Source organism: Stenotrophomonas pictorum JCM 9942 (assembly GCF_001431585.1).
In the GTDB taxonomy this organism is placed as follows: Bacteria; Pseudomonadota; Gammaproteobacteria; order Xanthomonadales; family Xanthomonadaceae; genus Stenotrophomonas; species Stenotrophomonas pictorum.
Genome location: NZ_LLXS01000004.1, coordinates 1 through 115343, shown reverse-complemented (window position 1 = coordinate 115343; position 115343 = coordinate 1). Strand labels below are relative to the sequence as shown.

Below are 115343 nucleotides of genomic sequence, written 5' to 3'. Positions count from 1 at the left end.
GCGTTGCAGCTGCTGGAGGCCGGAGCCGATCCGCATGCACCGCCGCCGACGGCGGCGCGTGACCAGCGCAGCCTGGCGGTACTGGCCGCGGTGTTGCCGGATCTGCGTGTACTGCGGGCGCTGATCAGTCGTGGCGTCAATCTGAACCAGTCCCATCGCGGCATGACGCCGTTGCTGGCGGCCACCCGCGACAGCTGGCACGGCCGGCCTGAGGCGGTGATGACGTTGCTGGCCAACGGCGCCGACCCGCGCGCGACCGATGCCGACGGCAACACGCCCTTGCATCATGCCGCGCGCAGTTCCGATCCGGGCGTGGCCGCGCTGCTGCGCGACGCCGCCGCCGAGATCGATGCGCTCAACAACGACGGTCACAGTCCACTGGCACTGGCCTGCCAGGCCGGCAACTGGCGGCTGGCCAGGTTCCTGCTGGAACGTGGCGCCCGACCCGAGCCGGAGGACGGCATTCCGGTGCTGATCGCGGCCGCGGCGACCGACGAGGATGACCCGGCCGGTGTGCAGCTGCTGCTCAAGCACAAGGCGCGGCTGGACGCGCGCGACCGGCAGCGGCGCAGCGCACTGCATGAGGCCGCGGCGGCCGGCCACGTGGATATTGTTGAAACCCTGCTCAGTGCCGGGGCCAACGTCGAGCCACGCGATGCACTGGGGCGCACGCCCTGGCTGGATGCGGCCGCGCACGGCCATGCCGGTGTGCTGGAGCGCCTGCTCGCATACAAGCCGGATGTGATCGCGGTCGATGGCGAGGGCAGCAATGCCGTGCTGCTGGCCAGCCGTGCCGAACATGTCTCGGTGGCGTTGATCCAGCGCCTGCTGGAGCTGGGGATTCCGGCCGACAGCGTCGGCGCCGATGGCCGCCGCGCCGTCGACCACGCCGCCGCCGCCGGTCGCTGGTCGATCGTCTCGCTGCTGGATCCGGCCTATCCGCTGCCGGCGGCTGTCAGCGATGCCGGCACGGGTGAGGCCGCTGGCGACAGCCAGACGCTGGCGGCACTGCCCGATCGCGCGCCGCTGGTGCTGTTGCGCGAAGCGCTGGTGTTCGCCAATTTCGATGGCATGCCGGCGCTGGCCCGGCTGTGTTCGGCCGAGGAGCTGGGCGGCCTGCTGCATGATCCGCAGCTGGCCTTGCAGCCGCGCGTGGTCGACTGGCTGCTGGGCCAGGGCGCGGCGCCGGAGGTGCTCGATGCCTGTGGCGACACCCCGATGTTCGCCTTGCTGGCGCGTGGTGCCGATGCGCTGCCGACCTTGCAGGTGCTGCTGCAGCACGGCGTCTCGCCGGCCGGACGTGGCGGTCTGGCACGGCTGCTCGCGGCCTGCGTGCAGCACGATCATGCCGCGCGCGGTATCGAACAGTTCGCGCTGGAGCTGCTGGAACGCGGTGCCGATCCGTTCGGCGCGGCCCCGGCCGGGGATCCGGCGCTGTCACTGGCGGTGCGTCTGGGCTGGCTGAAACTGCAGCAGAGCCTGCTGGCCATGGGCGTGGATCGCGAGGCGCGTGACAGCCACGGCATGACCGCGCTGCATCTGGCCACCGCACTGGGCCGCGAGTCCTCGCTGAAACTGCTGGTGCTGCAGGGCGCTTCGCCCGAGGCACGCGCCGCCGACGGGCAGACGCCGCTGGGTGTGGCGCTGTCGAGCGGGCGCCGCGATCTGGCCGACTGGCTGGACTGGCGTGGCTGGTCGCTGCCGTTGCGCCCGCTGCGCGAGGCCGATGTGCCGGCCGCGGCGATGGCCGGTGACGCCGATGCGGTGCGTCGCCTGATCGATCTGGGTTTTGCGGTGGATGCGGTCGATGCGCAGGGCTGCACCGGCCTGCTGCGGGCGGCGGGCGGCGGCCATGCGGTGGTGGTGGATCTGCTGCTCGCACGCGGTGCCGATCCGCAACACGCCGCGGCCAGCGGTGCCACGCCGTTGTCGGCGGCCGTCAGCATGCGGCAGACGGCAATCGTCACCGCGCTGCTCGATGCCGGTGCCCAGCTCGAACACCGCCTGCCGGGCGGCGTCACCGTGCTGATGCTGGCCGCCGCGCTGGGCCTGCCGGATATCGTCGCGCGCCTGCTCACTGCCGGGGCCGACGTGCATGCCGGCGACGACCAGCAGCTGGCGCCGCTGCACTGCGCCACGCTGTACGGCTTCACCGCACGCGACCGCACCCGCCTGCTGACCCTGCTCGATACGCTGCTGCTGGCCGGTGCCGAACCGGACCAGGCCTCGGCCGGGACGGTGACGCCGTTGCTGCTGCTGCTGGGGGCGCGTGCCGAACCGGGTACCGTCTGTGACGAACAGGTGATATTGGCCGCGGTCGAGCGCCTGCTCGACGAGGACGTGTCGCTGGAAGTGCGCGATCCGCGTGGCTTCGGCCCGCTGCATCTGGCCGCGCTGCACGGCTTGCCGCTGCTGGTGCAGCGCCTGCTGCGGGCCGGCGCCGATCCGGACCTGCGCGACGCGTTGAACCGGACTCCGCGCGACATTGCCATCATGCGCGGCTTCATCGACGTGGCCGGCGAATTCGAACCGGCGGTGCCGGGCGTATCATCGATGGCCCGGTTCCTGCGCGACCACCGCTGACCGGTCACCCGCCGGCGTCGTGGGCTAGGGGCGGGTATCGGGCGGCGCGGCCGCCGCGGCGTCGCCGGCATCGGCTTCAAACAGCTGCATCAGGTCCGCGCGCGCGTCGCGCGAGGTCTGCATCACCGCCGCCTCGTCGTCATAGACCAGGTGCTGGGCCCGGAGCAGCTGCGCATCGTGCTCGCGGAAACGCTGCACATGGTCCTGCGCCACCGCCGTGGCGATGCCCAGCGCGGTCAGCACCCGCTCGCTGGCTTCCAGGCTGGAGCCGAGCACTTCGCGGAACGGTTCGGCCGACATGTCCAGCAGCTTCCATGCGTGCTGGCGGTTGCGCGCGCGTGCCAGCACGGTGGCGTGTGGATACAGGCGCCGTACCAGCCGTACCGCGCGCAGATTGGTTTCCGGGTTGTCCATGGCCATCACGAACACGCGGATGTGCTCGGCACCGGCCGCCCGCAGCAGATCCGGGCGGGTCGGGTCGCCGTAATAGAGCTTGTTGCCGAAGCGGCGCAGGTCCTCGACCGTTTCCGGGTCCGATTCCAGCGCGACGAACGGAATGCGCTGGGCGGTCAGCACGCGGCCGACGATCTGGCCGAACCGGCCCATGCCGGCGATCAGCACCTGCGGCCGCTGCGCGCCGGCATCCTTGAGCGTCTCGTCCGGCGCATGCTCCGGCGCGCGGGTCGGCGGCTTGAGCTGCAGCAGCCGCTGCAGCGCCAGCAACAGCAGCGGGGTGATCGCCATTGATACGCTGACGATGGCCACCAGCCGGTCATGGTTGATGCGGCCGAGCAGGTGCGCGCGCTCGGCCTCGTTGAACACCACAAAGGCGAATTCGCCGCCCAGCCACAGCACGCTGCCCAGCATCAACGCGCTGCGCAGCGACATGCCCGTGGCCAGGCCGAGCCCGAGCAGGATCGAGAACTTCACCAGCAGCAGGATCGCCACGCCGATGCCGATCACTTCCGGTTCGGCGGCGACCCGCTCCAGGTCGATGCCCATGCCCACGGCGATGAAGAACAGGCCCAGCAACAGGCCCTTGAACGGCTCGATCTGCGATTCGATCTCGTGCCGGAATTCGGAGTCGGCCAGCAGCACCCCGGCCACGAACGCGCCCAGCCCGGCACTGAGCCCGGCCCCGGCCATGAGCCAGGCGGTGCCCAGCACCACCAGCAGCGCGGTGGCGGTGAACACCTCGGGCATGCGGGTGCGTGCCACGATCAGGAAGATCCGCCGCAGCAGCGGCCGCCCCAGCACGATGACCAGCCCCAGCGCGCCCAGGGCGATGGCCGCATCCTGCCAGGTCAGGGTTTCGTTCTTGACCCCGCCCAGCAGCGGAATGGCTGCCAGCAACGGAATGGCGACCAGGTCCTGGAACAGCAGGATGGCGAAACCGAAACGGCCATAGTCGCTGTTCAGCGCCTTGTGTTCGGACAGCAGCTGCAGGCCCACCGCGGTGGAGGACAACGCCAGCGCGGTGCCGATGACCAGCGCGGTTTTCCAGTGGAAGTGGTACATCAGCAGCAGCCCGCCGAGCACCGCGGCACTGAGCAGCACCTGCACCGTGCCGCCGCCGAATACCGGCCGCCGCATCACCATCAGCCGTGCCGGCGAGAGCTCCAGCCCGATCACGAACAGCAGCATCACCACACCGGTCTCGGCGGCATTGAGGACGCGGTCGGCATCCTGCACGAAGCCCAGCACATGCGGGCCCAGCACCACGCCCGCAGCCAGGTAGCCCAGCACGGCACCCAGGCCGAAGCGCTTGAACACCGGCACGGCGATCACCGCGGCCAGCAGCAGCACCAGAGCCAGTTCGAAACCGCCGCCATGCATGTAACGCGTGCTCCTCTGGGTAGAACCGCCAGACCGCACTGGCATCGCCCGGCCGGCCGCCATTATGCGGGTTGCACCGTCAACGCAGGTGCAGCGTGCAGGCCGATCCGCCCTTCACCTCACCGCGCGCGGTTGACCCCGCCGGCTGCGGTGGCCAGACTCGTCGCGTTGCCGGCCAGCCCGCGCAGCATCTTCCCGGAGTCCCTCCCATGTCCAGCGACAGTAGAAGTCGACCTTGTTCGACGCCAGTGACGGTGGCCGCCTGACAGGGGCGGGTTCGCCGGTACTGGCGTTGCGGTCGCAACGTAGACAGGCGAATCAACATGAACCAGAAGCAGCTCCTGCGCGGGGCGGCGGACACCGTCGCCGCCAACGTCCCGCTTGCCGATTTCAACACCGCCGACGCGGTCGAGTTCCTCAACACGCTGCCGTTGCCGCGGGCCGCCGATACGCTGGCCGCGGTGCCGCTGCCGCGTGCGGTCAAACTGCTCGAGGCGCCGGAGCTGCAGCGCGCCGGGCAGCTGGTCGCCGCGCTGCCGCCCCCGCGCGCGGCGGCGCTGCTGGGGCTGATGGCCGACGACCGTGCCACCGATATCGTCCATGAGCTCGATGACAGCCACCGCGCGCGGCTGATCCCGTTGCTGGCGCCGGAAGCGCGCCACTCCATCCAGCTGCTGCTGGGCTACCCGCCCGACACCGCCGGCGCCCTGATGACCACCGAATTTGTCGGCGTGCCGGCCGACTGGAGCGTGGCCCAGACCCTGCAACACATCCGCGAGGTGGAGCGCTCGCGCGAGACCGTCTATGCGATCTATGTGCTGGATCCGTCCAGCGGCCAGCTGCAGCAGGTGGTGACCCTGCGCCGGCTGATCACCGGCGCGCCGGACGCTTCGATTCTCAGTGTGGCCCAGCTCAATCCGCCGGTCACCGTCGATCCGCTGCTGGACCAGGAGGAAGTGGCGCGTCTGATCCGCCGCCATGACCTGCTGGCGATTCCGGTGGTGGATGCGCAGCGGCGGATGCTGGGCATCGTCACCGTCGATGACATCCTCGATGCGCTGATCGATGAATCCACCGAGGACGTACACAAGTTCGGCGGCGTCGAGGCGCTGGACAGGCCGTACATGCAGATCGGTTTTTTCGAGATGCTGCGCAAGCGCGCCGGCTGGCTGAGCGTGCTGTTCCTGGGCGAGATGCTCACCGCCAGCGCGATGCAGCACTACGAGCAGGAGTTGGCGCGCGCGGTAGTGCTTACCTTGTTCATCCCGCTGATCATGAGCTCCGGCGGCAACTCCGGCTCGCAGGCGACCTCGCTGCTGATCCGTTCGCTGGCACTGCGCGAGCTGCGTCTGCGCGACTGGTGGAAGGTGGCGCTGCGCGAGTTGCCCACCGGCATCGTGCTGGGCGGCATCCTGGGCGTGCTGGCGATCATCCGCATCAGCGTGTGGCAGCTCGGCGGGCTGCACGACTACGGCGAGCACTGGGGATTGCTGGCACTGACCATCGGCGCGGCGCTGGTGGGCATCGTCACCTTCGGCTCGCTGTCGGGCTCGATGCTGCCCTTCGCGCTCAAGCGGCTGGGCTTCGATCCGGCCAGTGCCTCGGCGCCGTTCGTGGCCACGCTGGTGGATGTGACCGGGCTGGTCATCTACTTCAGCATCGCGGCGCTGATCCTGCGCGGCACCCTGCTGTAACCGGGAAGATGCCGGCGGATGCGTGCGGATTTGATCGCACGCATGCCACTTGCACGCGTGGGCGTGTACCTTGGGGCCGGTTTCCGTTGTTGGCGCTGCGATGAGTACCTACCACCTGCAGACCGTGTTCCGTCCCCGTTCGGTGGCTGTTGTGGGGGGCAGCCCGCGCGAGCGCTCGGCCGGGCGCGCGGTGATCCGCAACCTGCGCGCCGGCGGCTTCGCCGGGCAGATCGGCTGGGTCAGTCCGCGCTATGCCGAGATCGATGGCATGCGCACGGTCAAACGGCTCAAGGATCTGCCGTGGATCCCGGACCTGGTGGTGCTCACGGTGCCGGCCGCGATCCTGCCGCAGGTGGTCAGCCAGGCCGCCGAGCTGGGCGTGGCCGCCGCGATCATCCTCACCTCCGGGCTGGGCAACGGCCCCGGCTCGCTGGCCGCGCAGGTCGAGGCCGCCGCGCGGCCGCGTGGCATGCGTGTGCTGGGGCCGCATTGCCTGGGCGTGATCGCACCGCATGCGCGGCTCAACGCCTCCATCGCCGCGCACACGCCGCAGGCCGGCGATCTGGCACTGATTTCCGAATCCAGCGCGATTGCCGCCGCGCTGGTGGAGTGGGGCGTGGCGCGATCGGTGGGGTTCTCGGCGGTGGTCTCGCTGGGCGATGCGCTGGATGTGGATTTCGGCGACCTGCTCGACTACTTCGCCGCCGACTACCGCACCCGCGCCATCCTGCTGTACGTCGACCAGATCAGCGATGCGCGCAAGTTCATGTCGGCCGCGCGTGCCGCCGCGCGCGCCAAGCCGGTAGTGGTGGTCAAGTCCGGTCGCCAGTCGCGGCCCAATGGACAGACGGTCAGCACCCATTCGCAGGCGCTGGCCGCCTCCGATGCGGTGTACGGCGCCGCCTTCAACCGTGCCGGGCTGCTGCGGGTCAACGCGCTGGACGAGCTGTTCACCGCGGCCGAGACGCTGGGCCGGCTGGGCACCTTCCCCGGGCGCCGGCTGGCAATCCTCAGCAACGGCGGTGGCGTGGGCCGGCTGGCGGTGGACCAGCTGCAGGCGCTGGGCGGATCGCTGGCCGAGCTGTCAGCAGCCACCATCGCGCAGCTGGACAAGGCGCTGCCGCAGGGCTGGTCACGCGACAACCCGGTCGACATCGTGGTCGATGCCGATGGCGGGCGTTATGCCGCGGCGATCGAGGCGCTGCTGTCCGATGAGGCCAATGATGCGGTGCTGGTGATCAACGTCCCCACCGCGTTCACCTCCTCGGCCGATGCCGCGCAGGCGCTGACCAGCACCCTGGGCCTGCGCTCGCGGCAATTGCGCGACAAGCCGGTATTCGCGGTATGGCTGGGCAATGACGACCGCGCCACTGCCACCCTCAACACCGCACGCGTGCCGACCTATCCGACCGAGGCCGAAGCGGTGCGCGGCTTCCAGCATCTGGTGCGTTACCGCGAGGCGCAGGCGGCGTTGATGGAAACCCCGCCCAGCCTGCCGGCCGATTTCGTGGTCGATGTTGCGGCGGCCCGCACGCTGGTGGAGGCGGCCCTGGCCAACGGCCAGCAATGGCTGGATCCGGTGGCCACGCATGCGCTGCTGCAGGCCTATGGCATCCCGTCGCTGGAAGTGATGGTCGCGCGCGATCCGCACGAGGCGATGGAGGTGGCGCAGCCGCTGCTGGAGCAGGGCCAGACCGTGGCGGTGAAGATCCTCTCGCCCGACATCCCGCACAAATCCCAGGTCGACGGGGTGCGCCTGAACCTGGGCACGCTGCAGGCGGTGCAGACGGCGGCGACCTCGATCCTGCAACGCGCGCGTGAACAGCGCCCGCAGGCGCGCATCGAAGGGGTGCTGGTGCAACCCTGCCTGCTGCGGCCCAAGGCACGCGAGCTGATCGCCGGCATCGCCGATGACCCGGTGTTCGGCCCGGTGCTGGTGTTTGGTCGCGGCGGCACCGCGGTGGAAGTGATCGACGACAAGACCCTGGCGCTGCCGCCGCTGGATCTGCGCCTGGCCCACGAAGTGATCGGACGCACCCGGGTATCGCGCATCCTCAAGGCCTATGGCGATGTGCCGGCTGCCGACGAGCGGGCGGTGGCGCTGGTGCTGGTCAAGCTGGCGCAGCTGGCGGCCGACATCCCCGAGATCCGCACGCTGGATCTGAATCCGTTGCTGGCCGATCGCACCGGCGTGATCGCCGTGGATGCACGCATCGCCATCGCCCCGGTCAAACGTCTGCACAAGGGCCGCGGCCATCCACGGTTTGCGATCTTCCCGTATCCCACCGAGTGGGAGCGCAGCATCGAGCTGTCCGATGGCGGCAAGGCGTTCGTGCGGCCGGTGCGCCCGGAAGATGACGCGTTGTTCCGCGCGTTCTTCGCGCGTGTCACCGATGATGATCTGCGGCTGCGCTTTTTCCAGTCGGTCAAACACTTCAGCCATGAATTCATCGCACGCCTCACCCAGCTCGATTACGCACGCTCCATCGCGCTGGTGGCGATCGACCCGAAGAATGGCGAGATGCTCGGCGCGGTGCGCCTGCATGCCGATGCCGATTACAACCGCGGCGAGTACGGCATCCTGATCCGCTCGGACCTGAAGGGCCATGGCATCGGCTGGAAGCTGATGCAGATCATGATCGAGTACGCCCGGTGGCAGGGCCTGAACATCGTCGAAGGCCAGGTGCTGCGCGAGAACACCACCATGCTGGCGATGTGCCAGAGCCTGGGTTTCAAGGTGAAAGCCGATCCCGATGACGCGACCATCATGACTGTCACCTTGCCGGTCCATCCTGCCGGCGCCTAGGCAGGGTCGGGTTCATTGGCGGTGCGTGGCGAGTTTCTTCGACAGCCGCCGCGGTTTTGCGCCTGTGTTCCAGCCAGCAGGATGTCTGCAACCCGGCGCCGGGTCACAATACCCGGATGCAAACTGCTGTCGCGGCGGCCGATACCGCCAGGATTCCCCTGTTGCTGCTGCCGGGCCTGTTGAACGACGCCACTCTCTGGCGTGCGCAGCTTGCGGCGTTGGCCGATATCGCCGATTGCCAGGTGGGTGATCTCACCCGGCATGACACTCTGCAGGCCACCACCGAGGCGGTGCTGGCTCACGCGCCGCCGCGGTTCGCCCTGGCCGGATTCTCGCTTGGTGGCTACATCGCCCAGCACATCCTGCGTATCGCGCCGGAGCGCGTGTTGCGGCTGGCACTGCTGGATACTTCCTGCCGACCCGATTCGCCCGAACGCGCCGCGCAACGGCTGGCGCAGCAGCACAGCGCGCGCCTGCCCGGCATATTCCACGGGTTTGGCGACAAGCTCATGCGCAGCTATATCGACGCCTCGCGACTGCAGGATCACGCCCTGGTCGACAGCGTGCGGGCGATGACCACGCGCCTGGGCGCGGAGGTGTTCGTGCGGCAGAGCCGGATCGAACGGGTGGACGGCAGCCAGGTGCTGCGGCAGTGGCGCGGGCCGGCGCTGGTGCTGTGTGGCCAGAACGATGCGATCACACCGCTGCCGGTCAGTCGCCAGATTGCCGCGTTGATGCCGCAGGCCACTCTGGTGGTCATCGCCCACTGTGGCCATCTGGCCCCTCTGGAGAAACCGCAGCAGGTGACGGCAGCGATGCGGGAATGGCTGAGCGCGCCGGGCTGAACCCGGCCGGTCGGGCAGGCATCTGCGTCCGGCCCGCCGGTTGCGCGTTTGCCGCTCTCAGCCGCCGCTGGGGAATTCGGCGCTGGCCGCATCCAGCTGTGTGATCTGCGCTGCGGTCAGTGCCAGCTTCGCGGCGGCCAGCACCTCATGCAGCTGCGCCACGCCGGTGGCACTGACAATCGGTGCGCTGATGCCCGGACGCGCGATCAACCACGCCAGCGCCACCTGCGCCGGGGTCGCCTTGTGGCTCGCGGCCACGTCATCCAGTGCGGCCAAGATGCGCAGGCCACGCGGGTTGAGATAACGCTCCACCACTTTGGCCCCACGCGCGCTGCTCTGGCTCGCGTCGCCGGCGGTGCGGTACTTGCCACTGAGAAAGCCGCTGGCCAGTGCGTAGTAGCTGATCACGCCCAGCCCGTGCTCGCGGACCAGCGGTTCCAGCGCGGTCTCATACCCGCTGCGGTCGTAGAGGTTGTATTCCGGCTGCAGGGTCTCGTAGCGCGGCAGGTGGTAGTCGGCGGAGACCTGCAGGGCCTCGCGCAGGCGCGCGGCGCTGTAGTTGGACGCACCGATCGCGCGTACTTTGCCCTGCTCGATCAGGCGGGCGAACGCCCCGAGGGTTTCCTCCAGCGGCACCGATTCATCATCCTCATGGGCCTGGTACAGGTCGATGGTGTCGATCTGCAGGCGGCGCAAGGAATCCTCGACGGCCTGATTGATGTTGTCCGCCGACAGGCCCGGCCGTTCGGCCCATTTGGCGACCTTGGTGGCGATCAGCACGTTCTGGCGCTTGCCGCTGCGCTTGAGCCAGCGGCCGATGATCGTCTCCGATTCGCCCCCCCGGTTGCCGGGTACCCACGCCGGGTACACATCGGCGGTGTCGACCAGGTTGAAGCCGGCCTCGACAAAGGCATCGAGCAGGGCGAAGGATGTTTTCTCATCGGCACTCCAGCCGAAGACATTGCCGCCGAAGGCGATCGGGGCGACGTGCAGGCCGGAGCGACCAAGTTCGCGTAACTGGGGCATGCGTACCTCCTTGGGTCCAGTGCCGCAGCATAGACGCACGGCGTTCACGTTCCGTTGGAACGCCTTGGAGGGGCCTTCCGGCAGGCACGCGCACACGACGTGCATGCGGGATATCCAACGTCCTCATCACCGCTGTGACGCGTGCTAGGCTCGCGGCCATCCATCCACATGAACAATCGGAGTCCGCGATGAGCAAGTCCGTACCGCTGCTGAGTGCCTGTCTGTTGGGAATGAGTGTGTTGCTCGCGGGCGCACCGGCTGTTGCCACGCAGGCCGCGGCCAGCACTGCCGACCTCCAGGTTGCACCGCAGTTGCAGGCGGCGGTGGCCGGCAGCTGGCGCACCCCGGCCAATGTCGTTCGCGATGCGCATCGCCACCCGGCGCAGACGCTGTCGTTCTTCGGCCTGCAGCCGACACAGACGGTGGTGGAGATCACGCCCGGCGGCGGCTGGTATGCGGAGATCCTGGCGCCCTATCTGCGTGAGAATGGCCAGTACGTGGCGGCGGTGGTGGATCCACAGGCGTTGCCGGCCGGTGGCGGGCGTGACTACCAGCAGCGTTCGCGCGATGGCCTGACGAAGAAGTTCGCCGGGTCGCCGGCGCAGTTCGACCGCGCCGCGGTAATCGCCTTCGATCCGGCCGCGCCGGTGCTGGGCAAGCCCGCGTCGGCCGATGTGGTGTTGACCTTCCGCAACGTCCACAACTGGCGCTCCAACGATCAGGCCGATGGCATGTTCCGCGCGTTTTTCCAGGTGCTCAAGCCCGGTGGCACGCTGGGCGTGGTGGAGCACCGCGCCAAGAGCGATGTGCCGGCCGATGACAAATCCGGCTATGTCGGCCAGGCGCAGGTGATCGCGATGGCCGAGGCGGCCGGCTTCAAGCTCGATGGCAGCAGCGAGATCAACACCAATCCGCGTGACACGAAGGATTATCCCAAGGGCGTGTGGACGCTGCCGCCCTCCAACAGCCACGATGCCGCCGATGCGGCCAGGTACAAGGCCATCGGCGAGAGCGACCGGATGACGCTGCGTTTCGTCAAGCCCGCGCACTGATCGCACGTCTGCGTTGCGGGGATGGGAAAATGATCCCTGTCGTTTTCCCGTCCCTGCCACTTCCATGCTGATCGCGTTCAACAAGCCCTTCAATGTCCTGTGCCAGTTCACCGATCGCAGCCAGCCGCCGCGGGCGACGCTGGCCGGTTTCGGCTTGCCGCCGCAGGTGTATGCCGCCGGGCGGCTGGACTACGACAGTGAAGGACTGCTGCTGCTGACCGACAACGGCACGCTCGCGCACCGGCTGACCGACCCGCGCCATAAACAACCCAAGACCTATTGGGTGCAGGTGGAAGGTGTGCCCACCGAAGAGAAACTGCAGGCACTGCGCAGCGGTGTGCAGCTCAACGATGGCCCGACACTGCCGGCGGTGGTTCAGCTTCTGCCAACGCCGCCGGTGCTGTGGCCCCGCGATCCGCCGGTACGTTTCCGCAAGACCGTTCCCGATGCGTGGCTGGCAATCACTCTCCGCGAAGGGCGCAACCGTCAGGTGCGGCGCATGACCGCGGCGGTGAACCTGCCGACACTGCGGCTGGTACGTGCGTCGATGGGGCCGTATGCGCTGGAAGATCTGCAACCGGGCCAGTGGCGCCGGCTGGATTGAGGCCGCGCAACCCGGATGCCGTGAGCGGGTCAGGTGTGCTGCGATTACCGGGGATGTCGCGGATGTGACGGTGCAGAACGGGGGTGGGCCGCTGCGGTTGTGCGGCTACCTCCGGCGCTGCGGGGCAATGCCGGAGGTGCAAGGCCGGTATCAGGCGTCGCTGCCGATATCGCTGGTTTCCTCCACCACGCTGGCCGCATGGCGCCGGCGCTGGGCGATCTCGCGGGACCTGGCATCGATGGCGGCGTTGTCGCGCTTGTTCTTTCGGTACAGCGCGTAGCCGAGCAGGCCCAGTCCCACGGCGGCCACGGCAATGGTGGCGGTCGGGTTGCGCTTTGCGACCTTGGTCACCGCGCGGCCGCCGGTCTTCATCGCACCGATGGCGGCACCGGCCTTGAGCCATTCGGCGGCATTGGAACCGCCGCTCTTGAGGTTGTCGCCGGCATGGCCGACAAGCTCCATGGCGCGCTCCAGGGCCGGTCCGGTGATATCGCTGAACTTGCTCATGTGGGGTGTCCTTTGAGTCACGGGGCAGACGCCGAGTGTCGACGTCCGGGCGTGTAGAGAATGTTAGCCGCAATGAATGCAGCGTGGTTGCAGGTGCGATCCATGCGCCGCACACCCAGGATGGTGTTGCGTGCAGCGGCCGTTTTCAGGCGATCCCCGTACGCGGTGAGGCATCCGCGGAGCGTTGGGTCATGCCGCACCGGGCTCCGGATCGTGAGTTGACCGGTGTCGCGGCCGCGCGCCGCATCACGCATGGTTTGGCACTGCGGCCTTGCCTGACCGCCGCTACCGGACCTGTCACGTCCCGCGGGGCTTTGCGCGATGCGTGGCCGAGGCGGTCCACGGATCATCGGGCCACGGATGCCGTGGATAGCGTCCTTTCATTTCCTTTTTCACTTCGGCATAGGTGTTCTGCCAGAAATTCCTCAGGTCGCCGGTCACCTGCAGCGGCTTGCCCCCGGGCGAGAGCAGGTGCAGCAGCAACGGCACCCGGCCATCGGCGATGCGCGGGGTGTCGGCCAGGCCGAACAGTTCCTGCAGTTTCACCGCCAACACCGGCGGTCGTGGGGTAAGGCCGTCATCGTCCATCGCGTAGTCGATGCGCCGTTCCATGCCCGACGGCACGCTGATCCGCACCGGTGCATACCGGTCCAGCAGTTGCCGTTGCGACCACGGCAGCGGTGACTTCAGCGCTTCGCCCAGTTCTTCCTCGCCCAGCGCGTCGAGCCGGCTCTTGCCGGCGAAGGCCGGTTTGAGCCAGTCATCGAGCGTGGCCAGCAGGGCCGTGTCGGACAGATCGGGCAGCGCCAGCTCGGGCATCCAGTGGCGCAACGCCAGCATGCGCCAGCGCCATTGCCGCAGGCCCTCGGTCCACGGCAGCGCCTCCAGTCCCAGTTCGCGCACCGCATCGGTCAGCGCCTGCGCGGCGTGGGCCGGATCGACACGGCCGGCCGCGCGGCTGTCGAGCACGATCCGGTCAAAGCGCGATTCGCGGCGCGCGCTCAGGGCGCGTTTGTCGGCGTCCCAGCGCACCACCTCCTGCTGTACGAAGCGGTCGGGGAAATCGGCGCGCAGGCGCGCCTCATCCACCGGCGCGGCGCGCAGCAGCAAGGCATCCTTGGCTTCATGGCGCAGCTCGCTGGCGACCAGCCACGGCTCGCCGCGCAGGTCGCTGGTATCGAACAGGCGCGCGCTGCGGCCGTTGGCCAACAGGTAGCGCTGCGGATCATTCGGGTGCTGGACGGCGATGCGATCGGGAAAGGCGTGGGCGAGCAGATCACCCAGTTCATGGGCCTCGACGCTGGCAGGCGGGGCGGCGTCGCAGCGCAGGCGGCGGCGCCACTGCCTGGCGGCGGCGTCGATTGCGGTCAGCGCGCCACGGTTGGCATCGGCCGGCATCCGTCCGCCGCGCAGCGCGGCCAGGGCGCGCCAGCGTGCGGCCAGCGCATCGCCGCCCTGGCGCAGCGGGTCACGCGCTTCGATCAGCGCAGCCAGGTCTGCGGCCAGCGCCTGTTCGCGGTCGCCCTGGGCGGCCAGCAACATCGCCGCCAGCCGCGGGTGGGTACCCAGCGCCAGCATGCGGCGGCCGCTGACGGTGATCGAGCCGCTGTCGCCGAGTGCGCCCAGCCGTTGCAGCAACTCGCGCGCGGCCGCCATTGCGCCGGCCGGCGGGGTGTCGACGAAGCGCAGCGCGTCGCTGCCCCAGGCCGCCAGTTCCAGCGCCAGCGCGGCCAGTTCCACCTGCGCGATTTCCGGCCGGCGTTGCGCCTCCAGCCGTTGCGATTGCGGCCACAGCCGGTAGGCCCAGCCCTCGGCCACGCGCCCGGCACGTCCGGCGCGCTGGTCGGCCGAGGCCTGCGAGATGGCCACGATATCCAGCCGCGAGAAACCGCTGTTGGGATCGTAGCGTGGCTCACGGGCCAGTCCGGCATCGATCACCACCCGCACGCCGGGCAGGGTGACCGAGGATTCGGCGACATTGGTGGCCAGCACCACCCGCCGCTGGCCGTCCGGGTCCGGTTGCAGCACGCGCGTCTGCTGCTCCACCGGCAGCTCGCCATGCAGCGGTAGCACGGCAGCCGTGGCATCCAGCGTGCCAGCCAGGGCGGCCTGCACCTTGCCGATCTCGCGCTGGCCGGGCAGGAACACCAGCACGTCGCCGGGGTGCTGCCTCAGCGCCTGTTCCACCGCGCGGCGGGTCTGCGCTTCCAGCGCCTCGTCGCGGCGGGCCGGAAAATGGCTCACCACCACCGGGAAACTGCGGCCCTCGCTGGACAGGCGTGGCGCCTCCAGAAAACCGGCCAGCCGTTCACCGTCGAGCGTGGCCGACATCAGCACGATGCGCAGGTCCTCGCGCAGCTGCGATTGCACGTCCAGCGCCAGCGCCAGGCCCAGATCGGCCGCCAGGTGGCGCTCGTGGAATTCATCGAACAGCAGGGCGCCGACGCCTTCCAGCAGCGGGTCGTCCTGCAGCATCCGGGTCAGGATGCCTTCGGTGACAACCTCGATCCGCGTGCGCGCGGAAATCTTGTTCTCGAAGCGGATGCGATAGCCGACGGTGTCGCCGACCGGCTCACCGAGCTGGCGGGCCATGAAGGTGGCGGCGCTGCGGGCGGCCACGCGGCGCGGTTCGAGCATGATGATCCTGCGCCCTTCCAGCCACGGCGCATCCCTTAGTGCCAGTGGCACCTGGGTGGTCTTGCCGGCGCCGGGCGGGGCTTCAAGCACCAGTCGCGCATGCGCGGTGAGCTGCGCGCGGATCTGCGGCAGCAGCGGAGAAATCGGGAAATCTGTGGTGCTCATAGGCGCGCAAGAATACGCGCTGGTGCGCCGCGTTGCCGCTGCTCAGCTGGTCGGGGTGGGGCTTGCCGGTGGGCAGGTGGTGAATACCTTGTCCGGATCGAGCAGGGCCGCGGCCTCGCTTTCCGGTACCAGTGTGCCCTGCTCGGCATCGCCCAGGATGGCAAACACCTGCGCGTGGAGGGTGGGATCGAGAATGCGGAACGCGCCGTCCTGTTCCAGCTGGCGGACCAGGCGGTTGTTGGCGTCGAAGGCCAGCGCCCCGACCAGCGGCACCCCCCGGTTCGGCGTGAGCAGGCGGCCCCCGCCGAACCGGCGGTGGATGAAGCGCTGCATCTGCACGCCGCTGATCAACGCATTGGCGGAAAAGCGTGCGACGCCTGGCAGGTCGTACTCCGGGGTGGCGTAGGGCAGGCAGGCCAGGGAGCGCCGCAGCGCAGCCTCGGCGCGCTGCTGGGTGGCTTCGTCCGGCTCCCAGTCCGCGCGGTGCGCGGTCAGATAGTCCTTCAGTGCCGGTGCCACCGTCAGCTCGAACAACCGGTCGACCGCCGGCGTGTCGCCGGCAAGCTGCGAGCGCAGGATCGGCGTTTCACCGCGGTAGGCGACCACCTCGTCGGCGGAGGCCACGGGTGCAGCAAGCAACAATGCCAACAACACGAGGGCAGCGCTTCGCATCGACGATCTCCTGGGAACGTGCGGGCGAATCTAGCATGGCCCGGTGGCCCGCCCCGGCGGGGGGCGGCCGGGGCGGTAGAATGGCCGCCCCCTGGATGTTCAACGCACCATGCAACTGATCGATATCGGCGCCAATCTCACCCACGACTCCTTCGATCGCGACCGCGATGCGGTGCTGGCGCGGGCGCGCGAGGCCGGGGTGGTGCAGATGGTAATCACCGGCGCCAGCCGCGAGCATTCGCCGATGGCGCTGGAACTGGCGCAGCAGCATCCCGGGATCCTGTTCGCCACCGCCGGTGTGCATCCGCACCACGCGCTGGAATACACCGACGAATGCGATGCCGAGATGCGCGCGCTGCATGCCCATCCGGAAGTGGTGGCGGTGGGCGAGTGTGGACTGGATTACAACCGCGATTTCTCGCCGCGTCCGGCGCAGCGCAACGCCTTCGAACGACAGCTGCAGCTGGCCAGCGAGAATCACAAACCGCTGTTCCTGCACCAGCGCGATGCGCATGCCGATTTCATGGCGATGATGAAGAACTTCGACGGCCGGCTTGGCCCGGCCGTGGTGCATTGCTTTACCGGCGAGCGCCAGGAACTGTTCGACTATCTGGACCAGGACTGGTACATCGGCATCACCGGCTGGCTGTGCGACGAACGCCGTGGCGCGCATCTGCGCGAGCTGGTCAAACATATTCCGGCGCAGCGGTTGATGATCGAAACCGATGCGCCGTACCTGCTGCCACGCACCCTCAAGCCGATGCCCAAGGACCGGCGCAACGAGCCGATGTTCCTGTCGCATATCGTGGAGGAGCTGGCGCTTGATCGCGGCGAGGACGTCGCGCTGACCGCCGCCAACGCTACCGCGGCCACCCGCGCGTTTTTCGGCCTGCCGGACGCCGGCTAGGGCGCCTCACCGGCCGGACCGCTGCGGCCATCGCCCGCTTCCCAGGCGTCCCTCAAGCCTTCACGGTAGCTGCGGAAGCGCGGCTGCCACTGCAGCGCCCGGCGCGTACCGCGGCTGTCGATGCGTTTGTTGCTGGCATGGAAGCGGCGCAGCATCGGCTCGAGCGCGGCATCGTCCCAGGCCAGCGCCGGCGGCATCGCGAAGCCGCCGAGCTGCGCGGCATACGCCAGCACGTCCTGCGGTGGTGCCGGTTCGTCGTCGGCCGGCAGGTACAGCGCGTCGCGGACCGGCCGGCACATCGCCGCGGCTACGGCCTCGGCCAGGTCCTCGACGTGCAGCCGGTTGAACACCAGCCCGGGCCGCACGATGTGGCGCGCGCGGCCCTGCGCCAGCCGTACCAGCGCGTTGCGGCCGCGGCCGTACAGGCCCGGCAGGCGGAACGCGGCCGAGGCGATGCCGCGTTCGGCGGCCAGCGTGCGCCACTGCGCTTCGGCCAGAAGCCGGCGCAGTGCGACGGCATCACCGGCATCGGCCTCGGCGTGTTCGTCGACCCAGCCGCTGCCGCGATCGCCATATACGCCGGTCGAGGACAGGTAGCCGATCCAGCGCAGCGCCGGGCTGGCCTGCAGGGCGGGAGCGAGCAGGCGCAGCGCGGGGTCGCCGTCGGCATCGGGCGGCACGCTGCACAGCACCGCGTCGGCTTGGGCGATGGCGTCCAGCAGCGCCATGTCGGGGGCGTGGTCCGGATGCAGGCGATGGCGCACGAGGCCGTCGCCGGGCGCGGCTGCCGGATCGCGCACGCTGCCCGCCACTGCCACGCCCAGCGAGCGCAGATGCAGCGCCACTGCGCGGCCGGCGAAGCCCAGTCCCAGGATCAGCACCCGCCGTGGCAGCATTCCGGCGGCGGTCATGCGCCGCGGTGTGCTTCGTAGGCCTGCAGGTGGCAGTAGGCGGCCTGCAGCAGGGGCGCCGACTGTTCCTGCGCAAGCGCGCGGCCCAGCATGTCGCCGACGATATGCGCCGCTTCCACGCGTTGCCCGGCTTCCAGATCACGCAGCATCGAGGCTTTGATCGGCGAACCTGCCCTGGTCAGCGCGGACAGGGCGATGTCCTGCGCTTTCTGCGGGATCGCCTGGCCGGTGGCGGCGGCCACTGCCAGGCATTCGCCATACAGCGCCTGCATGAACGCGGTGCCATGGTCACTGGCGACGATGCTGCCGACATCGGCACGCATCAGGCAGGTACCGGCGGCCAGCGCGGTCAGGAAGGTGTACTTGATCCACTGCTCCCGGGCGATATCGGCCGAGGCGACATGGTCGATACCGGCCTCCTCGCAGGCCGTGACCAGGGCGGCCACGCGCGTGCTGTCAGCCCCGCCATCGCGCTCGCCGAAGGTCAGCTTGGCCGGCGTGTCCAGATGCAGCACCGCGCCGTCGGCGGCCTTGGTCGCGCTGATGAAGCACAGTCCGCCCAGCACCCGCTCGCGTCCGAAACGTGCATCCAGCGCGGCGTAGTGGTGCAGGCCGTTGAGGATCGGCAGCACGCTGGTGTGTGCGCCGACCGCCGGCGCGATCGCCTCAATCGCGCTGTCCAGGTCGTAGGCCTTGCAGCTGAGGATCACCAGATCGAACGGACGCTCCTGCACGCCGTGCGGTAGCGCATCGGCGGTGACGTGGGCGACCGGGAAAGTGGCATCGCCCAGCGGGCTGCGGATCACCAGGCCATCGCGCTCCAGCTGCGCGGCGCGGCCCGCCCGTACCAGGAAGGTGACATCAAGACCGGCCTGGGCCAGACGTCCGCCAAAGTAGCCGCCGGTACCACCGGCGCCGAGAATCAGGATGCGCATCAGATCGTAAGTCCATCAGCAAGGGGAGGCGGCCATCATAGGAGTGTGCGCGGCGGTCTCAGGTAAAAAGAAGGCGCCTTGCGGCGCCCCCGGGTTCAGCTGCGCAGGCCGACGCCGCGCTTGAGCAGCCACAGTGCCAGCGCGCCGAGCGCGGCGACGAAGCCAAGCATCAGCGCATACGACACCCACAGCGGTACGTCGCTGCTGCCGAGCAGGCCGTAGCGGAAGGCGTTGACCATGTAGAAGATCGGGTTGGCATGGGTCAGCGTCTGCGCCCAGCCCGGCAGCAGGGTGATCGAATAGAACACGCCGCCCAGGTAGGTCAGCGGGGTCAGGATGAAGGTCGGCACGATCGCCACGTCGTCGAACTTCTTGGCATAGACCGCGTTGATGAAGCCGGCCAGCGAGAAGATCGTCGCGCCCAGCAGCACCGTGCTAAGCGTCACCAGCGGATGCGGGATGCGCACCGGGGTGAAGAACATCGCGATCAGCAGCACGATCACGCCCACGGCCATGCCGCGCGCCACTGCACCGGCCACATAGCCGCCGAGGATCACCCAGTTCGGCATCGGGCTGACCAGCAGCTCCTCGATATGGCGGCCGAACTTGGCGCCGAAGAACGAGGAGGAGATGTTGCCGTAGCTGTTCTGGATCACGCTCATCATCACCAGACCCGGCACGATGAACTGCATGTAGCTGTAGCCGCCCATGTCGCCGATTTTCGAGCCGATCAGGCCACCGAAGATCAGGAAGTACAGGGTCATGGTGATCGCCGGCGGCACCAGGGTCTGGCCCCAGATGCGCAGGATGCGGTTGATCTCGCGGCGCACGATGGTGCCCAGTGCCACGCAGTTGCGCGCGCCGGTGGTGGCGGTTTCGGTGTTGGCGGCGGGGGTCATGCGGGGGTCTCCAGGTTGCCGGTCATGCGCACGAACAGCTCTTCCAGGCGGTTGCTCTTGGTGCGCATCGAGCGCACGCGGATGCCGGCGCTGTTGAGCGCGGCGAACACGCGGTTGAGGTCCATCGCGCGCGGCATGTCCATGTCCAGGGTGTGTGCATCGGTGGCGACCAGCGTGGCGCCTTCGATCTGCGGCAGCTGCGCGGGCAGCTCACCGTCGATGTCGAAGATGAAACCTTCCACGTCGAGTTTGGCCAGCAGGTCGCGCATCGGCCCCTGCTCGACGATCCGGCCGTGGTTGATGATGGCCAGGTTGCGGCACAGCTGCTCGGCTTCTTCCAGGTAATGGGTGGTCAGGATGATGGTGGTGCCGGCGGCATTGATCTCCTGCAGCGTCTTCCACATGTCCCGGCGGATCTCGATATCCACCCCGGCGGTGGGTTCGTCCAGGATCAGCAGGCGCGGGCGGGTCATCATCGCGCGGGCGATCATCAGCCGCCGTTTCATGCCGCCGGACAGCGTGCGGCTCATCATCTGCGCCTTGTTCCACAGGTGGGCGCGCCTGAGCTCCTCTTCGGCGCGCACCTCCGCCTCGGCACGTGGAATGCCGTAGAAGCCGGCGTAGTTGACCAGGATGTCGAAGGGCTTCTCGAACAGGTTGAAGTTGATTTCCTGCGGCACCAGCCCGAGCAGGCGCATCGTCGCGCTGCGATTGCTGACCAGATCGGTGCCGAACACCTCCACCTGGCCTTCGCTGAGGTTCACCAGCGAGGAGACGATGCCGATCAAGGTCGACTTGCCGGCGCCGTTGGGGCCGAGCAGGGCGAAGAAATCACCGGGCGCCACTTCCAGCGACACGCCCTTGAGCGCGTGCACGCCGTTGTCGTAGGTCTTGCGGAGGTCGGTCACGCGCAACGCGGGCGCGACGGGGGAGGTTCGGGGGTCCAAGCTTCGGCCTTTGCGCCCGGGTAAAGGCGCCGGATAAGAGCAAGCCGGTATTATAGAAGCCCCTGCGGCGTCAGCCCGGCTACACACTGTTCCCTCCCCGTGCCTGTCCAATTCCCCCTCAAGCTGGTCGGCCGGCGCATGCTCGCGCCGACGGTCGGTCATTACCAGTTCGTCCGCGATGACGGTCAGCCGCTGGATTTCTCGCCCGGCCAGTTCATCCAGATCCATTTCGCCTATGCCGACGGCACCGCCACCAAGCGCAGCTATTCGCTGGCGACCATCCATGACCATGCGATGGGCCCGGGCGAGGCGGTGGAGATCGCAGTCAGCTTCGTGCCCGGCGGCGCGGCCACCGCGCTGTTCGAAGGGCTGGAGATCGGCGGGCATCTCAGTGCCAGCGGTCCGTTCGGGCGCTTCTGCCTGCAGCCGGGCGACCACAATGCCCGCTATGTGCTGATTGCCACCGGCACCGGCGTCACGCCCTACCGCTCGATGCTGCCGCAGCTGCGCCAGGCCATCGTCGAACGCGGCGTGGAAGTGGTGCTGCTGCAAGGCGCCCGCACCCCGGCCGAGCTGCTGTACAGCGAGGATTTCAGCGCCTTCGCCGAGGCCACGCCGGGCTTCCGCTATATGCCGTGCCTGTCGCGCGAGCTGCCGGTCGAGCCGCACCCGGACGTGCGTCGCGGCTATGTGCAGCAGCAACTGGCGGAAGTCGCGCCGGATCCGGCGCGTGATATCGCCTACCTGTGCGGCAACCCGGACATGGTCGATGCCTGCGCCGAGGCGTTGAAGGCCGCCGGTCTGGGCAATCCGCAGATCCGCCGCGAGAAGTACGTCAGCAGCAAGTAAGCCGGCCCGGCTGCGGGCAGCGGCGCCACGCGGAATCGCGCCGGCACGGTTCCACCTGTAAAGACTCCTTGACAGCGGGGCGGTGCCGCCCCTATCGTCTGTCAAGCGTCCTTTACAGGGTGGTTGATATGCAGTCCCGTAGGCATTCCCGCACCGCTGTTGTGAACACCGCCCGCGCCTTGGCCGCGCGCCTCCCCTTGCCGGGGCTTGGCGGGGGGGCGCCCGCTGTTGCGATTTTCCGCCTGCGCTGCCGGACGCTGCGCTGATGGCCCTGACCGCCACGCGCTGGCTGCTGCTTGCCGCGGTCATGGCCGCGCTCGCCAGTGGCGCGCTCCTCAAAGGCATGCCGCACGCTCCCGGTCCGATGCTCGCCGGCATTTTCGCCGGCCTGGCCATCGGCCTGCTGTTTGCCGTAGTGCTGCGCCGGCTGCTTCCCGATGCCTGCGACACCGCACCGCCGGTGCTGCGCAAGCGCTATACCCGCGAAATGATGGTCGCCCTGGGCGGCTACGTGGTGCTGCTGTTCAGCTCGATCGGGCTGCTCAAACACGTGGACAGCATTGGCCTGCGGGCGCTGGTCGCGCTGTTGCCGGTGCCGCCGATCGCGCTGATGCTGCGTGCGATGATCCGCTACATCCGCGATGCCGACGAGCTGCAGCAGCGTATCGAACTGCAGGCGGTCAGTTTCGCCACCGCGCTGGTCTCGCTGCTGTATCTGGGCGGCGGCCTGCTGCAGGTGGCGCGGGTGGTGGATGTGCCGGCCGGTGCGGCGATGATCTGGGTGTTCCCGCTGCTGTGCCTGGGCTATGGCCTGGTCAAGGCCGTGGTCGCCCGACGCTACCGCTGAAGCACCGGTATGGACAACCGCCTGCGCGAACTGCGTGATGCCTGCGGCTGGTCGCAAGGCGAGCTGGCCGAACGGCTGGCCGTTTCCCGGCAGACGGTCAATGCGCTGGAGACCGGCAAGTACGATCCCAGCCTGCCGCTGGCCTTCCGCATCGCACGACTGTTCGATCGCCGGATCGAGGAAATCTTCTTTCCCGACGTCACATAGCTGCCGCGACCGCGTCTGGATGCAGGCAGATCCGTTTGTTTCCTTCAACCGTGAGGGGCTGTTCCGATGATGTCCCGCAAGACCCAAACCATCCTCGCCCTGGCCGTCGTCGCCGGCCTTGTCGGTTACCGCATCACGCGGCCGGCGGCGGAGTCGCAAGCGCCGGCCACCGGCGAGCCGGCCGTGGCAACGGCAGCCACGCCGGCCAAGCCGCTGACCCTGGGCAGCCTGGAATTCACTCCCTGCAGCTTGAGCTCGCCGCTCAGCCGCAACAGCCTGGAAGCGCATTGCACCACCTTCCAGGTCCCCGAGGACCGGGCCAATCCGCAGGGGCGCAAGATCGCCCTGAACATCGCCTGGCTGGCACCGGAGAAGCAGACCGACCTGCAGCCGGATCCGGTGTTCTTCCTGGCCGGCGGTCCGGGCCAGGCGGCGGTGGCCACCTACCCGCAGGTGGATACGGCGTTTGCCGAGGTGCGCAAGCACCGCAACGTGATTCTGGTGGACCAGCGCGGCACCGGAAAATCCAATCTGCTGGCCTGTGATACGCCCGAAAGCGAGGACATCTCGCCTGCGGCGATGCAGGCCGAGGCGGGGAAATGTGCGGCCAAACTGGCGGGGAAAGCCGATCTGCGCTTCTACACCACCACCGATGCGGTGGCCGATCTGGACGCGGTGCGCGCGGCCATCGGCGCGGAGAAGATCAACCTGGTCGGCGTCAGCTATGGCACCCGCGTGGCCCAGCAGTACGCCATGCGCCATCCGCAGGCCACCCGCAGCATCGTGCTCGATTCGGTGGTACCCAATACCCAGCAGCTGGGCAACATCTTCGCGCGCAACCTGGATGATGCGCTGGCGCTGCAGTTCGCCCAGTGCACGCAGACACCCTCGTGCAAAGACAAGCTCGGTGACCCGCGTGCGGAACTGGATGCGCTGCTGGCCAGGCTGCGTGCGCAGCCGGTGACGGTGCGCTACCGCGACGCGAGCAGTGGCGAGGAGCGCGAGGACGTGCTGCGCGCCGAGACCGTGGCCGGTCTGGTGCGCATGTATGCCTACATGCCGGCGGCCGCGGCGCTGCTGCCCAAGCTGATCCATGAAGCCGGCGCCGGCCGCTATGAAAACCTGATGGCGCTGGCGCAGATGATGCAGGGCGACATGAAGGACAGCATGGCCATGGGCATGCAGCTGTCGGTGGTGTGCAGCGAGGACGGCGAGAGCATGGTCGCCAACCAGGCCGATGAAGGCACCGTGCTGGGCAACCAGATGCCGCAGGCCATGGCGGCGATGTGCGCGGCCTGGCCCAAGGGCGCCGCGCCGACGGACTTCCACCAGCCTCTGGCCGGCAACGTGCCGGCGCTGGTGCTGGAAGGCGAGTTCGATCCGGTCACGCCGCCGCGCTATGGCGAGGAGGTGGTCAAGACCCTGCCCAACGGCCGTCTCTTCGTGCTGCGCGGGCAAGGCCACAACGTCATCGGTGCCGGCTGCATGCCCAAGCTGTTCGCCCAGTTTGTTGAAAAGGCCGATGCCAAGGCGCTCGATGGCGCCTGCCTGGAGAAACTCGACTACGTGCCGCCGTTCACCAGCTTCAATGGCTGGGAACCGTGACCTCACCGCATTCCTGAGGAATCTGCTTCCATGATCGTTGCAGAACGACTTCGCAAGACCTTTCCCGGCAAGGGCAAGGACAAAGCCCCGGTGATCGCCGTGGACGAAGTGGGCTTCACCGCCCATGACGGCCAGATCACCGGCCTGCTCGGCCCCAATGGCGCCGGCAAGACCACCACGCTGCGCATGCTCTACACGCTGATGACGCCGGAGACCGGCCGCGTGCTGGTCGATGGCATCGATGCCGCTGTCGAGCCCAACGCGGTACGCCGCAGCCTGGGCGTGTTGCCCGATGCGCGCGGCGTCTACAAGCGGCTGACCGCGCGCGAGAACATCGACTACTTCGGTCAGCTGCACGGCATGAGCCCGGCGGCCATCGCCGCACGCACCGAGCGCCTGGCCCAGGCGCTGCAGATGGAGGATTTCCTGGATCGCGCCACCGAAGGCTTCAGCCAGGGCCAGCGCACCAAGACCGCGATCGCCCGCGCGCTGATCCATGATCCGCGCAACGTCATCCTCGACGAGCCGACCAACGGCCTGGACGTGATGACCACGCGCGGCCTGCGCGGCTTCCTCAAGGAGCTGCGCGCCGAAGGCCGCTGCGTGATCTTTTCCAGCCACATCATGCAGGAGGTGGCCGCGTTGTGTGACCGCATCGTGATCGTGGCGCAGGGCCGGGTGGTGGCGCAGGGCACGCCGGAGGAACTGCGCGCGCAGGCCGGCGAGGCCAATCTGGAAGATGCGTTCGTCAAACTGATCGGCAGCGAGGAGGGTCTGCACGCATGAACCGGACTGGATATTTCCGCAGCATGTTCGCGGTGATGCGCAAGGAGCTGCGCGACTTCGCCCGCGACCGCCGCACCTTCCTGCTGACCCTGCTGACCGCCCCGCTGCTCTATCCGCTGCTGTTCCTGGGCATGGGCAAACTGGCCAGCCTGCGTGCCGAGACGCAGCTGGAGAAAGACATGACCGTGCCGGTGGTGGGCATCGCGCGGGCACCGAACCTGGTGGCGTTCCTGGCCAGCCGTGGCATCACTGCCACCGAGGCACCGGCGGACATCGAGCAGCGCATCCGCTCCCAGCGTGAGGATCTGGCGCTGGTGATCGATCCGGACTTCGCCGCCGACTGGCAGGCCGGCAAACCGGCCAAGGTCGAGATCGTGGCCGATACCACCCGCCGCACCAGCGAGGTGCAGGTGGCACGGGTGCGCGCCACGCTGGGCGAATACGGCCAATCGGTGGCCTCGCTGCGGCTGCTGGCGCGCGGGATCAGCCCGATGGTGGCCGCGCCGGTGAATATCGGCACCCGCGACCTGGCCACGGCCGAAGCCAAGCGCGGCATCTTCCTGTCCTTCATCCTGCCGCTGATGCTGATGCTGACCGCCTTCGTCGGTGGCTCGCATCTGGCGATGGACACCACCGCCGGTGAACGCGAGCGGCAGTCGCTGGAGCCGTTGCTGGCCACGCCGGTCGCGCGCGGAGCACTGGTCAGCGGCAAGATGCTGGCCGCGGTGGTGATCGGGCTGGCCTCGATGCTGCTGATCCTGCTGTCCTTCAAGCTCAGTGCGAGCCTTGGCACCGGGATCGCGCGCTCGCTGGACGTGAGCTTCGCGGCGATGGGCAAGCTGCTGGTGATCCTGCTGCCGCTGGTGCTGATCGGCACGGCGCTGCTGACCTGCCTGGCCGCCAGCGCCAAGAGCATGAAGGAGGCACAGAGCCACATGGTGTGGCTGATGCTGCTGCCGATGCTGCCCGGTTACGCGCTGATGGCCTATCCGCTCAAGGACACCCAGCTGTGGCAGTACGCGGTGCCATTCCTGTCGCAGAACCAGATGCTGGTGAAGGTGACGCGTGGCGAGATGCCGACCGCAGCGCAGTGGGGCGTGTATCTGGCGGCCTCGGTGCTGCTGGCGGTGCTGCTGTGGGCGGTGGCGGTATGGCGCTACCGGCAGGAGCGGCTGGCGATTTCCGGCTGAGCCGGGAGCACGGCAAACAAAAAGGCCCGGAGCGATCCGGGCCTTTTTGTTGCCATGACGGCGGACTTACTGGTTCGGCGTGAAGGCCAGCGTGCGGCGGGTGGTGGTCGGGCTGGCGATCGGCTCGAACTTCCAGCGGCGCACCGCGTTGAGGGCTTCGCGGTCGAACACGCGTGGCGGGTTGGAACGCAGCACGCGGGCGTCGGTGACCGAGCCGTCGGTGCCGACGGAGATTTCCACCAGCACTTCGCCAGAGGTACCCGAGCGTAGCGCGTCGGCCGGATAGCGGGGTGCCGGCGTGCTGACCGCGCGCAATGCCGCCGCAGCGGGTTTGGGCGCCGTCGGAGCGGGCGTGGCGGTGCGCTGTTCGGCCTCACGGCGGGCGGCCGCCTGGCGCTCGGCTTCCTGGCGCGCACTTTCGGCACGCGCCGCTTCCTGCCGCGCGGCCTCCTGTCTGGCCGCCAGCTGCTGGGCCGCGCTGGCCTCGGCGGCCTGCTGCTGGGCCAGGCGCTGCTGTTCGACCAGCTGCTTGGCGCGGGTTTCGGCTTCACGCTTGACCTTGTCGGTCTCCTCCTGGGTGCGTTTGACCGCCACCTGCATGCCGGAGGTGATGCCCTGCTTCAGGCGCGGCAGCGCCGGGGCGCCGGCGTCGACCTTCTCGATCAGGGCCACCAGCCGCTGCGCTTCGGCGAAGTCCTCGCGGGCCAGACTCTGCTCGGCGGCGATCAGGGTGTAGGGCTGCAGATCGGTCAACGCGCTCTTGACCGCGGCATCGTCGGGCAGCTTGTCGCGCAGGGCCAGGTAGTACTCCATCGCGTTGTCGCCGGCCGGGGCGTACATGCGGTTCTCGCGCAACGCGGCACTGGCCGAATCGCGCAGCTGCTCGGTATCCATTGATTGCACCTTGGCCGAGACGGCCGGTGCCGGTGCAGCGGCGGGCGCGGCTGCCGGTGTGACCGGTGCAGGCGTGGTTTCTTCCTTGCCCGAGCAGGCCACCAGAGCGGCCACCAGCAAACTGGGCGCGAGCAGGCGCGCTTTGCCATGGATCGTGACGTACGACATCAGACTTCCCCTTGAATCGACGAACGCGAAAGTGATTGCCCGGACCGGGTGACTGCACGGCGTTTCCCGACGCCGGCGATCTGGAGCAAAGGGCGAATCTAGCATTGCCACCCCTGCCTGCACGAGGCGGGGATGCTGATGGTGTGAAAGAGAGACGCCCGTCACAATGTGGCGGGCGTCGGGAGTGTAGTTCAGTGGCTGGCGCTTTTCGACGAGCCGTTGTGCATCAGCTTGTCGGTCCAGGCGATGCCGATGGCCGAGAGGATGAACACGCAGTGGATGATGGTCTGCCACAGCACCCCGGCTTCGGTGTACTTGCTGCCTTCGGCGCCCAGGTTGCCGATCTCGATGAAGGTCTTGAGCAGGTGGATCGAGGAGATGCCGATGATCGACAGCGCCAGTTTGACCTTCAGCACCGAGGCGTTGACGTGGCTCAGCCACTCGGGCTGGTCCGGATGGCCCTGCAGGCGCAGGCGCGAGACGAAGGTCTCGTAGCCGCCGACGATCACCATCACCAGCAGGTTGGAGATCATCACCACATCGATCAGGCCCAGCACCGCCAGCATGATCAGCTGCTCGCTCATTTCCGTGGCCGAGTGGATCAGGTGCCACAGCTCCTTGCCGAACAGGAACACGTAGACGCCCTGGGCCAGGATCAGCCCCAGGTACAGCGGCAGCTGCAGCCAGCGCGAGGCGAAGATCAGGGAGGGAAGCGGGCTCAGCGGCTTGAATTCGGACATCGGTCAGGGAATGCTGCGTTGCGGAAAGCAGGCAGATTAACGGCACGGCCGTAACGCTGCCAAGCACGCCGTTGCCTACACTGGGGGCTGCCTTTCCTGGAGCCGTACGCATGATCGACCTCTATTACTGGCCCACCCCCAATGGCCACAAGATCACCCTGCTGCTGGAGGAGGCCGGGCTGGAGTACCGCATCGTCCCGGTCAATATCGGCAAGGGCGACCAGTTTTTGCCGGAATTCCTCGCCATTTCGCCGAACAACAAGATGCCGGCCATCGTCGACCACGCCCCGGCCGATGGCGGCGCGCCGGTGAGCGTGTTCGAATCCGGCGCGATCCTGCTGTACCTGGCCGAGAAGACCGGCCGTTTCCTGCCGACCGACCTGCGCGGGCGCGCCGCCACCCTGGAGTGGCTGTTCTGGCAGATGGGCGGGCTGGGGCCGATGAGCGGGCAGATGGGCCATTTCAACGTGTATGCCGCCGAGCGCATTCCCTATGCGATCGAGCGCTACGACAGCGAGGTGCGGCGCCTGCACCGGGTGATGGACAGGCGCCTGGCACAGTCGGCCTACCTGGCCGGTGAGGAGTACGGCATCGCCGACATGGCCTGCTACCCGTGGATCGGCGCCTACGACAAGCTGCCGGTGGATTTTGACGCCTTTCCCTATCTGCAGCGCTGGCACCAGGCCATTGCCGCCCGGCCGGCCACGCAGCGGGCGTATGCGCTGGGGCCGACGGTCAACCCGCAGGCCGGGCAGCCGCTGAGCGAGGAAGAACGCCAGCAGCTGTTCGGCCGGCGCGACTGACTCACGGCAGGGGCAAGGACGCAGGGGCTCGGCTAGGATGGCCCGATCCGTGCTGTCGCCGACAGGAATTCCATGCGTCCCTTGTTTCTTGCCCTTGCCATGATTTTCGCCACTCCCGCCGTCCACGCCGAAAAGCTGACCCTCGAAGCCATCACCGGCAACGCGCCGCTGTCCGGTCCGACGCTGATGAAGCCCAAGGTGGCGCCGGATGGCTCGCGGGTGACCTTCCTGCGCGGCAAGGACAGCGACCGCAACCAGCTGGACCTGTGGGAATACGACATCGCCAGCGGCCAGACCCGGCTGCTGGTGGACTCCAAGATCGTGCTGCCCGGCACCGAGACCCTGAGCGACGCGGAGAAGGCGCGCCGCGAGCGCCAGCGCATCGCCGCGCTGAGCGGCATCGTCGATTACCAGTGGTCGCCCGATGCCCGGACGTTGCTGTTCCCGCTCGGCGGCGAGCTCTACCTGTACGACCTGGGCAAGCAGGGCCGCGAGGCGGTGCGCCAGCTCACCCACGGCGAAGGCTTCAGCACCGACGCCAAGCTCTCGCCCAAGGGCGGATTCGTCAGCTTCGTGCGCGAGCGCAATCTGTGGGTGATCGATCTGGCCAGCGGCAAGCAGCTGCAGCTGACCCGCGACGGCAGCGCCACTATCGGCAACGGCGTGGCCGAGTTCGTCGCCGACGAGGAAATGGACCGCCATACCGGTTACTGGTGGGCGCCGGATGACTCGGCCATCGCCTTCGCCCGCATCGACGAATCACCGGTGCCGGTGCAGAAGCGCTATGAGATGTATGCCGACCGCGTGGAGATGATCGAGCAGCGCTACCCGGCCGCCGGCGATGCCAACGTGCGGGTCACCCTGGGCGTGATCGCGCCGCGCGCCGATGCGGCGGTGAACTGGGTGGACCTGGGCAAGCAGACCGATATGTACCTGACCCGCGTGAACTGGCGCGATCCGCAGCACCTCACCTTCCAGCGCCAGAGCCGTGACCAGAAGACGCTGGAGTTGATCGAGGCCAATCTGGCCGATGGCCGGCAGCGCACGCTGGCCACCGAGACCGGCACCACCTGGGTGCCACTGCACAACAGCCTGCGCTTCCTCAAGGACGGCCGCTTTGTGTGGTCCTCCGAGCGCAGCGGCTTCCAGCACCTGTACCTGGCCAGCGCCGATGGCAAGCAGATGACCGCGCTGACCTCGGGCAACTGGCCGGTGGACGAGCTGCTGGCCGTGGACGAGGACGCCGGCACCGTGTATTTCCGCGCCGGTGTGGAATCGCCGCTGCGCAGCGAGATCTACGCCGTGCCGCTGGCCGGCGGCAGCCCGAAGAAGCTCTCGCGCAGCCCCGGCATGCACAGCGCCGCGTTCGCCCACAACGCCAGCGTCTATGTGGACAGCTGGTCCAACCACACCACGCCGCCGCAGATCGAGCTGTTCCGCGCGAGCGGCGAGAAGATCGCCACGCTGCTGGACAACAACCTGGCGGACCCGAAGCACCCGTACGCGAAGTACCGTGACGCGCAGCGCCCGGTCGAGTACGGCACGCTGACGGCCGCCGACGGCAAGACCGTGCTGCATTACAGCCTGATCAAGCCCGAGGGCTTCGACCCGGCGAAGAAATACCCGGTGGCCGTGTACGTCTACGGCGGCCCGGCCTCGCAGACGGTGACCGACAGCTGGCCGGGCCGTGGCGACCACCTGTTCAACCAGTACCTGGCCCAGCGCGGCTATGTGGTGTTCTCGCTGGACAACCGCGGCACGCCGCGCCGCGGCCGTGACTTCGGCGGCGCGCTGTACGGCGTGCAGGGCACGGTGGAAGTGGCCGACCAGCTCAAGGGCGTGCAGTGGCTGAAGGCGCAGCCATGGGTGGACGGTGCGCGCATCGGCGTGCAGGGCTGGTCCAACGGCGGCTACATGACCTTGATGCTGCTGGCCAAGGCCTCGGACCAGTACGCCTGCGGCGTGGCCGGTGCACCGGTCACCGACTGGGGCCTGTACGACACCCATTACACCGAGCGCTACATGAACCTGCCGGCGGCCAATGTCGAGGGTTACCGCGAGGCGCGCGTGCTCACCCATATCGACGGGCTGACCTCGCCGCTGCTGCTGATCCACGGCATGGCCGATGACAACGTGCTGTTCTCCAACTCGACCAGCCTGATGAGCGCATTGCAGAAACGTGGCCAGCCGTTCGAGCTGATGACCTATCCGGGTGCCAAGCACGGCCTGTCGGGCATGGATGCACTGCACCGCTACCGCGTCGCCGAGAACTTCCTTGGGCGCTGCCTGAAGCCCTGAGCGGCGTTGCTGGGGTGGTTTGTGGGGAAGGGCTGCAAGCCAACGCCAAATGCACCCTTCCCGCCCCTTCCCTTGTCCCCGGCAAAGGGAGGGAGCTGTTCGCGGCGGTGTGTCAGGCCGCCGCCCAGCCGCGGGTCTCGCCCGTTGGCCGCAGGCCAGGGGGAGGTCCGGTAAGGGATGAGCGTTGCCCCCGTTGCTGCCACTCCCGCGAACAGCCCCCACTTCCTACCCTTGCCGCCCCGGTAGCGACTGCGTACGGTCAGCCAATTCCTTACGGAGCTGTCCATGAAGCCTCTCGTCCTCGCCGTCGCGCTCGCCCTTGCCGCCCCGCTGCCGCTCACCGCAAGCGCCGCCGCACCCGTAACGACCACGACCACGCCCGCCGCCCCGGCCTGGGTTGCGCGCAGCAACGAGCTGGCGCAGATCCTGCTTGCCGCGCAGGCGCCGTTCCAGCCGGAGATGACCAGCTTCTTCGGCGTGCCCGGTTATGACGACAAGGTGGTCGATCTGGGGCCGGACAACGCCGCGCGCTACCGCGCCGCCATGAACCAGGCGCGCGACCAGCTGCGCGAGAAGCTGCAGGTCGAGCGCGATCCCAATCTGCGCCAGGACCTGCAGATCATGATCGACGCGGCCGGACGCAACATCGAAGGCAGCGCGCTCGACGAGCAGCATCTGATGCCGTGGGTGGATGTGCCGCAGACCGTGTTCGGCGGCCTCAACAACCTGCTCTCCGACCAGGTGCCCGAAGCGCGCCGGGCCAAGGCACTGGACCGGCTCAACGCCTACCTCGGCAGGACCCCGGGCACGCAGCCGCTGGCCACCCTGGCGCGCCAGCGCTACGCCGAAAAGAGCGGCACGCCCAATCTGCTGCAGCCGACCCGGATCGAAGTCGAGCAGGCGCTGGCCAATGTCGACACCTACATCGCCGGCATCGGCCAGCTGTTCGCCAAGTACCAGATCGACGGCGCCGATGCCGCGCTGGCCGAGCTGGCCACGCAGATGAAGGACTACATCGCCTGGACGCAGCAGGACGTGCTGCCCCGGGCCCGCACCGATACCCGTCTGCCGGCCGAGCTGTACGCGTTCCAGCTCAAGCGGGTGGGGGTGGATATCGCCCCGGCGCTGCTGATGCAGCGTGCCCAGCTCGAGTACATGGAAACCCGCGCGATGATGCGCCAGCTGGCACCGCTGGTGGTGCAGGCCAAGGGTTTGAAGCTTGCCGACAACACCGACTACGTGGCGGCGATCCGCGCGCTGAAGCAGGACACCATCGGCAACGACCAGCTCGAGTCGCACTACCGCGGCGTGATCGATGCGATCGATCCGGTCATCCGCGCGCAGGGCATTGTCGAGGTGCCGCAGCGGCCATTGCAGATGCGGCTGGGCAGCGCCGCCGAAAGCGCCGCCTCGCCGGCCCCGCACTACCTGCCGCCGCCGCTGGTGGGCAACACCGGCCAGCAGGGCACGTTCGTGCTGCCGCTGGGCAACCCCGCCTCGGGGGACAAGGCCCGGTACGATGACTTCAACTTTGGCGCGGCGGCATGGACGCTGAGCGCGCACGAAGGCCGCCCCGGCCACGACCTGCAGTTCGCGGCCATGGTCGAGCGCGGTATCTCGCTGGCGCGCACGATGTTCGCCTTCAATTCGGTCAACGTCGAGGGCTGGGCGCTGTATGCCGAGGCGGAGATGGTGCCGTTCGAGCCGCTGGAAGGGCAGATGATCGCGTTGCAGTTCCGCCTACTGCGTGCGGCCCGGGCGATGCTCGATCCCGCACTCAATCTGGGCCAGACCGACCGCGAGCGGGCGCGCAAGCTGCTGGTGGAAGGCGTTGGGCTGTCCGAGGCGATGGCCACCCAGGAGCTGGACCGCTACACCGTGCGTGCGCCGGGCCAGGCCTGCAGCTATTTCTATGGCTACACCCGGATCATGGAACTGCGCATGCAGACCGAGCTGGCCCTGGGCGACAGGTTCGACCGTCTGGCATTCAACAATTTCCTGCTCGACCAGGGCCTGTTGCCGCCGGACCAGCTGGCCGCGGCGGTCAACGAGGTGTTCATTCCGGCGCAGCGCAAGCGGTAAAAAAGCAGGGCGCCGCATGGCGCCCTTCGCTGTCCTGCCGCAGCCGTTACTTGCCGGCGCCCGGGGGTACCCAGATCGCCACCCCGGCCGCGCGTTTCTGCTCGGTCGGAATACCCACGCTCAGGCCCCCGCCGCTGTGCCGGCCAAAGCTGCCGGCCCCGACCGACATGCCGACCGGCGAACGTCCGCCGCCCACGCCCATCAGGATCACCCCGTTGGCGCCGAGCGCGGCCGCTTCGCGCTTGAGTCGGGCGACGGCGGCATCGGTCTGGCCCTGGGTGCCGAAGCCGACCGCGCTGGAGGCTTCCAGCTGGGCGATTTCCACCGAGCCCGGCGGCGGCGTGGAATAGATCTGCACGCTGGCCGGGTCCACCGGGGCGCGGGCCTGGCCGAGCATGACCTTGGAGGTGCTGGCGCAACCGCCGGTGGCCAAGACCACGCCCAAAGCGATGACAAGCGGGAATTTCATGGTTTCACTCCCCGATGATCGTTGTTTGCGGATGATCCCCGGCAGTTGCTGAATCAGCCGCGAATTCCACAGGACCCGCGACTTTCCGCACAGGGGCGTTTTCGAGCCGGTTTACCGGCTATGGTGCAGGCTGCAACAAGCGGAGGAAACAACATGGGGCTGATCAGCCTGGTCTGGGGCATCGTGGCGTTGCTGTGGATGGTACTGGCGTTCATCCCGCTGCTGGGGTGGGGCAACTGGTTTCTGATTCCGTTCGCTGCGGTGGGCGCGGTCATCGCCGCGATCGGGCTGCTGTTCACCCATGCCAGCAAGCGGGGCCGGGCCAAAACCGGCCTGCTGCTCAATGGCATCGTGATCGTGGTCGGGGTGATCCGCCTGAGCATCGGGGGTGGGTTCATCTGAACCGGGAAGAGGGTGGCCCGGCCGGGGGCGGGCAGCGGGCGTAAAATGCCCGCGTTGACCGGGCCTTTGCCCGGCGTGATTGCTTCCCGATGATCATCCGCCCCCGTCCCACTGGCTGGCAGCTGCTGTACATCCTGCGCGGTTCCATCGTGCCGGCCATCGCGCCCAAGGTGCTGGCGATCGGTGTGCTGGCGGTGGCCGTGGCGGCGTTCGAACGCTACTGGCACCCGTTTGGTCGCGACGGGGTGACGGTGGTGCCCTTCACCCTGCTGGGTCTGGTGCTGTCGATCTTCCTGAGCTTTCGCAACAGCGCCTGCCATGACCGATGGTGGGAAGGGCGCAAGCTGTGGGGCCAGCTGCTGATCGAGGCACGCAGTGTTGCCCGCGCGGCTGCGGCGCTGCTGCCCGGTGAGCCGGCGCTGCGCACGCGTGCCTCCCATCTGCTGATCGCCTTCGCCCACGCACTGGCCGCGCGCCTGCGCGCTGCCGATCAGGCGGCCGCGGCGGCGCCGTGGCTGGCCGACGATCAGAGGGCGGTGTTGCAGCGACGCAACATTCCCGACGCGGTGCTCGCCCAGTTGGCCGGCGAGCTGGCGGTACCGCTGCACGCAGGCCGGCTCGACCCTTACCTTTACGGCCAGTTCGAAGCGCGTCTGCAGGCCATGTCCTCGGTACAGGCCGGATGCGAGCGCATCGCCGGCACGCCCTTGCCGTTTGCCTACACCTTGCTGCTGCACCGCTGCGCGTGGCTGTTCTGCGTGCTGCTGCCGTTCGGCCTGGCCGGCGCGCTGGGCTGGGCCACGCCGCTGGTGTCGATGCTGCTGGCCTATGCCTTCTTCGGCCTGGACCAGCTCGGCGAGGAGCTGGAGGAGCCGTTCGGGCTGGAGCCCAATGACCTGCCGCTCGATGCGATGGTGCGTACCATCGAGATCGATGTGCTGGACGCGCTGGGCCGGCGGCCATTGCCTGAACCATTGCAGCCGCAGGGCCATGTCCTGCGCTGATCACCGTTTTTGAATCAAGGAGTAGTTCCATGGGCCATCCCCATTACCGCCCGCGCCGCATGCGCCATGACGAGTTCTCGCGCCGGCTGATGCGCGAGCACACGCTGACCACCGACGACCTGATCTGGCCGGTGTTCGTGCATGAGCTGGACGGCCGCGCGCCGGTCGGCTCGATGCCGGGCGTGGACCGCATGTCCATCGACGAGCTGCTGCGCGAGGCCGAGCAGGCGCTGGAACTGGGCGTACCGGTGATCGACCTGTTCCCGGTGATCGACGCCTCGCGCAAGACGCTGGACGCGGCCGAAGCCTGGCATCCGGAGGGTCTGGCACAGCGCGCGGTGCGTGCACTGAAGTCGCGTTTCCCCGAGCTGGGGGTGATGACCGACGTGGCGCTGGACCCGTACACCACGCACGGCCAGGACGGCATCATCGACGAGCGCGGCTACGTGCTCAACGACATCACCGTCCAGGCGCTGGTCAAGCAGTCGCTGTCGCACGCTGAAGCCGGTGTGGACATCATCTCGCCCTCGGACATGATGGACGGCCGCATCGGTGCGATCCGTACCGCGCTGGACGCCGCCGGTCATATCAACGCGCGCATCATGGCCTATTCGGCCAAGTACGCCTCGGCCTTCTACGGTCCGTTCCGCGATGCGGTGGGCAGCTCCGGCAACCTCGGCAAGGCCGACAAGAAGACCTACCAGATGGACCCGGCCAACAGCGACGAGGCCATGCGCGAGATCGCGCTGGACCTGGAGGAAGGCGCGGACATGGTGATGGTCAAGCCGGGCATGCCGTACCTGGACATCGTGCGCCGGGTGAAGACCGAATTCGGCGTGCCGACCTTCGCCTACCACGTCAGTGGCGAGTACGCGATGCTCAAGGCGGCCGCGGCCAATGGCTGGCTGGACGAGCGCAAGTGCGTGCTGGAGACGATGATCGGCTTCAAACGCGCCGGCGCCGACGGCGTGCTGACCTACTACGCGCCGCAGATCGCGCGCTGGCTGAAGGAGGCTTGAGATGGATGCTCCGGCGGTACAGGCCTACCAGTGGGTGGTATGGATGATCGGCGTGTCGGTATTCGCGGCGGTGATCGGGCTGGTGATCGCGGCGATCGTGCGTGCGCGCCGGCGTCCGGCCGAACTGCATTCGGCGGCCGAACGGCTGCAGCGCGAAGCCCCGCCGCCGCCGGAGGTGGATGCCGGGCTGCGCGCGTTGAGCCTGCAGAAGCAGAAGGGCCAGATCAGCGAGGAAGAGTACGAGAAGCGTCGCGCCGAGATCCTCGCCGGCCGTTGAGCCGCCGCCGGCATGGGCTCAGTGGCAGTCGTCGCTGCCGTCCACCGCCGGGGCCTTCATCCGGTATAGGTCCAGACCGCCGGCCCGCGGCGCCCGCGCGCTGCCGCTGAGCACCAGCTCGGCCGGTTTGCTGGCATCGGCCAGCGCGCCGCGGGTGGTGCCCTCGGGGATGTTGAACGACAGCGCCAGCGCCGCCGGTGGCGCCCAGCGGCCCTGTCGGCATTGCGCCAGCCAGACCCGGGTGCCGCCTTCGGCCGCGGTGCGGGCGAACAGCACCGCGCGGCCGCCACTGAGCCAGCTGCCATCGATTTCATCGGCCGCACTGTTGATGCCGGCCAGGGGCGTCGGCGCGCTGAAATCCGCGCCCGCGCTGTCCGCCTGCCACAGGTCCCAGCCGCCGGCTGCGCCGGGGCGGTTGCTGGTGAACAGCAGGCGGCCATCGTCGGCCAGCGCCGGCGAGCGCTCGTCGTGGCGGCTGTTCAGTGTTTTGCCCAGCGCCTGCGGGGCACCGAAGCTGCCGTCAGGCCGGACCGCGGCCCGGTACAGGTCGAATCCGCCGCGGCCGCCGGTGCGGTTGGAGGCGAAGTACAGCCAGCGGCCGTCGGCGCTCAGGAACGGATCGACCTCGTCGGCCCCGCTGTTGAGCGGCAGCGGCTGCGGGTCCATCCAGCGCGTGCCCTGCAGGCTTGCCTGCCACAGATCCCAGCCGCCGGCACCGCCGTCGCGGTTGCTGGCCCAGACGATGCGCTGGCCGTCGGCCGACAGGCTGGCACGCAGCTCATCGGCGCGGGTGGAGACCACGCCCATGCCTTCGATGCCGAACTCGGAAAGCGCCGAGGCCACCGGGGTACAGAGTAGACTCGCAGTCAGCGCGAGCAGCAGTGGTCGGGTCCGCATGAAGGTTCCGCAGGCGAGAATCGCGTCCAGTCTAGGTCATGCAGAGGATCACCATGAGCGCACCCCGCTACGCCGTATTTGGCCAGCCCATCGCACACTCGCAGTCGCCCTTCATCCAGTCGGCTTTCGGCAAGGCGCACGGTATCGCCGTGGACTACCGTGCGATCGAGGCTTCGCCCGACGCCTTCGCCGCCGCACTGGAAGCCTTTGCCGCCGAGGGCGGCGTCGGGGCCAATGTGACCCTGCCGCTCAAGGAAGCGGCGTTCGCGCTGTGCACCACCACCACCTCGCGTGCGCAGCGTGCCGGCGCGGTCAACACGCTGCTGCGCAAGGGTGACCGCTGGCACGGGGACAACACCGACGGCATCGGTCTGGTGCGCGACCTGACCGGGCGGCATGGGCTGGACCTGCGCGGCCGCCGCGTGCTGCTGCTCGGCGCCGGCGGCGCCGCACGCGGCGTGGCACCGGCGCTGCTGGATGCCGGCATCCTCGAACTGATCGTGGTCAACCGCTCGGCCGAGCGCGCCGATGCGCTGGTCGATGCGATGAGCGAGCCGGGCCGCGCGATTTCCGCCTATTGGGAAGCGCTGCGCGAACAGGGCGATTTCGAACTGATCATCAACGCCACCTCGGCCGCGCGCGGTGGCGGTGAGGGCTTCAACCTGCCGCTGTCGCTGGTCAACAGCATGACCACGGCGGTGGATCTGAACTACGGCGAGGCGGCCATTCCGTTCCTGGCCTGGGCCCGCGCCTCGGGCTGCCGCAACAGTTTTGACGGGCTGGGCATGCTGGTCGAACAGGCCGCCGAGAGCTTCCAGCAATGGCATGGCATGCGTCCGGAAACCGATGCGGTGTATGCGCAGCTGCGCAGCCGCGATGCGTTCCTGGTCACCGCCGACTGAGCGCGCCATGGAAAGCACGCAGCTGTTGACCACCCTGCTGGTCTCCATCGGCTACCGCCTGCCGGTCCTGATCGCGCTGGGGGTGGCCCTGGTGATGCTGCTGGATACCCCGCGCGGGCGGGTGCGCACGGTGGCGCTGTCGGCACTGGTGCTGCTGCTGGCGGCGACCCTTGTCGGCGGCGTGTTGAGCGTGCTGCCGCTGCTGCTGATCGCCGGTGGCAACTTCGCCGGGCTCAGTGGCCTGAACACGGTGCTGGGCGCGGCCCATTTCGCGCTGTCGCTGCTGGAGGCCACCGGTTTCATCCTGCTGGCGTGGGCGCTGGTACAGGCGCTGCGCCGACAAGCGGCGCGCGGCACGGTGTGATCTGCACGGGCATTCGGTGAATGCGGGCCGGTGTGGGAAAATGCCGGCCTTGATCGCAGCAGGCAGCACAGTGGCGTGACCGAAAAAGTGGAAGCTCCGCGGACCTTGACCGAGGAATTGAAGGCCGGCATCCGCGACGCCTACGCCAAGCTGCAGGCCAACACGCCCGGGTTCAGCACGCGCCGTTCGCAGAGCCAGATGATCGGCGTGGTGTCGCGTGCGCTGGGCACCGGCGGCGTGGGTGTGGTGGAAGCGCCGACCGGCGTGGGCAAGAGTCTGGGCTATCTGACCGCCGGCGTGCCGATCGCGCTGGCCAGCAAGAAGAAGCTGGTGATCAGCACCGGCACCGTGGCGCTGCAGTCGCAGCTGGTCGAGCGCGACATCCCCAATTTCCTGAAGAACACCGGGCTGCAGGCCACCGTGGCGCTGGCCAAGGGGCGCACCCGTTATCTGTGCACGCGCAATGCCGCCGAAGCACAGGGCGAGGGCAGCCAGGAAGGCATGTTCGGCGACGAGGCCCCGCTCTACGACCGGCCGCTGGCGCCGATCGAAATGGATGTGGCCGAGAAGCTGACCAAGGCCTTCATCGAGGGCAAGTGGAATGGCGATCTGGACAACGCACCGGAGCCGGTCACCCCCACCTTGCGCATGCGCATCACCACGCCGGCCTCGGCCTGTGCCGGGCGCCGTTGCGCGTATTCGGCGCAATGCCCGGTGCTGCGCGCGCGTACTGAAGTACGTGATGCGCAGATCATCGTCACCAACCATGCGCTGCTGCTGTCGGCGCTGTCACTGGGCGACAGCGACAGCGGCCAGCCGCTGATCGCCCCGCCCGCCGAGATGCTGCTGGTGCTGGACGAAGGCCACCACATCGGCAACGTCGCCATCGACCAGGGCGCGGCCACCCTGCCGCTGGATGACATGGCCAAGCGCACCGGCCGCCTGCAGATCCTGATCGCCGGCGCCTACCGCGCGGTGGACAAGGACAAGCTCGGCAACCTGCTGCCGAACGAGGCCATCGAGGTGGCGGCGCGGGTGAGCAAGCTGCTCAAGGCCTTCCGCGACGAGATCGCCCAGGTATGGATTCCGCAGCCCGACGAGCGCGAACCAATGTGGCGCGCCGCCAATGGCCGCCTGCCTGAATCCTGGCGCCAGCCGATCGAAGTGCTGGCCGATGAAACCCGCACCCTGCTCAACTGGGCCACGGCGGCGGCTTCGGCGGTGGCCAAGGGCAAGCAGGATGATCCGGCGGTCGAGCGCCTGCAGCGCAATCTGGGCATGGCCCAGGAAATGGTCGAGCAGCAGTACAACCTGTGGGCCGGCTGGCGCCGCGAGGACAAGGAGGGCCAGCCGCCGATCGCGCGCTGGATCACCCTGTCGCGCGATGGCGACACCATCCTGCACTGCTCGCCGGTATCGGCGGCGATGGTGCTGCGCAAGCTGCTGTGGGATGAGGTCGACTCGGTGGTGATGACCTCGGCCACGCTGACCGGCGGCGGCGATTTCCAGTCGCTGGCCATCGACAACGGCATTCCCGCAGACGCGGAGATGGTCTCGCTGGCCTCACCGTTCGACCTTCCCCACCAGGCCGAGCTGATCGTGCCGCCGTTCCCGGTGACGCCGGACGACCGCGAGCGCCATCCGAAGGAAGTGGCCAAGTACCTGGCCAGCGAACTGGACTGGGACAAGGGCAGCATGGTGCTGTTCACCTCGCGCTGGAAGATGGAAAAAGTGGCCGAGCTGATGCCGGCGACGCTGCGCAAGAAGGTGCTGGTGCAGGGCGACGGCGCCAAGCAGAAGATGATCGACGAGCACCTCAGGCGCACCGCGGCGGGCGAGGGCTCGGTGCTGTTCGGCCTGAACTCGTTTGGTGAGGGCCTGGACCTGCCGGGCGAGGCCTGCACCACGGTGGTGATCACCCAGGTGCCGTTCGCGGTGCCGACCGATCCGCAGACCTCGACCCTGAGCGAGTGGTTCGAAAGCCGCGGCTTGAACTCGTTCAACCTGATCGCGATCCCGCATGCGCTGCGCACGCTGACCCAGTTCGCCGGGCGCCTGATCCGCACCTCCACCGACACGGGCCGGGTGATCATCCTCGATTCGCGGCTGCTGACCCGTCGCTACGGCAAACGCATCATCGATGCGCTGCCGCCATTCAAGCGCGTGATCGGCTGAGCGTGCGGCCGGTGTGACTGGTGCCGGCCGGCGCCAGTCCGTACAGTGCCTCGCCCTTCCTTGCCTGTCGCCCGCATGTCCGATTTCATCGCCACCTTTCCCTGGACCCTGCCGCTGCAGCGTCTGCAGCAGCGCGATCCGGTGCTGGCGCCGCTGGCGCTGTTCGATGCGGACGGTGCCTTGAACGCGCACGGGCAGGCGCTGGAGCAGCTGCTGCTGGCCGGGCAGGCGCTGGCGCAGCGCGAGGCCGATGTCGCCTTGGTCGCCGATGAGCTGCGCCGCTACCAGAAGTTCGCCCCGCCGGGCCGGCCGTCGCTGCAGATCGTGCAGCTGCGCCGGCAGCAGTCGGCCGTGCAGCAGGCGCAGCGGGTGGCCCGACAGGCCTTCATTCGACAGGCGGATGCCTTTGCGCGGGCGATGTCGCTGGCGGTTCCGGCCAAGCTGGGAACGCTTGTCATCGTCGAGCGCTGGTTGCAGGCCCACCTGCGCTGATCCCGCATCCGCGGTGATGGAGCCTGGCCGCCGCTCCCGCGGTTCCAGCGCGGCCGGACAGGACCGGCCGATGTCCCCGCCCGCCGGGCCGAAAGCGCGGCATCGCCGTCCGCTTCACGGCACAGATGTTCATGCCGATCTTCCCGGCAATGCGCGCTGCCGCCGCCTGGCCCTGCCGTGGGGGCTTGCGGCAGGGGCAAACAAACAGGCCGGCGGATTGCCCCGCCGGCCTGCCGCCCCTCAACACGGTGTGCCTGCGCGGCTCAGGCGTCCAGCGCCGCGGCCGGGCCGAAGAACTCGTAGTGGCTCTGGGCTTCGGGCACGCCGGCAGCGCGCAGCAGTTGCTTGACCTGCGCCATGAACGGCTTGGGGCCGAGGAAGTAGGCATCCAGGTCGCGTTCGGCCGGCAGCCACTGCTCCAGCAGTTCGCGCGAGAGGAAACCTTCAGCGTCGGCCTGGTCGCCCGGCAGCGCTTCGCTGTAGCAGGTGTAGCTGCGCAGCTGCGGATGCTGCTGCTGCTTTTCGGCGATCAGCTCGCGGAACGCATGCACCTGGCCGTTGCGCGCGCAATGGATGAAATGCACCTCGCGGCCGCTGGCCAGCGCCTGTTCCAGCATCGGCAGGGTCGGGGTGATGCCGACGCCGGCGCTGATCAGTGCCAGCGGCTTGTCGCTGACCTGCAGGGTGAAATCGCCGGCCGGGGCGAACAGCTCCAGGGTGTCGCCGACGTGCACATGGTTGTGCAGGTGGTTGGAGACCAGCCCCTGGTGCTGCTGCTTGACGCTGATGCGGTAGCCCACGCCATCGGCCGCGCGCGAGAGCGAATAGTTGCGGCGCACCTCCTTGCCGTCCAGCACCAGCGTCATGCCGATGTACTGGCCCGGCTGGAAGTCCACCACCGCGCCGCCGTCGGCTGGCACCAGATGGAAGGAGACGATTTCCGCGCTCTCGCGCACCTTGTCGGCGACGCGGAAGGTGCGGGCGCCACGCCAGCCGCCGGGCGCGCTTTCATTGGCCGCGTACACCGATTCCTCGGCACCGATCAGGATGTCGGCCAGCATCTGGTAGGCCGCGCCCCAGGCTTCGAGGATCTCGTCGGTGGCCACCTCCGCCCCCAGCACCTCGCGGATCGCGCGCAGCAAATAATGGCCGACGATCGGGTAGTGCTCGGGCAGCACCTGCAGGGCGACGTGCTTGTGCACGATCTGGCCGACCAGCGGGCCCAGCGCCTCGAGCCGGTCGATGTGCTTGGCGTACATCAGCACCGCGTTGGCCAGGGCCCGGGCCTGGTTGCCGCTGGCCTGGTGGGCCTGGTTGAACAACGGCTGCACCTGCTCGTTCTCGGTCAGCATCAGCCCGTAGAAATGGGTGGTGAGAGCTTCACCACCGGTTTCCAGCAGCGGGATGGTGGCTTTGATCAGGTCGCGTTGGGTGGGGCTCAGCATTGCGTGTTTCTCGGGTTGCTTCAGGAGTACCCTGTGTATTCCACGTTCCGTGCCAGCTTTTGAATCCATGAAAATCAACGGGTTGCGATTTCGGCGGGTTGAAATGACCCGCAGTTCTCCGAGTCAATCGGACTCGCAGGTGTCGAAATGACCCGCAGTCCGTTCATGGCCGCGATCATCCCGCTGGTCGATGACCTGTCGCGCGACCTGCCCGAGGCCGAGCGCTACCGGCGCCTGCTGCAGGTGCTGCGGCAACTGCTGCCGGCCGACGCGGTGGCGCTGCTGCGGCTGGACGGCGAGCAGCTGGTGCCGCTGGCGGTGGAAGGCCTGAGCGCGGACACGCTGGGGCGGCGCTTCCGGCTGGACCAGCACCCGCGGCTGGCGGCGATCCTGCAGGGCGCCGGCACGGTGCGCTTTGCCGCCGACTGCGGCCTGCCCGATCCCTACGACGGGCTGGTGGATTCGGTCCATGGCCACCTCGAGGTGCACGACTGCATGGGCTGCACGCTGTACATCGACGACCGGCCGTGGGGCGTGCTGACGATGGATGCGCTGCGCCCCGGGCAGTTCGGGCCGACCGAATGCGGCCGGCTGGAGGCGTTCGTCAGCCTGGCCGCGGCCACGGTCAAGGCGGTGGAGCGGATCGGCGCGCTGTCGGCGCAGCTGGGCGAGGAGCAGCGGTTGGCCGAGACCTGGCGGCAGGCCGCCGGCCAGCGTCCGCCGCCGGAGGTGGTGGGGCAGAGCAGCGCCTACAAGGCCTTGCGCAAGGAGATGGAGCTGGTCGCGCCGACCGACCTGGGCGTGCTGATCAGCGGCGAGACCGGGGTCGGCAAGGAGCTGGTCGCGCGCGGCATCCACCGCCGCTCGACGCGCGCGGACAAGCCGATGGTGGTGATCAACTGCGCCGCGCTGCCCGATGCGCTGGTGGAAAGCGAGCTGTTCGGGCATGTGCGCGGCGCCTTCACCGGCGCCGTCGGCGAGCGCCGCGGCAAATTCGAACTGGCCGATGGCGGCACCCTGTTCCTGGACGAGGTCGGCGAACTGCCGCTGGCCAGTCAGGCCAAACTGCTGCGCGTGCTGCAGAGCGGGCAGCTGCAGCGGGTGGGCTCGGACCGCGAACACCAGGTGGATGTGCGGGTGATCGCCGCGACCAATCTGGATCTGGCTGCTGCGGTGCGCGAAGGGCGTTTCCGCGCCGATCTGTACCACCGGCTCGGCGCCTACCCGCTTCGGGTGCCGCCGCTGCGCGAGCGCGAGCGCGACGTGCTGCTGCTGGCCGGCTATTTCCTGGAGGAGGCGCGCACGCGCATGGGCCTGCGCAGCCTGCGGCTGTCGGCCGAGGCACAGGCGGCGCTGCTGGGCTACGACTGGCCGGGCAATGTACGCGAACTGGAACACCTGATCGGCCGTGCGGTGCTGCGCGCACTGGCCGCCAGTGGCGAGGCCCGGCCGCGCATCCTCACCGTGGGCGCGCCGGCGCTGGAGCTGCCGCTGGCGGCGAATCCGGACGCCCCTTCCGCGCCGGAGACGATCCGCACACCGGTGGCCGATGATCTGCGCAAGGCGGTGGAGGATTTCCAGCGGCGGCAGATCGCCGCCAGTCTGGAGCGGCACGCCGGCAGCTGGACCGAGGCCGCCCGCGCGCTGGGGCTGGACCGCGCCAACCTCAACCGGCTGGCCAAACGGCTGGGGCTGAAGTGAGCCGCGAGGCGCGGCTTACTGCTCCGGACGGTTGAGCGCGGCGGTCATCGCCGCAGCGTCCTCGCGGTTGAGGAACAGGTATTCCAGCTCGGCCGCGCCGAACTTGTCTTCCAGCTCGTGCAGACGCACCGGGTGGTTGCCGAAGCGGTAATGGGTGCTGCCGTCCTCGTCGTTCGTGATGGCATACACGCCGAAGGAGGGCGGATTGGTCAGGGTGCCTTCCAGCTTCACGGCGGAAGGGTCGATGGCGCGCTCGATAAGGTCGTCTAGGTCGATCATGGCGTTGCGATAAGGCTGCAGGGGAGGGGTAAAGGGACGGTGCGGAGCGGGGAAGTCAGGTCAATGCGGCCCGCCCGGCGAAGGCCAGGGCGATGCGTTGCGGGCCGGTGCGGTCACGTCGGGCCCAACCTGTGCATTGCGATACCCGCGTTGATAGCCCGGATCGGGTGCATCGGAGGTGATTTTTGCCGCGCCCGGACGCCAGCCAGCCGCCGGCCGACTTCCCGCACAACGGCTGCGCGAAGGTGGCGTTGGGGGCGATGTGGGGGTCGACGCTTGGGTCTTCAATCGGCATGGCTGGCCTCGGATGGGCGCAGCCTGCCGTTAGTTTCGCGTTAAAACAAGCCCGCTCTCGCGGCGGGCCGGTGAACAGCCCGATCCGGCATGTTCAGCCGCCGCGGGCGCGCCGCGCCAGCGCGCTGCACAGGGCGATGAAGGCGGTCAGCGCGGCCATCGACAGGAACTGCATGCGGGTCTGCGGCGAGACCATCAGCAGGGCGAAGATCAGCGTCAGGATCGCCAGCGCCAGCACCGTCAGATACGGGAAACCGGCCATCCGGAACGGCAGCGGCGTGCCCCGCCGCTCGGCGCGGCGGCGCAGGATCAGCTGCGAGACCAGGGTGATGGTCCATACCAGCAGGCAGGTGGAACCGACCACGTTGAGCAGCACCGGCAGCACCTGGTCGGGGAACAGCAGTTCCAGCACGGTGGCGGCGAAGCCGAACAGCACACTGGCCAGCACCGCGATCACCGGCACCTGGCGGGCGTTGGTGCGCGCCAGCCAGCGCGGGGCTTCGCCGCGCTCGGCCAGCGAGTAGATCATCCGCGAAGCGCCGTAGAGGTTGGCGTTGAGTGCCGACAGCAGGGCGATCACCGCGATCAGGGTGATGGCGGTAGCGGCGCCGGGAATATTGGCCACCTGCAGCACGGCGGCGAACGGTGACTTCAGCGAGGCGCTGTTCCACGGGACCACGGCGATGATCACGCCGATCGAACCGATGTAGAACACCAGGATGCGCCAGGCCACGGTGCGGATGGCGCGCGCCAGGCTGCGCTCGGGGTCCTGGGTTTCGGCCGCGGCCACGGCCACGATCTCGGTGCCGCCGAAGGCGAAGATCACCACCAGCAGCGCCGCACCGATACCGGCCAGGCCCTTGGGCATGAACCCCTCATGGGCGGTGAAGTTGGCCAGCCCCGGCGAGGTCACGCCCGGCAGCAGACCCAGCAGCAGCGCGATGCCGACCAGGATGAAGGCGATGATCGCGCCGACCTTGAGGATCGCGAACCAGAACTCGAACTCGCCGTAGTTCCGCACTCCCAGCAGGTTGATCGCGGTGAACACCAGCATGAACGCCAGCGAGGTCAGTGGCACCGACAGCTGTGGCCAGACCGTGGCCAGCAGGCCGGCCGCGCCCACCGATTCGGCCGCGATCACCACCACCAGCTGCGCCCACCACAGCCAGCCCACGGTGGCCCCGGCGGTGGCGCCCAGTGCATCGGCGGCATAGACCGAGAACGCACCGCTGGTCGGGCGCGCGGCGGCCATCTCGCCCATGGCGTGCATCATGATGATGACCAGCGTGCCGGCCACCAGATAGGAGATCAGCACCGCCGGACCGGCGGCCTGGATGCCGACGCCCGAGCCGAGGAACAGGCCGGCGCCGATCGCGCTGCCCAGCCCCATCATGATCAGCTGGCGCGGCTTGAGCGCGCGTTCCAGGGACTGCGACGGCGCGGTGGCCGGGGCCGGAGGAGTGGCGGGCATCGGTGCGGTTCACGGCTGAGGAGGGCGACACCATACCGCGTCCACCCGTTGCCGTGTCTGTCCCGAAGGTTGGGGGGCGGGCCGGCGGCAACCGCCCCGCGTGGCGGCGGCGGACGTGCGGGCGCAGCAATTCTTTCGGCCGGTTTGCACTACCTTATGCCCTACCTTCCCGGGCGCCGAGGCGCCTTCCCAGAGACAGTAATGAGCCTGAAGACACTGAACCCCTACGACCTGTTCGATGTGCGTTCGCTGCTGAGCGAGGAAGAGCGCGCGGTGCAGGATTCCGTTGCCCGTTTCACCGACGAGCGGGTCATTCCGATCATCGGCGACTGTTTCGACCAGGGCCGCTTCCCGAGCGAGCTGATCGGCGAGATCGCCGACATGGGCCTGCTCGGCAGTTCGCTGCCGGAACAGTACGGGGGCGGTGGGCTCAACGGTGTCAGCTATGGCCTGATCTGCCAGGAACTGGAGCGCGGCGATTCGGGCATCCGCAGTTTCGTCTCGGTGCAGAGCTCGCTGTGCATGTACCCGATCTACGCCTACGGCTCGGAAGAACAGCGCCTGCGCTGGCTGCCGGACATGGCGCGCGGCAAGGTGATCGGCTGCTTCGGCCTGACCGAGGCGCATGGCGGTTCGGACCCGGCCAGCATGAAGACCCGCGCGGTCAAAGACGGCGGCGACTGGGTGATCAACGGCTCCAAGATGTGGATCACCAACGGCCCGGTGGCCGATATCGCCATCCTCTGGGCCAACACCGACGAGGGCGTGCAGGGCTTCGTCATCGAGAAGGGCACCCCGGGTTTCACCGCCCAGGAGATCAAGCACAAGATGAGCCTGCGCGCCTCGGTGACCGGCGCGCTGTTCTTCGACAACGTGCGCGTGCCCGATGCCAACCGCCTGCCCAACGTGAAGGGCCTGAAGGGCCCGCTGGGCTGCCTGACCCAGGCCCGCTACGGCATCACCTGGGGCCCGATCGGTGCGGCCATCGCCTGTCTGGACGAAGCGCTGGCCTACACCAAGGAGCGCATCCTGTTCGGCCGCCCGGTCGCCGCCACCCAGAGCGCGCAGATCAAGATGGCCGACATGGCCCGTCGCATCACCGCCGGCCAGTTGCTGGTGCTGCAGCTGGGCCGCCTGAAGGACGCCGGGCAGATGCAGCCGCAGCAGGTGAGCCTGGCCAAGTGGAACAACTGCCGCCTGGCCATCGACATCGCCCGCGAATGCCGTGACCTGCTCGGCGGCGCCGGCATCACCACCGAGCACGGTGCGATCCGCCATGCGCTGAACCTGGAGTCGGTGATCACCTATGAAGGCACCGAGACCGTGCACCAGCTGGTGATCGGCCGCGAGCTGACCGGCATCAACGCGTTCTGATCGCGGGCGAAGGGCCGCGCGGACGCGGCTGGCAACCGCGTTGCCGCCGGCGCAGGTTCCGGCGGCAACGTGAACGCCGCCCCACCCCGGCAGATGCCGCCGGCCTGTTGCCGGTGGGCGCCATCGGCAACAATATGCCCCCTTGATCCCGTCCTATCGGGCCACGTTCGACGCCGTTCGATCCGCCGCCCGGCCGTGCCGCCCTGTCGGCCAGTACCTACCGAGAGACCGTGAAGACACCCCAACAATTGCAGGCACTGATCGACGACGGTGTCATCGAAGAAGTGCTGCGCCCGCTCAAGAGCGGCAAGGAAGCGGCCGTTTACGTGGTCCGCAGCGGCGGTGAAGTACGCTGCGCCAAGGTCTACAAGGACATGGCCCAGCGCAGCTTCCAGCAGCGCGTGCAGTACCAGGAGGGCCGCAAGGTCCGCGGTTCGCGTGAGGCCCGGGCCATCGGCAAGGCCAGCAAGTACGGCCGCAAGCAGCAGGAAACGGCGTGGAAGAACACCGAGGTCGACGCGCTCTACCAGCTGCGCGAAGCCGGGGTGCGGGTGCCCGAGCCGTTCGGCTATTTCCACGGCGTGCTGGTGATGGAGCTGGTCACCGATGCCGAAGGCTTCAGCGCCGCGCGCCTGGGCGAGGTGGAGCTGGAGGCCGAGGAGGCGCGCCAGTTCCACGCGGTGCTGGTGCATCAGGTCAAGCTGATGCTGTGCTGCGGGCTGATCCACGGCGACCTGTCGCCGTACAACGTGCTGGTCGGCCCGGACGGCCCGATCGTCATCGATTTCCCGCAGGTGGTCAGCGCCGCCGGCAACAACGCCGCGCGCACCATGTTGCTGCGCGACGTCAACAACCTCACCGCCTTCCTCGGGCGCAGCGCGCCGGAACTGCTGGACACCTGGTACGGCGAGGAGATGTGGGAGCTGTTCCAGGCTGGCGAGCTGCAGCCGGACACCGTGCTGACCGGGCAGTACACCCCGGACATGAGCAGCATCGATCTGGACAGCGTGCGCCACGCCATCAACGACGCCCGCGAGGAGGCGCTGATCCGCCAGCAGGGCCGTGAAGCGGCCGAGCAGGACGACGACTGAGCCGCTGGCCGGCCGTCAAAACCGCGACGCGTAACTGCTGCAAATGCCGTCGGCCGGGTTGCGAAACCCGGCCGATCGTGTGTGCGGCGGTGCCGCGTTGGCCGGTGGGCGGCGTGCCGTGGCACCCTGCGCGTTCCGCTATCCGGGGTTGGGGGCTGCAGTGAACTTGCTTGAGGGTGTGCGCGTGCTGGACCTGTCCCGCATCCTGGCCGGGCCGTGGGCCACGCAGGTGCTGGCCGATTTCGGTGCCGATGTGATCAAGGTCGAGCGTCCCGGGGGGGGCGATGACACCCGCAGCTGGGGGCCGCCGTACCTGAAAGATGCCGCCGGCCACGACACCGGCGAATCGGCGTACTACCTGTGCGCCAACCGCGGCAAGCGCTCGGTGGCGATCGACTTCACCACGCCCGACGGGCAGGCGCTGATCCGCGAACTGGTTACCCGCTGCGATGTGCTGGTGGAGAACTACAAGGTCGGCGGGCTGGCCCGGTACGGGCTGGATTTCCCCCGCCTGCAGGCGCTGAACCCGAAGCTGGTGTACTGCTCGATCACCGGTTACGGCCAGGATGGACCGTACGCGCAGCGCGCCGGCTATGACGCGGCGATCCAGGCCATCGGCGGGTTGATGAGCGTGACCGGTGAGCCCGACGGCGCGCCCGGCGCCGGTCCGCAGAAGGTGGGGGTGGCCGCGACCGACCTGATGACCGGCCTGTATGCGGCCACCGCGATCTTGGCGGCGCTGCGCCATGCCGAACGCACCGGCATCGGCCAGCAGATCGATCTGGCGCTGCTCGATACCCAGGTGGCCTGGCTGGCCAACCAGGCCTCCAACTACCTGGTCGGCGGGGTGGTGCCGGAGCGGCAGGGCAGCGCGCATCCGAATATCGTGCCCTACCAGGTGATGCCGGCGGCCGATGGCTACTTCATGCTGGCCGTCGGCAACGATGGCCAGTTCGCGCGCTTGTGCGAGGTGCTCGGTGCGCCGCAGCTGGCGGCCGATCCGCGCTATGCGACCAATGCCGCCCGCGTCGCCCATCGCGATGCACTGGTACCACAGCTGCAGCAGTATCTGCGCGCGCGTCCGGCCGCGCAGTGGCTGGCGCTGCTGGAAAAAGCGGGGGTGCCGGCCAATCCGGTCAACCGCATCGACCAGGTGTTCGATGATCCGCAGGTGCAGGCGCGGGGGCTGAAGATCGAGCTGCCGCATGCCGGTGGTGGCCGCGTGGCGATGGTGCGCAATCCGCTGAAGTTCTCCGCCACCCCGCTCCAGTACACGCAGGCCGCGCCACTGCTGGGCCAGCACACCGCACAGGTGCTGGAGGAAATCCTCTCACTCGATGCCGGGCGCCTGCGGCAGTTGCAGGCGCTCGGGGTGCTCGGCGGCGGGGAGTGAACCGCGCACTCCGGACGCCAAGGGCCCGCGCCCGCCGGATTGTCCGCGCGCGTTACTGGCCGCCGGGAAAACCGTGCTGGCGCCAGGCCTCGAACACCACCACCGCCACCGAGTTGGACAGGTTCAGGCTGCGGTTGTTGGGCTGCATCGGCAGCCGCAGGCGGCGGCCGTCGGGCAGTGAATCCAGCAGGTCCTGCGGCAGACCACGCGTTTCCGGGCCGAACAGGAACGCATCGCCATCGGCGAAGGCCACGCTGTCATAGCGCACGCTGCCACGGGTGCTCATCGCGAACAGGCGCGTGGGCGCGATGCGCGCCAGCGCGGTGTCCAGGTCCGGGTGGACCTGCAGCTGGGCGTATTCGTGATAATCCAGGCCGGCGCGCTTGAGCTGCTTGTCAATGAGGTCGAAGCCCAGCGGTTCGATCAGGTGCAGGCGCGCGCCGGTATTGGCGCAAAGCCGGATCACGTTGCCGGTGTTCGGCGGGATCTCGGGCTGGTAGAGCAGAACATCGAAAACGGGTGCGGAAGTCATCGGCGCAGTTTACGCCGCCGCTGGCCCGGCCAGCGGTGTGGCCGGCTCAGCGGCCGAGCAGGTCGGCGGCGACGTCGATGGCCAGGGTCTGCAGATTCAGCGCACCCGGACGGAGCTGCAGGGCCGGCACCGCGACCACCCAGTGGCCCAGCGCGGTGGCCATCGCCAGGGTGATGGCGTGGCCGCGGTTGTGGTGCGTGGTTTCGGCGGCCAGCGCCTGGCGCTGCTCGCGGGTGGGGCGCACCTGGATGGCGGCCAGCGTCACCACCGGCCGGGCGGCGGCCAGTTCGGCATTGCGTTCGACGATCTGCCCGGCGGTCGGGCGGACCTGCACCGCGCTCAGGGTGGGAATGGCGCTGGTGCGCTCGTGTTCGGCCTGGGCCAGCTGGTCGGCGCTGGGACGCACCTGCACGGTTTCCAGGGTGGGGATGTCGGAAGCCTGGACCGAAGCGGCAAACGCGGTGCCGGCGGCAAGGGCGATGGCAATGGCGATGGACTTGGTGTTCATGGCAGGACCTGTTTGGTGTGTGTGAGCAGTGGTGTGGTAGTAATGTAGTACACCACTCCTCGTGCTGCAAGAAATTTCTTGCTTTCCGATGTCTGGTTCAGCGTTTGCTCAGGTTTGCTTCGGGGCTGGCTGCGCTGCAGTGAGAACAGAGCAGGCTGCATGCCAACTGCATCTCATTGATATGGCTTGGTTTCTTGTGGGTGCACGGTGTCCGTTGTCCGGACACTGGCCGTGCCGGGGTGTCCACCGCGGACGCGGTAGCCGGGAAACGCCGCTATGACGGATGGGCGGTGTGGCGACGGCGGGGCCCGGTTAGCATCAGCACTCACATTCATGCCCAAGGAAAGAGGAATGAACGCAGCTGTTCCCCGCACCGCCCTGCTCACCCTGGCGTTGAGCGCCGCCCTCGGAGGATTCGTCGGCGCGCCTCTGGTCGCCGAAGCCAAGCCCGCGCCGGTCGCGGCCCCGGCGGTGGATATCCCGTACGAACAGTTCACCCTGCCCAACGGCCTGCGCGTGGTGGTGCACACCGATCGCAAAGCGCCGATCGTGGCGGTGAACATCTGGTACCACGTCGGTGCCAAGGACGAGCCGTCCGGCCGCACCGGTTTTGCGCACCTGTTCGAGCACCTGATGTTCCAGGGCAGCGAGAACCACAGCGGCGAGTTTTTCGAACCGTTCAAGCAGGTCGGCGCCACCGACCAGAACGGCACCACCAATACCGACCGCACCAACTATTTCCAGAACGTGCCGACCACCGCGCTGGACATGGCGCTGTGGATGGAGTCCGACCGCATGGGCCATCTGCTCGGTGCGATCGACCAGGCCGCACTCGATGAACAGCGCGGCGTGGTGCAGAACGAGAAGCGCCAGGGCGAAAACCAGCCCTATGGCCAGGTGTGGGACAAGCTGACCCGCGCGCTGTATCCGGCCGGGCATCCGTACCACCACGGCGTGATCGGTTCGATGAACGATCTCAATGCCGCCTCGCTCGATGACGTGAAGACCTGGTTCCGCACCTGGTACGGCCCGAACAACGCGGTGCTGGTGCTGGCCGGCGATATCGATGTGGCCACCGCCAAAGAGAAAGTCGCCCGGTACTTCGGCGATATCCCGGCCGGTCCGAGCATGGCCCAGCCGAAGGTGGATGTGGCGCAGCGTCCGGCCAGCACCCGCGAGGTGATGACCGACAAGGTGCCGCAGGCACGCATCTACCGCGCCTGGAATGTGGCGCAGCTGGGCACGGCCGATATCGACCAGCTCGGGCTGCTGGCCTATGTGCTGGGCGGGGCCAAGTCCTCGCGGCTGGACCAGCGCCTGCTGCACAACGACAAGCTGGTGGACAACATCACCGCGATGGCCGACGCCTCGCAGCTGGGGTCCAACTTCCTGATCATGGCCACCGTCAAGCAGGGCGTGGACCCGGCCAGGGTGGAGGCGGCCATCGATGAGGAACTCAAGCGCCTGATCGCCGAAGGCCCGAGCGCCGATGAACTGGAGCGCGCCAAGGTGCAGTCGCGTTCGGGTTTCGTGCGCGGGATCGAGCGGATCGGCGGCTTCGGCGGCAAGGCCGACGCGCTGGCCGAATGCACCGTGTACGAAGGCGATCCGGGCTGCTTCCGCACCTCGCTGGCCAACATCGACAAGGCCACCGCCGGAGACCTGAAGGCGGTTGGCGCGAAGTGGCTGGGCGTGGGCGACCACACCCTGGTGGTCACGCCGGGCGCGCGGGTGGCGCTGGAGGAACTGCCCTCGGGCAAGCCGGCGCCGTTCAACGTGCCGGCGGTGGACCCGAAGTACACGGCACTGCCCAGCCAGGTCGACCGCAGCGCCGGCGTGCCGCAGACCACGAGCTTCCCCGAGCTGAAGTTCCCGCAGTTGCAGCGCGCCACGCTGAAGAACGGCACCCGGGTGGTGCTGGCCGAGCGCCATGACATCCCGGTGGTGCAGTTCAGCTATGAGTTCCCGGGGGGCTTCACCGCCGATCAGGGACGCAAGCCGGGCACCGCCAACTTCACCATGGGCATGCTCGATGAGGGCGCCGGTTCGCGCGGCGCGCTGGCATTCGCCGACGCCGCCGAGGCGCTGGGCGCGCGCATCGGCGCCGGCGCATCGTTGGACGGCGCCAGCGTGTTCCTGTCGGCGCTGAAGGAGAACCTGGCTCCGTCGCTGGCGCTGTATGCCGACGCGCTGCGCGCGCCGCGCTTCGACCAGAACGAGATCGACCGCATCAAGGCGACCTGGATCGCCGGCATCCAGCAGGAGAAGGCGCAACCCAACGCGGTGGCCATGCGCGTGCTGCCGCCGTTGCTTTACGGCGCCGGTCACCCGTATGCGATTCCGTTCACCGGCAGTGGCGATGAGGCGGCGATCGCCGCGCTCGGCCGCGAGGATCTGGTCGGTTTCCACAAGGCCTGGGTGCGTCCGGAAGCGGCCACGCTGATCGTGGTCGGCGACACCACGCTGCAGGAGATCGTGCCGCTGCTGGAGCGCCAGTTCGGTGACTGGAAGGGCGAAGGCGCCGCGGCCAGCGTGGCGGCACCGGCCCCGGTGGCCCGTCCGCAGGGCGCGCGCGTGTACCTGATCGACCAGCCCGGCGCGGTGCAGGCCAACCTGTTCGCCGGCCAGGTCGTGCCTTCCACCATGGATACGGGAGCCACCCGCTTCGATATGGCCAATGGCGTGCTCGGTGGTGATTTCACCTCGCGTCTGAACATGAATCTGCGCGAGGACAAGCACTGGTCCTACGGTGCGCGCAGCATGGCCAGCCCCGCCCTGGGCCAGCGGCCGTGGATGGCGGTGGCGCCGGTGCAGATCGACAAGACCGCCGAGGCGATGAAGGAGATGCACGCCGAGATCGCGCAGTTCGCCGGCGGCCAGCGCCCGCCCACGGCCGGGGAGGTCACCCGCATCCGCAACATCCAGACGCTGAGCCTGCCCGGCGCCTATGAGACCGGCGCGGCGGTGATGAGCACCATCGGTGGCATCGTCCGTTACCAGCGCCCGGATGATTACGTGTTCAAGCGCAAGGCCGAGATCGAGGCGATGACCCCGGCGCAGGTGGCGCAGGCCGCCGGCACGCTGGATCCGGCCGCGCTGACCTGGGTGGTGGTGGGGGATCTGAAGCAGACCGAAGCCCCGGTGCGTGCCCTGAACCTGGGTGAAGTCACCGTGATCGATACCGAAGGCAAGCCGGTGGCCGCCACGGCCAGGTAAGTTCCACGCAGCCCACGCCATGGCCCGCTCCGCAGTGGAGCGGGCCATGGATCATGACGGGTTCATTCATTCACGGCACAATCCGTTCCGTTATCTACAAGGAACTGTCCATGCGTATCGTGTTTCTGTCTGTCCTGATCGCCAGCACCGCTGCCTGCACCTGGGTGCCGATTGAATCTTCAGGCAAGGCGGTGCGCGTGCTGCCGGCCGGTCCGGTCGCGCCGGGGTGCGTGACCAAGGGCGAGATCGTGGTGTCGGTGAAGAACAAGGTCGGTTTCTACAACCGCAACCCGCTGCGTGTGCAGGAAGAGCTGGAAACCCTGGCCCGCAACGAAGCGCCCAGTGCCGGTGCCAATGCGGTGCAGGCGACAGGGCTGCCGGCCGATGGCAGCCAGCGCTTTGCCGCCTACCAGTGCCCGCCGCGCTGAGTGCGGCAACTGTCCGTGAGCCGGTGATTTTCCGGCTCCGCGGCGCGCAGGCACGTGGTCCCGGTGCCTGCCAGCGCGCCGGAGGGCTCCATACGGCGGGCCGTTTATTTGTAAAGATGCGGTAAAAAGGCGCAGAGGCTAGAATAGCGCCCCCTTCGCCTGAGTCTTGGCGCTTTCCGATGCCTTTCCAGAATGTCTCGATCGCGGGACTGGCGCATATTGATGCGCCGCATACGCTGACCTCCAAGGAAATCAACGAGCGGCTCCAGCCCACGCTGGAACGCCTGGGGATCCGTGCCGATGTGCTGGGCGATATCGCCGGCATCCACGCGCGCCGGCTTTGGGACCAGGGTACGCAAGCCTCTGATGTGGCCACCCTCGCCGGTCAGAAGGCGCTGGATGATGCCGGCATCACCGCCGACAAGATCGGCCTGCTGCTCAACACCTCCGTCAGCCGTGACTACCTGGAGCCGTCGACCGCGTCGATCGTGTCCGGCAACCTGGGCATCGGCGAAGACTGTGTCACCTTCGACATCGCCAACGCCTGCCTGGCCTTCATCAACGGCATGGACGTGGCCGCGCGCATGCTCGAGCGCGGTGATATCGATTACGCGCTGATCGTCGACGGCGAAACCTCGAACCTGGTCTATGAGAAGACCCTGGAGCGCATGATGTCCCCGGACATCACCGCCCAGCAGCTGCGCGACGAAGTCGCCGCGCTGACCACCGGTTCCGGTGCCGCGGCCATGGTGCTGGCACGCTCGGAGCTGGTGCCCGATGCGCCGCGCTACAAGGGCGGCGTGACCCGTGCGGCCAACGAGTGGAACAAGCTGTGCGTGGGCAACCTGGACCGCATGGTCACCGACACCCGCCTGCTGCTGATCGAAGGCATCAAGCTGGCCACCAAGACCTTCGAGGCCACGCGCGAGGCGCTGGGCTGGGCGGTGGAGGAGATCGACCAGTTCGTGATCCACCAGGTCAGCCAGCCGCACACCAACGCCTTCATCAAGGCCTTCGGCATCGACCCGAAGAAGGTGATGACCATCTTCGGCGAGCACGGCAACATCGGTCCGGCCTCGGTGCCGATCGTGCTGAGCAAGCTGCGTCAGCTGGGCAAGCTCAAGAAAGGCGACCGCGTGGCGCTGATGGGTATCGGCTCGGGCCTGAACTGCACGATGGCCGAAGTCGTCTGGTAAGCCGGCACGGCGCAGACGAAACACAGGGCCGGTTCTGCCGGCCCTTTTTCCAGGTGCGATGTGATGAACAAGTTCCCCGGCTATCCGAGCCACACCCACCGCTTCGAGGTCCGTCCCGGGCTGTCGATGAACTACATCGACGAAGGCCCGCGCGATGGCGAGGTGGTGGTGATGCTGCACGGCAACCCGTCGTGGAGCTATCTGTGGCGCCATCTGGTCAACGGCCTGAGCGACAAATACCGCTGCATCGTGCCGGATCACATCGGCATGGGCCTGTCCGACAAGCCCGATGACAGCCGGTACGAGTACACGCTGCAGTCGCGCGTGGATGATCTGGACGCGCTGCTCAGTCACCTGGGCATCACCGGTCCGGTGACGCTGGCGGTGCACGACTGGGGCGGCATGATCGGTTTCGGCTGGGCGCTGTCGCACCACGCGCAGGTCAAGCGGCTGGTGATCACCAATACCGCCGCATTCCCGCTGCCGGCCGAAAAGCCGATGCCGTGGCAGATCGCAATGGGCCGGCACTGGAAGCCGGGCGAGTGGTTCATCCGTACCTTCAACGCGTTCTCCGCCGGCGCCTCGTGGCTGGGCGTGAGCCGCAGGATGCCGGCCGAAGTGCGCCGTGCCTATGTCGCCCCGTACGACAGCTGGGCCAACCGCATCGCCACCATCCGCTTCATGCAGGACATCCCGCTGTCACCGGCCGACAAGGCGTGGTCGCTGCTGGAGCGTGCCGCTGCGGCGCTGCCGTCTTTCGCCGACCGTCCGGTGTATATCGCTTGGGGCCTGCGTGATTTCTGCTTCGACCACCACTTCCTGGCCGGCTTCCGCAAGGCCTTGCCGCAGGCCGAAGTGACCGCGTTCGAGGATGCCAACCACTACGTGCTGGAAGACAAGCACGAGGCCATCGTGCCGGCGGTGCGTGCGTTCCTGGAGCGCAACCCCCTGCCCTGACTGCCCGATGACAACCCCGCCGGACTTGCGCTGCGGCGGTTGGGCCCGGCAGCGCTCAGGCGGCGATCGGCGGCTGTGGCGGTGAGGATGGCGTGTTGCCGTTGTCGTCCGGCTGTGGACCGTCATTGTCGGCCGCATCGCGCCAGCGCCAGTCGGCCAGGGTCAACGGGGCCAGCCCATGGGCGGCGCGCGCGCGATCACACTGCGCGCTGACCTGGCCATATTCCCACGACGCATCGACTTCGCGACAGACGCTGGGACGGTTGGGGTGAATGGTGCAGCGCGAATATTCGCCAATGCGCGCATCCAGCGCCACGCAGCGGATCGGGTCCGAATAGGTGCCCTGCATGCACAGCCGGTGCGGGTCCAGGCGCTGGGTCAGCGCGTGTGGCACGCCGCCTTCGCTGGCTTCGTCCGATTCCATCCAGTGGAAGGCGACGCGGTACTGGGCGCAGCAGGCGCCGCAGCTGAGGCAGGGATGGGGCATGGGAGCCGGCCTTGGGGCGGCGATGCGGGTGGGGAAGCTGGAGGATTTTCCATGCCGCCGCTCCGCGCGCAAGAAATTTCTGCAGCGGTGACAATATGCCGATGAACGATTCCTGCAATATCGCCGCGCGCCTGCCCGAACTGGCGCGTGAACGGCCCGACCAGATCGCCATCCGTTGCCCGGGCCGGCCGGGCCCCGACGGCATGGCCCGCTACGATGTCACCCTGGATTACCGCACGCTCGATGCGCGCAGCGATGCCATCGGCGCCGGGCTGGCGGCCTATGGCATCGGCCGCGGTGTACGCGCGGTGGTGATGGTGCGGCCGGGGCCGGAGTTCTTCCTGCTGATGTTCGCGCTGTTCAAGATCGGCGCGGTGCCGGTGCTGGTCGATCCGGGCATCGACAGGCGCGCGCTCAAGCAATGCCTGGACGAGGCGCAGCCGCAGGCCTTCATCGGTATCCCGCTGGCGCATCTGGCGCGGCGGCTGCTGGGCTGGGCCAAACCGGCCACGCGGCTGGTCACGGTCGGCACGCGCTGGGGCTGGGGCGGCACCACCCTGGCCCGGCTCGAAGCGGCCGGGACCGGCGCCGGCAGCCAGCTGGCAGCCACCGCGCCGGAGGACACCGCGGCGATCCTGTTCACCAGCGGCTCGACCGGCGTGCCCAAGGGCGTGGTCTACCGCCACCGCCATTTCCTCGGCCAGGTGGAGCTGCTGCGCAACGCCTTCGGCATGCAGCCCGGTGGCGTCGATCTGCCGACGTTCCCGCCGTTCGCGCTGTTTGATCCGGCGCTGGGCCTGACCTCGATGATCCCGGACATGGACCCGACCCGGCCCGGCAGCGCCGATCCACGCAAGTTGCATGACGCCATCGCCCGTTTCGGCGTGACCCAGCTGTTCGGTTCGCCGGCGCTGATGCGGGTGCTGGCCGAGTACGGCCAGCCGCTGCCGACGGTGACCCGCGCGACCTCGGCCGGGGCGCCGGTGCCGCCGCAGACCGTGTCCAAGATCCGCGCGCTGATGCCGGCCGACGGCCAGTTCTGGACGCCCTATGGCGCCACCGAATGCCTGCCGGTGGCGGTGATCGAAGGCCGTGAGCTGGAGGCGACCCGCGCGGCGACCGAAAGTGGTGCCGGCACCTGTGTCGGCGCGGTGGTGGCGCCCAACCAGGTGCGCATCATCGCCATCACCGATGAACCCATCGCCAACTGGAGCGGTGTGCGCGAACTGCCCGTGGGCGAGGTCGGCGAGATCACCGTGACCGGGCCCACCACCACCGACAGCTATTTCAACCGGCCGCAGGCCACCGCCGCGGCCAAGATCCGCGAGGTGCTGGCCGACGGCAGCGAGCGCATCGTGCACCGCATGGGCGATGTGGGCTGGTTCGATGCGCAGGGGCGGCTGTGGTTCTGCGGGCGCAAGACCCAGCGCGTGGAAACCGCCACCGGGCCGCTGTACACCGAGCAGGTCGAGCCGGTGTTCAACACCGTGCCCGGCGTGCGTCGCACCGCGCTGGTCGGCGTGGGGCCGCTGGGCCGGCAGGTGCCGGTGCTGTGCTACGAACGGCTGCCCGGCAGCGAGGCCGCCGCCATCGAGCAGGCGCTGCGCGCACTGGCGGCAACGCAGCCCAGGCTGGCCGGGATCGGCCGGTTCCTGCAGCATCCGGCGTTTCCGGTGGACATCCGCCACAACGCCAAGATCGGCCGCGAGAAGCTCGCGGTCTGGGCGGCAACCCGATTGAAGGAGCGCGCATGAAGATTCTGGTCACCGGCGGCGGTGGATTTCTCGGTCAGGCGCTGTGCCGGGGCCTGGTCGCGCGCGGCCACGAGGTGCTCAGCTTCAACCGCGGCCATTACCCGCAGCTGCAGGCGCTGGGCGTGGGCCAGATCCGCGGCGATCTGGCCGATGCCAATGCGGTGCACCACGCCGCCGCCGGCGTCGATGCGATCTTCCACAACGCCGCCAAGGCCGGCGCCTGGGGCAGCTATGACAGCTACTTCCAGGCCAATGTGGTTGGCACCCGCAACGTGCTGGCCGCCTGTCGCGCGCATGGCATCGGGCGTCTGGTCTATACCTCCACGCCGAGCGTGACCCATCGCGCCACCCATCCGGTGGAGGGGCTGGGCGTGGACGAGGTGCCCTATGGCGAGGATTTCCAGGCGCCGTACGCGGCCACCAAGACCCTCGCCGAGCAGGAAGTGCTGGCGGCCAACGGCGCCGAGCTGGCCACCGTCGCGCTGCGGCCGCGGTTGATCTGGGGGCCGGGCGACAACCAGCTGGTGCCGCGTCTGGCACAGCGGGCCAGGGCCGGGCGCCTGCGTTTTGTCGGCGACGGCAGCAACAAGGTCGATACCACGTTCATCGACAATGCCGCGCAGGCGCACTTTGATGCGTTCGACCATCTGGTGGTCGGTGCGGCCTGTGCCGGCAAGGCCTACTTCATCTCCAATGGCGAGCCGCTGCCGATGCGCGAACTGCTCAACCGGCTGCTGGCCGCGGTGGGCGCGCCGGCGGTGGACAAGACGATCTCGTTCAAGGCCGCCTACCGCATTGGCGCGGTCTGCGAAAAGCTGTGGCCGCTGCTGCGGCTGCGTGGCGAGCCGCCGATGACGCGTTTTCTGGCCGAGCAGCTGTGCACGCCGCACTGGTATTCGATGGAGCCGGCGCGCCGCGATTTCGGCTACGTGCCGAAGGTGTCGATTGAAGAGGGGTTGCGTCGCTTGGCAGCGGCGACCACTGCCGGTTGAGCTGCGTCGTCATGCCGCTATCACGTCGCGATCACCGTGTCGCGACCGCCGGACATGGAAGATGCACCGCGTGTCCAAACAGCGGAACTTTCCCATGCTCCATTACGCCGTCGTCTTCTTTGTGATCGCCATCATCGCCGCGGTACTGGGCTTCAGCGGTATCGCCGGCGCTGCCAGCAATATCGCGTGGATCCTGTTCGTGGTGTTCCTGATCCTTGCGGTGATCTCGCTGTTCCGCAAGAAAGTCTGATCGCACGATCGCCCTGCACGACGACGGCCCGCCCGGGTGACCGGTGCGGGCCGTTTCTTTTCCTTTATCCGGCGGGCCGCGGTCGTTCGCGGCAGATCACGCTCTTGCCCTCGGCACCGTACGGCCTAGGCGGTCACGATGCGGGCGATAGGGACCCGGCGGTGATGGCGCGCGGCGCATCACCGGCCTGATCGCCTGTGGTCAGGCCAGAGCGTTGATCGAGCTGCTCAGGGCCTTGTCCGCGGCGTGGCGTTCCAGCGCCAGTTCGATCAGCCGGGTGATCAGCGCGGTGTAGCCCCGCCCGCTGGCCCCCCACAGCTTGGGATACATGCTGATCTTGGTGAAGCCGGGCAGGGTGTTCAGCTCGTTGATGACCACCTCACCGGTCGCGGTGAGGAACACGTCCACCCGCGCCATGCCGATGCAGTCCAGCGCCTGGTAGGCGCGCACGGCGATCTGGCGGATACGCTGCTGCGCGTCGGCGCTGATGTCGGCCGGGATCACTGTCTCCGCGCCGCTGGCGCTGATGTACTTGGTGTCATAGGCGTAGAAATCGTCATGCACCACCACTTCGCCGCAGACGCTGGCCTCGGGGACCTCGTTGCCGAGCACCGCACATTCGATCTCGCGCCCGGCAATGGCCGATTCCACCAGCACCTTGTGGTCGAACGACAGCGCCAGTGCCAGCGCGGTGGCGAACTCGGCGGCATTGCGCACCTTGCTCACGCCCACCGAGGAGCCCTGGTTGGCCGGTTTGACGAACAGCGGCGAGCCCAGCTGGGCGACCAGCGTCTCGTAACTGGCCTGCGCGGCGCTGACCCGGTTGAAACAGGCAAACGGCGCCACCGCCAGTCCGGCATCGCGCAACAGGCGCTTGGCCACATCCTTGTCCATCGCCGCGGCCGAACCGAGCACGCCGGGGCCGGCAAACGGCAGGTTCAGCGTACGCAGCAGGCCCTGCAGGGTGCCGTCCTCGCCCAGGGTGCCGTGCACGATCGGGAACACCACATCCAGCTGCGGCACCTCGCGGCCATCGGCGGCCAGCAGCTGGCCGCGCTCGGCGCCCGGCAGCACCGACAGTACCGGGCCGGAGGTATCCAGCGCGATGCGCTTGGGGTCCTCGGCGTTGTGCAGGAAATTGGCCGCATCGCACAGGTGCCACAGGCCCTGCTTGTCGATGCCGATCAGGCTGACGTCGAACCGGTCCTTGTCCAGCGCATCGAAGATGTTTTTCGCCGATTGCAGCGAGACCTCGTGCTCGGCCGAACGACCGCCGAAGATGATGCCAACCCGGGTCTTGCCCATTGCCTGTGTGCTCCTGCCGCGTGTGTTGAAGGGAATATGCATAGCATGAACCTTCCGGCGTCCGCCTGCGCGGGCGCGTGGCGGTTATCTGTCGATTAATCCACGTGCGGCGATGCGCTTGCGCGGGCAGGTAGAATGCCCGCCATGCCTGCATCCCCCTTCAATGTGATCAAGCCGCTGGCCGGCCGTGCGCTGGAAGTGGCGCTCAACCGTGCACTCGCGCTGGACCCGGATACCCGCACCGCATTGGCCCCGCTCGATGGCCAGCGCATCGCCCTGACCCTGGAATCGCCGTCGCTGGCGATGCAGATCGGAGTCAGCGGCCAGCGCCTGACCGTCGGCCCGGTGGACCCCTCGCTGGAGCCGGACCTGGCCGTGCGCAGCACCCTGGGAGGTGTTCTGGCGCAGCTGCCATTCCTGGCCAACGCGCGGCGCGGCAACAGCGCGCCGGCCGGCCGGGTGAAAGTCTCCGGTGACGCCGAGCTCGCCCGTCGCCTGCAGCAGCTGGCCATGCGCTTCGATCCGGACTGGCAGCAGCCGTTCGTCAAGGCGTTCGGTGAGGTGCTGGGGGTGCAGATCGCGCAGACCCTGCGCGCGGCGCTGGCACAGGCCCGCCGCAGTGCCAGGGATCTGGCCGAGACCGCCGCCGAGTATGTCACCGAGGAATCGCGTGATGTGGTGGCCCGCGCCGAACTGGAGGCCTTCCATGACGATGTGGACGTGATCCGTGACGACGTCGAGCGCATGGCCGCGCGCATCGCGCGCCTGCGCCAGCGCGCCGGGGGTGCCGCATGAAGGCAACCCGCGCCATGTTCCGCGCCAGCCGCATCGGCCGGGTGATCCTGCGTTACCGTCTGGACGACCTGCTGGATGGCACTCCGGTCGAGCGCTGGCTGCGCGTGGCCAAGCCGTTCGTGCCGCGCGCCAGTGCCGATATCGCCTCACAGTCGCGCGGTGCCCGGCTGCGTCTGGCGCTGCAGGAGCTGGGACCGATCTTCGTCAAGTTCGGGCAGATTCTGTCCACACGACGCGATCTGGTCCCGCCGGATGTCGCCGTCGAGCTGACCCTGCTGCAGGACCGGGTCAAGCCGTTCGACGGCGAGCAGGCGCTGCGGATCGTCGAGCAGGCGCTGGGCCTGCCGATCACCGAGGCCTTCGCCAGCTTCGACACCACGCCGCTGGCCTCGGCCTCGATCGCGCAGGTGCATGCCGCAACCCTCGACGACGGCCGCCAGGTGGTGGTCAAGGTGCTGCGCCCGGATATCGAAAAGCAGATCGCCGGTGACATCGCCCTGCTCAAGTCGCTGGCCGCGCTGGTCGAGCGCACCCATCCGCGCGCCGACAAGATCCGTCCGCGCGAAGTGGTGGCCGAGATCGAGACCACCCTGGCGGCCGAGCTGGACCTGCAGCGCGAAGGCGCCAACGCCAGCGTGCTGCGCCGCTTCTGGGAAAACTCCGACGACCTGTACGTGCCGGAGGTGATCTGGAGCCACACCGCCGAACGCGCGCTCACCCTGGAACGTGTCTGGGGCATTCCCTCCGACGACATCGTCGCGCTGGACAAGTCCGGCATCGACCGCAAGGCGCTGGCGGCCAAGGGCGTGCGCGTGTTCTACACGCAGGTGTTCCGCGACAACTTCTTCCACGCCGATGCGCACGCCGGCAACATCTGGGTCGACCTCGATCCGGCGCGCCGCGGCAACCCGCGCTTCATCGCGCTGGACTTCGGCATCATGGGCCAGCTCTCGGAAGAGGACCAGTTCTACCTGGCCGAGAACTTCATGGCCATCTTCAACCGCGACTACCGCCGCATCGCCGAGCTGCACCTGCAGGCGCAGTGGATGCCGGCCACGGTGCGGATCGACGAGCTGGAGGCCGCCGTACGCGCGGTCTGCGAGCCCTACTTCACCCGGCCGCTGTCGCAGATCTCGCTGGCCGAAGTGCTGATGAAGCTGTTCCGCACCGCCCAGCGTTACCAGCTGACCCTGCAGCCGCAGCTGATCCTGCTGCAGAAGACCTTGCTCAACATCGAGGGTGTAGGTCGCCAGCTCGATCCGAACCTGGACATCTGGGAAGTGGCCAAGCCGGTGCTCGAACGCATCCTGCGCGAGCGCTACAGCCCGCGCCGCGCGCTGAAGGAGCTGCGCAAGCGCCTGCCGGAAATCATGACCCAGGCGCCGGACATGCCGGCGCTGCTGCACAGCTGGCTGCGCCAGCAGGTGGAAGGCAAACATGAGCTGGCGATGCGCTCGCAGGACATCGTCACGCTCAATGACACGCTCAAGCGCATGCAGCGGCGCGTGATTACCGCTGTGACCGGAGTCGGGCTGGTGGTGGTGTCGGCGCTGCTGTACGGCTTGCAGGCCGGTGGCCCGCAGCTGGCGTCCATCCCGGTGTGGTCGTGGATCACCGGGGGTGTTGGCGTGCTGGCATTGGCGTCGGCGTGGCTGCGTCGATGAGCGAGGCGCTGGAGCAGGCGGTGGAACCGGTGGTTTTCGAGCCCTTGCCGCTGCTGTACGAAGACCCGTGGCTGGCGGTGGTCAACAAGCCGGCCGGGCTGATGGTCCACGACAGCAAGCTCGCGCGTGGCGAGGATGACTTCCTGGCCGACCGGCTGCGCGAGCAGCTGGGCAAGCCGATCTTCCTGGTGCACCGCCTGGATCGCGCCACCAGCGGCTGCCTGCTGCTGGCCTTCGACCGCGACAGCGCCAGCGTGCTGGGCAAGGCGCTGATGGGGGGCGAGGTGGAGAAGGATTATCTGGCCGTATGCCGCGGCTGGCCGGCCGAAGCGGCTTTTACCGTCGATCACGATCTGGATGGCGGCCCCGGCAAGCCGGTGAAGAAGCCGGCCATCACCCATTTCCAGAAACTACTGGAAGGGGAGCTGCCGGTTCCGTCGGCGGGCTTTCCGACCTCGCGCTATGCGCTACTGCGCTGCCAGCCGCAGACCGGGCGGTTCCGCCAGATCCGCCGGCACCTCAAGCACATGTTCCACCACCTGATCGGCGACACAAGCCATGGTGACGGCCGGCACAACCGCAGCTTCCGTATGCAGGGCGTGCACCGCATGCTGCTGCACGCCGAGCGCCTGGCCTTCCCGCACCCGCAGGACGGGCGCCGCATCGAAGTACACGCCCCGCTGGATCGTGAGTTCCGGAAGGCGCTGGACCTGTTCGGCTGGCAGCTCGGCCAGGCCTGACGCGCCCCTGGCGCTACGCGGGGGCGGCCGGTGTAGCCCGTATCTCTCCGCTGCTTTGAGCTGCCTGGCGGGCCAGGGCGGCACGCTTCGGGCGCTGGCATGACAGCCGAAAGGCCAGCCGCCGCTCTGGCGGCCTTGCCGACCGGCCGGAGTCATCGTTCGGCCGTCGGCATCGGCAGCGGCGCCGCACCGGGGCCGCTGCCGCATCGCGTTACAGCGCGGCGCCTGCCGCGGCCTGTTTCTCGGCCCTGGCGCGTTCCAGCAGTTCGGCCACTTCGGCGTTGTCGGGCGCGGCGGCATGCAGGCGCTCGAGCAGGACCCGTGCCTGTTCCGGTTTGTCCTGCCGGTAGAACACCTGGGCCATGCCCTGCATCGCGTCATGGTCGTCAGGCGAGAGCTCCAGCGCCTGGCTGAAGGCGGCATGGGCACCGTCGGTATCGTCCAGCCGCAACAGTGCAAAGCCCAGTCCGCTGGAGGCATCGGAACGGGCCCCGGGCATCTGGCTGGCGGCGCGGAAGCTGTTGCGGGCCAGCTCGTTGTTCGCCTGCCGCAGATGCACCCAGCCTTCGGCCACATGCGCCGAATAGTCCAGCGGCTGCACGCTGTGCAGTTCGCGCAGGGCGGCGTCATATTCCTGCTGGCGGAACAGGCGGCGGGCGCGCTCGTTGGCCAGCTGGCGCGGCGTTCGGTCATGTTTGACCGAGCCATCGAACTGGCGGGTATCGACCGTGCCGTGCTTTTCCAGATAGTCGCGCACGTTGGCGGCGCGGTGCAGGCCCAGGTAGCAGTGGATGTACACGGTGCCGGGGGTGTTGATCGCGGTCTCGGCGGCGGCGCGCGAGTTGCGCTCGTAATCCTCACCGAAGCGCTGGCCGAGGATGCTGCCCATCGGGAAGTTGTGCACTTCGATGCCCAGCTCCGCCGCGCGCTTCTTTTCCTCCTCCAGCAGCACCGCCTCGTAGGGGACCTTGGGGTTGAGCAGGCTGATGATGGTGGTCACGCCTTCGTCCTTCAGGCGATCCATGTCGGCTTGCACCGGATACGGGCCGAACACGAAGCGTGCCGACGTCACCGACTGTTGTGCGCGCCAGGGCTGCACCACGAAGCTGGCCGGATTCAGCAGAACCCAGACGCCCGCACCAAAACCGAGCAGGCCCACAACAGCGAGCGCAGCCAGCCATTTGTTCCTTGTGGACTTTTTCATTCCCTCTCCCCGGGACTGCACTGACTGGATGTCAGTGCTTGTTGTGACGATTGTCACGAAATTCCGACATTTTTCCAACGGACCGTCATCGTGGCCAGTTTCGCGGCCTGCCGGCGGGACGTCCCGGCTTACGGCGCGTCATGCCCGGTGGGGGGGGGCAGCGGCGTATCGCCGACGGCCGTGCCAGCAATGTTGCACCGCACAGGCGCGCGGCGCGCTCAAAACAGGAAGCAGGCCGTAGCCTGGGATCTGCAGCGGATCCCAGCTTCCAAGGCGCCCGGCGGTGTCCGATCCATCCGGCAACGCCGCTGCGGGCGGCTGTCGCCCCCGGCTCAAAGGCGTTGCTAGGGCCGTGTCCTGTGCCGGGCGGGACAGCGGGCCTTTGGCCCGACGCACCCGCCAGCGAACACCGCGCGGGAACTACCGGGCAGCTTCGGATTCCTGGATGATCGCGTCCAGATCCTGCTCCAGATCCGCCAGCAGTGGCGTCATCTTCTGCTGCATGGCCAGCATCAGGTTCTGCATCAGCTGCGGGGTCTTGTCGAGCAGGCTCTGCCCGGCCGGGCTCTCGTAGAACTCGGCCATCGCCAGCACGTCCTCTTTCGAGAACGACTTCTTGTAGAGATCCACATACATCGGGCGCATCTGCGACCACGACAGCGCCTCGCGCAGGGTCTGCGAGGTGCGCTGCTGGATGCGTTGCACGCGCGCCTTCTGCTCGGGGGTCAGCGCCTGCCCGGCGGTCAGCTGTGCGAACTGCTGGGACTGCATGGCTTCCATCTGCGGCAGCATCGCATCGAGCATGGTCTGCGCCCGCGAGGCGGCAAGCAGACGGTTGATGTCGCCATCACTGGCCGGGGTGGCCAGTGCCGGTACGAGGCCGGCCAGCACCAGGCCGCTGGCCAACAACAGGCGGAAGCGCAGGTAGCGTAACGGGCGATGGCCGCGCATGGATCGTCCTCTGCTCTGGGTGGAGCGCAGAGCTTACCCGAGGCCACCTCCCGGCCGTCCAGATGGGCGATTTCTGCGCAATCGCCGGCCTTGCCTTTTATTCGGTGTTGGCGCGGCGCACAGCGTAAGAGTGCAAGTCATTATTTTTCATCGACATGTGCCGCGGCCCAGGATGCCGCCGGGCGGATCTGGACGATATTTCCGCAGAAATTGACGGGTAAGGTGACTTGGATCACACTTTTTGCCGCATGTCGCCGTAACACGGCTTTGCGGCAGTCGGATGACAATTGGGTACTTTTGCAGGGAAGTAGGGGAAGGGGATGGAAGGTCTGTTCACTGGGCCACTGGTCGTCGTAGTGGCGTACTGGGTGGCGGTTTCCACGCTGCTGCTGACGGTGGTGCTGCTGACCACCATCTTGCTGATGCGCGTGCGCACGCAGTGGCGTGAGCGGCGCGATGCGCAGTCGATGCAGTACTGGTCGCAGGTATTGCGCCAGGAACTGGAGACACCGGGAGTGCCGACCCGCAAGCTCGAGCGGCGCGAGGCGCCTGGCTTTATCGAAGCCTGGAACGCGATCCATGAGCCGCTGGATGATGCCGCGTCACGTCGGCTGGTGCCGTTGGGACAGCGGGTCGGGCTGGCTGACACCGCCCCGCGCCTGCTGCGCGGCAGCTATCACGACCGTGCCATGGCGATCATCGCGCTGGGCCATCTGCGCGATGGCGGCATGTTCGACACCATTGCCAAACATCTCACCGATCACAGTCCGATCGTCTCGCTGTGCGCGGCGCGGGCACTGTCGCAGATCGATCCTGCGCGGGCCATGGCCATGTTCGTGCCGCTGATCCTCGAGCGCGACGACTGGGTGCAGGGCAGCGTCGCGCGCATTCTGGCCGAAAACCAGGACGGCAGTGCGGTGCGGGAGCTTTCAAACGCGCTGCTGCGGGCCAATTCCGACACCGCGCTGAAGCTGGTGCGCTTTCTGTCCGACATTGATCCGGAGCGCGCGGCGGCCGTGATCCGTGAGCTGATGCAGAGCGATGTGGATGACCGGGTCATCTCGGTGTGTCTGCAGCTGGTCAACGATCGCCAGGATATCGAGCAGGTGCGCGGATTCCTGCAGGTTGCCCGCTGGCACATCCGCATGCATGCGGCGTCGGCGCTGGCGCGCATCGGCGATGCCAGCGATCACGTCCGGCTGGAGCCGCTGCTGTCGGACAGTGTGTGGTGGGTGCGTTACCGCGCCGCGCAGGCGTTGTTGATGTTGCCGGGGATGGATGAGCACAAAATGCGTGCAGTGCGGGAGCGGGTGAACGATCCGTATGGTCGCGACATCATCGACCACGTGCTGTCCGAGCAGAGCATGAGGGCAGGGGTATGAACGAATACTGGCATCTGATCGTGAGCTATCTGCAGCAGGTCCCGTGGATACGCTTGATGGTCTCGCTGCAGTGGGTGTTCATCGCCTACTTCGCCGCGATCAATATCGCCTATCTGGTGCTGAACTACGTTTCGGCATTCCAGATCGTGCGCTACATGCGCGAATACCGCGCCAACTACCTGCCCAAGGGGCTGCGCGAATACCAGCCGCCGGTGAGCATCATCCTGCCGGCGCACAACGAGGAGAAGTCGGTGGTCTCCTCGGTGCGTTCACTGCTGAAGACCGTCTATCCGGAATACGAAGTGGTGGTGGTCAACGACGGCTCCACGGATGCCACCCGGCAGGCGCTGATCGACGCGTTCGGGCTGGTGAAGGTGCCCGAAGCCTACCGCTGCCGGCTCAAGACCGAGCCCGTGCACGCGGTCTATGCCTCGGCGCGTTTTCCCAACGTGCGCCTGGTGGACAAGGCCAACGGCGGCAAGGCAGATGCGATCAACGCCGGCTTGAACTGCGTGCGCTACCCGCTGTTCTGCGTGATCGATGCCGACAGCATCCTGCAGCCGGAAAGCCTGTCGCGGGTGGTGCGCCCGTTCCTGGAGGATGGCCGCGTGGTGGCCAGCGGCGGCGTGGTGCGGGTGCTCAATGGCTGCACGGTCAAGGACGGCATGCTGTCCAAGGTCGGCCTGCCAAGCCGGATGCTGCCCGGTTTCCAGCTGGTGGAATATCTGCGCGCGTTCCTGTTCGGACGTATGGGCTGGTCGCCGGCCAACGCGCTGTTGATCATTTCCGGCGCATTCGGCGTGTTCTACAAGGAGCGCGTGATCGCCATTGGCGGCTACCGGTTGAATACGGTCGGCGAGGACATGGATCTGGTGGTCCGCCTGCACCGCAATCTGCGCGAGGAGAAGCGGGACTACCGCATCGTGTTCGTGCCTGACCCGGTGTGCTGGACCGAGGCTCCGACCGATCTGCGGTCGCTGAAGAGCCAGCGGGTGCGTTGGCAGCAGGGGCTGGCCGAGAGCCTGTGGTCGAACATGGCCCTGATGTTCAACCGCCGCGGCGGCGCGGTCGGCTGGATCGCGTTCCCGTTCATGGTGATCTTCGAATTCCTGGGGCCGTTGATCGAAGTGATCGGCTACGTGACGATGATCGTGCTGGCGCTGTTGGGGCTGGTCCCGCTGGAGACCTTCCTGGTGTTCCTGGCTGCGGCCATCGGCATGGGAATTTTGCTGTCGGTCAATGCAATGGTGCTGGAGGAGCTTTCGTTCCGTCTCTACCAGCGTCCGACGCAGCAGCTGAAGCTGTTTCTGCTGGCGGTACTGGAGAACTTCGGCTATCGCCAGATCAACTCGTGGTGGCGTTTTGTCGGCACCCTGCGCTGGCTGTTGAGCCGCGGCAAGGTGCGCAACTGGGGCCGGATCAGCCGTGACGGGTCGTGGCAGCACACCCTCGAGGATGCGCCGGACAAAGAGGCCGCCGAAATGCCGCCGGCAAGTTATGGCAGTACTCCGAAATGAACCGCAGGATTTTCTCCATGAGGTGTTTTTTGCTTTCTACCGCGTCTACCCGTCGATGTGCCCGTCCGCTGCTGTTGCTGGCGCTGTCCACTCCCGGTGCGCTGCTGGCCCAGTCACCGGCGGATGCGCCGGCCGACTCGCTTGAGGCACGGATGCAGCAGGTCCGCACACTGGCCACCGATGGCCAGCGCAGTGAGGCGATCACGCAGTACACCGCGCTGCTGGCGGAGCACCCGGGCAACAGCGACCTGCTGCTGGCACGTGGCCGCACCTACGCCTGGGATGGTCAATACGCCGCCGCCGAGGCGGATCTGCAGCAGGTGGTGCAGAAGAGCCCGACCTACGCCGATGCCTGGTCGGCCCTGGGCGATCTGTATCGCTGGAGCGATCGCCCGCAGCAGGCGGCCGATGCGTATGCGCAGTGGGTGGCGCTGGCGCCGGACAGCGCCGCGGCGCATATCGCCCGCGGCCGGGCCCTGCGTGACCAGGGCCAGATCGCCGCCGCCCGCGCCGATTTCGACGCGGCCGAGGCGCTGGGGGCGGATCCGGCGGAAATCCTCAGCCTGCGTGACAGCCTGTTGCCACGCATGGCCAATCCCGATGTCGCTGCCGCTGACGGCTATCGCTGGAGTGCCAGCGCGGGTTGGAGCCATACCCGTTTCAGTGGTAACCGGCAGAGCTGGAATGATGCCGACCTGTCGCTACGCCGGTACTTCAAGCGCGGCTCGCTGGGGCTGGAAATGCTGCGTGCGGACCATTTCAACACCAGCGATATCGCCTGGGCGCTGGATGGCTACACCCCGCTGTGGTCGCGGGCCTACGCCAATCTGCGTTACCAGCATGGCCCGTCCAGCGGCGTGTTGCCCCGGCAGTCCTGGCGCGTGGAAGTGTTCCAGGGTGTGGGCAGTGGCTGGGAACTGTCGGCCAGTGTCGATCACCTGCGTTTTTCCGGAGACACCGAGTTCTACGGAATTGGCGTGGGCCGCTACAGCGGCAACTGGTACGGGCGCTACAAACTGCAGCACGTGCCGGGCGTGGGCTCGGGCAGCTGGAGTCATCGCGTACTGCTGCGCAACTACTATCGCGGTGACGCGGACAACTACCTGGAAGTGAGCGTCAGCAGCGGTCGCAGTACCGACGTGGACCGCTTCGGCAGCCTGGTGCGCGACAACAACGCGAGCCTGGGGGTCGCCTGGCGGCACCAGTTCGCCCCGAACTGGGGCTTCAAGCTCGGTGCCGGTTATGCCGACGATGATGGCGGTTTCGACGAGCAGCGGGTATCGGCGTCGATCTATACGCGCTGGTAAGGGGGCAGGCGACGATGACAACACCGCACAACGGTAGCGCGTGGGCGCGCTTTTCCTCGGTTTTCCCGGTTCTGCTGCTGGCCCAGCTGGTGCTGGTGGCGGTAACCGTGGCCAATGCGGTGGCCGGTGCCGGCGACACTGCGTCGCAGCGCTGGGCGGTGGCCGGTGTGGCCACGGCACAGTCGCTGCTCGTGCTGCTGCGTGCGTTGCCGCTGCTGCTGTTGCTGTCGTTGCCGCTGCTTGCACTGAAACGGGCGGTGCCGCGTGCTGTCACCCTGGCCCTGCTGTGGTCAGTGTTCCTGGTCGTGCAGGTGGTGCTGGACCAGTATTTCCAGGTGGCGCAGGTGCCGTTGGGGGCGGATCTGTTCGGTTACAGCGTCGCCGAGATCCGCACGACGCTGTCTGACGGGGCGCCGATGACATTGCGCGGTGTCCTGGCGATCGGCCTGCCATTGCTGGTGCTGTGGGCGGGGCTGCTGTGGCAGGCACGGCGTAATGTCGCCGGTTCTGCGCGCTGGAGCGGCGGGCTGCTGGCCGGCGCCGCGCTGGCCTGGCTGCTGCCGATGCCAACCGGGGCCAGCCTGCTGACCGACGAGGCTGCGCGCGCAGTGGCCTGCAACAAGCTGGCCTGGTTCAGTGCCGATGTGTGGCGCTGGTCCAGCGCAGAGTCCGGGGCTGCCATGGTGGCGACCGCATCGGCGCATGCGGCTCCAGAGCCGGCGCTGGACCCGGACTATCCGTTCCTCCGCCAGGAGCAGACGCCGGATACCCTGGGCGCGTACTTCGCGCCGACCCGCGACGGGCGCCCGCCGAATGTGGTGCTGATCATCGTGGAGGGGCTGGGGCGTTCGTTCTCCGGTCCGCAGGCGGCGCTGGGCAGTTTCACCCCGTTCCTCGACACCCTGGCTGCGCGCAGCCTCTATTTCGACAATTTCATCGCCAACCAGGGCCGCACGTTCGGCGTGCTGCCGACCCTGCTCGGCTCGGCACCCTTTGCCGACCAGGGCTTCACCGCGCTGGGCGAACGCATGCCTGCGCATCCAGGCCTTTTCAGCGTGTTGCGCCAGCAGGGTTATCACACCGCGTTCTACAACGGCACCGATACCGCCTTTGATGACGAACGGGGCTACATGCGGCTGCAGCAGGTGCAGACGCTGGTGGACATGAACAACTTCGGTCCCGGCTACCAGCGCAATCCGTTCAGCGCCTGGGGCTACCCGGACAAGGAGCTGGTGTCGCGCGTGCTGGCCGACAGTGACCGACTGCCATCGCCGTTCGTGCTGGCGATGCAGACCATCTCGATGCACACCAGCTACGAGTTCCCCGGGCAGGAGGCCTACCGTGCCCGATTCGAGCAGCAGCTGCAGCAGCTGCGGGTACCGGAGTCGCGCCTGGCCGGCTACCGCGCCAACGCCGCGATCTACAGCACGATCCTGTACACCGATGACCAGCTGCGGCGCTATTTCGAGTCGGTGCAGAAGGCGCCCTGGTATGACGACACCATTTTCGTGGTGACTGGCGATCACCGGCTGCCGGAGATCCCGATGGGTGAACACGTCGATCGTTACCACGTGCCGCTGATCGTGTTCTCGCCCCTGCTCAAGCAGCCCAAGCGGGTGCGTGCGGTGTCCTCGCAGCTGGATGTGACGCCCTCGCTGATGGCCCTGCTGTCCAACACCTACGGCCTGCAGCGTCCGGCACGGACCGCGTGGCTGGGTACCGGCCTGGACATGTCCGAGAATTTCCGAAACCTGCACCAGCTGCCGTTGAAGCAGACCAAGACCAGTGCGCCGGAGTATCTGGCCGACCGCTGGTGGCTGCGCGACGGCGAGTTGTATGAACTGCAGGACGGCATGCATCTGGCCAGGGCCGATGACGCCAGCGTGCGTGAGTGGGTGGCGCAGCGCCTGCAACGCTATACGCAGGCCAATGCGATCTTCCTCAAGCGCGGCGCGCTGCTTCCGGACGGCGCTACGCCGCCGCTGGTCGCCTATGCGGCCGTTCCCGAGGCCACGCAACTGTCTGCTGCACCGGCGGTGCCCGGTGTGTCCATCACTTCGGCCGAGGCCACGGCGACGGCGACCGGCGTGCGCTTGTCGGCGGTATTTGCCAGCGGGGATTCCAAGCCCAGCCGTGTGTTCGTGCCGCTGGCGGTCATGTCCAGCGAGAACGGCCGCGAACTGCAGGAGGTCTACGGCCAGGCCCTGCAGTTGCCGCCTGGCGGCAGTCATCAGGTCCAGCTGCAGTTGCCCCTGCCGCAGCCCGAAGATTGCAAAGGCCGGTGCTATGTATCGGTATTCCCGTCCGACCCCGATAGCGGCAAGGCCATCGGGCAGGGCCGTTATCACTTGCTGGTGGATACCGGCAGCACCGTGGAGAAGCAGTAATGAACAATCGTCTTGCCATCGGCATGCTGGCACTGCTGTGTCTGCTGTCGAGCGCACCTTCCATGGCGGCCAGCCGCGCGATGTGGACCTGGGAAGCCGAGTCCTATGCGATGGTCGAGGACCCGGCCGTCGCCGAGGAGGCCGCCGCCTATCTGAAATCGCAGCAGATCGACACCATCTACCTGTATGCCGATGCCTACAAGGGCCGCAACCTGATCGTCGATCAGCCGCAACTGTATCGCGCTTTCATCGAGCGCATGCATGGCAAGAAGATGAAGGTATATGCCTTGCTGGGCTCCTGGTATCTGAGCACCCAGAACTACGTGTTGCCGGCCTACCGCAAAGAAGCCGAAGCGATGTTCCGCCGCGTGGTGGAGTACAACGCATCGGTACCCGAAGCCGCACGTTTTGATGGTGCCAACCTGGACATCGAGCCGCACATCCTCGATGAATGGAATGACGACACCCGTGCGGATCTGCTGGTGGGCTTCCTGGACATGAGCGCAGCGGTGATGCGCATCAAGCAGGAGAGCGGCGCGACCTTGATGGTTGGCCCGGCGATTCCGTTCTGGCTGGACGGCATCGAGGTGGAGTGGAATGGCCGTCATCGTCCGGTGAGCGAGCACACCATCAACATCTACGACTACGTCGCCTTGATGGACTACCGCGACAAGGCCGAGGGCCGCGACAGCATCCTGTCGCATGCGGCCAGCGAGATCGCCTACGCCAATGAAGTCGGCAAGAAGGTGGTGATCGGGCTGGAGGTTTCTTCCAACGACATCAACAAGGTCACCTTCCATGAGGAAGGCCCGAAGGTGTTCGAGCAGGAGGTGCGCAAGGTCGAACGCGCGCTGCGCAACGAGCCGTCCTTTGCCGGCTTCGCCATCCACCACTACCGCGCATGGCGCCGCTGGTCCGGCCAGTACTGGGAATAGGGTCCACGACACCTTCGCAGCGCGCCGCAGGAAGTGCGCCACGTTGCGACGGGAGCGACGGCGGCGCGGGGGCGGTTGCCCCTTACAATGCGCCGATGGCGAGGGACCGGATTGAAATCTCGGAGCAGCTGGCGATACCGGAAACGGAGATCGTCGAGCGTTTCGTGCGCGCGTCCGGCGCCGGCGGCCAGAACGTCAACAAGGTCTCCACCGCCGTGGAACTGCGCTTTGATATCGCCGCCTCGCCGTCGCTGCCCGAGCCGTTGCGCGCGCGTCTGCTGGCCCGGCGCGACCGGCGCATGACCGGCGAAGGCGTGCTGGTGATCGACGCGCAGCGCTTCCGCACCCAGGACCGCAACCGCCAGGACGCGCGTGAACGCCTGGTCAGCTTCATCCAGGCCGGTCTGAGCGTGCCCAAGGCGCGGGTGGCGACCAAACCGACCTACGGCTCCAAGCTGCGCCGCCTGGATGAGAAAAAAGGCCGTGCGCAGGTCAAGCGCGGCCGTTCGCAACGCAATTGGGAGTAGTGCTTGAGCAACCGCTTACCGACCGTGCCGGTCCTGCCGCCGAACATGCCACAACTCACGGGCCGCGCACTCAGCCGCTGGCTGGGGCGCAGCGTGCTGCGTCTGGGCGGGTGGCATATCCGCGGGCCGATTCCGGACCTGGCCAAGGCGGTGGTGATCGCCGCGCCGCATTCGTCCAACTGGGACGGTCTGTGGGGGCTGGCGGCCAAGATGGCGCTGGGCGTGGACGCGCGCATCCTCGGCAAGGACAAGCTGTTCTGGTGGCCGCTGAGTGTGATCCTGCGCGGGCTCGGAGTGATGCCGGTGGATCGCAGTTCGCCGCAGGGCACGGTGGGACAGGTGGTGGCGATGATCCAGCGCAGTGACCGGGTCTGGTTTGCGTTGGCACCGGAGGGCACGCGCAAGCCGGTCAAGGAGTGGAAGGGGGGGTTCCTCAAGATCGCACGGATGGCCGAGGTGCCGGTGATTCCGGCCTATTTCCATTACCCTGACAAGACCATCGGCTTCGGCGAGCCGTTTTTCACCAGTGGCGATGATGCGGCCGACATGCTCGCCATCCGCCAGTGGTACCGGCAGTGGATGGGCAAGAACCGCGGTACCGGCTGAGTCCGCGCGGCCGGTGTGCAGGCGGCGGCCGCCACCATCGGCACATGTTGCCGCCGCGGCAACGGAGTAGGGTTGGGGCCTGATCGAAGCCCGTTCCCAAGGAGCCGTTTCATGTCGCGTACCGTTGTCCTGGCCACCGCCATCAGCCTTGCGCTGGCCGCCTGTTCCGGCAAGGAGTCCACTGCCCCCGTGACCACCAACACGCCCCCCCAGGCCGGCCAGCCCGCCGACGCCTCGACCAACCCGTTCATGGCCGTCAGTCCGCTGCCGTTCCAGGCGCCGGCCTTCGACAAGATCAAGGACAGCGACTACCTGCCGGCCTTCGCCGAAGGCATGCGCCAGCACCTGGCCGAGATCAAGAAGATCACCGACAACCCGCAGCCGGCCACCTTCGACAACACCCTGCTGCCGATGGAAAAATCCGGTGCGATGCTGGACCGCGTCAGCCGTGTGTTCTTCAGCGTGGTGCAGGCCGATACCAATCCCGAGCGGCAGAAGATCCAGGGAGAGGTGGTGCCGCAGCTGGCTGCGCACAGCGATGCCATCTATCTGGATGCCAAGCTGTTCGAGCGGGTGAAGGCGGTCTATGACGCGCGCCAGGGTGCCGGGCTGGAGCCGGAGCAGCTGCGCGTGGTCGAGGAAACCTACAAGGGCTTCGTCAAAGCCGGCGCCCAGCTCAGCGATCCCGACAAGGAAACGCTGAAGCAGTACAACGCCGAAGAAGCCACCCTGTCCAACGACTTCCACAACAAGCTGGTCGCGGCCACCGCCGCCGGTGCGGTGGTCATCGATGACAAGGCGCAGCTGGCTGGCCTGTCCGATGGCGACATCGCTGCCGCCGAAGACGCTGCCAAGGGCCGCAAGCTGGACGGCAAGTGGGTGCTGAGCCTGCAGAACACCACCCAGCAGCCGGCGCTCGGCTCGCTGCAGGACCGCGACGTGCGCGCCAAGGTGCTGCAGGCCTCGGAAACCCGCACCGAGCACGGTGATACCAACGACACCCGCGCCATCATCCAGCGCCTGGCCCAGCTGCGTGCGGCCAAGGCCAAGCTGCTTGGCTTCCCGAACTACGCCGCCTACAACCTCACCGACCAGATGGCGCAGACGCCGGAGCATGCGCTCAAGCTGCTGACCGACACCGTGCCGGCGGCCACCGCCAAGGCGCGCGGTGAGCTGGCCGAGATCCAGAAGGTGATCGACGCACAGAAGGGTGGCTTCAAGGCCAGCGCATCGGACTGGGACTTCTACGCCGAGCAGGTGCGCAAGGCCAAGTACGACCTGGACGAGTCGCAGATCAAGCCCTACTTCGAACTGGACAACGTGCTGCAGAACGGCGTTTTCTACGCCGCCAACCAGCTCTACGGCCTGACCTTCAAGGAGCGCAAGGACCTGCCGGTCTACCACCCGGACGTGCGCGTGTTTGAAGTCACCGATGCCAACGGCCAGCCGCTGGCGCTGTTCTACGCCGACTTCTTCAAGCGCGACAGCAAGTCCGGTGGCGCCTGGATGGACGTGTTCGTCGAGCAGGACGGCCTGACCGGCACCAAGCCGGTGGTCTACAACGTCAGCAACTTCACCAAGCCTGCCGCCGGCCAGCCCGCGCTGCTGAGCTGGGACGACGTGACCACCATGTTCCACGAATTCGGCCACGCCCTGCATGGCATGTTCTCCAACACCAAGTACCCGAGCGTGGCCGGCACCGGCGTGCCGCGTGACTTCGTCGAGTTCCCCTCGCAGTTCAACGAGCACTGGGCTTCGGACCCGAAGGTGTTCGCCAACTACGCCAAGCACTACCAGACCAAGGCAGCGATGCCGCAGGAGCTGGTCGACAAGATCGCCAAGGCCAAGACCTTCAACCAGGGCTACATGACCACCGAATACCTGTCGGCGGCGCTGCTCGACCTGGCCTGGCATACGCAGGGCGCTGACGCACCGCTGCAGGACGTGGACAAGTTCGAGGCCGATGCGCTGAAGCGCTACAAGGTGGATCTGGCACAGGTGCCGCCGCGTTACCGCAGCAGCTACTTCGACCACATCTGGGGTGGCGGTTACTCGGCCGGTTACTACGCCTACTTCTGGGCGGAGATGATCGACCATGACGCCTTCGAGTGGTTCAAGGAGAACGGTGGCCTGACCCGTGAGAACGGCCAGGTGTTCCGCGACAAGATCCTGTCCATCGGCAACACCCGCGATCTGGCCACCGCCTACCGCGACTTCCGTGGCAAGGATCCGAGTGTGGAACCGCTGCTGAAGAACCGTGGTTTGAAGTAAGCGCTGGTGCGGTAAACCGCTGGCGACGGACGGCAGGGGAAACCCTGCCGTTCTGCTGTGCGGCGCTGGCGGGCGGCGGCTGGGTGCCGTGTACCTGGCGGGCGTGCGTCGCACGGGAACTCCCCGTCGGCTGGCAGGTCAACAGGCTCTCCTCTCCGTGCAGGGCAAGTGCCATGAACGACACGCCGTCTGTTCCCCCGCGCCATCCAGCCATCGCCTGGTTGCGGCGTGAAGCGCTGCCGCTGGCGGTGATGCTGCTGTTGCTCGGCGTGGCCCGCGACACCTTGGCCAACCATTACCAGGTGCCCAGTGGTTCCATGCAGCCCACGCTGCAGCCCGGCGACCGGGTGGCGGTGGATATGCGCGCCTACGGTGTGCGGCTGCCGTTCACGCAGATGCAGCTGCTGGCCACCGGCACGCCGCAGCGCGGAGATGTGGCGGTGTTCGATTCACCGGCCGATGGCACCCGCCTGATCAAGCGGGTGGTGGCGGTGGGTGGGGATCGTGTGGCGCTGCGTGGGGGATACCTGAGCATCAATGGCCGGCTCCTGCAGCAGGGTGTCGCTTGCGAGCTTTTCGACGGCAAGCCGGTGCAGCTGGATCTGGATGCAGGCGGAGGTCCGGATATCCCGGGCTTCACCCTCCCCGCCGGCAAACTGCTGGTGATGGGCGATCATCGCGGCAACAGTTTCGATGGCCGTTTCTTCGGTCTGGTCGATGCCGACAAGGTCTACGGCAAGGCGCTGGCGGTGTACTGGCGCCGCGGTGAAGGTCTGGAGTGGCAGCGGCTTTGATCCCCGCCAAACCGTCTGAGCCGCTTCCTGCGGCGCGGCCCGTGGCCCGTTCTGGGTTGTCCGACAGGAGGCCTGATACCGCCTTCTGGGCAGCGCCTGCCGCCTAGCGCTCGGAGTGCCCGGTATCGTCGTACTGCCGTGGCGCGAACAGATCCGGCTGGATCAACTCGACGAAGGCGCGCGCCTGTGGCGACAGCACCTTGCCCCGGCGCACCACCACGCCGTAGCTGCGGGAAGGGAAGAATTCCCCCATCGCGCGCGTGACCAGCTTGTCGCGGTCGGCCTCGTTCAGGCACAACGCGGTGACGATGCTGATGCCCATACCCATCGCCACGTACTGCTTGATCACCTCCCAGCCGCCCACTTCCAGCGCCACCGTGTAGGGCACGCGGTGCTGCTGGAACACCAGGTCGACCAGCCGCCAGGTGATCTGCCGGCGCGGCGGCAGGATCAGCGGCCACGGGGAGAGGTCTTCCAGCGTCAGGTTCTTTTTCTTCGCCAGCGGGTGGTCGGGCGGGGTGATCAGCACCTGGTCGAAGCGGTAGACCGGGGCGTAGCTGAGGTCGGCCGGCACATCCAGCATGGAGCCGATAGCCAGATCGGCGGCGTCACTGCGCAGCAGGTCGGTGCCGTCGGCGCTGATCGCGTTGTGCAGGGTCAGGCGCACATCCGGGTGTAGCCTGCGGAAGTTTTCGACGATCTTGGGCAGCAGATACAGGATGGTCGACGAATTTGCGGCGATGTTCAGCTCGCCCGCGTCCAGTCCGCTGGCTTTCTCGCGGAACCGCGGCAGCAGCCCGTCCAGGCTTTCCACCAGCGGCTGCGCCATGTCGTACAGCAGCTGGCCCTCGCGGGTGGGCACCAGCCGGCGCCCGCTGCGCTCGAACAGCACTACGCCCAGCTCCCGTTCCAGCGCCTGCAGCTGCAGGCTCACCGCCGGCTGGCTGACAAAAAGTGCTTCGGACGCACGTGAGACCGAGCCCAGGCGCACCGTCTGCAGGAACGCCCGCAGCGGCTTGAGCCGGTCAGACTTGTAGGAAAAACGCGGGGTTGCGGGCGTCTTGGTGGGCATGGCAAAGCAAGTATTAGCACAACTTATAAAAAGCATTGCAAAAACTGTTTTGTTAAATACCTTCCTGAGGCGGCACGTTTGAGTCCCCGACACCCGCAGGAACTTCCGATGTCCGCCGTCGCCCACGCTGTCGCCACGCCGCAGTCCGCCCCCCGCCCGACCCCGGGCATCACCCTGACCACCCAGCTGGCCGGCCAGTCCGCGCTGCTGCCGGCCGGCGTGCTGGGCCTGCTCGTATCGCTGCACCGTGCGGTCGAGCCGGGGCGGCAGGCGCGGTTGGCGGCGCGCCGCGAGCGCCAGGCCTTCTTCGACCAGGGCGGTCTGCCGGATTTCCGTGCCGACACCCGTGCCATCCGCGAGGGCGACTGGACGGTGGCGCCGATCCCGGCCGCGCTGATGGATCGCCGCGTCGAGATCACCGGCCCGACCGACCCGAAGATGGTCATCAACGCGCTGAACTCCGGCGCCAAGGTGTTCATGGCCGACTTCGAGGACTCCACCTCGCCGACCTGGCGCAACGTGCTGGCCGGCCAGCAGACGATGAAGGCGGCGGTGCGCGGTGATCTGGATTTCACCGCGCCGGCCACCGCCAAGGGCCCCGGCAGGCACTACACGCTGCGTCCGTTCGACGAGCAGGCGGTGCTGATCGTGCGCCCGCGTGGCTGGCACCTGGACGAGAAGCACGTGCTGGTCGACGGCCAGCCGATGGCCGGTGGCCTGTTCGATGCGGCGCTGTTTGCCTTCCACAACGCGCAGACGCTGATGGACAAGGACCGCGGCCCCTACTTCTACCTGCCCAAGCTGCAGTCGATGGAAGAGGCGGCGCTGTGGGAGACCGCGCTGTCGCACATCGAGGGCATGCTCGGCCTGCCGCAGGGGCAGATCAAGGTCACGGTGCTGATCGAGACGCTGCCGGCGGTGTTCGAGATGGACGAGATCCTGCATGCGCTGCGCGAGCGCATCGTCGGGCTGAACTGCGGCCGCTGGGACTACATCTTTTCCTACCTGAAGACCTTCCGCCGCCACGCCGACAAGGTGTTGCCCGAGCGCGGCCAGGTGACGATGACCCAGCCGTTCCTGAAGGCCTACTCGGAACTGCTGATCAAGACCTGCCACCGCCGTGGCGCGCATGCGATGGGCGGCATGGCCGCGCAGATTCCGATCAACCACGATGCTGCCGCCAACGAGCAGGCGATGGCGCGCGTGCGTGCGGACAAGCTGCGCGAGGTCACCGCCGGCCATGACGGCACCTGGGTGGCGCACCCGGCGCTGATCCCGGTGGCGCGCGCGATCTTCGACGAGCATATGCCCGGTCCCAACCAGCATCACGTGCTGCGTCGTGACGTACAGGTCAGCCGCGATGATCTGATCGCACCGTGCAGCGGCACCATCACCCGTGCCGGCTTCGAGAACAACGTCGAGGTGTGCGTGCGCTACCTGGCCGCCTGGCTGGATGGCAATGGCTGCGTGCCCATCCACAACCTGATGGAAGACGCCGCCACCGCCGAGATCAGCCGCAGCCAGATCTGGCAGTGGCTGCATGCCGGCAACCAGCATCTGGACGACGGCACGGCGATCGATTTCGCGCTGCTGACCAGTACCCTGCGCGCTTTGCCGGCGCGCCTTGGCGACACCTCCGCGCTGCCCGGCGGCGGCCGCATCACCCAGGCCATCGGCCTGCTCGACCAGCTCAGCCGCGCAGACGAGCTGGCCGACTTCCTGACCCTGCCGGCCTACCGGCAGATCGATTGACCCTTCCCCTTACGCAAGCACGACTTTTCGAGGACAGCACGATGAGCAGCTACCAGCAACAGATCGCCGCCCTGCAGCAGGACTGGGATACCAACCCGCGTTGGAAGGGGCTGAAGCGCACCTACAGCGCTGCCGACGTGGTGCGCCTGCGTGGCAGCGTGCAGCCGGAACATACCCTGGCCAAGCGCGGCGCCGAGCGCCTGTGGGACCTGGTCAATGGCGGCTCGAAGAAGGGCTACGTCAACGCCTTCGGTGCGATCAGTGCCGGCCAGGCGATGCAGCAGGCCAAGGCCGGGCTGGAAGCGGTGTACCTGTCCGGCTGGCAGGTGGCCGCCGACGGCAACACCTCCGAAACCATGTACCCGGACCAGTCGCTGTACGCCTACGACTCGGTGCCGACCATGGTCCGTCGCATCAACAACACCTTCCAGCGCGCCGACGAGATCCAGTGGAAGAACATCATCGACGGCAAGCTCAAGGCCGAGGACGCGATCGACTTCTTCCTGCCGATCGTCGCCGATGGCGAGGCCGGCTTCGGCGGCGTGCTCAACGCCTACGAGCTGATGAAGAACATGATCGTTGCCGGCGCCGCCGCGGTGCATTTCGAGGACCAGCTGGCGGCGGTGAAGAAGTGCGGCCACATGGGCGGCAAGGTGCTGGTGCCGACCCAGGAGGCGATCCAGAAGCTGTCCGCCGCGCGTCTGGCCGCCGACGTGCTGGGCGTGCCGACCATCGTGCTGGCGCGTACCGATGCCGAAGCCGCCAACCTGCTGACCAGCGACTTCGACCCCAACGACGCCCCGTTCGTCACCGGCCAGCGCACCGCCGAGGGCTTCTACCGCGTCAAGAACGGCCTGGAGCAGGCGATCAGCCGCGGCGTGGCCTATGCCCCGCACGCCGACCTGGTGTGGTGCGAAACCGGCACCCCGGACCTGGGCTTTGCCCGCGAGTTCGCCCAGGCCGTGCACGCCGCCAGCCCCGGCAAGCTGCTGTCCTACAACTGCTCGCCCTCGTTCAACTGGAAGAAGAACCTGGACGACAAGACCATCGCCAGGTTCCAGGACGAGCTGGCCGCGCTGGGCTACAAGTACCAGTTCATCACCCTGGCTGGCATCCACATCAACTGGTTCAACACCTTCAAGTTCGCCCACGACTATGCCCGTGGCGAAGGCATGCGCCACTACGTGGAGCAGGTGCAGGAACCGGAGTTCGCCGCCCGCGAACAGGGCTACACCTTCGTCTCGCACCAGCAGGAAGTGGGTGCCGGCTACTTCGACGATGTGACTACGGTGATCCAGGGCGGCGCCTCCAGCGTGACCGCGCTGACCGGGTCCACCGAAGAGGAGCAGTTCCAGACGGAAAAGGCCGCGTAAGTACGGTTTAGGTGACGACGGGAAGGGGCTCTTACGGGCCCCTTCTTCTCGAGGTCAAAGCGAAGCTGTATTCCCGGAGTTGGGATCCACATCACCTTATTTTGATGATAGGCTCTTGCGCATTACTCGCCGGCAAATGGCGGGGATCCATGAGGCAACGAATGAGCGGCCTGGGGTCAGGGGGACCGGTACTGCAGGAACATCTTCCCGCCAGCGTCGCCGATGCTGGGGAGGCTGCGCTGCGCGCGCAGGTTTCTGCGGTGGAGTTCGCCCTGTTCGCGCCGTTCGGTGACCGCCGTATGCTGGCTGACGGCGAGGTGCTGTTCCTGCGCGGTGATATCGGCACCTCGATGTTCATCATCGTCAGTGGGGTCATCTGCCTGGACTTCGGCCCGGGCTTGCCGCCCAAGCAGCTGGGATCGAATGATTTTTTCGGCGAACTCGGATTGCTGGTCGACCGCCATCCGCGTTCTTCCGCCGCGCGCGCCTATGGCGATACCGTCCTGCTGGAAGTCACCTGTGCCAATTTCCATCGGCTGATCGATCAGGACCCGGCAACGGTGGTGTTCTTCCTGCGCCGCACGTTGTGGCGGGTGGTCTCCAGTGAGCAGCGCCTGATCGACCAGCTGAGCCGCCGCAATCAGGAGCTGGAAGAGACGTTGAGCAATCTGTACAGCGCCAACGACGAGCTGCACCGTACCCGCGAGCTGGTCTATACCGACGACCTGACGGGGATGGGCAACCGGCGCGCGCTCACGGTCTATCTGCAGGAGGCGCACCGTTCCGGGCAGCGTCCGCAGGGCCTGTTGCTGATCGATTGCGATGACTTCAAGGCGCTCAACGACTCCCACGGCCACCTCGCCGGCGACCATGTGCTGAAGCGCCTGGGCCGGGTGCTCAGTTCGGTGGCGGGGAAAGACGATATCGCCTGCCGCCTTGGCGGCGACGAATTCTGCGTTCTGTTGAAGCACGCGGACATGGAGCGGTTGACGCGTGTAGCGGCTTTCATTCTTGAAGCCGTGCGCGGGCTGGAGGCGTTCCCCGGGGCGATGCCGGGTATCTGCTCGGTGAGCATCGGCATCGTGCCCATGGAAACGCATCAGCATTGGAACGATGCCTATTCGCGCGCCGATGACGCCCTTTATGAGGCAAAGCGCCTCGGTGGGGGGCGTGCACAGTGGACACTGCGCTGACCGGTCACGTGGAGCGGTGACGTGGAAGAGGTTCCTGAAAGCCTGCAGTCCAGCCGCCAGTTCAAGACGCTGGTCCTGACCGACCTGTGCGACTCGGTGGCGCTGGTCGAGCGGATCGGCGACAACGCCGCCGCCGATCTGTTCCGCACACTCGATGCCCAGGTCATGCAGTTGCTGCGGCGCTGGAACGGCCGTTTGATTGACCGCTCCGATGGCATGTTCCTGCTGTTCAATGCACCGGTGGACGGCCTGGGGTTCGCCCTGGATTACCTGGACGTCCTGGATCGTCTTGGCAAGGAAAAGAAGTTGCCGCTGCGCGCTCGGCTGGGTATGCACGTGGGCTATGTGCTGTCCTGGCACAACAGCGAGGAGGCTGTGGCCGCCGGTGCCAAATCACTGGAAGTGGAGGGGCTGGCCAAACCGATGGCGGCAAGGCTGATGGCTTTGGCGCGGCCGGGACAGATCCTGCTGTCGGCGGCAGCCGAATCGATGATGCGCAGTGCCCAGCGCGAACTGGATGACCGGGGTGCCAGGCTGAAGTGGAAGTCGCACGGACATTGGCATTTCAAGGGGATGCCAAGCGCCCAGGAGGTATTCGAGGTCGGCAGGGAGGGCCGCGCGCCGTTGCGCATGCCGCCGGGCTCGGAAAAGGCGTGGCGGGAGTTGCCCCTCTGGCGCCGTCCGCTGGCGCTGGTGACGGAAGCGGTACTGCTGTTGGGACTGCTGATTGCCGCGTGGGTAATCGTGCGGCCGGAACCTGCCATTGCTTTCGCCGAGCGCAACTGGGTGCTTGTAGGGGGGGTACGCAATCTGACCGGGGAATCCCTGCTGGATGACTCGATCGAGCAGGCGTTTCGCATCAGTCTGGAGCAGTCCCGTTTCGTCAACGTGCTGAGCGAGCTGCAGGTACAAAAAACGCTGGGGTTGATGGAACTGGATGCGGACCAGGCGATGACCGCGCGGGTCGCCTCGGAAGTGGCCATCCGCGATGGTGCACGGGCGGTGCTCATGGCCCGGGTGGATGAAATCGGCAACCGGTTCCGCTTCACGGTAGAGATCATCAATCCCGCAGATGGCCGCACACTGGATTCGCTGTACGCCGAAGGCCGTGGCGTGAATTCATTGTTGGCCTCGGTGGACACCGTGAGCGGGCGCCTGCGTACCCGCCTGGGTGAGCCCAGCCTGGCGCTGGCGCGTGACTCCGAGCCGCTCCCGGAAGTGACCACTTCCAACCTGGAAGCCTTGCGCGCCTATGCGCTGGCCCTGAAGGCGATGGCCGTACGCGACTACGTGCTGGCCGAGAATCTGTACAGGAAGGCTCTGGAAATCGATCCCGATTTCGCGCTGGCGAACATGGGTCTGGCGCGCATCTACTGGTCCGGATTGGATGAAGCACCTGCTCTGGCTCAACTTGATGCCGCGCTGTCCCATCGTGACCGGCTGCCGCCGCGCGATCAGATGTATCTGGAGGCCTGGCAGCACGAATTGCGTTCGGCCGCATCGCCCTTGCCACAGTGGAAGCTGCTGGCGACGATGTATCCGGACTACTTCGCAGGTCCGTCCAATACCTCCTGGTACCTGATCGTGGAGAACCGGTTCGAAGAGGCCTTGCCCTTCGCGCAGGCGGCGGCGGTCCCGCAGGACCCGATGCGTGCGGTGCCGCTGGATCATGTCGGCCGCATCCAGCTGGCGCTGGGCAAGGCCGAACAGGCGCTGCAGACGTTCCGTGAGGCCGAAAGCGAAGGCGGCGGCAAGCCGTTGCGCTACAGCGGCAACGCACTTGCGGTCCTGGGGCGGCTGGATGAAGCGCAGAAGCTGCTCGAGCAGATCAAGCCGGCGCCGGGCAATCCCTCCAGCCTCTATGCCTCCATGGACCGGATCAGTGTGGCCTTGAGCCGCTCGCAGCGGGCACAGGCCGTGGCCGAAGCCGAGCAGGCGTCACAGCTATCCACGCAGTACGGCCCCGACCACGTGGTCCAGTTCAAGTTGCTGGAGCAGATGACGAGAATGCTGGCCAGCGATGCCGGCAGCTCGGCGGCAACCCTGGCGTCGCTGCGAGATGAATCGGTGAACTATGCGCGGGGAACGGGCAATGTCAGAGGACGGCAGAACGCACTGTTCAGGGCACTTGTCGCTATCCATCTGGCACAACGCTCGGGCTTTACCGCATCCAGTCGCCGCGGGTTGGATGCGTTGCCACGCCTGTCCGAGCTGGATGGGCCGTTCAACCTGGCGTGGATGCGGCGGCTGGTAAATGCCACACAGGCACGGCTGGAGGGGCGTCCGGAGGAATCCGTGAGACTGCTTGCTCCGCTCCTGGATGGCACCGAGGCGGTGCAGGTCCGGGTGGAGCTGGCCGCTGCGTTCGACGCGATGGGGGATGCCCGGTCGGCACGCATCCACCGTGCGTGGCTGTCGGAGAACCTGGGCCGGGCCTACGTGGAGTTCAATGGAAGCCAGCTGCTGCAGCCGCTGAACGTCAGCGACGTTCTGGAGGCTGCCGGGAAGTTGCGGGGGGAGTCTGCATCGCTCCCCCGCGACCAGGCTCCAGCGCCTCAGCTGCCGACTGCTTCGTTGATCCGGCCAGCCTCGTAGCAGAAGATCACCGTCAGGCCCACCGCCGAGGTCAGGTGTTCCATCAGCTGTCCCCGTGCCTGTGCGAATTCCTCCTTGCTGGCGAGTTTTTCCACGGTCAGGCAGTAGGGCGTGGCGCCGGCAGGAGGGGTATAGCCGAGCGACGTCAGCGCCGCCCGGGCATCGTTGGCGAATGCCTCGCGGAAGGCATCGTTGGTGGAAAGCTGCTGCAGCAACTGGTCGGCGACGTCATGGGGAAGGGGGGCGTGATCAGCGTTGGTCATGGAGTCTTCCAGTGAGGTGGGTGTTGCAGGTCGGAGTGAGTAGCGGCATGAATCGTAAGGCATCAAGTGGGGCGTTATGGAAGTAAGACGTTGTAGCGTTCTGTTCTTCGAGCCGCTGGAAAGCGCCAGCTTCAGTCTGGCGGTACTTCTCGGTGGCGGCGATGGGTTGGAACGCCGTCGTTCATGGCGTGCGCTGGCCCCGCACTTGAGCGAAGGCGCGGTGGACGTTGCGGACTGGATGGTGCAGACACTGGGCCAGTGCAGCCCCAGTCGATGGAGTCGGGCAGACACGTTGAGCCTTGCACCGGAGCAGCTCCAGGCGCTGCTGGATACCGGGTTGCTGGTGAGCGATGCCGCAGAGCCAGCCTGGCGGCAGCACCGCGAAGCGGACGAGCGGTTGCGTGAGGCGAACTGGTGGCCATTGGCAGCAGCGTATGCTGCGCGTGGTCGCTGGTCGCAGATCGACAGCGCCGCTGACATGGAGCGCAACGGGACCAATACCATCGCCGGCCTGGTCGGCCATTTCGGCACGCCGCGCCCCGAACCGCAGCCGCCAATTGATCTTCGGCTCGGTCCTGGCGTGGCTACGGAATTCGATGCCGTACTGCGTCGCCGGGTGACCTGCCGGAACTTCTCCGGCGAGCCGCTGCCCTTGTCGGCGTTCCAGACCCTGATGGAGCGCGTCTTCGCCGCGACGCATGTCGTGGAACCTGCGCCGGGGTTGCGCTTCCTGAAGCGCAGCAGCCCGTCCGGTGGTGGTCTGCATGCCACTGATGCCTATCTGCTGGTGCAGCAGGTCGAAGGCGTGCCGCCTGGCCTGTACCGCTACCTGGCCGACAGCCATTCGCTTTCGCGCCTCCCGTCGCCCGAGCTGCCGCTGGATCAGCTGGCGACAGCGATGGTGGCCGGCCAGCATTGGTTTTCCAATGCGCCGGTGATGGTTGCGCTGGTCGCCACCTATCGCCGCAGTTTCTGGAAGTACCGCAATCACACCAAGGCTTACCGGGCACTGGTGCTGGACGCGGGGCATCTGTCGCAGACCTTGTATCTGTCGGCGACGGAAATGGACCTGGGGGCCTTCGTCACGGCAGCGGTCAACGAACACCAGATTGAACAGATGTTCGGCCTGGATGCCCTCACCTCCGGTGTGATCGCGGTCTGTGGCTTCGGTCGGCGCAGACCGGCATTGCGCATTACCGAATTTGATCCGGGCAACGCGGTGTGGCCCGCGACCACCGCATGAGGCGGTCGCGCGGCGCTCAACCGGCTTCGAAATCCACCAGCACCGCGCCATCTCCAACCTGATCCCCTGCCTTGGCGCGGAAGCCATGCACGGTGCCGTTGGACGGCGCCTGCAGGGTGTGCTCCATCTTCATGGCCTCCATCACCAGCAGCGGCGTGCCACGGCTGACGGTGCTGCCGGGCTCGACCAGCAGTGTCACCACGCGCCCGGGCATCGGCGCGAGCAGGCTGCCACCCGGGTCGCCGGCACTGTCGGCCTCGGTGACCGGATCGTGCACGATGAAGCGCTGTTGCCGTTCCTCGCCCAATACGTGCAGCACATTGCCATCACGTAGCACGTTCCCGCGATAGAGGCGGTCGCCGACCTGCAGGGCGTAACCGTTGCCGTGCACCCTGCCGATGACGTGAACCAGCGCGTCGCCGACCTGTACCTGCCAGCCATCGGGCTGCCTGCGCACCTGCAGCGTCTGTTGCTGCTGCAGATGTTCCACGAGGAGCGAACGCGCGGCTGGACCGGTGATGCGCCAGCCATCGTTGATGGCCCACGGGGAGGTGTCGTTCGTCGCAGCGGCCGCGTCGTTGCAAGCCAGTACCGCCGCCAGCGCCCAATCTGCCACGGTTGCAGCGCTGTGCTGGATATCCAGCGCAGCGTGCTCGCGTTCTATCAGTGCGGTATCCAGGTTTGCGTGCTGGAACGAACCGGTCATCACCAGCCGGCGCAGGAAGGCCGCATTGGTGGTGACGCCCACCACCTGGCATTGCGCCAGTGCATGCTGCATGCGCTGCAGCGCGCGGTCGCGGTCCGCATCCCAGACGATCAGCTTGGCGATCATCGGGTCGTAGTACGGGGTGATGGCATCACCTTGTTCCACACCGGCATCAATGCGGACATTGGCGCTGGGCTGCGGCAGACGCAGATGACGCAAGGTGCCGGTGGAGGGCAGGAAGCCGCGGTCGGCATCCTCGGCGTACAGGCGTGCCTCGATCGCGTGACCGCAGATCTGCAGCTGTTGCTGGGCCTTCGGCAGCGGCTGGCCCGCGGCTACGCGCAGCTGCCATTCAACCAGATCGGTGCCGGTGATCAGCTCGGTGACCGGATGCTCGACCTGCAGGCGGGTGTTCATTTCCATGAAATAGAAATCGCCATCCGGGCCGGCAATGAATTCCACCGTGCCAGCACCGACATAGCCCACCGCACGTGCGGCATCAGTGGCGGCCTTGCCCATGGCGGCGCGACGTTCGGGCGTCATGCCGGGCGCGGGCGCTTCTTCCAGCACCTTCTGGTGACGGCGCTGCACCGAGCAGTCGCGCTCGAACAGATAGACCACGTTGCCGTGGCTGTCGCCAAACACCTGGATCTCGATATGGCGCGGCCGCTCGACGTACTTCTCCACCAGCACGTGGGCATTGCCGAACGCCGCCTGTGCCTCGCGCTGGCAGCTGGCCAGCGCCGCTTCGAAGTCGGTACTGGCCTCGACCTTGCGCATGCCCTTGCCGCCACCACCGGCACTGGCCTTGATCAGCACCGGATAACCGATGGCATCGGCCTGCGCGCGCAGGAACTCCGGCTCCTGCCGCTCACCGTGATAGCCCGGCGTCAGTGGCACGTTGGCAGTTTGCATCAAGGCCTTGGCCGAACTCTTGTCGCCCATCGCATCGATGGCGCTGGCCGGCGGTCCAATGAACACGATGCCAGCAGCATCACAGGCACGCGCGAAGCCAGCATTCTCGGACAGGAAGCCATAGCCAGGGTGGATAGCTTGCGCACCGCTACGACGCGCTGCTTCAAGAATGACCTCGGCGCGCAGATAGCTCTCGGCAGCCGGCGCGGCACCAATATGGATAGCCTCGTCAGCCAGCCGCACGTGCCGCGCATTGCGATCGGCATCCGAATACACCGCGACGGTAGCGATGCCAAGACGCCGGCAGGTGGCGATGACGCGGCAGGCGATTTCACCGCGATTGGCGATCAGGATCTTGTTGAACATTGTCTTATCCACGATGTACCGCGCGGGCAGGAGAGGAGCCGAATACTTTCGTCGTTGCTTTTGCGGGTGCTCTCGCATTGGCTTTACTGACCCCTTCCGCAGCGACGGAGCCGGTGGGAAATACCCGGAGGGCGACGTGCAAGGAAGCACTTCGTTTTTCGCCACGACAGGGATGTCGTGGCAAAAAATCCCACCGGTGGAGTGGACCCGGAACGCGCAGCGTGCCGGGCGCGGAGGCAGGGTGTGCTTGACCAGCCATTCGGCTGTTGAACAGGCGCTTCTTTTGGTTACTTCTTCTTTGCCCAAGCAAAGAAAAGTGACTCGCTCCCCGTAGGGGAGTGAAAGTCCTTGCTCCTGACATTCTCTTGAGAAGGGACTGCATGCGCATCACATCCGGAACACGCCAAACCGCGTGTCCTGCACGGGCGCATTGAGACTGGCAGCCAAGGCCAACCCAAGCACCCGCCGCGTATCCGCCGGATCGATCACGCCGTCGTCCCACAACCGCGCACTGGCGTAATACGGATGGCCCTGCTGCTCGAACTGGTCGCGGATCGGCTGCTTGAACGTGTCTTCTTCTTCGGCCGACCACGCACCGCCCTTGGCCTCGATGCCGTCGCGCTTGACCGTGGCCAGCACGCTGGCCGCCTGTTCGCCGCCCATCACGCCGATGCGCGCGTTCGGCCACATCCACAGGAAGTGGGGGGAATAGGCGCGGCCGCACATGCCGTAGTTGCCGGCACCGAACGAGCCGCCCATCACCACCGTGTACTTGGGCACGCGTGCGTTGGCCACCGCCATCACCAGCTTGGCCCCGTCCTTGGCGATGCCGCCGTGCTCGTATTTGCGGCCGACCATGAAGCCGGTGATGTTCTGCAGGAACAGCAGCGGAATGTTGCGCTGGCAGCACAGCTCGATGAAGTGCGCCCCCTTCAGCGCCGACTCCGAGAACAGGATGCCGTTGTTGGCGATGATGCCAACCGGATGGCCATGCACATGGGCAAAACCGGTGACCAGGGTGTTGCCGTAGCGCGGCTTGAATTCGTCCAGGCGCGAGCCGTCGACGATGCGTGCGATCACCTCGCGCACGTCATAAGGCTTGCGGGTGTCGGCGGGAATCACACCGTACAGCTCGTGCGCATCGAACAGTGGCTCTTCGCTGGGCTGCAGCGCGACGCCCGGTTTGGGCTTGCGCCAGTTGAGGTTGGCGATGATCGCCCGCACCCGCGCCAGCGCCTGCAGGTCGTTGTCGGCCATGTGGTCTGCCACGCCGGAAATGCGTGTGTGCACGTCGGCGCCCCCCAGTTCTTCGGCGCTGACCACTTCGCCGGTGGCCGCCTTCACCAGCGGTGGGCCACCGAGGAAGATGGTGCCCTGTTCCTTGACGATGACGGTCTCATCGCTCATCGCCGGCACATACGCGCCGCCGGCGGTGCAGCTGCCCATCACGCAGGCGATCTGCGGGATGCCCTGCGCCGACAGATTGGCCTGGTTGTAGAAGATGCGGCCGAAATGGTCGCGATCGGGGAAGACCTCATCCTGCAGCGGCAGGAAGGCGCCGCCGGAGTCGACCAGGTAGATGCAGGGCAGGCGGTTCTGCTGGGCGATTTCCTGCGCGCGCAGATGCTTCTTCACCGTCACCGGGTAGTAGGTGCCGCCCTTCACCGTGGCGTCGTTGGCCACGATCAGGCATTCCACGCCGGAGACGCGGCCGATGCCGGCGACCATGCCGGCGCCGGGCACCGGATCGTCGTACATGCCATGGGCGGCCAGCGGCGCGATCTCGAGAAACGCGCTGCCGGGATCGAGCAGGGCATCGATCCGCTCACGCACCAGCAGCTTGCCGCGCGCAGTGTGTTTGGCCCGCGCCGCATCGCTGCCGCCGCGGGCGGTGGCCGTCAGGGTGGCGCGCAGATCATCGACCTGGGCCTGCATCGCGGTGCGATTGGCTTCGAAGCTGTCACTGCCGGGTTGCAGCTGGGAGGTGAGTACGGTCATGGCCGGAATCCTGAGGGTGCATGGAGCATGTCGGTTGCCGCATGGGCGCGAGGGTATGGTGTTCGGATCGCTTCACCGGTTTCCGGGGAAGGCGATCAAGCGCCATCACGCTGTGCGCTGGAACAGTTCGCGGCCGATCAGCATGCGGCGGATCTCCGAAGTGCCGGCGCCGATCTCGTACAGTTTGGCGTCGCGCCACAAACGTCCGGCCGGGTACTCGTTGATGTAGCCGTTGCCGCCGAGGATCTGGATCGCCTCACCCGCGGCCCAGGTGGCCTTCTCGGCCGAATACAGGATCGCGCCGGCCGCGTCCTGGCGTGTGGTCCGGCCCTGGTCGCAGGCCTTGGCCACCGCGTACACATAGGCGCGGCAGGCGTTGAATCCGACGTACATGTCGGCCAGCTTGGCCTGGATCAGCTGGAACGTGCCGATCGCCTCGCCGAACTGCTTGCGCTCGTGCACGTACGGCAGCACCACATCCAGTGCCGCGGCCATCAGGCCCAGCGGGCCGCCGGAGAGCACCACGCGTTCGTAGTCCAGCCCGGACATCAGCACTTTCACGCCGCCGCCAACCTGGCCGAGCACGTTCTCGACCGGCACTTCGCAATCCTGGAACACCAGTTCGCAGGTGTTGGACGAACGCATGCCGAGCTTGTCCAGCTTCTGCGCGGTGGAGAAGCCCTTCATGCCCTTCTCGATGATGAAGGCGGTGATGCCGCGCGAACCGGCGTCCGGGTCGGTCTTGGTATAGACAACCAGCACATCGGCATCGGGGCCGTTGGTGATCCACATCTTGTTGCCGTTGAGCACGTAGTGGTCGCCGCGCAGCTCGGCGCGCAGCTTCATCGACACCACGTCCGAGCCGGCGCCCGGTTCGCTCATCGCCAGCGCGCCGACGTGTTCGCCGCTGCACAGCTTGGGCAGGTACCTGTGCTTCTGCGCCTCGCTGGCGTTCTTTCGCAGCTGGTTGAGGCACAGGTTGGAATGCGCGCCGTAGGACAGGCCGATACCGCCAGAGGCGCGCGAGATTTCTTCCATCGCCACCACGTGCGCCAGATAGCCCATGCCGCTGCCGCCGTACTGCTCTTCCACGGTCATGCCCAGCAGGCCCTGCTCGCCGAGCTGGCGCCAGAGCTGGTTGGGAAAATGGTTGGTCGCGTCGGCGTCGGCGGCCAGCGGCGCGATATGTGCCGCGGCAAACTGCGCCACGCTTTCGCGCAGCATGTCGATCTCTTCGCCGAGATCGAAGGACAGGGAGGGGATATGCATGGGGGCGGCTCCAGAACTGCTTGGCGAGGGGCGCTCCGGGGTGGGGATGACGGGAGAGGCCGTCAGCACGGGCGGTTGCGCGCAGCCTAACGGGTCCGTGCAAAGAAGTGAATACAAATTCAAAAATTGAACATAGAATCATTCCATGGCCTACAAACGCTCGGAACGGATGGAAAAGCGCCTCGCCGGCAACCGCGAGGCGATCCTGGCGGCCGCCCGGCGACTGGTCGCGGCCGGTGGCTACCGCAACGCGCCGATCACCGCCGTGGCGGCCGAGGCCGGCGTATCCACCGGCCTGATCTACCGCCACTTTCCGTCCAAGGCCGAACTGTTCGTCGAGGTGCTGACCGCGGCCGTGGAGCACGAGCTGGAGATTCTCGAGGCCATTGCCGATGAGCCCCTGCCTGCAGCGCAGCGGCTGCAACGGGCGGTGGCCTCGTTCGTGCGTCGCGCCATGGCCGGTCCCGGGCTGGCCTATGCCTTCATTGCCGAGCCGGTGGACCCGGACGTGGAAGCCGAGCGTATCCGCTGCCGGCGGCTGTTCGGCGATGTATTCAAGCGCATCCTGGAAGACGGCGTGCGTAGCGGCGAGCTGCCTGCGCAGGATCTGGATGTGAGCGCGGCTTGCATCGTCGGGGCGTTCACCGAGGCGCTGGTCGGGCCGACCGCACCCAGCCGCGAGGGCCTGCGCGATGGCGAACATCTGGTGACGGCCATCAGCGCGCTGTGTCTGCGTGCCGCCGGCGCCCGCCTGCAGGCGTAATCCACGCGCGCCGGATGCTGCATCGCCACACGCCCGCACGCACGTTCACCCGTTGCGGGCGGTAGCGGACGCTGGTCTATACTCGCCCGGCAACTGCTGGTCCACCGACTACTCGCCCGGGGTGATGAGACGTGCGGAATTACGACCTAGAGTTTCTGAAGCGCTTTTCCATCGTGATCGGTTTTCTGGCCATCGTCACGATCGGTTTGATTGTTTTCGCTTTTTTCCTGCATCGCACGATTCCCGGTGAAGTCTCCCCGCAGGCGACCAAACGCACCGAACAGCGCATCGCGCCGATCGGCGCGGTGTATGCCGGCAGCACCGGCGCCGCGGCGCAGGCCGCCGCCGCGGCGGCGGCGACAGCGGCGGCAATGGCCAGTGGCGCATATGGCGGCACCCTGGATGGCAAGGTCATCTACGACAACCTGTGTACCGCCTGCCACACCAACGGCGTGGGCATGGCGCCAACGCTGGACCACGCGCACTGGGACGCGCGCATCGCCCAGGGCAAGGAAACGCTGTACAAGCACGCCATCGAGGGCTACACCGGCCCGAACGGCGGCATCATGCCGCCCAAGGGCGGCAATGCGGGCCTGAGCGAAGAGCAGATCCATGCGACGGTGGACTGGATGCTCGCCAACCTGAAGTAGCAAGCCGCCATATTCGGCAGCGGGCAACCGGCCGCATTGCTGCAGAATATCCAGCGCCGCCTTTCCAGGGCGGCGCTTCTGTTTTCCGTATCCCTGTTGCGCTTTCTTTTGGAGTCGTCCATGCGCTGTTTTCCTTCGCTACTCGCTCTGGCCCTGGCTGCGGCAGGTGCCGGTCCGGTTTTGGCTGCGTCCCCGGCCAGTGTGTTGCCTGTCGGTACGGTGCAGGGCAGCGGCGGGCGCAGCCCTTATGAAGGCAAGCCGGTGACGGTCGAGGCGATGGTTACCGCCGACATGCGTGACGGCCTGGGCGGAGTGTTTGTGCAGGATGCCGGGGATGGCGATGCGGCGACCTCCGACGCGCTGTTCGTGCGCCTGCCGGACGGCCAGCAGGTCCAGGCCGGGCAGTGGCTGCGCCTTCGTGGCACTGTGCAGGAGCAGGCTGCCGGCAAGGACGGCCCGTCGCTGACCACCCTGCAGGCCGACACGGTAGTGGCGCTGGCCGCGCGTGCGGCGCCGGCGGTCACCCTGATCGACGATGCGCCGGTCAGCTGGGAAGCGCTGGAGGGGATGCAGGTCCGCATCACCGCGCCGTTGACACTGGCCGGGCAGGATGGCCTGCAGCGTTTCGGCAAACTCACCGCCGCCTTCGGTGGCCGCCTGTGGCAGCCCAGCGAAGTGGCCGCCGCCGGCAGCCCGGAGCAGGCCGCGGCGATCGCCGACAACGCGCGCCGCCGGCTGCGGCTGGACGATGCCAGCAGCCAGCGGGATCCGGGCACGGTGGCCTATCTGCCGCAGGCCCCGCTGCTGCGCACCGGTATGCAGCTGCGGGAAGTGCAGGGTATTGTCGACCAGCGCTTTGATGGCGACTACCGCCTGCAGCTGACCGCACCGCTGACGCTAGATGAGGTGCGGCGTCCACCCCAGGCACCGACCGTGCCGGGCGGTGTGCGCATCGCCGCGTTCAATCTGGAGAACTATTTCAACGGGGACGGCAAGGGCGGTGGCTATCCGACCCTGCGCGGCGCCAAGACCGCCGAACAGCAGGTCGCGCAGCAGGCCAAGCTGGTGGCCACCATCCGTGGTCTGGGTGCCGACGTCGCCGCGCTGATGGAGCTGGAAAACGACGGTTACGGTCCGGGCTCGGCGATCGACCAGCTGGTGCGCGCGCTCAACCAGGGCCACGGCCGGGACGGTGACTGGACGTTTGTCGATGCCGGACGCGGCCCGGGCGACAATCCGATCCGCGTCGGCATCATCTACCGCAGCACGAAGGTGCGCCCGCTTGGCAAACCGGCGGTGCTGGAGCGCGAGCCGTTCGGCGAACGCAGCCGGGTGCCGCTGGCCCAGGCTTTCCGCGTGGGTCGCAGCGGCAAACCGTTCGTGGTCGTGGCCAACCACTTCAAGTCCAAGGGCTGCTCCAACGCCAGCGGTGCCGATGCCGACCAGAACGATGGCCAGGGCTGCTGGAACGCCACCCGGGTGGCGTCGGCCAAATTGCTGCACCAGTGGCTGCAGGGCGATCCGACGCGCAGTGGCAGCCGTGACGCGGTGCTGCTGGGCGACTTCAACGCCTATGCGATGGAAGACCCGATCCGCCAGTTGAAAGCCGATGGCTGGCAGGATGCTTTCACGCTGGCTGGCGTGGAGCGGCCCTACAGCTACGTCTACAACGGCCTGAGCGGGCGGCTGGACCACGCGCTGCTCAGCCCGGGCATGGCGGCGCGGTTGAAGGGCGCTGCCGAATGGCACATCAATGCCGACGAGGCCGATGAGGCCGGCTACCAGGGGCGCAATGTGCCCGGCCCATGGCGCAGTTCCGACCACGATCCGCTGCTGCTGGGCTTCGAGCCGTAAGTCGCAGCAGCTGATCGCACGCCTGCCCGGACGGGGCAGACAACCCGGGCAGGCAGGTCGCGGCCGTTGCCGCACCTGGCTGTTTTCATTGCAGCGTGCCGCGGGCGATCAGCCCGATCGCCACCACCGCCAGCGCCAGACCGGCGCGGTTCCAGCCGCTGGTGCGCTCACCGAAGGCAAGTACACCGACCAGCGTGCCCAGACATACCACGCCGATGTTCATGCCGGCGAAGATCGTCGCCGGGCTGTGCGGCAACGCCTGGTGCGCCCGCACATAAAACAGGATGTTGCCGAAGTTGAGCAGGCCCAGCAGCAGCCCATAGCCGAAGTTGCGGGCGGTGAGTGGCGCCGCGCCGCTGAGGTGGCGGTGCAGTTGCCAGCCCAGCATCAGCACGAAGGCGATGGCGAAGCTGACCAGCAGCGCGGCGGTGGACGGCGTGCCGGCCGCGGCCACCTGCTTGAGCAGGATGTCGATCAGCGCAAAACCGGCCCATACCGCCAGCAGCCAGCGCCAGCTGGCAGGCGTGGCGCTGGTTGTTCCACCATTGCGCGCGCTGACCCCGATGATCGCCAGCAGACCCAGCGCCAGCCCGGCCAGCTTCCAGCTGTTGGCCTGCTCGCCGAACAGCACGAATGCCGCGCCCAGCGAGATCAGCAGGGACAGCCGCTGGGCGACATCGCTGCGGACGATACCGGCCTCGCGCACCGCCCGTGCCAGCACCAGGAAAATGGCCGGCAGCGCCACCGCCAGCCCCAGCAGCGCCGGCCACGGTGTGTGTGCGCTGTGCAGCGATTGCAGCGAGGGCTGCAGCACCAGCAGCGACAGCCCGCTGGCCGCCAGATAGTTCCAGGTCACCGCCTGGGCGATATCGATACCGCGGCGCGGCGCCAGTTTCAGTACCACCGAAACCAGCACGCTGCAGATCACACTCAACATCAGGAAAAGCATCGGACGGGGCGACCGTGAAGGGCGTGGCGGTGAAGCCGCCGGGCGGGGCCGGTATTATGGACGCATGCAAACGCCCCCATTTCCCCACGAATCGGCGACGTTGGCCCTGGAAGGCCCGGCCGGGCCACTGGAAGTCGCCGTCGACCTGCCCGATGGCGACGTCACGCCGCGTCCGGTCATCGCTGTTATCTGCCACCCGCTGTCCATCGAAGGCGGCAGCATGCACAACAAGGTGGTGACCATGGCCGCGCGCGCGTTGCGCGAGCTGGGTATCACCACGGTGCGCTTCAATTTCCGCAGCGTCGGCGCCTCGGCCGGGACCTACGACAACGGTGTCGGCGAAACCGATGACTTGCGTGCAGTCGCCCACTGGGTGCGCAACCAGCGTCCGGACAGTGCCTTGTGGCTGGCCGGTTTCAGCTTCGGTGCCTATGTCTCGCTGCTGGCCACCGGTGCGCTGCAGCCGCAGGCCCTGATCTCGATCGCCCCGCCGGTCGGGCGTCGCACCTGGGATTTCAGCCAGGTGCAGCCGCCGGCCCACTGGCTGGTGGTGCAGGGTGATGCCGACGAGGTGGTCGACGCCCAGGCCGTCTACCAGTGGCTGGAGTCGCTGGACAACCCGCCACAACTGGTGCGCATGCCCGACACCTCGCATTTTTTCCATCGCAAGCTGATCGACCTGCGCGGCGCGATCCAGCATGAAGTGCGGCGCTGGCTGCCCGACGACAGCAACTGAGCATGGACGCCATGACTCCCTCGCAGCGCTACGCCGCCGGCGTGGCCCGCAGCGACTGGCGCGATGACGTGGCCCAGCACGCGGCCCTGGCCGAACTGGACCGCATCCACGAGGCCATTGTCGATTCGGCGCAGGATGGCTGGCTGGACCGCCTGTCCGCCTTCTGGAAGAAGCCCGAGCCGGTCAAGGGCCTGTATTTCTGGGGCGGCGTCGGCCGCGGCAAGACCTTCCTGGTGGACCTGTTCTACGACGGCCTGCCGATCCGGGAAAAGTACCGCACCCACTTCCACCGTTTCATGCGCGGCATCCACGAGCAGCTGCGCGAGCACCAGGGCCAGAGTGATCCGCTGGCCAGGATCGCCCAGCAGTGGCGCAGCCAGCTGCGTGTGCTGGTGCTGGACGAGTTCTTCGTCACCGACATCGGCGATGCGATGCTGCTGGCGCGGCTGCTGGAGCGGCTGTTCGCCGAGGGCGTGACGCTGGTGACCACCTCCAACACGGCGGTGACCAACCTGTACCTCAACGGGCTGCAGCGCGAGAGCTTCCTGCCGGCCATCGCGCTGCTGGAAAAGCACTGCGTGGAGCTGTACGCCGAAGGCACCGAGGACTACCGGATGCGCGCGCTGACCCGGTCGCCGGTGTACCGCGCGCCGCTGGCGGCCGACAGCGATGCGTGGCTGGGCGGCCGCTGGAAGGAGCTGTCCGGTGCCGAGGACGCACGCGCCGGCAACATCCAGATCGAAGGCCGCAAGATTCCGGTGCGTGGTCGCGGCAAGAGCATCGTCTGGTTCGACTTCGCCGCCCTGTGCGAGGGTCCGCGCGGGCCCTCGGACTACATCGAGATCGCGCGCGAGTTCAACACCGTGCTGCTGGGCGGCATTCCGCACTTCGACCGCATGAACGAGGATGCCGCGCGACGCTTCGTCAACCTGATCGACGAGCTGTACGACCGCCAGGTCAACCTGGTCTGCACCGCGCAGGACCCGCCGCCGCTGCTGTATTCGGGCACCCGTCTGGCCGGGGCGTTCGAGCGCACCGCCAGCCGTCTGATCGAAATGCAGAGCGCCGAGTACCTGGGCACCGAACACCGCAACTGAACCCTCTCCCCGGACGCGCGGCCGCGCGTCCGGGGATTGACCCCGTTGCGCCTGCCCGTGCGTTTGCTGTCTCCGTCTGCCGCCCCGCGCGGCCAATCCGCCCACAGGCGTACGGAGGTCCCATGAAGCAGGCAACAGGCAGTGCACGGCAGCTGCCGGTGAAGTCGCTGGCGTTTGCGTTGACGTTGCTGGCGGGTCTGCCGGCCACTGCCGGCGAGCCGGTATGGCCGGACCCGGCGGCAACTGCGGAAACCGCACTGCAGGCGCCCACGCCCAAACGTGAGCGGCAGACGCGTCCGAACTTTCGCGCTCCGGCGGCCACGGTCTGCAGCGACACGCCGCTGCTGCGCGAGGTGGCCGATCCCGGCCCGCGACGGCCGCCGCAGTTGACCGTGACGGGCAGCCGCCGCACCCGCGCGGTGGCCGATGCCGGCGCGGCAATGGAGGCTGTCATGGCGCCGCCACCGTCACCACCGGCGCCGCCAGCGGCACCCTTGCCGGTGATGGCGATGGGCGCGGCAGCGGAGCCGGCCCTGGAGCGGTACCGCAGTGCCGCCCAGCCTGTCCGCGCGCCACGCCGGCAGCCGGCCATGCCGGTCACCGCCGGGGTGGTCGATGACAACGCCGACTTCGGTAGCTTCCAGCAGTTCCTGCAGCGCCATGAACATGCCGCGCCGCTGGGCCGCGATATCCGCGTGCGCCAGCGTCTGCGCGTGGTCGATGGCCAGGGCCGGCCGGTGCCCGATGCCGAAGTGGCGGTCAGCTCGGCCGGTGGCGCGCGGATGTGGGCGCGCACCGATGCCGGTGGCCAGGTCTGGCTGCATCCCAACGCCTTCGATGACCGCGACTCCAGTCATTACACGGTGACGGTGCGGCGTGGTGGCAAGCAGGTCACCGCGCCGTTGCGGCGTGGCCAGAAGCAGGTGCTGGAGCTGGTGCTGGCCGATGCACCGGCGCCGGCACGGGCCCGGCTGGATCTGGTGTTCATGGTCGATGCCACCGGTTCGATGGGCGATGAGATCGACAAGCTGCGCGATTCGCTGCAGGGCATCGTGCGCCAGATCGGCACGCTGCCGTCCAGCCCGGACATCTGCCTGGGGCTGGTCACCTACCGCGATCGCGGCGATGAATATTTCGTGCGCAGCTGGGACCTGACCGGCAATGTCGCCGCGTTCCAGCAGGTGCTCGATGGCGTGCGCGCCCACGGTGGCGGCGATTACCCGGAGGCGATGAACGAGGCCTTCGACCATGCGGTGCAGGCACTGGGCTGGCGGGGCCCGGGCACCACCCGGCTGCTGGTGGCGCTGGCCGACGCGCCGCCGCAGATGGGCTACCCGCCGCCCCGCTATGACGCCACCATGCTGGCCGCGCTGGGCAAGGGCATCAAGGTGTTGAGCGTGGCCGCGTCCGGCCAGGACACCCTCGGCGAGATCGTGCAGCGGCAGATCGCCCAGTACACCGGCGGCCGCTTCATCTTCCTCACCTACCAGGACGCCGCCGACCCGGGCAGTGGTCCGGGCAGCCAGACCGTGCACGAGGTGGCCAACTATTCGGTAGACACGCTGGACCAGCTGGTGGTGCGGCTGGTGCGCGAGGAACTGGCGCAGCTGCCGGCCCCGCGCTGATCCGCCCGTCCGCTCAGGGCGCCGGGGCTGTCGCGGCGTCCTCCTCCCGCCCGCGCCAGGCCAGCCCCTGGCGCTGGCCGTCGCACAGCTCCAGCACCTGGTGCAGGTTGCCGACGATGCGCTGGGCATAGCCCAGATCGTTGACCAGCGAGCCGAGCTGGGCGCCGTCGAGCCGGCCCTCACGCACCTCCCGGAACAGCCGCGCGGTGAAGTCGTCCTTGAACGCAGTGAGATGCGCCTGCAAGGTCTGCCGCTGGGCCTGCCAGTGCCCGGCTGTGGCCGGCACTGAAGCCGAATGCCCCAGCCACGCCAGCGCATCGATCAGCTGCCGGCGCAGCTCCAGATACGCGCTGGCCGCCGCGCTGGCGGTACTCCCCGGCTGCACCGTGGCGCCGGCATAGCGCTTGAGATTGGCCTGCAGCTGGTGGGCGTCCTTGACCGCCTTGACCAGCTGCGAGGCGGCCTCCTGTCCGTCACGCCACCACTGCTGGCGGACCTCGTCCAGCGGTTGTTCGAACCGGCCGGCAAAACGCAGCAGCTCGCCGTACACCGGCTTGATGTGTTCGCGGTACAGCGTCTCGCTGTCCAGGGTCGATTGCTGCAGGCGGCCGCGCAGCACGACGTCGTCGTGGCGCGGTGCCGCCAGTTCGTCCGGCGGGCAGTACAATGCCTGGCCGATCACCTCCAGGCTGAGCCGGCCCAGATGGCGCAGCTCCTGGCTGAAGGCCTGGGTGGCGGTGTCGGCGCTGCGCAGCGCACTGTCGCTCAGGTACGGCGAGCGGCGCGTGGCCGCCGGCCCCCGTGCGATCTCCGCGACCAGCCCGGCCGGTTGCGGGCGGTCGGGCAGCCAGCGTTCCAGCAGCCGCGCAAAGCCCGCCTGCCATGGCCAGAATAGGGCCACGCCGAGCGCGTTGAACAGGGTGTGGAACAGGGCCAGCTGGATCAGCGCGTTGTCGCCCATGCCGGCCCGGGCGGTGAGCCACAGCACCGCCGACTGCAGCAGCGGCAGGGCCAGCAGCGCCACCAGCGCGGTGCTGACGTTGAACAGCACATGCGCCAGCGCCAGCCGCTGCCCGGCGCGGTTGCCGCCCAGGAACCCCATCACCGCGGTGGACACACTGCTGCCGACATTGGAGCCGATGGCGATGGCCAGGCTCTGCGCCGGTTCCAGCTGGCCTTGCGACAGCGCCGCCAGGGTCAGCATCAGCGTGGCATGCGAGGACTGCACGATCACCGTCAGCCCCAGTCCCACCGCCACGAACAGCAACGTGCCGGCCCAGCCATCGGCGGCATAGCGGCCCAGCTCGATGGTGGTCATCGCCGAGAAACCGTCCTTGATCTGGTCGATGGCCAGGAAGATGAAGGCGATGCCGACCAGCAGCTGCCCGGCCGCCATGCCGCGCGGACCGGTGTAGCGGGCCAGCACGCCGAACACCAGCAGCGGCAGCGCCAACGGCGACAGGCTCAGGTTCTGTCCGGCCAGCGCCAGCAGCCAGATGCCGCTGGTGGCACCGAGATTGGCGCCCAGCAGCACCGCGATCGCGCCGCCGAGCTGGATCAGCCCGGTGCCGAGGAAGGCGATGGTCAGCAGCGACACCAGCGTGCTCGATTGCAGCAGCAAGGTGGCGCCGCCGCCGAACAGCAGGCCCTTGAGCGGGGTGGCGGTGCTGCGCGCGAGCAGGCGCTCCATGCCGCCGCCGGCCAGCGCCTTGAGCCCCTGTTCCAGGCACTGCATGCCGAACAGGAACAGCGCCAGCCCCGCGCACAGCTGCAGCCAGCCGCCGCTGTAGTGGAACGAGGCGCCCAGCAGCAACACCAGCACCGCCACAGCGATCCATTTGAACGTCTGTTTCAAGGCCACGGCCCGCAGGAAGGGCCGGGGATTGAACCAGCTTTGAGAAAAATATGCTGCCGTCCGGCGATGCCCCGCAACCGTGGCGGGACAAGCTTGCGGCCGGGTTGTGCACAGGGTTGTTCACAATATCTAGTGTTGCGGCTGTCACTTTTGCCCAGTATCTTGTGCGCGTCGGTTCTGTCGGGCAGCAACCCGGTGGACTAAGAGGGAAGCTGGTGACGCCTGTCCGGGCCATTCCAGCACTGCCCCGCAGCGGTAATTGGGAACGACCCCGCCACACAGCACTGAGGCCGCCCGGCCTTGGGAAGCGGCGGAGAAGGAGGAGGCCTGCGCCTCCGCGCCCATGAGTCCGAAGACCTGCCGACAGCCGCGCGAAGCACACCGCGCGGTGCCGGCCGCGCGAATCTCCGGGGGGAGATGGTCGGTGCATCACGAGCCGTGACGTGGACCTGGCCGGTCCGCGCGTCGCGGCCCGTGCGACACCGCGTCCCCATGCTCTGGAACCGCCGGCCCCGCACCTGTCGAGGGACGGGAGCCGCGTGCATCACGCATGGAGAAACGCCGTGACCATTTCCGAAACGCCCGTCGCCGTCGCCCCCACCACGGCGGACGAATTCCTGCTGACCCCGCCGCCGACTGCCACCGCGATGAGCGTGACCAAGCGCAACGGTGTGGTCGAGCCGGTGGACCTGAACAAGATCGTGCGCGCGATCCAGCGCTGCTGCGAGGGCCTGCACGCGGTCGACCCGATGCGTGTGGCCACCCGCACCATCTCCGGCCTGTACAACGGCGCCACCACTCAGGAGCTGGACGAGCTGTCGATCCGCACCGCCGCGCTGCTGATCGGCGAGGAGCCCGAGTACGGGCGCCTGGCCGCGCGCCTGCTGGCCAGCTTCATCGCCAAGGAAGTGTCCGGGCAGGAGATCCACGCGTTCTCGCAGTCCATCGCCCGCGGCCACGAGGTCGGCCTGATCAACGAACGCCTGCTGGGCTTCGTGCAGATCAACGCGCGCAAGCTCAACGATGCGGTCAACCCCGAGTACGACCTGAACTTCGACTACTTCGGCCTGCGCACGCTGTATGACCGCTACCTGCTGCGCCATCCGCACACGCGCAAGGTGATCGAGACCCCGCAGCAGTTCTTCCTGCGCATCGCCAGCGCGTTGAGCGAGGACGTACCCGAGGCGCTGGCGCTTTACCAGCGCATGGGCAGCCTGGACTACCTGCCGTCCAGCCCGACCCTGTTCAATTCCGGCACCGTGCACGAGCAGCTGTCCTCGTGCTTCCTGCTCGATTCGCCGCGCGATTCGCTCGAGTCGATCTACGCCAGATACGGCGATATCGCGCAGCTGTCCAAGTTCAGTGGCGGCATCGGCGTGAGCTACTCGCGGGTGCGCTCGCGCGGCTCGCTGATCCGCTCCACCAACGGCCATTCCAACGGCATCGTGCCGTGGCTCAAGACGCTCGATTCCTCGGTGGCGGCGGTCAACCAGGGCGGCAAGCGCAAGGGCGCGGCCTGCGTCTATCTGGAAACCTGGCACGCCGACATCGAGGATTTCCTCGAGCTGCGCGACAACGCCGGTGACGAGTCGCGCCGCACCCACAACCTCAATCTGGCCAACTGGGTGCCGGACCTGTTCATGGCCCGCGTGGAAGCCGACCAGGAATGGTCGCTGTTCGATCCGAGCGTGGTACCGGAGCTCACCGACCTGTACGGCGAGGCCTTCGAGCGCGCCTATGTGCAGGCCGAAACGCAGGGCAAGGCGGCCAAGCGCATTTCCGCGCGCAAGCTGTACGGCCGGATGATGCGCACCCTGGCCGAGACCGGCAACGGCTGGATGACGTTCAAGGACAAGTGCAACAAGGCCAGCAACCAGACCCTGCGCCCGGGCAATGTGATCCACCTGTCCAACCTGTGCACCGAGATCCTGGAGATCACCTCCGACGAGGAGACCGCGGTGTGCAACCTGGGTTCGATCAACCTGGGCAACCACTTCGACGCGCACGGTGACTTCGATTTCGAAAAGCTGGCCGAAACCGTCCGCCTGGCCGTGCGCCAGCTCGACCGTGTGATCGACCTGAATTTCTATCCGATCGAAACCGCCCGCCGCGGCAACCTGCGCTGGCGCCCGGTGGGCCTGGGCTGCATGGGTCTGCAGGATGTGTTCTTCCGCAAGCGGCTGCCGTTCGATTCGGAGCAGGCCCGCGCGCTGTCCCGGCAGATCGCCGAGACGATCTACTTCCACGCGCTGGAAACCTCCTGCGAGCTGGCTATCGAGCGCGGCCGCCATCCCTCGTTCAACGACACCCGCGCGGCCAGTGGCGCGCTGCAGTTCGACGCCTGGAACATCGCCCCGGTGGATGTCGCGCGCTGGGACGCATTGCGGGCCCGCATCCAGCAGCACGGCCTGCGCAACTCGCTGCTGATCGCCATCGCCCCGACCGCGACCATCGCCTCGATCGCCGGCTGCTACGAATGCGTGGAGCCGCAGGTGTCCAACCTGTTCAAGCGCGAAACGCTGTCCGGCGACTTCCTGCAGGTCAACCGCTATCTGGTGGACGAGCTCAAGCAGCTGGGCCTGTGGACGGCGGAAATGCGCGATGCGATCAAGCTGGCCGACGGCTCGATCCAGAACCTGGCGCAGATCCCCGAGCCGCTGCGACAGGTGTACCGCACCGCGTGGGAACTGCCGATGCGCGCGCTGATCGACATGGCCGCCGACCGTGGCGCCTTCATCGACCAGTCCGCCTCGCTCAACCTGTTCATGGAAAGCCCGAACATCGGTGCGATGTCGTCCATGTACATGTACGCGTGGAAGCAGGGCATCAAGACCACCTACTACCTGCGCTCGCGACCGGCCACCCGGATCGCCAAGACCACGGTCAGCAGCTATGCGCCGGCCGAAGCGGTGGCCTGCTCGCTGGAGAACCCGGAAAGCTGCGAGGCCTGCCAGTAAGGCGGCTCGCACCGCCGCCCGCGACCGGGCGGCGGCCACGCGGCTGACGGCCGCGCCGGCGTGCACGTTTCCCCTGCTTCCACCGCAAAGCGGCAAAAAAATAGAGAGAAGGTTTCCATGTCCGACACCACCCGCCAGATGCTGCTAGACCCCGGTTTCGAGCTGACCCTGCGCCCGATGCGCTACCCGCACTTCTACGAGATGTACCGCAACGCGATCAAGAACTCGTGGACGGTGGAGGAGATCAACTTCCAGATCGACATCAGCGACCTGCACGGCAAGATGTCGCCGGCCGACCGCCACCTGATCCACCGCCTGGTCGCATTCTTCGCCACCGGCGATTCGATCGTCTCCAACAACCTGGTGCTGAACCTGTACCAGCACCTCAACGCGCCCGAGGCGCGCATGTACCTGTCGCGGCAGCTGTACGAGGAGGCGCTGCACGTGCAGTTCTACCTGACCCTGCTGGACAACTACCTGCCCGATCCGGACGAGCGCGCCAAGGCGTTCGCGGCGGTGGAGAACATCCCGGCGATCAAGACCAAGGCCGATTTCTGCTTCAAGTGGATCGACTCGATCCAGGATCTCAAGCGCATCGAAACCCGCGCCCAGCGTCGCCAGTTCCTGCTCAACCAGATCTGCTTTGCCGCCTGCATCGAAGGCCTGTTCTTCTTTGCCGCGTTCGCCTACGTGTACTACTTCCGCTCGCGCGGTCTGCTGCCGGGGCTGGCCTCGGGCACCAACTGGGTGTTCCGCGATGAAAGCGCGCACATGGAGTTCGCCTTCGAATGCGTGCGCACCGTGCGCGAGGAGGAGCCGGACCTGTTCGACGAGGAAATGAAGCAGCAGGTGTACACGATGCTGGCCGAGGCGATCGAGTGCGAGGTGCAGTTCGCCGAAGACGTGCTCTCCGGCGGCGTGGCCGGCATCTCCACCCGGGACATGCGCCAGTACCTGCAGCATTGCGCCGACAACCACTTCCTCAAGCTGGGCATGGAGAAGAAGTACAACGTGCGCAACCCGCTGCCGTTCATGGAACTGCAGGACGTGCAGGAACTGACCAACTTCTTCGAGCGCCGCGCCTCGGCCTACCAGGTCGGCGTGCAGGGCGAGGTCAGTTTCGACATGGCGTTCTGAGCCGTCACATCGCCTGTTTTAAAATCGGCGTCTCCCCCCTGCCCGCCGCGCTGCCGCCGCGGGCCTCTACATCGCAGGATGGCCATGAGCGCGATTGTCCAAACCCAGCCGCCTACCGAGATCCGCATGGCGGAGATCGTGTTCCCCAACCACACCAACCACATGGGCACGCTGTTCGGTGGCCAGGCGCTGGCGTGGATGGACAAGGCCGCGTTCCTGGCCGCCGCGCGCTACTCGCGCCACACGGTGGTGACCGCGCGTTCGGACCAGGTCGATTTCAAGCTGCCGATCCGGGTCGGGCAGATGGTGGAAACCATCGGCCGGGTGGTGCGCGTCGGGCGCAGCTCGATGACCGTGGAGGTGGAGCTGGTCACCGAGGACCTGCACAGCGGCGAACGCAAGCTGTGCACCAAGGGCACCTTCGTGATGATCGCGCTGGGCGATGACGGCCACCCGACCGCGGTGCCGGCGTTGCCGCGCTGACCGGACCGGACACGTGGACGGCGCATCGGCAGTTCCGGCCGGAATCCCGGCCACCTCACCGGCCCCCGGGCTGGCGGCGTTCATCGCCCGGCACCGGCGCCTGCTGGTGCTGACCGGTGCCGGTTGCAGCACCGATTCGGGCATTCCCGACTACCGCGATGCCGACGGGCAGTGGAAGCGCACGCCGCCGGTGGACTACCGCGCGTTCATGGCCGAGCCGGCCACGCGCCAGCGCTACTGGGCGCGCAGCCTGCTGGGCTGGCCGCGTATCGGTCTGGCCCGGCCCAACGCCACCCATCACGCACTGGCGGCGCTGGAGGCCGAGGGCCGGGTCGAACTGCTGCTGACCCAGAATGTGGACGGCCTGCACCAGCGTGCCGGCAGCCGGACGGTGATCGATCTGCACGGGCGCCTGGACGCGGTGTGCTGCATGGGCTGCCAGGCGCGCTCCACACGTGAACACCTGCAGCAGCGCCTGCGCCAGGCCAATCCCGGCTGGGAGGTGCGCCAGGCCGGGACCGCGCCGGATGGCGATGCCGATCTGGACACGGATTTTTCCGGTTTCCAGGTGCCGGCCTGCGAGCGCTGCGGCGGCATTCTCAAGCCGGATGTGGTGTTCTTCGGCGAGAACGTGCCGCGCGCGCGGGTGGAGGCGGTGCACGCGCACCTGCGCCAGGCCGATGCGGTGCTGGTGGTGGGGTCTTCGCTGATGGTCTATTCGGGCTTCCGTTTCGTGCAGGCCGCGGCCCGCGCCGGACTGCCGGTGGCCGCGATCAACCTGGGGCGCACCCGTGCCGATGACCTGCTCGAACTCAAGATCCATGCGCCCTGCGCGCAGGCGCTGGCGTTTCTGTTGCCGGGCGGGCACTGAGGCTGGCGCCCGCCAGCGGGCTGAACACGGAATTTGCGAAACAGTGATCCATCCCGGTGGTTGTGCGCGGCCGCGCACAGGAGTGCAATAGCGCCCGTTTTCTCCTGTCCGTGAGTCTGTTTTGAGCCAGCTGTTCTCGCCGATCACCTTCGGCCCGTTGTCGTTGTCCAACCGCATCGTCATCGCCCCGATGTGCCAGTACGCCAGCACCGACGGGCTGGCCAACGACTGGCACCGCATGCATCTGGGCCAGCTGGCGCAGTCCGGCGCCGGCCTGCTGATCCTGGAAGCCACCGCGGTGCTGCCGGAAGGACGCATCAGCTGGGCCGACCTGGGCCTGTGGGGTGACGCCACCGAAGCGGCGCTGGCGGCAGTGCTGGCCTCGGTGCGGCAGTGGTCGCCGATGCCGATCGGGATACAGCTGGCCCATGCCGGGCGCAAGGCTTCCACGGCGCGCCCGTGGGACGGTGGTGCGGCGCTCTCGCCGGACGATCCCCATGGCTGGCAGACGCTGGCCCCGTCGGCCTGCGGCTATCTGGACAGCGATCCCACGCCGCAGGCGCTCGATGAGGCCGGCATCGAGGCGGTGGTCGCCGCGTTTGTCGCCGCCGCGCGCCGCGCCGAGCGGATCGGCCTGGACCTGATCGAGATCCATGCCGCGCATGGCTACCTGCTGCACCAGTTCCTGTCGCCGCTGAGCAACCAGCGCGAGGACGAATACGGCTGCTCGCTGGAGAACCGCCTGCGCCTGCTGGTGCGGGTGTTCGATGCGGTGCGTGAAGCGGTCTCGGACAAGATCAGTGTGGGGGTGCGGATCTCGGCCACCGACTGGGTCGCCGGCGGCTGGGATCTGCCGCAGAGCATTGCATTGGCGCAGGTGCTTGATGCCCGGGGTTGCCAGTTCCTGCATGTCTCCAGCGGCGGTCTGGACCGGCGGCAGCAGATTCCGGTGGCCCCGGGCTACCAGGTGCCGTTCGCCGCGGCGATCAAGGCCGTGGTGGGCATGCCGGTGATCGCGGTGGGGCTGATCACCGAGCCAAAGCAGGCCGAGGCCATCCTGAAGGACCGTCAGGCCGACGCGATCGCACTGGCCCGCGGCATCCTCTACGACCCGCGTTGGCCGTGGCACGCCGCCGCCGCCCTGGGCGACAAGGTCGTCCCGGCGCCGCAGTACCTGCGCTGTGAGCCGGCCGGTGCCCGCGGGGTGTTCGGGTGAGGCCACCGGCACGGCGTGACTGGCGGCTGCCGCCCCGGGCGATGCCCTGGATGTTCGCGTTCTACATGGCCGCGATCATGGCCTTGCTGATGTGCACGGTGATCACCGCCAGCAACACCGGGCTGGATCGCGGGCTGCCGGCGCGCATCCTGCACGCCTACGCGCTGGCGATGCCGGTGGCGTTCGGCTGCGTGCTGCTGGTGCGTCCGCTGGTTGCCCGGCTGGTGCGCTGGAGCGTGCGCGGTCCCGGCTGAGCGCGGGGGCGCTTGGTTGCAGTTGTCAGCATTGCGTGCGGCCGCACGCCGCTGACTTAGACTCCAGCGGCTATGCGCCCCGATTACATTCTCACCCTGTCCTGCCCGGACCGTACCGGCATCGTCTACCGCGTCTCCGGCCTGCTGTTCGAGGCCGGCTGCAACATCCTCGATGCCCAGCAGTTCGGTGACGAGGAAAGCGGCCGCTTCTTCCTGCGCGTGCATTTCGACATGAGGTCGGTGGCGGATGCGCCGGCCGTTCGCGCGCGCCTGCAGGCGCTGGGCGAAGCATTCGCAATGCAGTGGGAGCTGCACGATGCACGCCGCCGGGCGCGCCTGCTGGTGCTGGTCAGCAAGCAGGGCCATTGCCTGAACGATCTGCTGTTCCGTACACACAGCCGCCAGCTGAAGGTGGACATCGCCGCGGTGGCCTCCAACCACCCCGATTTTGCCGCACTGTGCGGCTCCTACGGGGTGCCGTTCCATCATCTGCCGGTGGACGCGCACAACCGCGATGAGCAGGAGCAGCAGTTGCTGGACCTGGTCGAACGCGAGCGGATCGACCTGGTGGTGCTGGCGCGTTACATGCAGATCCTGTCACCGCGGCTGTGCCAGGCGCTGGCCGGGCGCGCGATCAACATCCACCACAGCTTCCTGCCCAGCTTCAAGGGCGCGCAGCCGTATCACCAGGCGCATGCGCGCGGGGTCAAGATCATCGGTGCCACCGCGCACTATGTGACTTCCGATCTGGATGAAGGTCCGATCATCGAGCAGGACGTGGCGCGGGTGGATCATGCGATGACGCCGCGCGATCTGGTGCAGCTGGGCAGCGATACCGAATCGCAGGTGCTGGCCCGCGCGGTGCGGCGCCATGTCGAACATCGCATCCTGCTCAATGGCCATCGCACCGTCGTGTTCCGCTGAGATGTGCGGCCCGATGTCGTGATCGCGGGGGAGCGGTGCCGGAGCACACCGCTGCCGGCCGCCGCTTCAGAGCAAGTCGATCCCTGCCGCTTCCAGCGCGATACGGGTGGCGGCATCGTTTTCGGCTGAGACAGGCCGGCTCCGCTCCCACAGGAAACGTACGCGAAAGCCGCTGATCGCCGCGTCCTGCGCGCTCCACAGCACGCAGTAATCGCGCGCCAGTCCGCACACATGCACCTCGGCGATGCCGCGTTCGTGCAACCAGCCGGCCAGGCCAGTCGCCGGCCGGTCGCCGTGCGGGCCGATGTTCTCGCGGAACGCGCTATAGGAATCCACCTCGCGCTGCGTGCCTTTGCGCAGGATCAGGTCGGCATGACGCCAGTCCACCCGCGGGTCCAGCGCCGCGCCGGCGGAGCCTTGCACGCAGTGGTCCGGCCACAGCGTCTGCGGCTGGCCATGCAGCAGGATCTGCTCGAACGGTTGGCGCCAGCCGTGCTGGCTGGCGAAGGACAGGTGATCGGCCGGATGCCAGTCCTGGGTGGCGATGACGGTGGCATAGCGCCGCGAGGCCAGCAGCTGGGCGATCGCCGGGACGATCGCATCGCCCTGCTGGCAGGGCAGCGCGCCACCGGGCATGAAGTCCGGCTGCAGATCCACCACCAGCAGCGCTACGTCTTTTGCGTACATCGACTGTTTCCTGAGACGGGCGGAGGCACAGTTTACGTCGCCCGCCGCATCCGGCCTTGAGAGGGGGCGCAACCGCGACCGTTGGTGTGGATTGCGCGCACGGCGGACAGACCCCGGTTCTCAGGCCTGGGCCAGGCCACTGCACCGCGTGCGTGCGCGATCGATCCTTGCCTGCTGTGCGGCGCGGGTCTGGGCCTGACCACGGCTCGGCAGCCGGCAGTGGCTTGCCCCCTTCTGGGCGCCGGCATCGGGTTGCTGCCGGGCACGTGCGGGAACTGGCGGTCATGCCCGCCGTGATTGCTCCGGTGGGAACTGCTGAAGCGCGCGGACGCTTCCACCAGCGCCGTAGGCTGGCGCGAGATCCGACCGGGATCACCGCCGCATTCGGTGCGGCCACCGCTTCGATGGAGTTGTCGGGTGGCTGGTCCCGGCCGGGCACGCACGGGTTTGAAATGACGCGCGCGGCCGCGCGGTGCGGCTCAGTGGACGCTGGCGCGCGAGAACAGGTTGATGACCAGCACCCCGGCGCAGATCAGGCCGATGCCGAGGATGGCCGCGGCGTCGAGCTTCTGCTTGAACACGAACAGCCCGATCAGTGAGATCAGCACGATACCGACCCCGGACCAGATGGCGTAGGCGATACCGGTGGGGATGGACTTCATTACCAGCGACAGCAGCCAGAAGCACACGCCGTAGCCGGCCAGCGCGCCGAGCGTCGGCCACAACCGGGTCATGCCATCGGAGGCCTTGAGCAGCGAGGTGGCGGCCACTTCCAGGGCGATGGTACAGGCAAGCAGGGCATAGGCATTCATGGGGCGGAGATCGCGGGGCACGCACGGGAGGGCGTGTGCGGGATTCTACGGGGGAGCCATTCCCGGCCGGATGAGCAGGGCGCCGGCCGGGCTCTTACGCCGGTTCCCTACACTCCGCGCAGGCTGCGCCCTGCGCTGTCGGCCGACAGTGGTTGGAGCGCGCGGTGGGGAGGTGGATGTGAGCAGGACACGCATGGGGGGACAGTGCCGCCGCCAGGCAGCACCGGTATCTGCAGCACGCAGGGGGCGAGCGCGGACGGTGTTGCTGGCGGCAGCGCTGTGCTGTGTTTCAACCGGCCCCAGCTGGGCGCAGCACCGTTCCTACAACCTGCCGCCCTCGGTGCCGGCCGCCGAGGTGCCGCAGCTGGAGGAGCAGCGGCGCGCGCTGTTCCAGAAGATCCTCGCCAACCCGGCCGATGTCGATACCGGTTTTGCTTACGCGGTGCTGTCCACACGCGTGGGCGACTACGAAGCGGCCATCGGCACCTATGAACGTCTGCTGGTGCAGCATCCGGCCACGCCGCGGCTGCAGCTGGAACTGGCCGCGCTGTACTTCCGGCTGGGCGCCTATCCCCAGGCCCGCACGCTGTTTGACGCAGTGCTGGCGCGGACCGATACGCCCGAGCCGGTGCGGATCAAGGTCGAGGGCTATCTGGCGGTGATCGATGCCGGCAAGCGGCAGCGCAGCGGGTTCTCGGGGCGCGTGATGCTCGGCAGCCGCTGGGAAAGCAATGCCAACGCGGCGCCGGATGTGAACTCGATTTCCCTCAACGGCCTGGATTTCCTGCTGTCGCCCGAGTCGCGTGCGGCCAGCGACCTGAGCGGCCAGCTGGGGGCGAATCTGCGCTATCGGCATCTGCTGTCGCGCCACGGCGACCGCCTGGATGTATCGCTGGGCGGCTCGGGCAATCGCTATCGCGAACTGGACCGGCTCGACAGCCAGGTGCTGGAGCTGCGGGTGGGGGCGGATTTCTCGCTCAGCCGGCTGGGACTGCGCGATGCGCGCCTGTCGCTCAGCGCGGTCACCGGACAGATGTGGCTGCAGGGCGCGCGTTACATGCAGTCGGATGGACTGGCGCTGGCCTACCGGCAGCCGGTTGGGCGCGAGGCGGCGCTGGCGGTGAACCTCGACTACCGCGATGAGCACTACACCCCGCCACCGGCCCAGGCCAGCGCGGCGGAGTTCTCCGGCCAGCGCTATCGCGCCAGCGTGAGTTACACCCGCCAGCACGCTGCCGACTGGCAATGGGTAATCGGCCCCGGTGTCGAGCGCCGTGAGGCACGCGCCGGTTACAACGCCTACTGGGAACCGCGGCTCACTGCCGGCCTGAGCCACCGTTTTGCCGCGCCAGTTGCCGCTGGCCAGCAGTCCTGGACGCTGGCGCTGCTGGGGCAGGTGGGCCGCCGCCGCAATGACGCGCCGATGCCGGTGGTGGACCGGCGCCATGTGCAGAAAGGCAACGAGCTGATGTTGCAGCTGGTGCAGACCGTTCCGCTGCGCGACAGCACCGAGCTGCAGTTCTTCGCCGGCTGGCGCACGGTGCATTCGAACTACCAGATCCGCGATTACAGCAACCGCTTCGTCGGGTTTTTGCTGACACAGAGCTTCTGAGGACACGACATGGCGGCCAAATATCTTCCGGTGATCGTCCTGCTCAAGGCGGCCGTACTGTTGCCCGCGGCGTTCGCCCAGCAGCCGCAGGTCGGCGTGACCGCCGCGGTGTCGCCGGCGGCGCGCAGCCAGAGCGGAACCGCCCCCATGCGCCAGGTGCGGCTGGGCGACCACGTGCTGCGCGACCAGCGCTTCGAGACCGACGACAAGGGCGCGGTGCAGATCCTGCTGGCCGATGGCAGCAGCTTCACCGTCGGCCCGCGCTCGTCGCTGGTCATCGACAGCTTCGTCTACGACCCGGCCAAGGGCAGCGCCCGACTGGCGGCCAGTGCCAGCCGCGGCATCCTGCGGTTTGTCGGAGGAGCGGCCTCCAAAGCCAAGGGCGGTGTCTCCATCACCACCCCGGTGGGCACGGCCGGCATCCGCGGGGCGGTGGTGGATATGCTCATCGGCGATCGGCTGCGCGTCGATCTGGTCTATGGGGATCGCATCGATTGGACCGGCAATGACGGGTACTCCGGCAATCTGAGCCAGGCCGGGACGTCGATGGTGGTCGGCACGGATGGCCGGGCGACTTACCCGGGTGATCTGCCCGCGCTGTCGCCGGGAACCGTTCCCGACTCGCCCAATCCGCCGATGGGCGATGCCGGAGGGCTGGACGGCAATCCCAGTGGCCTGGCCGGATTCAGCGGCGCGCCGATGGCGATGGATCCGGCCGACCGGAGCCGTACGCCAGAGCAGGCCGGTGGCGGCAGCACCCCGGACAGCGACGAGCTGACGTTGGCCGCCACTTATGGCGATATCGCAGCCGTGCCTGAGCCCGAGCCTGAGCCCGAGCCCGAGCCGGAGCCCGAGCCCGAGCCCGAG

The 115343-nt window shown here is 67.8% G+C and carries 98 protein-coding genes and 1 riboswitch (1 of these 99 running past the window's edge); of the genes, 67 read left to right on the top strand and 31 right to left on the bottom strand.

Annotated elements, in window-relative coordinates:
- Window positions 1-2583, top strand: the 3' portion of a protein-coding gene (locus ARC78_RS01135; RefSeq protein WP_057505549.1) for an ankyrin repeat domain-containing protein. It extends 747 nt beyond the left edge of the window; the window shows 2583 of its 3330 coding nt (coding positions 748-3330); its start codon lies off the left edge, out of view; its stop codon occupies window positions 2581-2583.
- Between the two features lie 24 nt (window positions 2584-2607).
- Here ARC78_RS01135 and ARC78_RS01130 read toward each other — a convergent pair whose 3' ends face one another.
- The gene (locus ARC78_RS01130) at window positions 2608-4419 is read right to left on the bottom strand and encodes a monovalent cation:proton antiporter-2 (CPA2) family protein (protein WP_057505548.1); all 1812 of its coding nucleotides are present in this window, start codon (window positions 4417-4419) and stop codon (window positions 2608-2610) included.
- 323 nt (window positions 4420-4742) lie between these two features.
- Here ARC78_RS01130 and mgtE point away from each other — a divergent pair, with 323 nt between their 5' ends.
- The 3 genes from mgtE to ARC78_RS01115 all read left to right on the top strand — a co-directional run bounded on the left by mgtE (window position 4743) and on the right by ARC78_RS01115 (window position 9764).
- A complete protein-coding gene (gene mgtE / locus ARC78_RS01125) occupies window positions 4743-6113 on the top strand; it encodes a magnesium transporter (RefSeq protein ID WP_057505547.1) in 1371 nt (456 codons plus the stop codon).
- Window positions 6114-6213: 100 nt separating this feature from the next.
- Window positions 6214-8919 (top strand): bifunctional acetate--CoA ligase family protein/GNAT family N-acetyltransferase, encoded by a 2706-nt coding sequence (locus ARC78_RS01120; RefSeq protein ID WP_057505546.1) that lies wholly within the window; start codon window positions 6214-6216, stop codon window positions 8917-8919.
- Between the two features lie 116 nt (window positions 8920-9035).
- Window positions 9036-9764: an alpha/beta fold hydrolase gene (locus ARC78_RS01115; RefSeq protein ID WP_057505545.1), complete on the top strand. Its 729-nt coding sequence runs from the start codon at window positions 9036-9038 to the stop codon at window positions 9762-9764.
- Between the two features lie 57 nt (window positions 9765-9821).
- Here the strand turns inward: ARC78_RS01115 and ARC78_RS01110 are convergent, their stop codons facing one another.
- Entirely contained in the window at window positions 9822-10790 is a 969-nt protein-coding gene (locus ARC78_RS01110) for an aldo/keto reductase (RefSeq protein ID WP_054659125.1), read from the bottom strand.
- Window positions 10791-10978: 188 nt separating this feature from the next.
- On the opposite strand from ARC78_RS01110, the gene ARC78_RS01105 reads away from it, so the two are divergent.
- On the top strand, window positions 10979-11842 hold the full coding sequence (locus ARC78_RS01105) for a class I SAM-dependent methyltransferase (RefSeq protein ID WP_057505544.1): 864 nt from the start codon (window positions 10979-10981) through the stop codon (window positions 11840-11842).
- A 64-nt stretch (window positions 11843-11906) separates the two neighbouring features.
- Window positions 11907-12446 carry a pseudouridine synthase gene (locus ARC78_RS01100; protein WP_054659123.1) on the top strand — a complete coding sequence of 180 codons (540 nt, stop codon included), beginning with the start codon at window positions 11907-11909 and terminating at the stop codon, window positions 12444-12446.
- Between the two features lie 150 nt (window positions 12447-12596).
- Here ARC78_RS01100 and ARC78_RS01095 read toward each other — a convergent pair whose 3' ends face one another.
- From ARC78_RS01095 to ARC78_RS01085, 3 genes are all read right to left on the bottom strand, one after another.
- Entirely contained in the window at window positions 12597-12953 is a 357-nt protein-coding gene (locus ARC78_RS01095) for a hypothetical protein (RefSeq protein WP_054659121.1), read from the bottom strand.
- Window positions 12954-13250: 297 nt separating this feature from the next.
- Window positions 13251-15755, bottom strand: a complete 2505-nt coding sequence (gene hrpB, locus ARC78_RS01090) for an ATP-dependent helicase HrpB (protein ID WP_057505543.1) — start codon at window positions 15753-15755, stop codon at window positions 13251-13253.
- Between the two features lie 42 nt (window positions 15756-15797).
- On the bottom strand, window positions 15798-16427 hold the full coding sequence (locus ARC78_RS01085; protein ID WP_054660509.1) for a hypothetical protein: 630 nt from the start codon (window positions 16425-16427) through the stop codon (window positions 15798-15800).
- A 109-nt stretch (window positions 16428-16536) separates the two neighbouring features.
- On the opposite strand from ARC78_RS01085, the gene ARC78_RS01080 reads away from it, so the two are divergent.
- Complete coding sequence (locus ARC78_RS01080; protein ID WP_057505542.1) at window positions 16537-17334, top strand: TatD family hydrolase; 798 nt, start codon at window positions 16537-16539, stop codon at window positions 17332-17334.
- On the opposite strand, the gene ARC78_RS01075 is transcribed toward ARC78_RS01080, so the two are convergent.
- From ARC78_RS01075 to ARC78_RS01060, 4 genes are all read right to left on the bottom strand, one after another.
- Window positions 17331-18245, bottom strand: coding sequence for a Rossmann-fold NAD(P)-binding domain-containing protein (locus ARC78_RS01075; protein WP_057505541.1), 915 nt, complete (start codon window positions 18243-18245; stop codon window positions 17331-17333). The two genes, ARC78_RS01080 and ARC78_RS01075, sit on opposite strands and share 4 nt — an antisense overlap.
- Window positions 18242-19180, bottom strand: coding sequence for a 2-dehydropantoate 2-reductase (gene panE, locus ARC78_RS01070; RefSeq protein ID WP_057505540.1), 939 nt, complete (start codon window positions 19178-19180; stop codon window positions 18242-18244). Before panE ends, ARC78_RS01075 begins: the two co-directional genes overlap by 4 nt.
- A 95-nt stretch (window positions 19181-19275) precedes the next feature.
- Window positions 19276-20079 (bottom strand): ABC transporter permease, encoded by an 804-nt coding sequence (locus tag ARC78_RS01065; RefSeq protein WP_054659894.1) that lies wholly within the window; start codon window positions 20077-20079, stop codon window positions 19276-19278.
- Complete coding sequence (locus ARC78_RS01060; protein WP_054659892.1) at window positions 20076-21026, bottom strand: ABC transporter ATP-binding protein; 951 nt, start codon at window positions 21024-21026, stop codon at window positions 20076-20078. The genes ARC78_RS01065 and ARC78_RS01060 overlap by 4 nt, the downstream gene beginning before the upstream one ends.
- Window positions 21027-21164: 138 nt before the next feature.
- Between ARC78_RS01060 and ARC78_RS01055 the strand changes: the two genes are divergently transcribed.
- The 6 genes from ARC78_RS01055 to ARC78_RS01030 all read left to right on the top strand — a co-directional run bounded on the left by ARC78_RS01055 (window position 21165) and on the right by ARC78_RS01030 (window position 26510).
- Complete coding sequence (locus ARC78_RS01055) at window positions 21165-21875, top strand: FAD-binding oxidoreductase (RefSeq protein WP_057505539.1); 711 nt, start codon at window positions 21165-21167, stop codon at window positions 21873-21875.
- Window positions 21876-22140: 265 nt separating this feature from the next.
- Entirely contained in the window at window positions 22141-22722 is a 582-nt protein-coding gene (locus ARC78_RS01050; protein ID WP_054660988.1) for a hypothetical protein, read from the top strand.
- Between the two features lie 9 nt (window positions 22723-22731).
- The gene (locus ARC78_RS01045) at window positions 22732-22929 is read left to right on the top strand and encodes a helix-turn-helix transcriptional regulator (protein WP_054660986.1); all 198 of its coding nucleotides are present in this window, start codon (window positions 22732-22734) and stop codon (window positions 22927-22929) included.
- Between the two features lie 69 nt (window positions 22930-22998).
- Window positions 22999-24534 carry an alpha/beta hydrolase gene (locus tag ARC78_RS01040; RefSeq protein WP_096144878.1) on the top strand — a complete coding sequence of 512 codons (1536 nt, stop codon included), beginning with the start codon at window positions 22999-23001 and terminating at the stop codon, window positions 24532-24534.
- Window positions 24535-24564: 30 nt separating this feature from the next.
- On the top strand, window positions 24565-25320 hold the full coding sequence (locus ARC78_RS01035) for an ABC transporter ATP-binding protein (protein ID WP_054659974.1): 756 nt from the start codon (window positions 24565-24567) through the stop codon (window positions 25318-25320).
- Window positions 25317-26510 (top strand): ABC transporter permease, encoded by a 1194-nt coding sequence (locus ARC78_RS01030; RefSeq protein WP_054659972.1) that lies wholly within the window; start codon window positions 25317-25319, stop codon window positions 26508-26510. The genes ARC78_RS01035 and ARC78_RS01030 overlap by 4 nt, the downstream gene beginning before the upstream one ends.
- A 66-nt stretch (window positions 26511-26576) precedes the next feature.
- On the opposite strand, the gene ARC78_RS01025 is transcribed toward ARC78_RS01030, so the two are convergent.
- Both ARC78_RS01025 and ARC78_RS01020 read right to left on the bottom strand, forming a co-directional pair.
- Complete coding sequence (locus tag ARC78_RS01025) at window positions 26577-27572, bottom strand: energy transducer TonB (RefSeq protein WP_057505538.1); 996 nt, start codon at window positions 27570-27572, stop codon at window positions 26577-26579.
- A 191-nt stretch (window positions 27573-27763) separates the two neighbouring features.
- The gene (locus tag ARC78_RS01020) at window positions 27764-28312 is read right to left on the bottom strand and encodes a TIGR00645 family protein (RefSeq protein WP_054659647.1); all 549 of its coding nucleotides are present in this window, start codon (window positions 28310-28312) and stop codon (window positions 27764-27766) included.
- Between the two features lie 110 nt (window positions 28313-28422).
- Here ARC78_RS01020 and ARC78_RS01015 point away from each other — a divergent pair, with 110 nt between their 5' ends.
- From ARC78_RS01015 to ARC78_RS01005, 3 genes are all read left to right on the top strand, one after another.
- On the top strand, window positions 28423-29115 hold the full coding sequence (locus ARC78_RS01015; RefSeq protein ID WP_054659649.1) for a glutathione binding-like protein: 693 nt from the start codon (window positions 28423-28425) through the stop codon (window positions 29113-29115).
- A 72-nt stretch (window positions 29116-29187) separates the two neighbouring features.
- The gene (locus tag ARC78_RS01010; RefSeq protein WP_057505537.1) at window positions 29188-31413 is read left to right on the top strand and encodes a S9 family peptidase; all 2226 of its coding nucleotides are present in this window, start codon (window positions 29188-29190) and stop codon (window positions 31411-31413) included.
- 285 nt (window positions 31414-31698) lie between these two features.
- Window positions 31699-33495 (top strand): DUF885 domain-containing protein, encoded by a 1797-nt coding sequence (locus ARC78_RS01005; protein WP_057505536.1) that lies wholly within the window; start codon window positions 31699-31701, stop codon window positions 33493-33495.
- A 46-nt stretch (window positions 33496-33541) separates the two neighbouring features.
- On the opposite strand, the gene ARC78_RS01000 is transcribed toward ARC78_RS01005, so the two are convergent.
- Window positions 33542-33964: a hypothetical protein gene (locus ARC78_RS01000; RefSeq protein WP_057505535.1), complete on the bottom strand. Its 423-nt coding sequence runs from the start codon at window positions 33962-33964 to the stop codon at window positions 33542-33544.
- Between the two features lie 153 nt (window positions 33965-34117).
- Between ARC78_RS01000 and ARC78_RS00995 the strand changes: the two genes are divergently transcribed.
- From ARC78_RS00995 to ARC78_RS00980, 4 genes are all read left to right on the top strand, one after another.
- Window positions 34118-34366, top strand: a complete 249-nt coding sequence (locus ARC78_RS00995; protein WP_057505534.1) for a hypothetical protein — start codon at window positions 34118-34120, stop codon at window positions 34364-34366.
- 89 nt (window positions 34367-34455) lie between these two features.
- Window positions 34456-35370, top strand: coding sequence for a bestrophin family protein (locus ARC78_RS00990; RefSeq protein WP_057505533.1), 915 nt, complete (start codon window positions 34456-34458; stop codon window positions 35368-35370).
- Window positions 35371-35399: 29 nt separating this feature from the next.
- Entirely contained in the window at window positions 35400-36389 is a 990-nt protein-coding gene (gene hemB, locus ARC78_RS00985; RefSeq protein WP_054660766.1) for a porphobilinogen synthase, read from the top strand.
- 1 nt (window position 36390) lies between these two features.
- Window positions 36391-36666 carry an SHOCT domain-containing protein gene (locus ARC78_RS00980; RefSeq protein WP_057505532.1) on the top strand — a complete coding sequence of 92 codons (276 nt, stop codon included), beginning with the start codon at window positions 36391-36393 and terminating at the stop codon, window positions 36664-36666.
- Window positions 36667-36684: 18 nt separating this feature from the next.
- Here the strand turns inward: ARC78_RS00980 and ARC78_RS00975 are convergent, their stop codons facing one another.
- Complete coding sequence (locus ARC78_RS00975; protein ID WP_057505531.1) at window positions 36685-37563, bottom strand: TolB family protein; 879 nt, start codon at window positions 37561-37563, stop codon at window positions 36685-36687.
- A gap of 53 nt (window positions 37564-37616) precedes the next feature.
- On the opposite strand from ARC78_RS00975, the gene aroE reads away from it, so the two are divergent.
- The 4 genes from aroE to ARC78_RS00955 all read left to right on the top strand — a co-directional run bounded on the left by aroE (window position 37617) and on the right by ARC78_RS00955 (window position 41496).
- On the top strand, window positions 37617-38465 hold the full coding sequence (aroE, locus tag ARC78_RS00970) for a shikimate dehydrogenase (protein ID WP_057505530.1): 849 nt from the start codon (window positions 37617-37619) through the stop codon (window positions 38463-38465).
- Between the two features lie 7 nt (window positions 38466-38472).
- Window positions 38473-38829, top strand: a complete 357-nt coding sequence (locus ARC78_RS16740; RefSeq protein ID WP_054660120.1) for a hypothetical protein — start codon at window positions 38473-38475, stop codon at window positions 38827-38829.
- Between the two features lie 75 nt (window positions 38830-38904).
- Window positions 38905-41004: an ATP-dependent DNA helicase DinG gene (gene dinG, locus ARC78_RS00960; protein WP_057505556.1), complete on the top strand. Its 2100-nt coding sequence runs from the start codon at window positions 38905-38907 to the stop codon at window positions 41002-41004.
- Window positions 41005-41079: 75 nt separating this feature from the next.
- Window positions 41080-41496 carry a hypothetical protein gene (locus ARC78_RS00955; protein ID WP_057505529.1) on the top strand — a complete coding sequence of 139 codons (417 nt, stop codon included), beginning with the start codon at window positions 41080-41082 and terminating at the stop codon, window positions 41494-41496.
- 263 nt (window positions 41497-41759) lie between these two features.
- Here the strand turns inward: ARC78_RS00955 and hmpA are convergent, their stop codons facing one another.
- On the bottom strand, window positions 41760-42941 hold the full coding sequence (gene hmpA, locus ARC78_RS00950) for an NO-inducible flavohemoprotein (protein WP_057505528.1): 1182 nt from the start codon (window positions 42939-42941) through the stop codon (window positions 41760-41762).
- Window positions 42942-43088: 147 nt separating this feature from the next.
- Between hmpA and norR the strand changes: the two genes are divergently transcribed.
- Window positions 43089-44642, top strand: coding sequence for a nitric oxide reductase transcriptional regulator NorR (gene norR, locus ARC78_RS00945; RefSeq protein ID WP_057505527.1), 1554 nt, complete (start codon window positions 43089-43091; stop codon window positions 44640-44642).
- A gap of 15 nt (window positions 44643-44657) precedes the next feature.
- On the opposite strand, the gene ARC78_RS00940 is transcribed toward norR, so the two are convergent.
- Together ARC78_RS00940 and ARC78_RS00935 are read right to left on the bottom strand one after the other, a co-directional pair.
- On the bottom strand, window positions 44658-44921 hold the full coding sequence (locus tag ARC78_RS00940; RefSeq protein ID WP_054660632.1) for a hypothetical protein: 264 nt from the start codon (window positions 44919-44921) through the stop codon (window positions 44658-44660).
- A 388-nt stretch (window positions 44922-45309) separates the two neighbouring features.
- Window positions 45310-46686: an amino acid permease gene (locus ARC78_RS00935; RefSeq protein ID WP_057505526.1), complete on the bottom strand. Its 1377-nt coding sequence runs from the start codon at window positions 46684-46686 to the stop codon at window positions 45310-45312.
- Between the two features lie 201 nt (window positions 46687-46887).
- Between ARC78_RS00935 and ARC78_RS00930 the strand changes: the two genes are divergently transcribed.
- The 3 genes from ARC78_RS00930 to ARC78_RS00920 all read left to right on the top strand — a co-directional run bounded on the left by ARC78_RS00930 (window position 46888) and on the right by ARC78_RS00920 (window position 50544).
- Entirely contained in the window at window positions 46888-48060 is a 1173-nt protein-coding gene (locus tag ARC78_RS00930) for an acyl-CoA dehydrogenase family protein (RefSeq protein WP_054660849.1), read from the top strand.
- 230 nt (window positions 48061-48290) lie between these two features.
- Entirely contained in the window at window positions 48291-49151 is an 861-nt protein-coding gene (locus ARC78_RS00925; RefSeq protein WP_057505525.1) for a PA4780 family RIO1-like protein kinase, read from the top strand.
- Window positions 49152-49311: 160 nt separating this feature from the next.
- Window positions 49312-50544, top strand: coding sequence for a CaiB/BaiF CoA transferase family protein (locus ARC78_RS00920; protein ID WP_054660166.1), 1233 nt, complete (start codon window positions 49312-49314; stop codon window positions 50542-50544).
- Window positions 50545-50596: 52 nt separating this feature from the next.
- On the opposite strand, the gene ARC78_RS00915 is transcribed toward ARC78_RS00920, so the two are convergent.
- Both ARC78_RS00915 and ARC78_RS00910 read right to left on the bottom strand, forming a co-directional pair.
- The gene (locus ARC78_RS00915) at window positions 50597-51076 is read right to left on the bottom strand and encodes a tRNA (cytidine(34)-2'-O)-methyltransferase (RefSeq protein ID WP_054660168.1); all 480 of its coding nucleotides are present in this window, start codon (window positions 51074-51076) and stop codon (window positions 50597-50599) included.
- A 46-nt stretch (window positions 51077-51122) separates the two neighbouring features.
- A complete protein-coding gene (locus ARC78_RS00910) occupies window positions 51123-51584 on the bottom strand; it encodes an XAC0231 family protein (protein ID WP_057505524.1) in 462 nt (153 codons plus the stop codon).
- A gap of 351 nt (window positions 51585-51935) precedes the next feature.
- On the opposite strand from ARC78_RS00910, the gene ARC78_RS00905 reads away from it, so the two are divergent.
- From ARC78_RS00905 to ARC78_RS00890, 4 genes are all read left to right on the top strand, one after another.
- Window positions 51936-54800, top strand: a complete 2865-nt coding sequence (locus tag ARC78_RS00905) for a M16 family metallopeptidase (protein WP_057505523.1) — start codon at window positions 51936-51938, stop codon at window positions 54798-54800.
- Window positions 54801-54910: 110 nt separating this feature from the next.
- Window positions 54911-55228 carry a DUF4156 domain-containing protein gene (locus tag ARC78_RS00900; protein WP_054659906.1) on the top strand — a complete coding sequence of 106 codons (318 nt, stop codon included), beginning with the start codon at window positions 54911-54913 and terminating at the stop codon, window positions 55226-55228.
- A gap of 179 nt (window positions 55229-55407) precedes the next feature.
- A complete protein-coding gene (locus ARC78_RS00895; RefSeq protein WP_054659904.1) occupies window positions 55408-56424 on the top strand; it encodes a 3-oxoacyl-ACP synthase III in 1017 nt (338 codons plus the stop codon).
- 63 nt (window positions 56425-56487) lie between these two features.
- Entirely contained in the window at window positions 56488-57381 is an 894-nt protein-coding gene (locus ARC78_RS00890) for an alpha/beta fold hydrolase (RefSeq protein ID WP_054659902.1), read from the top strand.
- A gap of 55 nt (window positions 57382-57436) precedes the next feature.
- Here ARC78_RS00890 and ARC78_RS00885 read toward each other — a convergent pair whose 3' ends face one another.
- Window positions 57437-57868 (bottom strand): YkgJ family cysteine cluster protein, encoded by a 432-nt coding sequence (locus tag ARC78_RS00885; protein WP_054659900.1) that lies wholly within the window; start codon window positions 57866-57868, stop codon window positions 57437-57439.
- A gap of 101 nt (window positions 57869-57969) precedes the next feature.
- On the opposite strand from ARC78_RS00885, the gene oleC reads away from it, so the two are divergent.
- The 3 genes from oleC (at window position 57970) to ARC78_RS16215 (ending at window position 60864) form a co-directional block, all read left to right on the top strand.
- On the top strand, window positions 57970-59622 hold the full coding sequence (gene oleC / locus ARC78_RS00880) for an olefin beta-lactone synthetase (protein ID WP_057505555.1): 1653 nt from the start codon (window positions 57970-57972) through the stop codon (window positions 59620-59622).
- A complete protein-coding gene (gene oleD / locus ARC78_RS00875) occupies window positions 59619-60614 on the top strand; it encodes a 2-alkyl-3-oxoalkanoate reductase (RefSeq protein ID WP_057505522.1) in 996 nt (331 codons plus the stop codon). The genes oleC and oleD overlap by 4 nt, the downstream gene beginning before the upstream one ends.
- Window positions 60615-60708: 94 nt before the next feature.
- Window positions 60709-60864, top strand: coding sequence for a DUF1328 domain-containing protein (locus tag ARC78_RS16215; protein ID WP_083468499.1), 156 nt, complete (start codon window positions 60709-60711; stop codon window positions 60862-60864).
- A 201-nt stretch (window positions 60865-61065) separates the two neighbouring features.
- On the opposite strand, the gene ddlA is transcribed toward ARC78_RS16215, so the two are convergent.
- Complete coding sequence (ddlA, locus tag ARC78_RS00870; protein ID WP_057505521.1) at window positions 61066-62169, bottom strand: D-alanine--D-alanine ligase; 1104 nt, start codon at window positions 62167-62169, stop codon at window positions 61066-61068.
- A 144-nt stretch (window positions 62170-62313) separates the two neighbouring features.
- Between ddlA and ARC78_RS00865 the strand changes: the two genes are divergently transcribed.
- Genes ARC78_RS00865 through ARC78_RS00855 form a run of 3 tightly spaced genes read left to right on the top strand, consistent with a single transcriptional unit; the run spans window position 62314 to window position 65368 of the window.
- Window positions 62314-62964 (top strand): ubiquinone biosynthesis accessory factor UbiJ, encoded by a 651-nt coding sequence (locus ARC78_RS00865; protein ID WP_054659518.1) that lies wholly within the window; start codon window positions 62314-62316, stop codon window positions 62962-62964.
- The gene (ubiB, locus tag ARC78_RS00860) at window positions 62961-64628 is read left to right on the top strand and encodes a ubiquinone biosynthesis regulatory protein kinase UbiB (RefSeq protein WP_057505520.1); all 1668 of its coding nucleotides are present in this window, start codon (window positions 62961-62963) and stop codon (window positions 64626-64628) included. The genes ARC78_RS00865 and ubiB overlap by 4 nt, the downstream gene beginning before the upstream one ends.
- Window positions 64625-65368, top strand: coding sequence for a pseudouridine synthase (locus tag ARC78_RS00855; RefSeq protein ID WP_057505519.1), 744 nt, complete (start codon window positions 64625-64627; stop codon window positions 65366-65368). The genes ubiB and ARC78_RS00855 overlap by 4 nt, the downstream gene beginning before the upstream one ends.
- A 211-nt stretch (window positions 65369-65579) precedes the next feature.
- Here the strand turns inward: ARC78_RS00855 and ARC78_RS00850 are convergent, their stop codons facing one another.
- Both ARC78_RS00850 and ARC78_RS00845 read right to left on the bottom strand, forming a co-directional pair.
- A complete protein-coding gene (locus ARC78_RS00850; protein ID WP_096144874.1) occupies window positions 65580-66572 on the bottom strand; it encodes a tetratricopeptide repeat protein in 993 nt (330 codons plus the stop codon).
- A gap of 420 nt (window positions 66573-66992) precedes the next feature.
- Window positions 66993-67523: a DUF2059 domain-containing protein gene (locus ARC78_RS00845; RefSeq protein WP_054659542.1), complete on the bottom strand. Its 531-nt coding sequence runs from the start codon at window positions 67521-67523 to the stop codon at window positions 66993-66995.
- 320 nt (window positions 67524-67843) lie between these two features.
- Here ARC78_RS00845 and ARC78_RS00840 point away from each other — a divergent pair, with 320 nt between their 5' ends.
- The 9 genes from ARC78_RS00840 (at window position 67844) to lepB (ending at window position 79249) form a co-directional block, all read left to right on the top strand.
- Window positions 67844-68905, top strand: coding sequence for a HEAT repeat domain-containing protein (locus ARC78_RS00840; RefSeq protein ID WP_054659544.1), 1062 nt, complete (start codon window positions 67844-67846; stop codon window positions 68903-68905).
- On the top strand, window positions 68902-70422 hold the full coding sequence (locus ARC78_RS00835; RefSeq protein ID WP_083468505.1) for a glycosyltransferase family 2 protein: 1521 nt from the start codon (window positions 68902-68904) through the stop codon (window positions 70420-70422). The genes ARC78_RS00840 and ARC78_RS00835 overlap by 4 nt, the downstream gene beginning before the upstream one ends.
- Window positions 70423-70439: 17 nt before the next feature.
- Entirely contained in the window at window positions 70440-71729 is a 1290-nt protein-coding gene (locus ARC78_RS00830; protein ID WP_158499968.1) for a YaiO family outer membrane beta-barrel protein, read from the top strand.
- A 14-nt stretch (window positions 71730-71743) separates the two neighbouring features.
- Window positions 71744-74116, top strand: a complete 2373-nt coding sequence (locus ARC78_RS00825) for an LTA synthase family protein (protein WP_057505516.1) — start codon at window positions 71744-71746, stop codon at window positions 74114-74116.
- Window positions 74116-75051, top strand: a complete 936-nt coding sequence (locus ARC78_RS00820) for a hypothetical protein (protein ID WP_054660207.1) — start codon at window positions 74116-74118, stop codon at window positions 75049-75051. Before ARC78_RS00825 ends, ARC78_RS00820 begins: the two co-directional genes overlap by 1 nt.
- Window positions 75052-75146: 95 nt before the next feature.
- The gene (gene arfB / locus ARC78_RS00815) at window positions 75147-75578 is read left to right on the top strand and encodes an alternative ribosome rescue aminoacyl-tRNA hydrolase ArfB (RefSeq protein ID WP_057505515.1); all 432 of its coding nucleotides are present in this window, start codon (window positions 75147-75149) and stop codon (window positions 75576-75578) included.
- Window positions 75579-75581: 3 nt separating this feature from the next.
- Window positions 75582-76184 (top strand): lysophospholipid acyltransferase family protein, encoded by a 603-nt coding sequence (locus ARC78_RS00810; RefSeq protein WP_054659572.1) that lies wholly within the window; start codon window positions 75582-75584, stop codon window positions 76182-76184.
- A gap of 111 nt (window positions 76185-76295) precedes the next feature.
- On the top strand, window positions 76296-78455 hold the full coding sequence (gene dcp / locus ARC78_RS00805) for a peptidyl-dipeptidase Dcp (protein WP_054659574.1): 2160 nt from the start codon (window positions 76296-76298) through the stop codon (window positions 78453-78455).
- Window positions 78456-78628: 173 nt separating this feature from the next.
- Entirely contained in the window at window positions 78629-79249 is a 621-nt protein-coding gene (gene lepB, locus ARC78_RS00800) for a signal peptidase I (protein WP_054659576.1), read from the top strand.
- Between the two features lie 103 nt (window positions 79250-79352).
- On the opposite strand, the gene ARC78_RS00795 is transcribed toward lepB, so the two are convergent.
- A complete protein-coding gene (locus tag ARC78_RS00795; protein ID WP_054659578.1) occupies window positions 79353-80321 on the bottom strand; it encodes a LysR family transcriptional regulator in 969 nt (322 codons plus the stop codon).
- Between the two features lie 108 nt (window positions 80322-80429).
- Here ARC78_RS00795 and aceB point away from each other — a divergent pair, with 108 nt between their 5' ends.
- The 4 genes from aceB (at window position 80430) to ARC78_RS00775 (ending at window position 87234) form a co-directional block, all read left to right on the top strand.
- A complete protein-coding gene (gene aceB, locus ARC78_RS00790; RefSeq protein ID WP_057505514.1) occupies window positions 80430-82073 on the top strand; it encodes a malate synthase A in 1644 nt (547 codons plus the stop codon).
- Between the two features lie 41 nt (window positions 82074-82114).
- Window positions 82115-83446: an isocitrate lyase gene (aceA, locus tag ARC78_RS00785; RefSeq protein WP_054658115.1), complete on the top strand. Its 1332-nt coding sequence runs from the start codon at window positions 82115-82117 to the stop codon at window positions 83444-83446.
- A gap of 161 nt (window positions 83447-83607) precedes the next feature.
- A complete protein-coding gene (locus tag ARC78_RS00780; RefSeq protein ID WP_054658117.1) occupies window positions 83608-84639 on the top strand; it encodes a GGDEF domain-containing protein in 1032 nt (343 codons plus the stop codon).
- Between the two features lie 21 nt (window positions 84640-84660).
- Entirely contained in the window at window positions 84661-87234 is a 2574-nt protein-coding gene (locus ARC78_RS00775) for a putative peptide modification system cyclase (protein WP_057505513.1), read from the top strand.
- Here ARC78_RS00775 and ARC78_RS00770 read toward each other — a convergent pair.
- Window positions 87195-87497 (bottom strand): NHLP-related RiPP peptide, encoded by a 303-nt coding sequence (locus ARC78_RS00770; RefSeq protein ID WP_054658123.1) that lies wholly within the window; start codon window positions 87495-87497, stop codon window positions 87195-87197. The two genes, ARC78_RS00775 and ARC78_RS00770, sit on opposite strands and share 40 nt — an antisense overlap.
- A gap of 76 nt (window positions 87498-87573) precedes the next feature.
- Between ARC78_RS00770 and ARC78_RS00765 the strand changes: the two genes are divergently transcribed.
- Window positions 87574-88740, top strand: a complete 1167-nt coding sequence (locus ARC78_RS00765; protein ID WP_054658126.1) for a putative peptide maturation dehydrogenase — start codon at window positions 87574-87576, stop codon at window positions 88738-88740.
- A 16-nt stretch (window positions 88741-88756) separates the two neighbouring features.
- Here ARC78_RS00765 and ARC78_RS00760 read toward each other — a convergent pair whose 3' ends face one another.
- The 3 genes from ARC78_RS00760 to ARC78_RS00750 all read right to left on the bottom strand — a co-directional run bounded on the left by ARC78_RS00760 (window position 88757) and on the right by ARC78_RS00750 (window position 93994).
- Complete coding sequence (locus ARC78_RS00760) at window positions 88757-90727, bottom strand: acetyl/propionyl/methylcrotonyl-CoA carboxylase subunit alpha (RefSeq protein WP_054658128.1); 1971 nt, start codon at window positions 90725-90727, stop codon at window positions 88757-88759.
- Between the two features lie 387 nt (window positions 90728-91114).
- The gene (locus ARC78_RS00755) at window positions 91115-92725 is read right to left on the bottom strand and encodes a carboxyl transferase domain-containing protein (protein WP_057505512.1); all 1611 of its coding nucleotides are present in this window, start codon (window positions 92723-92725) and stop codon (window positions 91115-91117) included.
- 105 nt (window positions 92726-92830) lie between these two features.
- Window positions 92831-93994 (bottom strand): isovaleryl-CoA dehydrogenase, encoded by a 1164-nt coding sequence (locus tag ARC78_RS00750; RefSeq protein WP_054660718.1) that lies wholly within the window; start codon window positions 93992-93994, stop codon window positions 92831-92833.
- Window positions 93995-94139: 145 nt separating this feature from the next.
- Between ARC78_RS00750 and ARC78_RS00745 the strand changes: the two genes are divergently transcribed.
- The 3 genes from ARC78_RS00745 to ARC78_RS00735 all read left to right on the top strand — a co-directional run bounded on the left by ARC78_RS00745 (window position 94140) and on the right by ARC78_RS00735 (window position 97261).
- A complete protein-coding gene (locus tag ARC78_RS00745) occupies window positions 94140-94757 on the top strand; it encodes a TetR/AcrR family transcriptional regulator (RefSeq protein WP_057505511.1) in 618 nt (205 codons plus the stop codon).
- Window positions 94758-94888: 131 nt separating this feature from the next.
- On the top strand, window positions 94889-95407 hold the full coding sequence (locus ARC78_RS00740) for a c-type cytochrome (protein WP_057505510.1): 519 nt from the start codon (window positions 94889-94891) through the stop codon (window positions 95405-95407).
- 120 nt (window positions 95408-95527) lie between these two features.
- The gene (locus ARC78_RS00735; protein ID WP_057505509.1) at window positions 95528-97261 is read left to right on the top strand and encodes an ExeM/NucH family extracellular endonuclease; all 1734 of its coding nucleotides are present in this window, start codon (window positions 95528-95530) and stop codon (window positions 97259-97261) included.
- A gap of 85 nt (window positions 97262-97346) precedes the next feature.
- On the opposite strand, the gene ARC78_RS00730 is transcribed toward ARC78_RS00735, so the two are convergent.
- On the bottom strand, window positions 97347-98210 hold the full coding sequence (locus ARC78_RS00730) for an EamA family transporter (RefSeq protein ID WP_054659804.1): 864 nt from the start codon (window positions 98208-98210) through the stop codon (window positions 97347-97349).
- Window positions 98211-98274: 64 nt separating this feature from the next.
- On the opposite strand from ARC78_RS00730, the gene ARC78_RS00725 reads away from it, so the two are divergent.
- The 3 genes from ARC78_RS00725 (at window position 98275) to ARC78_RS00715 (ending at window position 101668) form a co-directional block, all read left to right on the top strand.
- Complete coding sequence (locus ARC78_RS00725; protein WP_054659802.1) at window positions 98275-98946, top strand: alpha/beta hydrolase; 672 nt, start codon at window positions 98275-98277, stop codon at window positions 98944-98946.
- 2 nt (window positions 98947-98948) lie between these two features.
- The gene (zapE, locus tag ARC78_RS00720) at window positions 98949-100043 is read left to right on the top strand and encodes a cell division protein ZapE (protein ID WP_054659800.1); all 1095 of its coding nucleotides are present in this window, start codon (window positions 98949-98951) and stop codon (window positions 100041-100043) included.
- Between the two features lie 122 nt (window positions 100044-100165).
- Window positions 100166-101668: a VWA domain-containing protein gene (locus ARC78_RS00715; protein WP_057505508.1), complete on the top strand. Its 1503-nt coding sequence runs from the start codon at window positions 100166-100168 to the stop codon at window positions 101666-101668.
- A gap of 13 nt (window positions 101669-101681) precedes the next feature.
- Here ARC78_RS00715 and ARC78_RS00710 read toward each other — a convergent pair whose 3' ends face one another.
- Window positions 101682-103529, bottom strand: coding sequence for a Na/Pi cotransporter family protein (locus tag ARC78_RS00710; RefSeq protein WP_425480545.1), 1848 nt, complete (start codon window positions 103527-103529; stop codon window positions 101682-101684).
- 149 nt (window positions 103530-103678) lie between these two features.
- Window positions 103679-103902: riboswitch (cobalamin riboswitch) on the top strand.
- Window positions 103903-104170: 268 nt separating this feature from the next.
- Here ARC78_RS00710 and ARC78_RS00705 point away from each other — a divergent pair.
- The 7 genes from ARC78_RS00705 to purU all read left to right on the top strand — a co-directional run bounded on the left by ARC78_RS00705 (window position 104171) and on the right by purU (window position 111365).
- On the top strand, window positions 104171-106480 hold the full coding sequence (locus ARC78_RS00705; protein ID WP_241772613.1) for a ribonucleoside-diphosphate reductase subunit alpha: 2310 nt from the start codon (window positions 104171-104173) through the stop codon (window positions 106478-106480).
- A 117-nt stretch (window positions 106481-106597) separates the two neighbouring features.
- Window positions 106598-107617: a ribonucleotide-diphosphate reductase subunit beta gene (locus ARC78_RS00700; protein WP_054660712.1), complete on the top strand. Its 1020-nt coding sequence runs from the start codon at window positions 106598-106600 to the stop codon at window positions 107615-107617.
- 84 nt (window positions 107618-107701) lie between these two features.
- Complete coding sequence (locus tag ARC78_RS00695) at window positions 107702-108100, top strand: acyl-CoA thioesterase (RefSeq protein WP_054660710.1); 399 nt, start codon at window positions 107702-107704, stop codon at window positions 108098-108100.
- Between the two features lie 13 nt (window positions 108101-108113).
- Window positions 108114-108971 (top strand): NAD-dependent protein deacetylase, encoded by an 858-nt coding sequence (locus tag ARC78_RS00690; RefSeq protein ID WP_425480544.1) that lies wholly within the window; start codon window positions 108114-108116, stop codon window positions 108969-108971.
- Window positions 108972-109092: 121 nt separating this feature from the next.
- Entirely contained in the window at window positions 109093-110187 is a 1095-nt protein-coding gene (locus ARC78_RS00685; protein ID WP_057505506.1) for an NADH:flavin oxidoreductase/NADH oxidase, read from the top strand.
- Window positions 110188-110237: 50 nt separating this feature from the next.
- On the top strand, window positions 110238-110441 hold the full coding sequence (locus tag ARC78_RS00680) for a DUF2798 domain-containing protein (RefSeq protein WP_083468517.1): 204 nt from the start codon (window positions 110238-110240) through the stop codon (window positions 110439-110441).
- A gap of 72 nt (window positions 110442-110513) precedes the next feature.
- Window positions 110514-111365, top strand: coding sequence for a formyltetrahydrofolate deformylase (purU, locus tag ARC78_RS00675; RefSeq protein ID WP_054659725.1), 852 nt, complete (start codon window positions 110514-110516; stop codon window positions 111363-111365).
- A gap of 66 nt (window positions 111366-111431) precedes the next feature.
- Here purU and pncA read toward each other — a convergent pair whose 3' ends face one another.
- A complete protein-coding gene (gene pncA, locus ARC78_RS00670; protein ID WP_054659727.1) occupies window positions 111432-112052 on the bottom strand; it encodes a bifunctional nicotinamidase/pyrazinamidase in 621 nt (206 codons plus the stop codon).
- Window positions 112053-112531: 479 nt separating this feature from the next.
- Window positions 112532-112864, bottom strand: a complete 333-nt coding sequence (locus tag ARC78_RS00665; protein WP_054659729.1) for an SMR family transporter — start codon at window positions 112862-112864, stop codon at window positions 112532-112534.
- Window positions 112865-113123: 259 nt separating this feature from the next.
- Here ARC78_RS00665 and ARC78_RS00660 point away from each other — a divergent pair, with 259 nt between their 5' ends.
- Both ARC78_RS00660 and ARC78_RS00655 read left to right on the top strand, forming a co-directional pair.
- On the top strand, window positions 113124-114476 hold the full coding sequence (locus tag ARC78_RS00660; protein ID WP_158499967.1) for a surface lipoprotein assembly modifier: 1353 nt from the start codon (window positions 113124-113126) through the stop codon (window positions 114474-114476).
- Between the two features lie 9 nt (window positions 114477-114485).
- A partial coding sequence (locus ARC78_RS00655; protein WP_057505504.1) for a FecR domain-containing protein occupies window positions 114486-115343 on the top strand: 858 nt, incomplete at its 3' end.

Coding starts and splice junctions, on each gene's coding strand:
- ARC78_RS01130 (WP_057505548.1), bottom strand. CDS start 4,419: ATGCATGGCGGCGGTTTCGAACTGGCTCTGGTGCTGCTGCTGGCCGCG.
- mgtE (WP_057505547.1), top strand. CDS start 4,743: ATGAACCAGAAGCAGCTCCTGCGCGGGGCGGCGGACACCGTCGCCGCC.
- ARC78_RS01120 (WP_057505546.1), top strand. CDS start 6,214: ATGAGTACCTACCACCTGCAGACCGTGTTCCGTCCCCGTTCGGTGGCT.
- ARC78_RS01115 (WP_057505545.1), top strand. CDS start 9,036: ATGCAAACTGCTGTCGCGGCGGCCGATACCGCCAGGATTCCCCTGTTG.
- ARC78_RS01110 (WP_054659125.1), bottom strand. CDS start 10,790: ATGCCCCAGTTACGCGAACTTGGTCGCTCCGGCCTGCACGTCGCCCCG.
- ARC78_RS01105 (WP_057505544.1), top strand. CDS start 10,979: ATGAGCAAGTCCGTACCGCTGCTGAGTGCCTGTCTGTTGGGAATGAGT.
- ARC78_RS01100 (WP_054659123.1), top strand. CDS start 11,907: ATGCTGATCGCGTTCAACAAGCCCTTCAATGTCCTGTGCCAGTTCACC.
- ARC78_RS01095 (WP_054659121.1), bottom strand. CDS start 12,953: ATGAGCAAGTTCAGCGATATCACCGGACCGGCCCTGGAGCGCGCCATG.
- hrpB (WP_057505543.1), bottom strand. CDS start 15,755: ATGAGCACCACAGATTTCCCGATTTCTCCGCTGCTGCCGCAGATCCGC.
- ARC78_RS01085 (WP_054660509.1), bottom strand. CDS start 16,427: ATGCGAAGCGCTGCCCTCGTGTTGTTGGCATTGTTGCTTGCTGCACCC.
- ARC78_RS01080 (WP_057505542.1), top strand. CDS start 16,537: ATGCAACTGATCGATATCGGCGCCAATCTCACCCACGACTCCTTCGAT.
- ARC78_RS01075 (WP_057505541.1), bottom strand. CDS start 18,245: ATGACCGCCGCCGGAATGCTGCCACGGCGGGTGCTGATCCTGGGACTG.
- panE (WP_057505540.1), bottom strand. CDS start 19,180: ATGCGCATCCTGATTCTCGGCGCCGGTGGTACCGGCGGCTACTTTGGC.
- ARC78_RS01065 (WP_054659894.1), bottom strand. CDS start 20,079: ATGACCCCCGCCGCCAACACCGAAACCGCCACCACCGGCGCGCGCAAC.
- ARC78_RS01055 (WP_057505539.1), top strand. CDS start 21,165: ATGCTCGCGCCGACGGTCGGTCATTACCAGTTCGTCCGCGATGACGGT.
- ARC78_RS01050 (WP_054660988.1), top strand. CDS start 22,141: ATGGCCCTGACCGCCACGCGCTGGCTGCTGCTTGCCGCGGTCATGGCC.
- ARC78_RS01045 (WP_054660986.1), top strand. CDS start 22,732: ATGGACAACCGCCTGCGCGAACTGCGTGATGCCTGCGGCTGGTCGCAA.
- ARC78_RS01040 (WP_096144878.1), top strand. CDS start 22,999: ATGTCCCGCAAGACCCAAACCATCCTCGCCCTGGCCGTCGTCGCCGGC.
- ARC78_RS01035 (WP_054659974.1), top strand. CDS start 24,565: ATGATCGTTGCAGAACGACTTCGCAAGACCTTTCCCGGCAAGGGCAAG.
- ARC78_RS01030 (WP_054659972.1), top strand. CDS start 25,317: ATGAACCGGACTGGATATTTCCGCAGCATGTTCGCGGTGATGCGCAAG.
- ARC78_RS01025 (WP_057505538.1), bottom strand. CDS start 27,572: ATGTCGTACGTCACGATCCATGGCAAAGCGCGCCTGCTCGCGCCCAGT.
- ARC78_RS01020 (WP_054659647.1), bottom strand. CDS start 28,312: ATGTCCGAATTCAAGCCGCTGAGCCCGCTTCCCTCCCTGATCTTCGCC.
- ARC78_RS01015 (WP_054659649.1), top strand. CDS start 28,423: ATGATCGACCTCTATTACTGGCCCACCCCCAATGGCCACAAGATCACC.
- ARC78_RS01010 (WP_057505537.1), top strand. CDS start 29,188: ATGCGTCCCTTGTTTCTTGCCCTTGCCATGATTTTCGCCACTCCCGCC.
- ARC78_RS01005 (WP_057505536.1), top strand. CDS start 31,699: ATGAAGCCTCTCGTCCTCGCCGTCGCGCTCGCCCTTGCCGCCCCGCTG.
- ARC78_RS01000 (WP_057505535.1), bottom strand. CDS start 33,964: ATGAAATTCCCGCTTGTCATCGCTTTGGGCGTGGTCTTGGCCACCGGC.
- ARC78_RS00995 (WP_057505534.1), top strand. CDS start 34,118: ATGGGGCTGATCAGCCTGGTCTGGGGCATCGTGGCGTTGCTGTGGATG.
- ARC78_RS00990 (WP_057505533.1), top strand. CDS start 34,456: ATGATCATCCGCCCCCGTCCCACTGGCTGGCAGCTGCTGTACATCCTG.
- hemB (WP_054660766.1), top strand. CDS start 35,400: ATGGGCCATCCCCATTACCGCCCGCGCCGCATGCGCCATGACGAGTTC.
- ARC78_RS00980 (WP_057505532.1), top strand. CDS start 36,391: ATGGATGCTCCGGCGGTACAGGCCTACCAGTGGGTGGTATGGATGATC.
- ARC78_RS00975 (WP_057505531.1), bottom strand. CDS start 37,563: ATGCGGACCCGACCACTGCTGCTCGCGCTGACTGCGAGTCTACTCTGT.
- aroE (WP_057505530.1), top strand. CDS start 37,617: ATGAGCGCACCCCGCTACGCCGTATTTGGCCAGCCCATCGCACACTCG.
- ARC78_RS16740 (WP_054660120.1), top strand. CDS start 38,473: ATGGAAAGCACGCAGCTGTTGACCACCCTGCTGGTCTCCATCGGCTAC.
- ARC78_RS00955 (WP_057505529.1), top strand. CDS start 41,080: ATGTCCGATTTCATCGCCACCTTTCCCTGGACCCTGCCGCTGCAGCGT.
- hmpA (WP_057505528.1), bottom strand. CDS start 42,941: ATGCTGAGCCCCACCCAACGCGACCTGATCAAAGCCACCATCCCGCTG.
- norR (WP_057505527.1), top strand. CDS start 43,089: ATGACCCGCAGTCCGTTCATGGCCGCGATCATCCCGCTGGTCGATGAC.
- ARC78_RS00940 (WP_054660632.1), bottom strand. CDS start 44,921: ATGATCGACCTAGACGACCTTATCGAGCGCGCCATCGACCCTTCCGCC.
- ARC78_RS00935 (WP_057505526.1), bottom strand. CDS start 46,686: ATGCCCGCCACTCCTCCGGCCCCGGCCACCGCGCCGTCGCAGTCCCTG.
- ARC78_RS00930 (WP_054660849.1), top strand. CDS start 46,888: ATGAGCCTGAAGACACTGAACCCCTACGACCTGTTCGATGTGCGTTCG.
- ARC78_RS00915 (WP_054660168.1), bottom strand. CDS start 51,076: ATGACTTCCGCACCCGTTTTCGATGTTCTGCTCTACCAGCCCGAGATC.
- ARC78_RS00910 (WP_057505524.1), bottom strand. CDS start 51,584: ATGAACACCAAGTCCATCGCCATTGCCATCGCCCTTGCCGCCGGCACC.
- ARC78_RS00905 (WP_057505523.1), top strand. CDS start 51,936: ATGAACGCAGCTGTTCCCCGCACCGCCCTGCTCACCCTGGCGTTGAGC.
- ARC78_RS00900 (WP_054659906.1), top strand. CDS start 54,911: ATGCGTATCGTGTTTCTGTCTGTCCTGATCGCCAGCACCGCTGCCTGC.
- ARC78_RS00895 (WP_054659904.1), top strand. CDS start 55,408: ATGCCTTTCCAGAATGTCTCGATCGCGGGACTGGCGCATATTGATGCG.
- ARC78_RS00890 (WP_054659902.1), top strand. CDS start 56,488: ATGAACAAGTTCCCCGGCTATCCGAGCCACACCCACCGCTTCGAGGTC.
- ARC78_RS00885 (WP_054659900.1), bottom strand. CDS start 57,868: ATGCCCCATCCCTGCCTCAGCTGCGGCGCCTGCTGCGCCCAGTACCGC.
- oleC (WP_057505555.1), top strand. CDS start 57,970: ATGAACGATTCCTGCAATATCGCCGCGCGCCTGCCCGAACTGGCGCGT.
- oleD (WP_057505522.1), top strand. CDS start 59,619: ATGAAGATTCTGGTCACCGGCGGCGGTGGATTTCTCGGTCAGGCGCTG.
- ARC78_RS16215 (WP_083468499.1), top strand. CDS start 60,709: ATGCTCCATTACGCCGTCGTCTTCTTTGTGATCGCCATCATCGCCGCG.
- ddlA (WP_057505521.1), bottom strand. CDS start 62,169: ATGGGCAAGACCCGGGTTGGCATCATCTTCGGCGGTCGTTCGGCCGAG.
- ARC78_RS00865 (WP_054659518.1), top strand. CDS start 62,314: ATGCCTGCATCCCCCTTCAATGTGATCAAGCCGCTGGCCGGCCGTGCG.
- ubiB (WP_057505520.1), top strand. CDS start 62,961: ATGAAGGCAACCCGCGCCATGTTCCGCGCCAGCCGCATCGGCCGGGTG.
- ARC78_RS00855 (WP_057505519.1), top strand. CDS start 64,625: ATGAGCGAGGCGCTGGAGCAGGCGGTGGAACCGGTGGTTTTCGAGCCC.
- ARC78_RS00850 (WP_096144874.1), bottom strand. CDS start 66,572: ATGAAAAAGTCCACAAGGAACAAATGGCTGGCTGCGCTCGCTGTTGTG.
- ARC78_RS00845 (WP_054659542.1), bottom strand. CDS start 67,523: ATGCGCGGCCATCGCCCGTTACGCTACCTGCGCTTCCGCCTGTTGTTG.
- ARC78_RS00840 (WP_054659544.1), top strand. CDS start 67,844: ATGGAAGGTCTGTTCACTGGGCCACTGGTCGTCGTAGTGGCGTACTGG.
- ARC78_RS00835 (WP_083468505.1), top strand. CDS start 68,902: ATGAACGAATACTGGCATCTGATCGTGAGCTATCTGCAGCAGGTCCCG.
- ARC78_RS00830 (WP_158499968.1), top strand. CDS start 70,440: ATGAGGTGTTTTTTGCTTTCTACCGCGTCTACCCGTCGATGTGCCCGT.
- ARC78_RS00825 (WP_057505516.1), top strand. CDS start 71,744: ATGACAACACCGCACAACGGTAGCGCGTGGGCGCGCTTTTCCTCGGTT.
- ARC78_RS00820 (WP_054660207.1), top strand. CDS start 74,116: ATGAACAATCGTCTTGCCATCGGCATGCTGGCACTGCTGTGTCTGCTG.
- arfB (WP_057505515.1), top strand. CDS start 75,147: ATGGCGAGGGACCGGATTGAAATCTCGGAGCAGCTGGCGATACCGGAA.
- dcp (WP_054659574.1), top strand. CDS start 76,296: ATGTCGCGTACCGTTGTCCTGGCCACCGCCATCAGCCTTGCGCTGGCC.
- lepB (WP_054659576.1), top strand. CDS start 78,629: ATGAACGACACGCCGTCTGTTCCCCCGCGCCATCCAGCCATCGCCTGG.
- ARC78_RS00795 (WP_054659578.1), bottom strand. CDS start 80,321: ATGCCCACCAAGACGCCCGCAACCCCGCGTTTTTCCTACAAGTCTGAC.
- aceB (WP_057505514.1), top strand. CDS start 80,430: ATGTCCGCCGTCGCCCACGCTGTCGCCACGCCGCAGTCCGCCCCCCGC.
- aceA (WP_054658115.1), top strand. CDS start 82,115: ATGAGCAGCTACCAGCAACAGATCGCCGCCCTGCAGCAGGACTGGGAT.
- ARC78_RS00780 (WP_054658117.1), top strand. CDS start 83,608: ATGAGCGGCCTGGGGTCAGGGGGACCGGTACTGCAGGAACATCTTCCC.
- ARC78_RS00770 (WP_054658123.1), bottom strand. CDS start 87,497: ATGACCAACGCTGATCACGCCCCCCTTCCCCATGACGTCGCCGACCAG.
- ARC78_RS00765 (WP_054658126.1), top strand. CDS start 87,574: ATGGAAGTAAGACGTTGTAGCGTTCTGTTCTTCGAGCCGCTGGAAAGC.
- ARC78_RS00760 (WP_054658128.1), bottom strand. CDS start 90,727: ATGTTCAACAAGATCCTGATCGCCAATCGCGGTGAAATCGCCTGCCGC.
- ARC78_RS00755 (WP_057505512.1), bottom strand. CDS start 92,725: ATGACCGTACTCACCTCCCAGCTGCAACCCGGCAGTGACAGCTTCGAA.
- ARC78_RS00750 (WP_054660718.1), bottom strand. CDS start 93,994: ATGCATATCCCCTCCCTGTCCTTCGATCTCGGCGAAGAGATCGACATG.
- ARC78_RS00745 (WP_057505511.1), top strand. CDS start 94,140: ATGGCCTACAAACGCTCGGAACGGATGGAAAAGCGCCTCGCCGGCAAC.
- ARC78_RS00735 (WP_057505509.1), top strand. CDS start 95,528: ATGCGCTGTTTTCCTTCGCTACTCGCTCTGGCCCTGGCTGCGGCAGGT.
- ARC78_RS00730 (WP_054659804.1), bottom strand. CDS start 98,210: ATGCTTTTCCTGATGTTGAGTGTGATCTGCAGCGTGCTGGTTTCGGTG.
- ARC78_RS00725 (WP_054659802.1), top strand. CDS start 98,275: ATGCAAACGCCCCCATTTCCCCACGAATCGGCGACGTTGGCCCTGGAA.
- zapE (WP_054659800.1), top strand. CDS start 98,949: ATGGACGCCATGACTCCCTCGCAGCGCTACGCCGCCGGCGTGGCCCGC.
- ARC78_RS00715 (WP_057505508.1), top strand. CDS start 100,166: ATGAAGCAGGCAACAGGCAGTGCACGGCAGCTGCCGGTGAAGTCGCTG.
- ARC78_RS00705 (WP_241772613.1), top strand. CDS start 104,171: ATGAGCGTGACCAAGCGCAACGGTGTGGTCGAGCCGGTGGACCTGAAC.
- ARC78_RS00700 (WP_054660712.1), top strand. CDS start 106,598: ATGTCCGACACCACCCGCCAGATGCTGCTAGACCCCGGTTTCGAGCTG.
- ARC78_RS00695 (WP_054660710.1), top strand. CDS start 107,702: ATGAGCGCGATTGTCCAAACCCAGCCGCCTACCGAGATCCGCATGGCG.
- ARC78_RS00680 (WP_083468517.1), top strand. CDS start 110,238: ATGTTCGCGTTCTACATGGCCGCGATCATGGCCTTGCTGATGTGCACG.
- purU (WP_054659725.1), top strand. CDS start 110,514: ATGCGCCCCGATTACATTCTCACCCTGTCCTGCCCGGACCGTACCGGC.
- pncA (WP_054659727.1), bottom strand. CDS start 112,052: ATGTACGCAAAAGACGTAGCGCTGCTGGTGGTGGATCTGCAGCCGGAC.
- ARC78_RS00665 (WP_054659729.1), bottom strand. CDS start 112,864: ATGAATGCCTATGCCCTGCTTGCCTGTACCATCGCCCTGGAAGTGGCC.